Below are 115,343 nucleotides of genomic sequence, written 5' to 3' on the forward strand. Positions count from 1 at the left end.
CCAGTCGGGACGCAGACGCGCGAGGGAGGCACGGGCGGGTGAAGAGGACAAAGGAGGGGGAACCTGTCACGCGGGGGCACGCCTCGGCGGCGGACGGGACCGGGGCATGTGCGGATCTGCGCCGGGGGCGACGTCGGCCCCGGCATGACGACGGCGGGACCGCGGTCTGCCGCCCTCGCCGTCGGCCATGCTACCGGGGCAGGTCAGGGGCCCGGCTGCTCACCAGGGGCACCGCAGGCCAGGGCGGGTCGCCCGCTCGGTTCCCGCGTGCGGGGCCGGCTCGGACGCCAGGCCGGGTGGCCCGCACAGGGCCCGCATCCACGGCCGGCTCGGACGCCAAGGCCGGGTCGCCCGCGCGGGGCCCGCATGCACGGCCGGCTCGGACGCCAGGCCGGGCCGCCCGCCCGGGGCCCGCATCCACGGCCGGCTCGGACGCCAAGGCCGGGTCGCCCGCACGGGGCCGTGCGTGCCCGGGCCGGGCTCGCGCCACACGGGCCTCGCACCCGCCCGCGTGTACGGGACAGGGCCGGGGCGAGCTCGTCCCGGCCCCGTTCGACGGGACCTTACGGCGCCATCTCGTACGTGCCGGACAGCGCCTCGACACGCTGCCAGACCCGGCCCGAGCGGGCCTCGTCGACGACCGGGCGCCGGACGGCCCCCAGGGCCCACGCCTGCTGCTGCTCGGTGGCGGAGTCCTTGCCGTGCAGCTCGATCGCGTGGGCGGAGAAGTCCCGTACGAGCACGGCGAACAGCTCGTCGAGGACGTCCTCGTCGAGGTCCGTCAGACGGGCCTGCTCCAGGACCAGCTGGCCGTGGACGACGAGCGCGAAGAGCTGGCCGACGGCGAGGAGGAGGTCGAGGTCGCGGCTCTGCTCCTCGTCCGGCGCGGCGGTGCGCACGAACTCACAGAGGGCATCGGCCTGCTCGCGGAACCGGGCGACGTTCGGTACTCCGGCGTACGTGTCGTACGCCGGGCGCCAGTCGTGGAAGCGGACGGATCCCAGGCCGCGGGCCGGTCCCTGCCGGAAGAGGAAGGTGTCGTCGGCCGCGTCCAGCCGGGTCGGTACGGGCTCGTAGTCGGCCGGCGCGAGGAGGTGGTTGCGCATGAACTTCAGGATCAGCGCCAGGTTGACGTGGACCGTGCCCTCCAGCTTCGGCAGGCCGCGGATCTCGACGGCCGCCTGGGCGAAGTAGTTGTCCTTCTCGAAGCCCTTGGCGGCGATGACGTCCCACATCAGGTCGATGACCTTCTCGCCCTCCGTGGTCACCTTCATCTTCGTCATCGGGTTGAAGAGAAGGTAGCGGCGGTCGTCGGGACCGGCGGAGCGGAAGTAGTCGACGGCGCGGTCGCTGAACAGCTTCATGCCGACGAGACGGACGTACGCGTCGGCCAGCTCGCGCCGCACGTGCGGGAAGGCGGTGACGGGGCGGCCGTAGAGGATGCGGTTCTGGGCGTGGGTGACGGCCTCGTACATCGCGTGCTCGCAGATGCCGATCGAGGCGGTGCACAGGTTGAACTTGCCGACGTTGACGGTGTTGAGGGCGGCGTCGAAGGCGGCGCGGCCGGTGTGCAGGACGTCCTCGGCGGCGACCGGGTAGTCCTCCAGCCGGAACTCGCTGACGAACTTCGAGGAGTCGACGACGTTCTTGACGAGGTGGTACGCCGGGTGGCGGCTGTCGGCGGCGAAGAAGACATAGCCGTCGGGGCCCTCGACATCGGTGCGTCGGCCGAAGACGGAGACGAGTCCGGCGGCGTTGCCGTTGCCGATGTAGTACTTGGAACCGGTGGCGCGGAAGCCGCCGTCGGCCCCGGGCTCCAGGAGCATGTCGGTGGAGTAGATGTCGGCGCCGTGCGTCTTCTCGGAGAGACCGAACGCGAACACCTCCCCCTGGGCCAGGAGTTCGGCGGCGCGGGCGCGGGCGGCGGCGTTGTCGCTCTGCCAGACCGGGCCGAGACCGAGGATGGTGACCTGCCAGGCGTACCAGTAGTCGAGTCCGTAGAAGCCGAGGATCTCGTTGAGGGCGGCGATACGGGCGGTGTCCCAGCGCTTGTCCTGCTCGCCCTCGGAGGCGTCGGTCCCGGCCTCGGCGGACGGCGTCAGGAAGGTCTCGAACAGGCCCTCCTTGGCGGAGAAGGCCAGGAAGTCGCCCAGCCAGGCCCGCGTGCGGTAGTCCTCGATCAGCCGGCGCTTGCCGCGCGCCTCGAACCAGTCGACGGTGGCGCGGAGCAGCCGCCGGGTCTCGGGGTCGAAGTGCGCCGGGTCGTAGGTGTGCGGGTTGAACAGCAGCGAGTCGGCCATGGGCTCCGTCTTTCGGTCCGGTGGGGTGCGGTGGAGTGCGGTGGTCGGGGCGGTTCGGGTCGCGTCTCAGCGCGCGGCGGCGAGCCGGTGGAGGGTGGCGAGGACGTCGTCGAGCCATGCGAGCGTCATCCGCTCGTACGCGATGCCACCGCGCAGTACGACGTGCTGGAGCTCCCGGCCGGCGTCGAGCGGGCCGGAGGGGGCGGGCGACTCCTCGCCCGGTCCTGATCCCGCAGCCGGCCCCTGCGCCTGTCCCGGTCCCTGACCGGGTCCCGGGAAGTCGCGTTCCTCGCCGGCGAGGTAGTGGGCGAGGCGCTCGTTGTGCGCGCGCCGGTGCCGCTCGACCTCGTGGATCAGTGCGGCCGGGTCGTCGAAGGCCGCGCCCCGGATCTTCACGGCGAGGTCGTGCCGGATGCTCTCGGGCTCGATGGGTTCGTGGATCCAGCTGGACAGCACGGCCTGGCCCAGATCCGCGACGGTGTACTCCTTCTTGTCCGGACGGCCTTGCTGCGGCACGTCCCGGACGTCGACCCAGCCGTCGCTCTCCATCCGCTTGAGCACGCGGTAGATCTGCTGATGGCTGGCGGTCCAGAAGTACCCGATGGACCGCTCGAAGCGCCGGGCCAGCTCATAGCCGGATCCGGGCTTCTCGAGGAGGGAGACAAGAATCGCGTGTTCGATCGCCACACCCGGAATCCTTCTATGCAACTCGTTGCATAGGCAAGCGCGACCGCCCGGGTGAGACGCGGCTCACCCGGGCGGCGCGGAGACCCGGGCGAGGCCTACCGGGCCCCGTCCTCACGGCGGAGCATCGCCAGTCGGCTCGCCGTACGGTCCAGGTCGCGCAGGAGGCCCGAGTCCTGCGGCAGCCCGGCCAGCGGGTCGGCGCCGATCAGGAACAGGCGTGTGCCGCGGTCGCAGCAGACGTCCGCGAGGTCGGCGAAGCGCTGGCGTCCGTCCGGCGTGCACGAGGCCGGCGGGGGCACACCCTCCAGGACCAGGGTGCCGAAACGCTCGGCGAGCGCCAGGTAGTCGGGCAGCGCGGTGGCGCCCTCGCACAGCACGTCGAAGCCGAACCACACGAGGTCGGCGCGGGCGGCCCTGGCGGGCAGCTCGCGGTGGTGCACGGGCACGAGGACGGCCTCACCCGGCTGCGGCGCCTCCAGCCCCGGCTCGCCCCGCAGGGCATCGCCCCCTCCGCGAGGCAGGCCCCCTTCGCGAACCTCCGCGAGCCGTGAGCCGGCGCCGGGACACGCCGGAAGTCGGCCGGGCCGGACACGTCGAGGACGTCCATCCGTTCCCGGATCCGCTGGATCGTGGGCTCGAAGAGGTGGTGGTGGAGCGGGTCGGGCATCAGGCCGGCGGGCGGGTAGTTGGAGGGCTCCTGCGCCGGGGAGAGGGTGAAACCCCGCTGATCGGCGGCCTGTCGGAGATGGCGTCGCATCGCCTCGCGCTGCTCGCGCAGGGTGTGGTTCACGTGCGGCGACGCCAGCAGCGGGCCCGCAGGCGCCGCCGTCGGGCTCACGTGCGGTCGGCGGCCCTGTCGAGTTCCTCGTCGAGGGCCATCGCGGCGGTGATGAGGGCGAGGTGGGTGAACGCCTGTGGGAAGTTGCCGAGTTGTTCGCCGGTGCGGCCGATCTCCTCGGCGAAGAGGCCGACATGGTTGGCGTACGTGAGCATCTTGTCCATCGCGAAGCGGGCCTGGTCGAGTCGCCCGGCCCGGGCGAGGGCCTCCACGTAGAGGAAGCTGCAGAGCGAGAAGGTGCCTTCGGAGCCGCGCAGTCCGTCGGGGGACGCCTCGGGGTTGTAGCGGTAGACGAGGCTGTCGGTGACGAGTTCGCGGTCCATGGCGTCGAGCGTGGAGAGCCACGAGGGCGCCTTCGGCGAGATGAAGCCGACGAGCGGCATGAGCAGCAGGGACGCGTCGAGCACCTCGCTGTCGTAGTGCTGGACGAAGGCCTTGAGCTCCGGATTCCAGCCGCGTTCCATGACCTGGACCAGGATCGCGTCGCGCTGCGCGGTCCACCGCGGGAGGTCGGCGGGGCGCGCGTACTCGTTGGCGAGCCGGATGCCGCGGTCCAGGGCCACCCAGCACATCATCCGGCTGTACGTGAAGTCCTTGCGTCCGCCCCGTGTCTCCCAGATGCCCTCGTCGGGGCGGTCCCAGTTGTCGCAGAGCCAGTCGAGGAGCGCGGCGAACCCCTTCCACCCCTCGTAGCCGGCGAGTTCGGCCAGATCCTGTGAGTGGGTCATCGCGTAGGCGAACTCTCCGTAGATGTCGAGCTGGAGCTGGCCGGCGGCTCCGTTCCCGGCCCGTACGGGGTAGGAGTCGCGGTAGCCGGACAGGTGCGGCAGGACCTCCTCGGACAGGTGGGGGTCGCCGTCGACCCGGTACATGATCTGCATCGGCTCGCCGCCGGACGGGCGCGCGGCGTGGCCGCGGCCGCCGAGCCAGCGGCGGAAGGCGTCCGCCTCCTCGATGTACCCGAGGTCGAGCAGGACCCGCACCGAGAACGACGCGTCACGGATCCAGGTGTAGCGGTAGTCCCAGTTCCGCTCGCCGCCGATCTGCTCGGGGAGCCCCATGGTGGCCGCGGCGATCGGGGCGCCGGACGGGGCGTAGATGAGCAGCTTGAGCGTGATGGCCGAGCGGTTGACCATGCTCTGCCAGCGGCCCCGGTAGCGGCACCGGCGCATCCATCCGTGCCAGAAGACACGGGTCTCCTCCAGGGCCGTCTGCACGGCCTCCTCGGTGAGGGATTCGGGGGCGGTGGCTCCCGGGGCGGAGGTCTCCAGCACGATCCCGGCCGTCTGGCCGTGCCGGAGGGTGACGGTGGCGCGCACGTCCTGCCCGTCGGCCTCCAGGGGGACGCTGCTCCGCAGGTGGACGTCGAGGCCGGGGCCGTGGAAGGTGGCGGCGGCGTCGTCGAGCGCGAGGTTGTGCGGCGCGCGCCCGTAGTCGAAACGCGGCCGGCACGTGACGTCGAAGGTGAGGGTGCCGCGCACGACCCGCAGGGCCCGGACGAGGCGGTGCCGGTCGGTGGGTACGTCCGGGCGGTCGCTCACCGGCATGAAGTCGACCACCTCGCCCACCCCCTCCGGGGTGAGGAACCGGGTGATCAGGACGGCCGTGTCGGGCAGGTAGAGCTGGCGGACGGTGACGTCGTCGTGCGCGGGGGCGATGGTGAAGTGGCCCCCGCGCTCCTGGTCGAGCAGTGAGGCGAAGATGCTCGGGGAGTCGAACCGGGGCGCGCAGAACCAGTCGACGGCGCCGTCGGCGGAGATCAGGGCGGCGCTCTGCAGGTCGCCGATCAGACCGTGGTTGGCGATCGGGGGGTACTCGGGCACGAGCGACCTCGATTTCTCCCGCGGCTCCGGGCCTTCGGCGCCACTCCTCAGCGCCGCCTCGGTGCCCCTCCTCGGTCCACGGAACCGGCCGCCGGTCGCCTCGGCAACGCGGAGGGACCGACCGGGCGAACTCCGCCATGTCTCCGCAGGCCTCTGTGCGCACTCCCTTCCCCGCTGTCCGACCGGTCGGTATGTTGCCGGTGATGTCGCTCGCGCTGCCGACCGTGCTGTCGCCCGCGGTTCCCCCCTGTCGCGCTGCTCGCGACCGCCGAGTTCTCCTGGAGGACGCCATGCAAGAGACCCCGCCGACCGACGGGTACTGCGACCCCCGCTTCGCCGCCGTACGGGAGGCCTTCGAGGACAACTTCCGCACGAGGGAGGAGCTCGGGGCCGCCGTGACGGTCCAGCTCCACGGCGAGACCGTGGTCGACCTGTGGGCCGGCTGGGCGGACGCCGCCCGCACGCGCCCGTGGGAACGCGACACCGTGGTGAACGTATGGTCCACGACCAAGGGCGTGACGGCGCTCTGCGCCCATCTGCTCGCGGACCGGGGGCTGCTCGACCTGGACGCGCCCGTCGCGGTCTACTGGCCCGAGTTCGCCGCCGCCGGCAAGGAGGGGCTTCCCGTACGCCACCTCCTCTCGCACCGTGCAGGGCTGTCCGGCCTGCGCGAGCCGCTCACGCTCGCCGAGTTCTACGACTGGGAGGTGACGACGGCACGGCTCGCGGCCACGGAGCCCTGGTGGGAGCCCGGCACACGGTCCGGCTACCACGCCATGACGTACGGCTTCCTGGTCGGCGAGGTGATCCGGCGCATCACGGGACGCCTGCCCGGAGCGTTCCTCCACGACGAGATCACGGGGCCCCTCGGTATCGACTTCACGATCGGCCTGCCGGAGAAGGACGCGGCCCGGGCCGCCGAGCTCGTCCACCCCCGCGCTTCGCGCGCGAGCGAACAGGCGGCGGCATTCGCCCGGTTGGAACCCGCCGCGCAGGCCGCCCTGGCCAACCCGCTCGTCGGCGCCACCGAGGCCAACTCCCCCGCGTGGCGCGCCGCCGAGCTGCCCGCGGCCAACGGCCACGGGACGGCGCGCGCGGTCGCCCGGCTGTACGGCTTCCTCGCCGGCCACGGCGAAGCCGACGACCACCGGCTCCTGTCCCCGGCGGCCGCCGAGAGGGCCCGTGAAGGACAGGGGGCCTGCCGGGACCTGGTTCTGGGCGCGGGCTTCGCCCACGACACGGAGTGCGCCCTCGGCCTCTGGCTGAGCGGCCCCCATGCCTCGTACGGCCCGAACCCGCGCGCCTTCGGCCACGACGGCTTCGGCGGTTCCTGCGGCCTGGCGGACCCGGAGTCGGGGGTCTCCATGGGGTACGTGATGAACCGGATGGGCCCGCACATCGCGGACGACCCCCGGAAGACGGCCCTGGTCGAGGCGGTGTACACGGCGCTCTGACGCCGGGCTTCGACGGGAACCGGCCATCCCGCCGACCCGGACGGAGGGCACGATTCCGGCATTGAGGGGCGCCCGCGGCCGGACCACGAGCGCGCGGCCGCCCATCCCGTCGCCGCCGGAGCGCCCGCCCAGGCCCGCGCCGCCCGGCCGGAAGCACGGCCGCATCTGTGCGGGTGCTACTCCCCCGGCGAGCATCCGGCGTTCCGCTCGCCGGGGCACGGTGGCGATGGCGCGGGAGGCGCGGGATCGGGATGCGCCGAAGGGGCTGAACTGGGGAATCGGTACGACCTCTTCCGCTTTCCGTGCCGATCGGATCACCTTCGACTCGGAGCCGGACCAGGCCTCCTGAAAGGACATCAGTAAATTTCCGTAAGCATGTGCACACCCTCGCCCGGTCGCTCCCGCCACGACGCCCGTCAGGACCCGATGGGCACCCCCCGACGCTTGAACCACATGAACGCGCGTAGATAGGCCGAAAGGCGTTCTTGCCGCCGGGCCGCCCGGATTCGAGGATTCCCCTGTCGAGATTGACAGGTTCATGGCGAGCCGGACTGCCTCGCCGGAGATCCGTCCGCTCGGCGCCGAAGGGATCGCCCACCCAGCGGTTCCCCCCACTCCCCCACCGGAGGATCCAGTGAACCTCAAGCGTCTGTCCCCCCTCGGCGGCGCGGCCAAGGGCGCACGGCTGATCGCCGTGGCCTCCGCCCTGCTCGCCGCCTCGGCGCTTGCCGTCCCCGCCTCGTCCGCCGCCACGACCGTGGAAGCCCGGGCCACCGCCGCCCAGCTCGCCGTCGCCGACCAGGCCGTACGCGGAGCCGACGTCCCCGGCACCGCGTGGTACACCGATCAGGCGACCGGAAAGATCGTCCTCACCGCGGACTCCACCGTCTCCGCCGCCGAGATCGCCAAGATCAAGAAGGCGGCGGGCGACCGCGCCGCCAGCCTGGAGATCAAGCGGACGCCCGGCACCTTCAACAAGCTCATCGCGGGCGGCCAGGCCATCTACGCGGGCGGCGGGCGCTGCTCGCTCGGCTTCAACGTCCGCAGCGGCTCCACCTACTACGCCCTGACGGCCGGTCACTGCACCAACATCGGCAGCACCTGGTACACCAACTCGTCCAACACCACGGTGCTCGGCACCCGGGCCGGCACCAGCTTCCCGACCAACGACTACGGCATCATCCGGCACTCCAACGCCTCCGCGGCGGACGGCCGCGTCTACCTCTACAACGGCACCTACCGCGACATCACCGGTGCGGGCAACGCGTCCGTCGGCCAGTCGGTGCAGCGCAGCGGCAGCACCACCGGCCTGCGCGGCGGAACGGTCACCGGCCTCAACGCGACCGTCAACTACGGCGGTGGCGACATCGTCTACGGCCTGATCCAGACCAACGTCTGCGCCGAGCCCGGCGACAGCGGCGGCGCGCTCTTCTCCGGCACGACGGCGCTCGGCCTGACCTCCGGCGGCAGCGGCAACTGCTCCAGCGGCGGCACGACGTTCTTCCAGCCGGTGACGGAGGCGCTGAGCGCGTACGGCGTGAGCGTCTTCTAGCACCGGACGCACAGGCGGCTCCGCGATCCGCGCGGTCGGCGGCCTCCGGGGATCCACGAACCGCACGTCGTACGCACAGGCCGGCGGCCCTCAGGGCCGCCGGCCTCGTGACACTCGCGGAACCGCCGCGGCGGGCGGTGAAGACCGCGGGACCTCGCACTCATGGACTCCTGGTCGGTTGACACCCGCCCGGCAGTCGCCGCCCGGCGTCGGCAGGTGGCCGGCTCAGCGATCCAGTTCCTTGTGGACGGTCTCCGGCAGCCGGAGGTACACCGCCGAGGAGACGAGGCACAGGACGGCCACGTACCAGGGGAAGAGACCGGGGACGTCCCACTCCTTGAAGAGCGTGCCCACGTACGGTGCCGTGCCGCCGAAGAGCGCCACCGTCAGCGAGTAGGGGAAACCGATCCCCGCCGCCCGCACGCGCGCGGGGAACATCTCCGCGTTCACCGCGGCGGAGATCGAGGTGAAGCCGGTCAGCAGCACCATGCCCGCGCACTGCACCAGGAGGAGGGAGAGGAACGATCCGTCGAGCGCGCGCAGCAACGGCACACCGAGGACCGCGAATCCTATGCCGAAGAAGAGCAGGGACGGCTTGCGGCCGAAGCGGTCGGACAGCAGTCCGCCGACCGGTTGCAGCAGCGCGAAGAACGCCAGGGACAGGGTCCCGGCAAGCAGCGCGTCCGCCTTGTCGATGCCGGTGTTGAGCTCCGCGTACGTCGGCAGGTAGGAGGTCCACGTGTAGTACGCGAGGGTGCCGCCGGCCGTGATGCCGCCGATCAGCAGCGAGGCGCGGGGGTGGTGGCGCAGGGCCTCGAAGAGCCCCGGGCGGGGAGCCTCGCGCTGGGCGACGCTCCGGGTCTCCTCGGCGCCCCGGCGGATCCAGAGGCCGGCGAGGCTGAACACCGCTCCGAGCAGGAAGGGGATCCGCCAGCCCCAGTCGTTCATCCGGTCCTCACCGAGCCGACTGACCAGCAGGGCGACGATGCCGGAGGCGGCGAGCTGCCCGGCGGAGGTGGAGACGTACTGGAAGGAGGAGAACAGACCGCGCCTGCCGGGCCCCGCCGACTCGACGAGGAAGGTGGTCGAGGCCGCGAACTCCCCACCCACCGAAAGCCCTTGAAGAAGCCGGGCGATCACGAGCACGACGGGGGCGAGGACGCCTGCCGCGGCATACGTCGGGGTGAGACCGACCAGCAGGCTGCTGCCGCCCATGAGGAGGATCGTCGCGGTGAGGGCGGTCCGCCGTCCGCGCCGGTCGGCCAGCGTTCCCATGAGGAGTCCGCCGACGGGGCGCATGAAGAAGCCGACGGCGAAGACGGCGAAGGTCGACAGGAGGGGGACGAGGGAGTTCCCCGAGCTCTTGGGGAAGACCTGGTTCGCGAGGTAGGCGGCCAGGAAGGTGTACGCGTACCAGTCGTACCACTCCACCGCGTTGCCGACGGAGGCCGCGAGGAGCTGACGTAACGGGCGCCGGGAGGAGGGAGGTTGTGGCGGGGCCGCGGGATCGAAGGAGGTCGTCGCGGTGGCATGGGGAGGGGTGGCGCGCGGAGTGGCGGCATCGGGAGGCGTGGCATGGGGAGGGGCGTCGTGGTGCCCGGGAGGCGTGTCGGTCATGATCACGCCCTGCCCCGGCTCACCCCGCCCTACGCTTCAGTCCACCGGCCAGGTGTGCGCCGGCGCGTTCAGATGCATGTACTCGATGTACTGCTGTGTCATCCGCCGCAGAGCCTGATGCCGGTCCGCGTGGTCGATGTCGTGGATGTGGTGGAACATCTCGGACTGCCACTGCGCGCCGTTGCGACCGCTGACGCAACGCTGCTCGATGACTCCGAGGAGGGGCTCCCGCCGGGACGCCTCCAGGCCCATCCGTTCGAGGCCGCGGTCCGCGAGCGGCAGCAGCCTTCGCAGGACCAGCTCGGTCACCGGGACCTCGCCCATCCCGGGCCAGTACACCTGCGCGTCGATGCCGTGGCGGGCGGCGGTGTGCAGATTGTCCTCCGCGGCCGCGAAGGACATCCGTGACCAGACCGGCCGGTCCTCGTCGACCAGCGCCCGGATCAGCCCGTAGTAGAGCGCGCCGTTCGCCAGTGTGTCGGCGACGGTGGGCCCGGCAGGGAGCACCCTGTTCTCGACACGGAGGTGCGGGACGCCGTCGACCACGTCGTAGACGGGACGGTTCCAGCGGTAGACGGTGCCGTTGTGGAGGGTGAGCTCGGACAGTCCCGGGGCTCCGCCCCCGTCGAGCGTCTCCTCCGGGTCCTCGTCGTCGCAGAGCGGCAGCAGGGCCGGGAAGTAGCGCGCGTTCTCCTCGAAGAGGTCGAAGACGGAGGTGATCCACCGCTCGCCGAACCACACCCGCGGCCGCACACCCTGCACCTTCAGCTCGTCGGGGCGGGTGTCGGTGGCCTGCTCGAAGAGGGGGATGCGCGTCTCGCGCCACAGCTCCTTGGAGAACAGGAACGGCGAGTTCGCCGCCAGTGCCACCTGCACGCCCGCCACGGCCTGGGCGGCGTTCCAGTAGTCCGCGAACTCGTCGGGCGACACCTGGAGGTGGAACTGGGTGCTGGTGCACGCCGCCTCCGGCGTGATCGTCTCCGCGTGGGTACGCAGCCGCTCCACGCCGTCCACGGAGATCAGCAGGTCCTCGCCGCGGGCGGCGAAGATCTGCTCGTTCAGCAGGTGGTAGCGGGGGTTCTCGGAGAGCGACGTGGGACCCGCGTCCTCCAGCTCCAGGGTCGGCAGGATGCCGATCATGACCAGATGCGCGCCGATCCCCGCCGCCTGCTGCTCGGCGTGGTTGAGCGCGTCACGGATCTCCTGCTCCCAGGAGTCGGGACCGCCGCCCGCGCTGAGCCGACGCGGTTCGAGATTGATCTCCAGATTGAACCGGCCCAGCTCGGTCGACCAGGCGGGATCCGCGATCGCCTCCAGGACGTCGGTGCTGCGCATGGCGGGTTCGCCGGCCGCGTCCACGACGTTCAGCTCGATCTCCAGACCGACCTGCGGCCGCTCGAAGTCGAACCGCGACTCGCGCAGCATCCGCGCGAACACGTCGAGGCACGTGTGCATCTTGTTCCGGAACCGGCGACGGTCTTCACGGGTGAACTCCTGCGCCGGAACATCACGTCCCATCGGGCCCTCCCGAGTCTGGTCGGCACGGACCTCCACCATCCAGCGTCCCACTCCCGGGGCCGGCCAACCACCGATGCGGATCGCAGGCGCGTGCCGGGCGCACCGGGCATGCGGGCTCCGGAAAGCCCTCGGTGCGTGTCGGTGCCCGGGCGTAGGCTTCATCACGCCGATGACGAAGCACGACAGCGTGACAGGACGAGGGCGGGGGCGCATGACGGCTGACGCAGCTGGAACGAAGACCGGGGGGACCGGACCGAGCGGGCCGGTCTCGACGTGGGGATCGGCCCTCGACTCGGTCGTCGTGTACGCGCAGGGGGCGCTCTGCCGCCGCCTGGCCCGGGGGCCCCTGCCCCCGGACGGCCGGGTGCGCGTCACGGGGCTGCCGCGCTCGCTGGACCCCGGCTCGCTGCGGGCCCGGGTCCTCGGCGTCTCCGGGACGAGGGTCACCGAGGCCAGGATCGAGATCGCGGCCGAGCCGCTGGGCACCGCCTCCGGCGAGCCGGAGGGGTTGCGACGCGAGGTCGAGCGGCTGCGCGACGCGTACGCGGCGGCGGAGGGGCGCCGGGACCGGCAGCAGGGACTGATCGCGGAGGTCGGTGGGCTGCGCCCGGTGCCGCCGGCCCGCAAGCGCGACGACCCGCATCGCCGCACCCCTGTCGACGCGTGGCTGGAGCTCGCCGACTTCGTCGACGAGCGGCTCACCGGACTGCACACCCGGCTCTCCGAGCTGGAGGAGGAACTGCTCCGGGCCGCGCACGAGCTGTCCGTCGCCACGGACCGGCTCGCCCGTGCCTCCAGCGCCACCCCGTCGACGCACGTGGAGACCACGGTGTCCGCCGTCCTGACCCTCGTGGGAGCGGACGATGACGCCGAGGCGGGCGGCGGGCCGCAGGCCGACTCGGAACCGCGTCTCGAACTGGAGCTGGAGTACGGGGTGCCCGGCGCCGTCTGGGTGCCGGCCTACCGTCTCACCCACCGTCAGGGCGACGGCACCGGCCGCCTGGTGCTGCGCGCCTCGGTCGCCCAGCGCACCGGCGAGGACTGGACCGGAGTACGGATCGCCCTGGCCACCGCCGATCTGCGGCGGCGCACCGACCTGCCGAAGCTCCGCTCGATCCGGATCGGACGCCGTCAGGCGGCCCCGGCTCCTTCCGGCTGGCGCGAGCCTCCGGCGGGGCTCGCCGACCTCTTCACCGGATACGTGGGCGCGGGCCCGCGTCCTCTCGCGCCCCGCGCCCCCGGGGCCGGGGCACCGAGGGCGGCGGCCGGGGGCGGCGCGCCGCCGCCCGTTGCCGCAAGGGGAGGCTTCGTGCCCGATCCCGTACCGCTGTCACCGCCGCTGACCGCCGGTGGGCCGCCGATTCCGCCGCCGGCGCCACAGGCCTACGGCGCACCGCCGCCGGGAGGCGGGTACGGCTCCGCCCCCGATGCCTTCGGACGCGAGGCTTCGCCCGACGTCGCCCGGCGGTCGCCGACCCAGCCCGGTGGGATGCCGCGCGGCGCCGGTCAGTCCTTCGCGGGCGCCCCGGCACCCGCTGCCATGGCCCCCGCGCCGCCCGGTGCCGCCCCGGCACCGCCGCCGCCCCCACCGCCCGGGCCGCCGCGGCCGGGCGGCGACGAGCTCGACTACGCCGCTCTGGTGCTCTCCGGCCCGGACGAGCCGGGTGCGCGCCGAGGCCGCCTGTTTCCCGCCTCGTCCTTCGACGCGGTGGCGGCCGAGTACCGCCGTCGCGCCGATGCCGTGGCCTCGCTGCCGCTGCCCGGACATGCCGTTCGGCCGCGCGAGTCCGCCGGTTCCTTCGACCACCGCTTCGACGCCGCCGCCCGCGCCGACGTGCCGTCGGACGGCACCTGGCACACCGTCACCGTCGGGGAGATTCCGGTCGGTCTGCGCACCGAGTACCTCTGCGTGCCGTCCGTGGAGCAGACCGTGTACGCGACGCTGGTCCTCTCCAACGCCACGGACCAGGCGCTGCTCGCCGGCCCGGTGGAGGTCACCGTCGACGACGACTTCCTGCTGACCACAGCGCTGCCCACGCTCGCACCCGGCGGCGTACGCCGGGTGGGACTCGGACCGGCCGAGGGGATCCGGGTCACCCGCCGCACGCAGCTCAACGAGTCGACCGCCGGCCTGCGCAACAACATCACCGTGCTCGACCACCGCGTCCACGTCGAACTGGCCAACGGGCTCGCGAGGCCCGTGACGGTCGAGGTCCGCGAGCGGGTGCCGGTCACCTCCGACGCGGACGTACGCATCGAGGAGCGGGCCGGCTGGGCGGCGCCCGAGGACGGCGGGACGTCCGAGCGGCATGCTCCGGGCACCCGCGTCTGGCGCGTGGACCTGCCCGCCGGTGGCACCACCGCCCTCGACGGCGGTTACGAGATTCGCATCCCGGCCGGCAAAGCCCTGGTCGGCGGCAACCGCAGGAGCTGAGACACACCATGTCCACCGCCTCGAAGACGAGCGCCGGCGACGGCACGGCCGTGCCGTCGGCCCGCGTGCCCGCGGCCCCCGTCCCCGTCACCCCCGCCCCCGTCACCGCCGTCACCTGTCTGGAGGACCGCGCCCACATCGAGCGCGCCGTCGAGCTGGACCTGGCGGGCGGGGTCCAGCGGCTGCGGCTCGGGCCGGTCAGTGCGCTGGCCGTCGACCGTACCCTCCATGCCGAGCTGACCTCCGGTCACCCGGCCACCGTGATCGACGTACGCGTCGTCCGCAGCTGGGAGCCGCGCGCGCCGCGGCCGGCCGCCGACGACTCCGCGCTGCGCCACCGCGCCCACGCCCTCGACGAGGAGCGGCGTGCCCTGGAGCAGCGGCGCGACCGGCTCCGGACCCGCCTCGACGTACTCGGCCGCCTCGCCACCGATGTCCTGCGGGACATCGGTGAGGGAGCCGGATCCGGGGAGGCCGAAGGCCCCCGCTGGGCCCGCGAACTCGATCGGGTGGACGCCGAGCGGGCCACGTTCGGCGAGCGACTCCGTACCACTGACGCCCGGTTGTCCGCGCTGGCCGCCGAACTCGGCGAGGTCCGGCGGGCCCTGGAGTCCACGGAGGAGGAACCCGCCGAGCTGGTGGCCCATGTCGAGCTGACCGTGGAGGCCACGGCCGCCGGCCCTGTCGGACTTCGCCTGAGCCACCTCGTCCCGTGCGCGTTGTGGCGGCCCGCCTACCGGGCCGTGCTCGACGGCACCTCCGTGACCCTGGAGACCGACGCGATGGTCTGGCAGCGCACGGGCGAGGACTGGACCGGCGTCGCGCTGACGCTGTCGACCGCCAGGTCGGCGCTGGCCACCGAACCGCCGTCGCTGGGCGAGGACCGGCTGACCCTCAAGGACCGTACGGCGGCGGAGCGCCGCACGGTCGACGTCGAGCTGCGCGAGGAGGACATCAGCGACCTGGGTCCCGTCCCGGTCCTCGGGCTGCCCGGTGTGGACGACGGCGGCGAGACGCGGGTGCTGCACTCCCCCACGCCGGTCTCCGTGCCCTCGGACGGCCGCGCGCACCGGGTGCCGCTCTCCGTCTTCAGTACGGCGGCCGGCAGCGAGTACGCCTCCTCGCCCGAGGTGTCTCCCCTGGTCACCCAGGTGGTGCGGTTCGACAACCTGTCCGGGCACGTGCTGCTCGCCGGACCCGTCGACCTGATCCGTGGCAGTGGCTTCGGCGGCCGGGGCACTCTCGAATTCACCACCCCAGGCGCCCCGGTCGAACTCGCCTTCGGCAGCCGCGACGACCACAGGGTGGTCCGGGAGACGGAGGAGACCCGGGACACCACCGGGCTCACACAGCGGACGGTGGTCACCCGCACGGTCCGGCTGCATGTGTCCCGGTTCTCGGCTCCCGCGGAGTCGGACGACCGCGTGGTGGTGCTCCGGGAACGGATCCCGGTCTCGGAGGTCTCGGCGGTGGAGGTACGGCTCCGCAAGGAGGCCTGCTCCCCGGCGCCCGACACGGTCGACGCCGAGGGCATCGCCCGCTGGGACGTCACTCTGCCGCCCGGCGGCCGGCGCACGGTCACGCTGGTGTACGAACTGTCGGCGAGCTCCAAGGTCGCCGGGCTCTGACGGAGGGCCGGGGGCCGGAAGGCGGAGTCCGGAGGAGTCCCGCCGCGCAGGCTGCCACGGCTGCGCCGGGGCCTCCCGCAGGACGGGGTGGAGGTCACCGTGGGGGGTTCGGCGCGCCCGGCGCCGGACCCCCCGGAGCGCACTCCGGGCACAGCCCCCAGTAGGTGACCTCCGCCTCGGCCACCGTGAAGCCGAACCGGTCCTCGGCCGGGAGGTCGGCCAGCGCGGCCACCGGGTCGCCGGTCGGGTGGACGTCCCGGACGGTGCCGCAGCCGGAGCACACCAGGTGCTGGTGCGGGTGGTGCGCGTTCGGGTCGTACCGCTTCGCACGGCCGTGGACGGAGACCTCCACGACCTCGCCGAGCCTGCCCAGTTCGCCCAGGATGTTGTAGACGGTCGCCCGGGAGATCTCCGGCAGCCGCTCCGCGGCGCGGGCGTGCACCTCGTCGGCCGTGAGGTGGACGTGCTCGCCGTCGAGGACCTCGGCGACGACGCGCCGCTGGGAGGTCATCCGCCAGCCGCGCCCGCGCAGCCGTTCCAACAGGTCGCTCATAGGATTTCACCTTTCTCACATGAATTCCGAGGACGGGAATATCGCCGGCCGTCGAACCGGGCCGCCGACGCCTTTTCGGATTCCGCCCGCCTGTTACGCGGCGGCGCTCTGCGTGTTCTCTTAGCAGTGCGGTCCTCAGTGCGCGACCATACGGACGCCGAGTCGCCGTGCTCGACACCTGAGAAGCAGACGACGTCACGAGCACGCGGCCGGCAGACGGAAACATCGCGACAGGAAGAAGGACGTACGTGTCCGGCAGCGACAGCGAGAACCCGGCAATCCCCTCCCCGGCCCCGAAGGAGACGCCCCCCAGGACGAACCGGGACTGGTGGCCGAACCAGCTGGACCTCACGGTCCTCCACCAGCACTCGCCCCAGGCCGATCCGATGGACGAGGACTTCGACTACGCATCGGAGTTCGCGACCCTGGACGTGGACGCGCTGAAGCAGGACGTCTTCGAGGTGATGACCGCCTCGCAGGACTGGTGGCCGGCCGACTACGGCCACTACGGGCCGCTCTTCATCCGGATGAGCTGGCACGCGGCGGGGACGTACCGCATCGAGGACGGCCGGGGCGGTGGCGGCTCCGGCGCGCAGCGTTTCGCGCCGCTCAACAGCTGGCCCGACAACGCGAGCCTCGACAAGGCGCGCCGGCTCCTCTGGCCGGTCAAGCAGAAGTACGGCCGGAAGATCTCCTGGGCCGACCTTCTGGTTTTCGCCGGTAACTGCGCCATGGAATCCATGGGATTCAAGACGTTCGGATTCGGCTTCGGCCGAGAGGACATCTGGGAGCCCGACGAGGTCTTCTGGGGCCCCGAGGACACCTGGCTCGGTGATGAGCGCTACCGCGGCGACCGGGAGCTCTCCGGTCCTTTCGGCGCCGTGCAGATGGGCCTGATCTACGTCAATCCGGAAGGCCCCAACGGCAATCCGGATCCGATCGCCGCGGCCCGGGACATTCGCGAGACGTTCGGTCGCATGGCGATGAACGACGAGGAGACGGCCGCGCTGATCATCGGCGGCCACACCTTCGGCAAGTGTCACGGCGCGGTCGACCCCTCGTGCATCGGTCCGGAGCCGGAGGCCGCCCCCATCGAGCAGCAGGCCATCGGCTGGCGCAACACGTGCGGTAGCGGCAAGGGCGCCGACGCGCTCACCAGCGGCCTGGAGGGCGCGTGGACCACCGCGCCGACGAAGTGGGACAACGGCTTCCTGGACAACCTCTTCCGGTACGACTGGGAGCTGACGACGAGCCCGGCCGGCGCCCAGCAGTGGACCCCCACGGACCCCGCCGCCCAGGGCACGGTGCCCGACGCCCACGATCCGTCGAAGCGGCACGCTCCGATCATGCTGACGACGGACCTCTCCCTGAAGCTCGACCCGGTCTACGGGCCGATCTCGAAGCGCTTCCACGAGAACCCGGACCAGCTCGCGGACGCCTTCGCCCGCGCCTGGTACAAGCTTCTGCACCGCGACATGGGGCCCGTCTCGCGGTACCTCGGCCCGTGGATCCCCGAGCAGCAGCTCTGGCAGGACCCCGTCCCCGCGGTCGAACACGCGCTGGTCACCGACGCGGACGTCGCCGACCTCAAGCGCCGGATCCTCGACTCGGGTCTCTCCGTCTCCCAGCTGGCCACCACCGCGTGGGCGTCGGCGGCGAGCTTCCGCGGCACGGACAAGCGGGGCGGCGCCAACGGCGCACGGATCCGGCTCGCACCGCAGAAGGACTGGGAGTCCAACGCCCTCCCCGAGGTGACCGAGACGGTGACGGCCCTCGACCGGATCGGGCAGGAGTTCAACGCCGCCCAGACCGGCGGGGTGCGGATCTCGCTCGCCGACATGATCGTCCTGGGCGGCTGCGCGGCCGTCGAACAGGCCGCGAAGAACGCGGGCCACGACATCACCGTCCCGTTCTCGCCGGGGCGCACGGACGCCTCGCAGGAGCAGACCGACGTGGAGTCGTTCGCGGTGCTCGAACCGCGGGCGGACGGGTTCCGCAACTACCTCCGCACGGGCGAGAAGCTGTCGCCGGAGACCCTCCTCCTCGACCGCGCCGCCCTGTTGACGCTGACGGCGCCCGAGATGACGGTCCTCGTCGGCGGCATGCGGGCGCTGAACACCGGTTTCCGCCGGTCCGGGCACGGGGTGTTCACCGACCGGCCGGAGTCCCTGACCAACGACTTCTTCGTGAACCTGCTCGACATGGGCACGGAGTGGAAGCCGTCGACGGCCACCGAGAACGTCTACGAGGGACGGGACCACGGCACGGGCGAGGTCAAGTGGACCGCCACCGCCGCCGACCTCGTCTTCGGCTCGAACTCCCAGCTCCGCGCACTGTCGGAGGTCTACGGATCCCGGGACGCGGGCGAGAAGTTCGTCCGTGACTTCGTGGCGGCGTGGACCAAGGTGATGAACCTGGACCGGTTCGACCTCTCCTGACCCGGCACCCGGAGCTGTCCGGCCGCCCGGCATCCGGCCGGGCGGACCGGGGCGCCTCCGGTGCTCACTCCTCCAGGAGACGGCGGGCCTCCGCCAGGAGGCGCAGGAGTTCGGCCCGCGCGGGGTCCTCGGGAGCGGCGGGCTCCGTCCCGCGAGGTGCGTGGGTGGTGAGGACGTGCAGGGCGACGGCGGCCTGCCGGGCGAAGAGGCTCAGCAGGTCGAGCTCGGACAGACTGGACCGGGCCTGCGGAGACGGGTCGAGGACCTCCAGTACGCCGAGGACCCGGTCTCCGTGCACGAGCGGCGCGGCCATCAGGGCGTTCGGAACGAAGCCGGTGGACTTTGCGACGTCCCGGTCGAAGGACGTGCTGTCGTGCAGGTCGTCGACGACCATCGGCTCGCCCGAGGCGGCGACCCAGCCGGCGATCCCCCGGCCGGCCGGGAAGCGACGGCCCACCAGGAACTCCTGGCCCTGCCCGGAGACGGCCTCGAAGACGAGCTCGTCCGCTGCCGCCTCCAGGAGCAGGATGGAGCTCGCCTCGGCGCCGAAGATGGCGCGCGCGGTGTCCACGACCGACTGCAGGAGCTCCGCCATGGCCGGATCGGGCGGGGGCGCGGAGGGGACGGCGGGGGCGATCGTCTGAGCCATGGGGGTTCCCTTCCGGCGCCGGTCGTTACCGGCTGCCGTGGACACGGACGTTGGCGGCGGACAGGTACAGGGCGTTCTTCAGCTGGAACGGCGTCAGCCGGGGTCGGCTCGACAGGATCCGCGCGCAGAGCCCGGCGACGAACGGGGTGGCGAAGCTGTTGCCGGAGGTACGGATCGAGGTACCGCCGAGCCAGGCCACCTGCACCCGCTGACCGGGGGCGAAGAACTCCACGGGTGGCTCGGGGTTGTAGAGGTGGAGGTCCGGGTCGTCCTCCTGGTGGCTGCCGACCGAGATCACCGAGGAGAAACGCCAGGGAAAGCTCTCCACGTGGGTGTTGTGCGCGGAGGCGACGATCACGGTCTGCTGGAAGTACGCCTCGTCGGCCAGCCGCCGCAGTTCCTCGACGAAGCGGTCGCGGCTGGTGGAGAGGCTGAGGTTCACGACGTCGAAGCGCTGGCGGACGGCCCACCGGATCCCTTCGAGGAGGATGTCGCCGCTGCCGGAGAACCGCTCGCCGAGCACCCGGACGCTGGACAGCTCGCAGTCCGGGGCGGTGCGGCGGATGATCCCGGCGCAGGCGGTGCCGTGGCCGCAGGCGTCGCCCTCGTCGGTCTCCTCGACGTGGACACCGTCGTCGTCCTTGAAGACGCGCCAGGACTGCGCGACGGGACCGACCATGGGGTGGTCGCGCTCGACCCCGGAGTCGACCACACAGACGCGTACGCCGCGGCCGGTCCCGCCGAGCAGACCGCCCTCGGGCGGCTCCGGTGGATGGTCTGCCTCGACGGGTACGTCGGCGGGGCCGCGGCCCCGGAGGCCCCAGGTGAGTCCGGGGGCGGGGGCCGGTCGCTGGCCGGTGGTCATCGCTGGGCGTCCTTTCCGGTTCCGTCGGCCGCCGGGCCGACGGAACCGGGCCCGTCGTCCCGGAGGCCCTGGCAGCGCACGGCGACGGCCTCGGCCTCGCGTGCGGCGGGGAGATGGCCCTTGGCGGCGAAGCTCCACCGGGCGCGCAACGCCGCCTCGGCCGCGTCCCTCGTGTGCCCCAGGGCGAGAGCGGTACGGGCCGCGTCGAGTGCGGCGAGACCCTGGACGATGGGCGAGTCGGTACGGACGGCGGTGGCGAGCGCCCGGTCGGCCAGGCGGGTGGCGGTCGCGGCGTCCCCTCGCTCCGCGGCGATCCGGGCGCGCAGGCCGTCGAGGTCGGCCGATTCGGTGCGCGGCCGGGCCGCCTCGGACGGCCCTCCCGTGGGCTCGAGTTCGGCGAGGGTGTCGTGTGCGGCGCGCCGGTCGCCGAGATCGAGCCGGATGCGGGTGGCGTCGAGGAGGGCGCTGCGCAGGAGCCCGGTGGCGCCGAGCGCCCGCGCGGCGGCCGCGGCCCGCTCCAGGCCGAGGAGGGCCTCCTCGCGGCGGCCGGCCAGATCGTCGACGGTGGCGGTGAAGAGGGGCAGGAAGGCGTCGGTCTCGGCGTAGCCGAGCCGCTGGGCGAGCTGTCCGGCCTCCGCGAGGCAGGCGAGCGCGCCGTCACGGTCGTCGTGCAGGGCGAGGACCACGGCCAGCGGGCAGTTGAGCGTCAGCCGTACGGCCCGGCGGCCGGCCCCCTGCTCGGCCAGCAGGGCGCGACAGCGGGTCACGGCGTCCGCGACGGGCAGGGGCCCGCGCCAGAGCGACACCCCGATCGCCCCGAGGGCGGCGGCCCGCTCCGGCTCGGCATCGGCCCGTACGGCATGACCGAGGGCCCGGTCGAGCAACCGCTCGGCCTCCCGATGGCGACCCTGCTCCTGAGCGTGCTGGGCGAGCCGCAGACAGGCCCGGGCCTGACCGAACTCGTCACCGGCGGCGGCGAAGACGGGCAGGGTGACGGCGGCGGCCTCGGCGGGCGACTCCCCTGTCGTCCCTCCGCCCTCCGGACGCTCCCCGGGGACGCCCTTCCGGGACGTGGCCTCCCCGGCGCGCGCTTCCTCCGCATGGCTCCCCGTCCCGGCCCGGCGGCTGTCCGGGGCCACGGTACGGTGCCCCGCGCCGCGGCTGCCCGCCGACCGGCCGGCGGACGCCAGACTCAGCCGAGCGTGCGCGGCCTCCACCCCGTCGGTGCCGCGGCCGTCCGCCGGAGCCTCGGCGAGGACTTCTTCGAGCAGTGCCCGGCCGTCCGTGACACGGCCGAGGTCGAGCAGCGTCTGGCCGAGTCGGCGTCGCGTGGCCGCACCTCCCGGCTCGCCCGCCGCGTACCGGGCCGTGGCCCTGCGCAGCAGGTCGGCGGCCCATACGGGGTCGGCGTGGGCCAGCGCGAGACGACCGCCCTCCGCGAGGGCTTCGGCGGCGCGCCGCCGAAGCCCGTCGGTGTGCGCGTCCTGGGCGCCGAGCTCGACGCGGTAGCGGTACGCCTGCTCCAGATGGGCCCCGACCGCGGCGCTGCCGCGCTGCCGGACCGTGTCGAGCCGTGCGGCGCGCTCGTGTCGGTCGGCGCGGTCCTGCTTGGACTGGCTGGTGTGGACGACCTCCTGGATCAGTCCTCCGGCGAAGCGGAACGCCCCGCCGTCCGGCCTGATGAGACGGTGCCGGACCAGCCGGTGGAGGGTGGTTCGGAGGTCGGCCGCGGTCCACGTCTCGGCGGGATGACCGGCGAGCGCCATGAGTTCCTCTGCCGTGAAGTCGCCCCCGAGGACGGACGCCAGGCCGAGGGCCCGCTGTTCGGGCGGTTCGAGCGCGTCGATCCGGGCGCCGATCAGGGCCTGGAGGGGCAGCGGGACGCTGTCCGCGTCGACGGGGGTCCCCGCGACGAGCAGCTGCTCCAGATGCAGCGGGTTCCCGCCGACCCGTGCCAGGACCTGGGGCGCGAGCGGCGCGCTGTCGCCCGTGTGCCCCGTCAGCTCGGCCGCGAGGACGTGCGCTTCGTCGTCGGAGAGGCCGCCGAGCAGGACGGCGCCCTGGGCGAGTTCGGGCCTCGCGTCGAACAGCTGGGGCCGGGTGAGCAGGACGATCAGTACGGCCGCGTCGGTGAGGGCGCGCAGGAGCCGGTCGAGGACGTCGAAGAGGGGCTGCGCGGCCCAGTGGCAGTCGTCGATCACCAGCACGACGGGCTGTCTCTCGGACAGTTCGGCCAGGACCTTGGCGAGCGCGGCGCACGTGTCCGCGGGGGACGGATTGGGGGTCCCGTCGAGGAGCAGGCCCTGATGGAGCAGGTCCAGTTCGGGTGACGGAACGACCGTGCCGACGCTCTTGAGCAGCCCGGCCACGGCATCGGCGAGCGCCCCGAGACTGGGCTGCTCACCCCGGGCCCGGCAGCGTCCGACGCCGTGACGGGGGACCTGGGCGGGAGCGGGAAGCGCTGTCGGTCCGGTGGTTGTCGTGCGGTGGAGCCATTCCCGTACCAAGCGGGTCTTCCCCTGGCCCGCCTCTCCGCCCACCACCAGGCGGCCGCCCCTCGCCCCTCGCATCACCCGCTTCAACGCCTCGTCCATCAGTGCCAGTTCGTGGACACGACCGACGAAGCCGACGTCGAAGCGGCGCAGGGCTTCCGGACCGTCGTCCTCGTCCAGGGCCGTCAGGCGGTGCGCGGCCACCCGTTCGCTCTTGCCCTTGAGGAGCAGGGGTCCGGTCTCCGTCGTCCGGATGCCCGGTCCGGCGGCCGCCAGGGTGTCGGGACCCAGCAGGATCTCTCCCGCCGCCGCGTTCTGTTCCAGGCGCGCGGCCACGTTCACCACCTCGCCCGAGACCATCGCCTGCCGCTGCGTCGCCGAACCCGTCACCGCCTGACCGGTGTTGATTCCGATCCTCATCTCGAGCCGTACCCCCACGGCCTCCTCCAGGCGCGCGTTGAACCCGGCGAGCGCCTCCCTCATCGCCAGGGCCGCGGAGGCCGCCCTCCGAGCGTCGTCCTCCCGTACCGTCGGCACACCGAACACCGCCATCACGGCGTCCCCGATGAACTTCTCCACCGTGCCGCCCTGCTCCTCGATCCGCAGCCGCATCAGGTCGAACCAGCGGAGCGTGACCGACCTCAGCGTCTCGGCGTCCAGGGCCCCCGAGAGCGCGGTGGAGCCCACCAGGTCGCAGAAGAGAACCGTCACCACCTTGCGGCCCGTCGGCCTGGCCGTGGCCGGCCCGGGAGCGCAGGGGCTGCCGCAGGACGGGCAGAACCGGGCTCCGGGCGGCAGTGCGCTCCGGCACGAGGCGCAGGGCATGGTTCCTCCGGTGGGGGGACGGTGGGTTCGACGGGGCCACTCGCAGGGGGCGGCTGTGCGCCCCAGCGTCAGAACAGCGCGCCGCCCGCCACGTCCGCGTGGGCCTGGACCTCGGGGGCCGCCGCGTCGAGCCGTCCCCTGATGTCGACCAGCAGAGCCAGCTCCTCCGGCGTCAACGCCCGTACGACCTGCTGCTGTTCATCGCTCAGCGCGTCCACGTCGAACCCCGCGGCGGCGAGTGCCTCCAGGGTGGGCTCGGTGCCGTGCGGGATGGCGTTGTCGGTCATGGGTGTCCTCCGTTGTCCTCGGCGAGGGAAAGGAACAGGCGGGTGAGCAGGTTCGCCGTGTGCAGCGCGCTGACGGACACGGCCGTCTGCCGGGCCGGGGACGGCGCGAGGGCGTCGAACACCTGGTACAGGTCGTCCAGGTGTCCGCCGTCGAGCTCCGCGTGCTCCCTGAGCGTGCGGAACGCGCCGTCCGGCAGCCCGGTGGCCTCGGCGAGGCGGTCCGCGAGCCGGGGCCCGGGGGCGTTGCCCTCCAGGACCGCGATGTAGCCGAGCAGGGCCACGGGGTGCTCGTGCTCGATCCGGTAGTACTGCGCCCCGGCCAGTTCGACGACGATCGGGTGCGGCACGGCCGCCGGACCCGCGCCTGCGGCGGCCAGGTCGTCGAGCAGCCAGGCGTCGTGGTCCCGCTCCTCCTCGGCATGGCGGAGGCAGTACGCGGCCAGGCGCCGCGCGGCCGGGTCGTCGGACGCGGCGGCGCACCGCTCGGCCGCCCGCACGAGAAGTGGCACCGAGGCCCGTACGAGCGGATGCATGGCGGCCAGATAGCGCACGTACCGCTCCCTCAGGCCGTCCGGGCGCCAGAGCGCGGCGGTCACGGCCCTCAGGACGGGGGCGATGGGCGTGAGTTTGGTGCGGAGCGCCAGGGATGCGGCGACCGGGGCTGTGACGGTGGGAGCCACGACCGTGGCGGTGGGGGCTGTGGCGGTGGGTGCTGTGACGGTGGCGTTCATCGGCTGCTCCGCTCCTCTGCGGTGGGCGACGCCTGGGTGAGTCGGGGCTCGTTCGTGGGCACGGATTCCTCTCCGGACCGGAGCTCGACCAGATGCGCGTAGCGCGCGCAGCCCATGCGCCGTACCAGGGCGGCGGGTCCTGCCGCGCGCTGCTGCGCCGTGGTGAGCCGGTCGAGGACTTCGCCGACGCGACCGCCGGCGTCCCGGGCCGCGCCCTCCAGGACGCTCGGGCGGTCGGCGAGCGCGTGACAGCTGCGGCAGTAGCCGGCCGGCGCCGGCTCGGACTCGTAACGGGTGTGCAGCCGCCGTGGGCCGACCGCGCGCAGCATCCGCAGCACCGGGGAACCGAGGGAACGCTCGCGGACGGTCGGCCAGTCGTCCTCGGCGATGTGACCGAGCCGCAGGTGCGGGGGGACGGGGCGCCGGTCGACGGTCCACTGGTTGCAGCAGGCGGCCACCGTCCCGTCGAAGGCGACCACCGGCCAGGCCGCGAGGGCGCAGGGCGCCGCCAGGCTGTCGTCCGGTCCCGGCGGTGTCGGCCGGACGAGTCCGGCGGCGCGGCCGAGCGGACGCACCTCGTTGACCAGCAGGGGCATCCGGGCGCCGAAGGCTCGGCGCACGTCCGCGACGACGTCGACCAGGTACGGATCGTCGGCGTCCGCGCCGATACCGGCACCGGCGCCCCTGGCGGTACCCGTGAGGTGGATGCTGGCGGGGACCCCGGCGTCGAGTACGGCGCGGAGGGCGCGCAGCACGTCCGCGCGCGGGACCTCGCGTTCGTGGTGGACGTCCAGGCTCGCCGAGAAGTGGTCCAGGGCGGTGATCGTCCGCATGATCCGGTCGGGGACTCTCCCTCCACGGGCGAAGAACATCCCGCTGAGCAGTGCCACCCGGGACCCCTTGGCCTGTGCGAGACCGGCCACGCGGGCGGCCAGCTCGGGCAGCAGGAGCGGCTCGCCTCCGGTCAGCATGACCACGTCGGGGCGGTCCTCGACACCGAACGAGCCGATGAAATCGAGGAGTTGTCGCCGATCGGGCTCTTCGGATGTCGCCATGGACGAGGTCGTGGAGCAGTGCGCGCAGCTCATGGGGCAGCGGCGGGTGAGCGCCACGAGGAGACCACCGCAGGGCACCGGCCGCAGGCCGATCAGCTCCGCCAGGTCCATGTCCGTCTCTCCCTCCGTGAATTCGCGCCGCGTCCGGTCCCCCGGTCTCCCGGGAGCCGATCCGGCTCGCCGTCAGCACGCTGCCGGCCGCACTCGTGGCGCGCGCGGAGCCTTTCTGGATCGTGGCCCCGGGCGGCACACTTCCGGTTCACGAACGCCTGGTGAACGGTTAAGTCCCAGGCCCGGAGGGGTGCGGAAGGCTCCTGAAGGGTTCGGAGGAGAGTGCGGACGCGCCGCGGACGGCAGGGCGCCACTGCCCGGCAGGGGCATCGGCCCACGTCCCGGGGTCGTACCGGGTCCGCGTCGTCGAGGCATACCGGCGTCGAACCGACGACCAGGCGTTCCCATACCCGTCGTTCGTACGTTCTTCTCAGCCGGCGCAGCGACGCCGTCAAACGAGGAGGACGAACATGCCCGAGAACACGAACCCGAAGCCGGTCGAGGACGAGGACATCGAGGTCGTGGCGCACGGGGAGGCCGAGGAGGACGAGGCCGGCTGCATCATCAACAACTCCAGCGACATCTCCTGACGCGACTCGTCTCGTCCTGAGTACCTCGCGGGCCACCCGGTTCTCGGCGGATCACGCCAGGAACCGGGGGGCCCGCGGCCACTCACCGGCCTACCACCGTCACCCTTCCCTCTCAGCCCCGTCCGCCACCCGCCCGACCCGAGGGAGCGCGCACGTCGTGAAGATCCTGCTCTGCCCGCTCAGCGACGGCGGCTACCTCTACCCGGCGCTCGCGGCCGGCCGCGAGCTGCGCCGCCGCGGCCATCACGTCAGTGTCCTCGCCCGGTCCTCCGCCGGGCCCGTCGTGGCCGAGGCCGGGCTGCCGTGCGCGGTGGCCGAGGACTTCGGCGGTCACCGCGCGTTCTCCGCCACGTGGTGGGGGAAGACCGGTGCCGCACAGTACCGGGCGATCCTGCGCGCGGCCCGGGCGGCGCAGGCGGATCTTCTCGTCACCTCGGTGCTGTGCAACGGCGCCCTGCTCGCCGCCGAGGTCCTGGACGTTCCGGTGGTCGTGATCGGGCTCTCGGTGCATCTGTGGGACTACCGGAGCGGCGGCGACGGGGAGCCGCACCTGGGCAGGACCAGGGAGAGCCGGACCCGCGACAGCCTGGACCTCCACGCCGCCACCCGGGAGGAGGCCGGCCTGGCCGGGCGTGCCCCCCGCTGGGAGGACGATCCGCTCCTCGGGGACGCGCTGCTGCTCCGCGGGGATCCGGAACTCGAACACCCGGGCGCGGAACTCCCCCGACGAGTGGGGTACGTGGGACCGCTGGCCTGGGAACCGGTCCCCGAGCGGGGCGAGTGGGAGGCCATCGAGGACCACCTGGAGCGGGCGGGCACGGCGAAGCCCGTCGTCTACGTCCACCTCGGCCGCTTCTTCGGCGGCCGGACCCTCTGGCCGCGGCTCAACGAGGCGTTCACCCGCGGACCGTTCCGGGCGGTCGTCGAACAGGGACGGTCCACCGACCCCGCGCCCGCTCCGGAGGCCGACATCCTGCTCGTGCGGAAGCCCTGGATGGGACCGCTCGTCGACGCGGCCGACCTGGTGCTGGCCAACGGCACCTCGGCCCCGGTCCTGTCGGCCCTGCTGCGCGGCCGCCCCCTGGCGCTCTCGCCCAACGGGTCCGAACAGCCGCTGCTCACCGGCGCCTGCGTACGGGCCGGAGTGGCCGTACGCGACCCGAAGACCCCGTCCGTGGACCTGTCGGCGCTGCTGGAGTCGGTGTCGCGCGACGAAGGACTGCGGACCCGAGCCCGTGCGCTCGGAGACAGGCTGGCCGCGGTGGACGGCGCGGCCCGCGCGGCCGACATCGTCGAGCGGGTGGCTCAGGCATCGGCAACCCCGAAGGAGAACCATGAGTACGCGATCAGTCGGCCTCGATGAGGCCGTGGCGAGTCTGTCCATGGGTACGCGACACTGGATCGCGCGGCACGCGGGGTACCTCGACTCCCCCGCCGGACACGCCGAACTGCCGGTCACACCCCGCGTCAAGGCCCTGCTCCAGCTCGCGCTGCTCTGCCGCTACTGGGGAGAGTCCGCGCCGACGGAGACCGTCCTGCGCGGGGCGACCACGATCGTCGAACAGGCCTGGCAGCGACCGGACTTCCCGCGTCTCCTCACCCTCGACGGCAGGTACGCCCGGCAGTTCGAGCTGATGTACGCGGCCCTGGCACCCGCCGGGGCCGTCACCGACGCCCCCCGCGCCGTCCTGGCCCGGCTGAAGGGCGACGGCTACCTCGCTCCGCGGCGCAAGGCCCCGTACCTCCACCTGGAGGCGCGGTTCTACGCCGATCTCGCGGGCGCGGAGCACGAGTTCGCCTCCTACGACGAGCTGTACGCGGCCAGCCTGCCCGCCCGGGCCGCCACCCTGCCCGTGGCCGACCTGGACGCCTGTGTGGTCACCCACACCGTGTTCTACCTCAGCGACTTCGGCCTCCGCGATCCCGGCCTGACGGACCAGGCCCGCGAGCAGGCCCTCCAGGTCGTGGAGCGGCTCACCCACCACTGCCTGGCCCTCGGCGAATGGGACCTGGTCGGCAAGCTGGTACTCGCGCAGTACTGCCTCGGCGCGGATCCCCTCGGTACGCCCTCCGGGGCGGCCGGCATCCGGATGCTCGCCGAGGTCCAGGCGCCGGACGGGGCGATCCCCGGGAAGTCCGTCGTCAGGCGCGCCCCGGCGGACGCGACGCCCGTGCAGTACTTCCGCAAGTCCTACCAGGCGACCCTCGTCACCGCGCTCACGACGCTGATCGTCGGAAAGGGCCGGCCGGAGGCGCCCGGCGCGCCCGGCGGCCGCTCCTCCGCGGGTGCCGACGGGGCCGCACGCACCGCCGGGGTCGCAGGATCCACCGGCGCGACGGCCGGACGGGAGGCGACACGGTGAGCATCGACCAGGCGACGGGTGCCGACCGGCAGGCGGCTCCCACCACCCCAACGGCCGGCACCGAACTCGCCGCCTCCGGCGCCCGCCTGCTCCGCGGCGAGCGCACCTGGTGGTTCCTCGGTCCCGGCGGCGTCGCCCGGCTCGCCGACCGCCACGTCACTCCCGACGGAGGCCTGCGCCCCGAGGCCGAGCAACGGCTGCGCGCGAGCGGGATGTTCACCGCCGCCACGGTCCGCTCCTACGCCCTGACCGTCCTCACCAGCACCCACTGCAACCTGGGCTGCGGCTACTGCTTCCAGAACACCGCGCAGGATCTGGCGGGCGGGAGCAGGCCGCCGAGGATCGCCCGAACCCGGCTCACCTCGGAGACGATCACCTCGATTCTCGGGTTCACCGAGCGCCGGATGGCCGCCGTGGGCCTGGAGAGGCTCAGGATCCTCCTCTTCGGCGGTGAGCCCCTCCTCAACCCGCGCGGGTGTCTCGAACTCCTGGAGCGGGCCGCGGACATCGCTCCCACCTCGGCCTGGATGATCTCCAACGCCACTCTGCTCACCCCGTCCCTCGCACGCCGGCTCCACGACCGCGGCCTGACGTCCGTCCAGGTCACCTTCGACGGCGACCGCGACGACCACGACCGGATCCGGGTCGGCAGGGCGGACGGCAGCGGCACCTTCGACAAGATCGTCCGCAATATCGTCAAGGCCTCCGAGGTCACGCCGCTCCGGTGGACCCTGCGGGTCAACGTCTCCCAGGAGACCTTCCACGGCGTCGACGCGCTGGTCGACCGGCTGGGGGCCGCGCTCGACCCCACGCGCTGCACGCTGTACTTCGCCCGGATCGGCGACGTCGGTGTCGGATACGCCAACAGCCTCCTGCACACCGGTGAGCTCTCCTCCGCCTTCACCCGGTGGCAGCGCAGGGCCCTCGAACTCGGCTTCACCGTGAACCGCCCGGGCGGCCGGAAGACCTGCGTCACCTGTGGTCACACCGACGGCCGGTACGGCGCGGTCGTGAGCGCGGACGGGACCCTGGCCAGTTGCTGGGAGACCGCGGGCAAACCCGACTGGGAGGTCGGCACGGTCGCCGACGGCTACCTGCCCGGTGCGGGGACCGGTGACCGGTGGATCGCCTGCCAGGACCTCTACAGCTACGACGAGGACGCCCGGACGCTCGCCAGGTTCCGCGACACCGTCGACACGGCCCTGCTCGACCACCTGCACGAGACGGGGCGCCTGTAGCCATGCCGCCCTCACTCCTGGAGCAGCTCTCCGCCGGCGCACTGGACTGGCTGGGCGGGAACCTCGACCACTTCGACCCGTTCGCCGCGGACACCGAGGCGACGACCCCGTCGACGGCCCGGTCGGCACCACACGGAAAAGCCAAGGCCGCACTGGAGTTGGGGCTGCTCTGCCACCGTGCCGCGCGGCCGGACGGCACCGGCCCGGACCCCTTGGGCGGGGCGACCGCCCTCGTGCGGAAGCTCTGGCAGGACCCGGACTTCCCACGGCTCTTCGACCACAGTCCCGCGTACGCCTCCACGTACCGCCTGGTCTACGCCGCGCTCGCCCCCGCCGGCATCGACGACACGCAGTGCCGGGAGGCGCTCGCGCGGCTGGACCCCGCCTTCCTGTCGCCGGGCGGGAAGTCACCGTACCGGCGGATCGAGATCCGCTACTACGCGGACAGGGCGGGGGTCCGCCATGGCATCGAGTCGTACGCCGAGCTCCTCCCGCGGAGCCCGCTCGTCGCCCTCCGCGCAGCCGGCCCCACGGTCGCGGCGGCCGCGAAGAGCACGGTGGAGCCGCTCACCCTCCCGCAGGCGTACGCGCTGACGCACACCGCCTTCTACCTCGGGGATTTCGGCCGCACCGACCCCCGTATCGCCGGAGCGGACCTGGACCACGCGCGAGGCCTCACCCACCGGATGCTGTCCCACTGCGTCGCGCACGACCTCTGGGACCTGGCCGCGGAGCTCGTCCTCACGCAGTTCGTCCTCGGGGAGGATCCGCTCCGTACGCCCTCGGGAGCGGCGGCCGTGGAGTGCCTGGCACGCGCCCAGCGGCCCGACGGGGCGATCCCGGGAAGGTCGGCGGAGCTCATGGCCGCGCCTCGGGTCACGGCCGGTGAGTTCTTCCGGAAGGCGTACCACACGACCCTGGTGACGGCCCTCATGGCGTCGATCGTCTCGTCGGCGAGGTGCGCGTCATGACCTCGCGCCTCACGCTGATCAACCGCGACTACACCCGTCTCTGGTTCGGCCAGGCCGTCTCGTCCGTCGGGGACGCCGTCTTCAGCACCACGCTGGTGCTGTGGGTGGCGACCGTACTGGCCAAGGACGAGTCGTGGGCGCCGATGGCGGTCAGCGGTGTACTGATGGCGTCCAGCGTCGCCGTCCTGGTCATCGGCCCCCTCGCGGGCGTGTTCGTCGACCGCTGGGACAAGCTCGCGACGCTTCTCCGCACCGAGGTGGTACGCGGTGCGCTCGTGGTGGTGCTGACCGCCGTCTCCTTCCTGCCCACCGACGCGCTCCCGGCAGGCGTCTGGCTCGCCCTCGTCTATGGGACCGTGCTCCTGCTGCACGCGGCCGGCCAGTTCTTCTCACCGGCGCGCTTCGCGATCCTGGCGGACCTCGTGAAGGGAGACGCCGACCGCGCCCGGGCCGCCGGCATCGGTCAGGCGACAGGCGAGACGGCCTGGATCATCGGCCCTCCGCTCGCGGCGCCGCTGCTCTTCGCCGCCGGCATCCAATGGGCCCTGCTCTTCAACGCCTTGTCCTACGCCGTCTCGTACGTGGCGATCCGGTCCATCGAGGTACCCGCCCCGGCCGCGACGGCGGAAAGCGGGAAGGCCGCTCCCGACGACTCGAAGGCGGCGAGTCGGAAGCCCAGCCTCGGCCGCGAGTTCGCGGACGGCGTCCGCTTCTTCGCCCGCAGCAGGTTCCTGGTCGTGCTGCTTCTGCTCGCCGTCATCGGACAGTTCGGGCTCGGCGCGCTCAGCACCCTCAACGTCTTCTTCACCACCGACAACCTCCATGCCGACGCCCGTCTCTACGGATACATCGGCATGGCGATGGGGGTGGGCGGCATCACGGGCGCGTTGAGCGGGGGCCGGGTCGTGCAGTGGCTCGGGGCACGCCGGAGCACCTGGATCAGCCTGCTGGTGAGCGGTGTTCTGCTGATCGCCTACTCCCGGCAGACCACCTTCCTCGGCGGTATCGCGCTGCTCTTCGTGTTCACGGTTCCGCTGACCGTCCTCAACACCGCGATGGCACCGCTGCTGCTTGCGGCGGCGCCCCCGGACTTCCGTGGCCGGGTGATGGCCGTGTTCTATCCGGTGACGAAGCTGGCGTCGATGCTCGCCGCGGTCCTCTCCGGCTGGCTCGCCGGCTCGGTGCTCACGGATGTCGCGGGCTCGGTCGGCGGTGTGCGGTTCGGACCCATCGACACGATCTTCGCGGTGTCCGGGGTGATCGTCGTCCTGTCGGGCGTCTTCGCGTGGCTGGCCCTGCCGGGCACGGAGAAGACGGTGAAGGCCGCCGAGAAGGCCCCCGAGGAGGCCGCCGCGCTCACGGTCGACGTCTCGTCTCCGGCCGGATCCCGCGGTCACCGTCCGCCCGACCACGACCGAGGGAGACCGGAGTGACCACCGACGCCCGACGGGCACGGCGCCCGTACCCGCACGCCGAGCGGCAGGACGTGGTCCAGGAACTCCACGGGGTGCGCGTCCCCGACCCGTACCGCTGGCTCGAGAACGCCGATTCCGCCGAGACGCGCCGCTGGAGCGCCGAGCAGGAGGCCCTGTACGCGGCGGAGCGGGCGGCCTTGCCCGGTCTGGAGCGGTGGGAGGCGGAGGTGTCGGCGCTCGGCGCCGGGGATCGTGTCCGGTCGCCCAAGGTCCGCGGGGGCAGGGTGTTCTGGCTGCGGCAGGAGACCGGCCAGGAACATCCGGTCCTGGTGGTGGCCGAGGCCGGGGCGGGGGCCGGGGCGAGCCGGGGCTCCGTCTCGGCTCGCGTACTGCTCGATCCCCACGCCCTCGATCCGTCCGGCCGTACCGTCCTGGACGCCTGGGAGCCCTCCGTGGAGGGCGATCTGCTGGCCTGCCAGGTGTCCCGGGACGGCACGGAGGACTCGACGCTCCGGGTGATCGACGTGGCCACCGGCGACATCGTGGACGGGCCGTTGGACCGGGTGCGGAAGTCGTCGGTCGGCTGGCTTCCCGGCGGCGGGGCGTTCTACTACGTCCGGCGGCTGGACCCCCGGCTGAACCCCGGCGAGGAGCGCTACCACCGAAGGGTCTGCCTCCACCGCGTCGGCACACCGGCGGACGCGGACACCGTGGTCTTCGGCGAGGGGCGGGACAAGACCCAGTTCTACAGCGTCTCCGTGACCGAGGACGGCCGCTGGCTCGGCATCACGGCCACGCTCGGCACCGGCCGTGGGACCGACGTCTACCTCGCCGATCTGTCGGCGGCGCCGCTCGACCGTCCGCTGCTCCGGCCGGTCCAGGAGGGCATGGGGGCCGCCACCCGGCTGCACGCCGTACCCGGTACGGGCCCGGCGGACCGGGTGTGGCTCCGCACCGACCGCGACGCGGCGCGCGGTCGTGTCGTCGCGTGCCGGCCGGACGAACTCCACCGGGGCCCCGACGCCTGGCACGAGGTGGTCCCCGAACGGCCGGACGCGGTCCTGACCCACCTGGTCGTGCTCTCCGGCCCCGAGCTGAAGAACCCGCTCGGCCTGGCCGCCTGGACCCGCGACACCGTGGCCGAGGTGACCCTGCACGACCTGGTCGAGGGCCGGCAGGTGGCCACGGTGCCGCTCCCCGGCACCGGCGCGGTCGGTGACTTCTCGGCCGTGGGATCGGGCGGTCACGAGGCGTGGTTCGCGTACACGGACTTCGTCACGCCGGTACGCGTCCTCCACTTCGACGCGCGTACGCGCCGCCTGACGCGTTGGGAGCGGGACGCCCGGACGGCGGGCGATCCGGGCGATCCGGGCGGTCCCGTCGGTCCGGCGACGGGCGGTCCGGCGAACGGCCGTCCGGCGACGGGCGGCGCGATGACCCGCCAGGTCGCGTTCCCGTCGCGGGACGGGACGACGGTACGGATGTTCGTGATCTCCCCCGACGGCCGTCCGGACCGGCCGCGCCCGGCCCTTCTCACGGGGTACGGCGGCTTCGGCCGCACGATGTCGCCCCGCTACCGTGCGCAGGTCCTGGCCTGGGTCAGGGCCGGTGGGGTGTTCGCCTGGGCAGGTCTTCGCGGCGGCGGCGAGGAGGGCGAGGCGTGGCACCGGGCCGGGAGCGGAGCGCACAAGCAGAACACCTTCGACGACTTCGCCGCGGCGGCCGACCGGCTCGTCGAGGCGGGCTGGACCGAGCCCGGCCGGATCGCGATCATGGGCGGCTCCAACGGCGGGCTGCTCGTCGGGGCGGCCCTCACCCAGGAGCCGGGGAAGTACGCCGCCGTGGTGTGCTCGTCCCCGCTCCTGGACATGGTCCGCTACGAACGGTCCGGCCTCGGCCCCAGCTGGACGCCGGAGTACGGCAGCGCGCAGGACCCGGCGCGCTTCCCGGTGCTGTTCGGCTACTCGCCGTACCACCGGGTCACGCCCGGGGCCGCGTACCCGGCGGTGCTGCTGACCGCCGCGGACGGCGACACGCGCACCGATCCGCTGCACGCCCGCAAGATGTGCGCCGCACTCCAGCACGCCACGTCGGGCACCGGCCCGATCCTGCTGCGGCTCGAACACGGCGTCGGCCACGGGGACCGGTCCGCGTCCCGCGCGGCGGCCCTCCAGGCGGAGTGTCTGGCGTTCCTGGCCTCCCATGTGGGCCTCCCGGCCCCGGGCTCCGCCGCGGGTCCGCCGCCGCGGTGACGCGCCGGCGCCGGCGCGTCACGGCCTCGACGCGTCGGCGCCGTCGGTCCCCGCGGCCCTACGTCAACACCGGCGTCCCGTACCCCGCGCCCCGTGCGTACAGCCGTATCAGGTGCGGCATGTCGTACTGCGCCGCGTGTGCGGTGACCTCGCCGCCCGGCGACGTGACCATTCCGGCATCGATGAGTGCCTCCACCACCCTCACCGCATGCCGCTCGTCACAGCCGAGCGCCTCCGCCGCCTCCGTCAGGCCGAACGGGCCGTCCCCCGTGCCCGCGGCCAGCCGCCCCGCGTCCCTGCCGCGCTCCTCCGGGAGCGTCTCCCAGCCGTGGGCCAGCCGCTGCCTCACGGACACGTCCCCGGCGGTCAGCTCGTCCAGGGCGCCCCTGGGGTCCGTCAGCCGGTCGGCGAACTCCCGCAGCGGGACGTGGCGGAGCACCGCCAGCCGCATCCCGCTCACCCGGACGGCGAGCGGCGACCCGCCGCACGCCCGCACGATCCGCAGCGCGGCCTCCCGGTCCGCCCGCACCCGCCGCGGGCCGACGAGCCCGGCCAGGAGTTGCACGGCCTCCGCCGTGTCCAGCGGCGGGACGGCGATCCGGTGCACCGGTGCCAGCCCGCCCAGTTGGCCGCGCGCGGTGAGCAGCACCCTGCCCTGTCCGCCGCACGGGAGCAGCGCGCGTACGGCGCGCTCCTCGGGTACGTCGTCCAGGATCACCAGCACCCGGTGCCGCGCCAGCCACTCCCGCCACGCCTCGGGGGTCGACGGTCCGGTCCGGCCCGTTCGTTCGCCGAGTTCCGCGAGTACGGCGGACACGGGTCGGGCGCGGCCCTCCGCGTCCCTCAGGGAGACGAAGATCCGCCCCTCGGGGAACCTGCCGCCGAGGAGGTGCGCGGCCCTCACCGCCAGTGTGGTCTTCCCTGATCCCGCAGGTCCGGACAGCAGCACGACGTGGCCCGCTTCCCCCGTCTCGCCCGCGCCGAATCCGCCGCTCGCCTCGCCGCTCCCCTCGCGGCCCTCCAACAGGTCGAGGACGTCGTGGAGTTCCTCGACGTGTCCCGTGAAGTCGGCCAGGTCGGGCGGCAGCAGCACGGTCGCCCTCGGCGGGGCGGCGCCGGGTCTCCCACCCTGCGGTCCGCCGGTCGCGCCCGTCCCGGCGGCCCTGGTGTCCCCCGCAAGGATCGCCCGGTAGCGGGCGGCCATGGCGCCGCTCGGTTCCAGGCCCAACTCCCGCGCCAGCAGCTGCCGGTAGTCGTCGTACACCGCGAGCGCCTCCGGCTGTCGGCCGGAGCCGCTCAGCGCGCACATCCAGGCGGAGCGTAGCCGTTCCCGCAGCGGGTGCCGCTCGACCAGGTCGCGCAGCCCCTCGACCACGGCCGGCGCGCCGCCCAGCGCCAGCTCCGCCTCCGCCCAGCTCTCGTACGCCGTCACATGGCGCAGCCGCAGCCGTTCGGCCTCCTCGGCCAGCGTGGGCGACTGCCGGAGGTCGTCGCCGAGCGGCGGCCCCTGCCACAGGTCGAGGGCCTGTCTCAGCAGTGGGGCGGCCGCCTGGGGCGGCCGGCCCTCGGCGGCCCGCAGCAGGGAGCGGAACCCGAGGAGGTCGAGTTCCTCCTCCGCCGCGCGCAGTACGTATCCGCCGCCGGTGTGCGTGAGCCGTGGCCGCTCCCGGGCCTCCGGGTCGTCCTGCCCGAACAGCGCACGCAGGGCGCTGACGTACACCTGGATGTTCTTGCGGGCGGTGCGAGGGGGCTCCTCCGGCCAGACCGCCTCGGTCAAGGCGTGCACGGAGACCGGAGAGTTGACGGACGTCAGCAGCGTCGCCAGGACCATGCGCTGCTTCAACGGGCCCAACGACAGGGCCTGTTCGCCCCGGTGGACCGTGAGCGGGCCGAGGACGGAGAACCGGAGTGTGCCGGGTGAGGCAACGGACCGCGCGGACGGACTCGGCATCGAGCGAACCTCCGTATGGTGACGGGAGTTGGTCGGTCCGCTCGATGATCCACCGCGCCGTACCTTCACACATCGGTACCGGACCCTCACACTCGCACCACCGCGGCCGGTGTCCTGGGGGACCCGCCCCCATGGGGGCGGGAACGCCCCCCCATCCCGGGTCCGCCGAGCCCCCACGTCGCCGGACCGGTGACGCGGGCGGCCGGGTGGCCGCCGTCCGGTTCCCGATCAGGCCGACGGCTGCCGGGACGCGATACCGGCCGGTCGCTCGTCCTCAGCCCGCTCCGCGGACAGCGCGCACAGCGCCGAGCGGTCCGCACACCCGGTCTTGGCCATCAGGCTCGCCATGTGCTTCTCCACCGTCCGGGGCGAGATGCACAACCGCTGGGCGATCTGCAGATTGCCCGGACGCTCCATGAGCAGCACGAACACCTCGTACTCGCGCGGTGTGACGCCGGCGGTGCGCAGTTCCGCGGGGATCCGTTCCCGGCCGCCCCGACGCTGCGGGACGCTGACGCCCGACTGCCGCAGCAGCGCCCGGCAGGCGCCGGCCACCGGCTGTACACCCGCCTCGTGGAAGTACTCCTCTGCGGTCCGCAGCCAGGCGACCGGTTCGCCCCAGGCGTCGGCGAGCGCCGCCTCCGCGACCAGCCGCAGGGCGAGATGCCAGGCCTGCGGGAACACCGCCGCCGCCCGGCCGGCCTCCTCCACCGCCCGCCGCGCGCCGAGCGGGTCGCCGTCCCGGCCGCGCAGGACCGCGTCCGCCATCCCGAGGAACAGCCGGTTCCAGGCCAGCTGTCCGCCCGGCGAGTCGAGCGCCTCCCGGTACACGTCCCGGCCTTCGCGGGGCTCCCCGTTCCCACCGGCGCCATCGCCGTCGAGGATCCGCAACAGCGGGCGGAGCCCGTACCGCCCGCTGAGATAGAAGAAGCTCGGGTGCTCCCGCTCCCAGGCGAGTGCGGCGTCGAGCTCGGCCGTGGCCCGGTGCCGGTCCTCCGCCATGAGTGCGCCGACGGCCTGACAGAGTCCTCGTTGCAGGGGTACGAGCATCGACTCCTCGCCGCCCGCCCGGCGGAACCGGACGAGGGCTCGTTCCTGTTCGCGGGCCCGCCCCTGGTGTGCGGCGAGCGTGGCGTCGACGAGGAGCAGATAGCGGTGGGCCGACAGGTTCTGGAGGCGGGCACTCGCCTCCACGGAACGATCGACGATCTCCCGCGCCCGGTCCCATCGTCCGGCGAGGACGCCCTGCATGGCGAGCAGCCCGTCGACGGTCTGGAGCACGGTCAGCGATCCGAGTTCGTGCGCCGCCGCGCGGGCTGTCTCCAGCTGCGTCGCCTCTCCGGTCCGCATGAACGCGTTGGTGCCGAGCCGCACCAGGGCCTCGGCCCGCGAGACCGCGAGCCGGTGTCTCTCGGCGACCTCCAGCATCCGCACCAGACAGGCGTCGGCCTCGTCGAACCCGCGCTGCCGCGACAGCAGGGCGAGGAGCTGCCAGGCCTGGCAGGCCACTACGGGCCGCCCGCGCTGCTCCGCGGTGAGCGCGGCGCTTCTGGCGGAACGTTCCGCCTCCTTCAGCCGCTCGCGACCGCCCCGGCCCCCCGGGCTCCCCGGCTCGCCCTCGCCGTCTCGGCCGTCCCGCTCCGGCAGGAGCGCCAGATGGCCCTCGACGACCACGAGCGCGGCCTCCTGCTCCGGGCGCGGCTCGCTCCCGAGCAGGGCGCGGGCCGCCCGGATCCGGCGACGTGCCTCCTGCTGCTGCTCGGCCATCGTCGCGACCCAGGCGACCTGGGTGTGCGCCTGGGCCCGCTCCTCCGCCGCAGGGGACCCGACATGCACCGGTGCCAGGTCGTCGAGCAGCGCGGATGCCACGTCGACGCGCCCGGACTCGGCTTGCGCGATGGCCAGTTGCACCGTGACGTCGTCCCGCTCCGCGTCGGCCGCGAGGCCCCGCGCGCGGTCGAGGAGCACGGCGGCCGAGCCCGAGGCGCCGGCGTCCAGCATCTGCCGGCCGACCTGGGCGAACTGCCGGGAGGCCGCCACCCTGTCACCGGCCGCGAGCCGGAGCGTGGCCACCAACTGGCGCTGTTCCCCCGAGAGTTCGCCCGGCTGGTCACAGGAGAGCGATGCGCCGGCGGAGTCCTCGATCGCCTGGGCCGCGCGGCGGGCGAGCGCGGCCTGCTCGGCGGGCGGCAGGGACGCCCTGAGCGCGTCCGCGGTCAGGACGTGGCGGAAGGTGTAGTGGTCGTGGGCCGCACCGTCCGGGGCGATGATCCCGGCCTCGGAGGCGGACCGGAGGTGGGCGAAGAGGGCCCGGTCGTCGAGCCCGGTCACCACCCTCAGCGCCCCGACCGAGAAGCGGCCGCCGAGCGTCGCCGCGATGAGGAGCAGTTCACGCACCGGCTCGTCGAGCCGGGCAAGCCGGCGGGCCCAGCTGCGTACCGCTCCCGTGGGAACCGTCGCCTCGCCGTGATCGGCCAGGAGCCAGCCGCCGCCCGCCCTGCTCAGCCGCCCCATGTCCAGCAGGTCCGCCAGCAGCACCTCCACGAGGTACGGGTTCCCGCCCGCGCGCTGCGAGAGGTGCCGGTGCGCGGCCTGGGGCACCTCGCCCGGGGCCGCGTCCAGACACGCGTCCACCATGTGCCGTACGGCGGTCTCGTCCAGAGGCCCCAGCTCCGTCACCGATGCCGTGTTGCGCAGCTCGGCGGCGAGCGCGAGGTCCGACGCCGGTCCCGGGTCGGGCCGGAGCGTGCCGACCAGCAGGACCGGGAGGTCCGCCACGTTGTCGGCGACGTACTCGACGACCGCGATCGTCTCGGTGTCGGAGTCGTGCAGGTCCTCCAGGAGGATCACGCAGCCGCGCTCGCGTCCCAGCACGGCGAGCAGTCTGAGGAGCGCCTCGGCCAGTTCGACGAGCGAGATCGCGTAGCCGGGCGCCGTCGCGGCGGCCCGCCATTCCGGCACCAGGCCGGCCAACGCGGGCCGGTAGGGGTCGAGTTCCGGATCGTCCGGTGCGCCGGCCGCCCGGAAGCGCGAGGACAGCGCCTCGACCAGGGGACGGAACGGGACGACGAGCCCGGTGGACGTGGCGCGGCCGCGCAGCACGGGCATGTCCCGGTCGTAGGCGCGGAGAGCGCACTCGCCGGCCAGCCTGGACTTTCCGATCCCCGCCTCGCCGACGAGGAACACGGCCCGTCCGGCGCCCCTCCGGGCGCTCTCCAGGGCCTCGTCGAGTAACTCGATCTCGGCGTCCCGCCCCACGATGACCGACGACGTCGCACGCATGTCCGCAGGCTACTTGATCCTTTTCGCGCACGGCAGTGGGCCGGGGAGCCCCCGGCCCATGCCCGCCCTCGCGTCAGGACACCGTGATGGTGCCCGTGGTGTAGGGCATGTCCCACGTGGCGACCGTGTCCAGATCGGCCGTCCTGAGCAGCCGGCCGCGCCTCCCCAGCATGCCGCCGGTGCCGAGCGTCACCTCGCCCACCGGGTCGTCCTGGGCCGCGGCCTCCGCGCCGGCACCGCCGTTGACGTACGTCACCGAGTCACTGATCTGCATGGTCCTCACTCGTCCTTCGTGTCCGCGGGGTGGTGTGTGTGCCGTGGATGGTGCCGGTCGTGTGTGCTCTGCGGTGGTCCGTGGTGCCGGTCGAGGTCCTCCGCCGCCGAGGGCCAGGACGGTTCTCTGGGCGAGTCCTGGTAGCCCCCTATGTGGTGCGCATGAGGAGGAGTGACGGGACGCGCTCCGGGAAACCCGCCCGGAGGAGTCCGTGGCCGATGCCCGCGAGACCGGTCAGCAGGCCGGGGTGCGGAACGCCGTCCGGGGCGCCGCTCCTGGCATCGTTCTCCTCGACGGAGGCCAGGAGCGCCCCCGCCCGGCGGAGCCAGTGCGGTCGCGCTTCGGGGAGCGCGGTATGGCCGAGGAGTTCGCACAGGCCGGCCTCTCCGTGGCACAGGCTGTCGTCGGGTGCAGCCCCGTTCTGCCCCAGTCGCTCGGCGGTTTCACGCGCCCAGGCCGCGAGGTGCGGGTCGGCCAGGGCGCCGGGGGCGTCCAGCACGGCGAGGGCGATGCCGGCGTCCCCCCGGCACCAGGCCGACGCCCTGGCGGTGCCGGCGCGTCCGGCGCCCGGGGTGGGGGCGGAGACTCCCCTGCGGCCTCCGCCCGGTCCCGGGCCGCCGTCCGGCGGATCCGCGGGGACGGCCGCGCGGATCGCGGACAGGCCCGCGAGCCGGTACCGCTCGGCATCCTGGTGCGCCGCCCCGGCGGCGGCCCCGGCGGCGGCCTCGGCCTCGGCCTCGGCGAACCGCAGCAGCGCCCATCCGATGCCGGCAGCCCCTTCCGTGAAACCCCTCCCGAGGGAGGCGAGTTCACCCTCCGCGGGATCGGTGGCGGCGACGGAGCGGGCGGCGGCGACCAGCCGGTCCGCGCAGGCCCGCGCAGCCCGCTCGATCTCCGGATCGGCGACCGGGCCGCCACCCGTACGCGTATCCGCGCCCCGCCCCGTACGCGTAGCCGGACCCGTACGACCGCCACGCGCGGACGACAGCGCCACCAGACCGCCCGCGAACCCCGCGCCCACCCCGTACTCCGGCTCAGCCCCGGTCGCCGCGGCGGCCAGCCGCAGCGCGCCCGATGCCCAGGCACCGACCTCCGGATCGTCCAGCAGCCGTGCCGTCTCGCCGAGGGCGTACGCGATGCCGCCGAGGCCGGAGAAGGCCCCCGAGCCCACCGCGCCGAGTTCCTCGGGCCTGGCGTGCAGCGCTTCGAGCAGTCCGGGCATCGGCGTCAGGGCCGTACGGGCGGCCTCGGCATAGTGTCCGGCGCCGGTGAGGGCCGCCAACTGCGCCAGGAACAACGCCGGTCCGGTGTACCCGTCGGCCAGGTCGGCCGCCATCGGGCCGATCCGCCAGTAGCGGTCGTCGAGAAGCTCCAGACCGATCCAGTTGCTGCGCGGCCCTTCGCGGTACGCGAGGGAGACCAGCTGGTCGCCGACGGACCGGGCCGCCGAGAGCAGCCTCTCCGGCTCGGGGGCGCGGCCCGCGGTCCGGGTGCGCCGCCCCGCGACCGGCCGGTGCGCGGGAACGCGGGAGGTCGTCGCCATCGCGGCCCGGACGATCCATTCCTGGTCCTGACGGTCGACGGTGTCCAGGGCGTCGAGCTTCGCGTGGACGCGGGCGACGCCCGGCAGGTCCGTACGGTCCACCGGGGGCCGCCCGGGCGCGCCCCGGAGGTCGTCCCGACCAGGCTTTGCGGTGAACAACGGCACGTCCCCCGACCAGAGTTGGGCGATCTCCTCCTCGATCACGCCGGGCGCGAGGACCGGTCCGAACTGCTCGGTCCGAAGGGTCTCCAGGACCCGCTGCCGTGCATTCGCGTCCTTCAGCAGGTCGGGGTGCGTCGACTCGTCGAGCAGCAGCGAGTACACCCAGGTGGGGCGCACCACCACCCGTACCTCGTCCTCCTCGAAGGACTTCAACAGGCCGCTATGCCCCCGCAGTTCGCCCGCCGCAGCGCCCATGGCCGTGTACCCGGCCCGGAACCCGGCACAGAGCGCGTCGACGTGGGCACCCGGGTCCACGGGTCCGCCGCCCGTGACCCTCGGCCGGTTGGCGGACTCGCCGAACGTCCCGGCCCTGCGCACCAGTCGCATCCGGTCGGTACCGGCGTCGGCGAAGTCCGCGCGTTCGACGGGCGACACCCCCTCATGGCCGCCCCCGACCGCGGACACGTCCAGAGCGCTGTGGTCGCCGACCAGGAGCTGCGGCAGCAGCCCGACCCGGTACACCGAGTCGTGGAGCGCGCGGGCGGCGGGGTCGGCCGTGCCGGAGCCCGGCAGCGGCGGGTGGAACAGGGTCTCCACATCGACGAGGACCGGGTGGGCGCCCACGGCGATCAGGTTCTCGTGGTGCAGGTCGGTCCCGTCGAGCAGGTGCAGCAGCGCGAGCAGCGCGCCCTGGCGACGGTAGAACGTCTCGACCTCCGCCGCGGAGGCGCAGGGGCGGGCGGCGACGAACTCCACCCATCCGTACGCGCCCCGGTCGAGCAGCCGCAGGGTGCGCAGGTCCACGGCGTCGGGGAGCCCGTTGAACCAGGCGACGAGGTCGTTGAAGTGGCGGTGTACGGCGAGGGGGCGCGGCTTGTACACCAGCCGCGTGCCGTCGGCGAAGCGCAGCAGCATCACGCTGCGCCCGCCCCGGTGCCCGTCGCCGGCGCCGGGCTCGATGCCCACGAGCGGCCCCGGGTCACCACTGGACGCGGCGAGAAGGCCGGAGGTCATCAGGAGGGCGTGGTCGTCCGCGAGCCGTTCCAGGGCTTCCGCCACCGCGTCCGCCGCGTCGAGCGCCGCCCGCCCGAGGATCCGCGCGAGGACGGGGCGCCCGGCCAGCAGGTCGGAGAGTCCTCGCCGGGAAGCGGTACGCGCCAGGAAGTCGCGGAACCGGGCCCGCGAGTCCTCCCCTTCGAGCCGCCCGGCGCCTCGCGCCTCGTGCAGTTCGAGGACCAGCGTCCGCGCGGCGGCCCGGGCCAGCCTGCCGCTGAGCTGCCGCTCCAGGTCGCCCCGTACGGCGGCCATGTCCACGAGCGCGCAGGCCCGGCCCGACAGGCGCCGCTGCAGCCGCGCCCCGGCGCGGCCGGTGAACGGCCGCAGGACCCACTCGAATCCGCTGAGCCCGGGCAACTCCCCCGTGAGCTCCGCGGATGCGGCCGCATCGGGGGCGGCGGCCACGGCATCCTCGGCCAGTACGGCCCAGTCCGGCCGTTCCGCGCCCCCGTCGTCGCGCACCAGCCCGCTGTCCCACCATCGCTCGATCGCCGACAGCGACGCCGCCGCCCGCTCATGCCCGGCTCTCACCGCCATCGCCCCCTCCTCGGACCGGCCCGGCCCACCGCTCCGGGCCGTGTCCGATCCTGGTACGGGGTGGGCCCGCGGGGCATGGGGAACATCCCCCCATGTTTTCCAGCGGGGCCCTCTCCCGGCCGTGCGGAGCAGCTCAGGCACCGAGTGGCAGTTCCAGCAGTTCGTCCGAAGGCTGGAAACCGGAGCGCCGGTAGAGGGGGCTGCTGCGCTCCGACGGCCAGACGATCAGCGTGTCGAGGCCCGCTCCGTGTGCGTGCCCCTTCAGCGCCTCGAGAAGGCGCGCGCCCGCCCCTCGGTTCCGTTGTGACGGCAGGACGAAGAAGTTCGTCACGTAGCCGATCGGGCTGTTGTCGCCGTACGGATCCGGGACCCTCTCGACCGGGCAGAGGAAGACGTGACCGCAGATCTCGCCCTCGGTCTCGACGACCCAGGCCAGCCACCGGCCGTCACCGAGCCGGTCGTGGATCCACCGCTCGGCCTCTTCCCGGGGCCGAGCGGGGGCGGGTGTCCCGTCGTGGTCCTCCTGCTTGAACGTCCAGCGCAGCTCGGCCAGGGCCCCGGCATCGGCGGGCCGGGCCGGACGCACCACAAGGTCTGTGCTCATGGGAGCGAGCTTCGCTCCCGCAGCGCGGCAGGACCAACCGATTTTCCAGTGGCCTGCCACGCAGCCCGGCCGGACGACCGAGGGTGTCGGCGGCCGCGGCTATCGTTCCCGGTCATGGGGTTCTCGGGGTCTTTCATCGTCGCGCGAGCCGGCCGGCCGCTGACGGAACTGGCGGCGGTGCGGACCGCGGACTGTACGCCGTTGTGGTCGGCGCGCGATGTCGCAGGATGGCAGGTCCTGCAAGCGTGCCCCATCACGGATCCGGACCCTTCGCTCATCGATGAGACTCACGCTTCTGCGCTGGTTGCCCATGTGGTCGACAGCGACTTCGCGACCGTTCAGGCGGAGAGTCCCGACGGCCTGTCATGGCAATGCGCTTTGTCCCCGGAGATGGCACGGGACTACGGATTGCCCGGGGAGTGGATCGGTGATGCGGCCGAGGTGGGTGAGCGAGCTGAGTCCTGGGCCCGAGGAGCCGGCCTTCGGCCGGACATCGTGGCGCTCAGGGCTGCCCTGGCGGCTGAGTGTGATCCGCTGGCGGAGGACCTGGTCTTCGCGCTCCTTCACGCCCTGGGGTTCCGGTTCCATGACGGGACCGACCTGCAACCACCCGCCGTGTGACGGGGCCGGCCGCCGGCTGTGCCCTGTCGACCGGCCGACCGAAGCGCTCAGCCGGTTCCCGACCTGCTGCTCGCCCGGTCGGCGGACAGCGCGCACGCGTCCGCGCCTGCCGGCCGGCGAGCCCGGCCTGATCGACATGACGCCCCCTAGGCGTGCACCGCGGGCTCCTCGCCCCGGGCGATGCCGAGGGTGGCGAGCAGGTCCTCGTGGAGTTCCATCCACACCGTGTGGCACGAGTCCTCCTTCACCCGGTCGACCCACGACAGCTCGCCGCGCCGGACCCGCGCGAGCGCCCCCGTGAAGCGGGGGCCGTACCCGCCGAGGCGGCCGATCCTCGTCCCCAGTTCCTCCGACAGCAGGTCGATGACCCCGCCCAGTTCGGTGAGTTCGTCGAGCACCCGCCCGTCCCACGCCGCGTCCCCGTGGTCGTTGACGGCGAGCCGGCCCGCACCGTCCGGCCGCAGCTGCCAGTCGGTGCACGCCCGGAGACAACGGGCGTTGTGGGCGAGGAACGTCTCGTACCGCTCCCGTACGAAGGGTCCCAGCCCCGCCTCCGTGAGCTCCCCGGCGAGCTGCCGCTCCCCCTCGGCCCGGCCCGAGTCGGTCAGGGTCCACCCCCGCGTCCCGGCGAACGCCCGCCGGGTCACCCAGCCCCTCGCCTCGTGGTCGAGAAGCGCTTCCCGTACGACCTCGGAGTCGAGTCCGTAGCGTGCCGCCGCCTCGTCGTCGCCGGCCACGCCCTTGAGCCGTACGGCGTGCAGGGCGAGCAGCTCGGGGGCGGAGACGACGGGGCCGGCCGAGGAGTCCTGGAGATCGCTGGGGTTCACCACACGTCAGAGCATAGGTCTCCGGGGCGGGGCGGGCCCTGTCCCGTACGGTACGAAGCGGAGGGACCCGCGGCCGGGAGCTACCGCGGGGACGGCGGCGGTCTTTGGACCAGGAGGAGGGCCACGTCGTCGGTCCTGTGCGCGGCGTCCCTGACGTGCAGGGTCAGTTCGTCCGCGAGGCGTTCCAGGTCGGGGGCGCCCGACACCCCGAGCCTCTCGGCCAGGTCCGCCATGGCCGTGCCGATGTCGAGGCCCGGAGCCTCGACGAGACCGTCGGTGTACAGGGCGAGGACGGAGCCTGGCTCCCAGGGCAGCTCCATGGTGTCGTACGTGACGTCCGTCGCGATCCCGAGGAGGAGCCCCGGCGGCACCTCCAGCACCTCCGCGCTGCCGTCCGCCCGGCGCAGGAGGGGCGGCGGATGGCCCGCGCTCGCCAGCCGCAGCCGGTGCTGGGCGAGGTCGAACTCGGCGATCAGGCAACTCGTGAAGCGGTCGGCATCGAGGTCGTCGAGCAGCCGGTTCGTGCGCGCCAGGATGTCGCCGGGCGACGCGCCCGCCGTCGCGTGCGCGTGGACGGCGGTCCTCACCTGACCCATGAGCGCGGCGGCGGTCGTGTTGTGCCCCTGGACGTCACCGATGACGGCGACGACGGAGGTGGGAGTGGCGCGGACGAGGTCGTAGAAGTCCCCGCCGATGTCCATGCCGTGACCCGCCGGCAGATAGCGGGCGGCGACGTCGAGGCCCGGGAGCGGGGTCAGGCTGTGGGGCAGCAGAACGTTCTGGAGGCTCCGCGCGAGGGAGCGGTTGGCGTCGTACAGCCGGGCCCGGTCCAGGGCCTGGGCGATGAGCCCGGCCAGCGAGGTGAGCAGCGCGCGCTCCGCCGACGGGAAGGGGCGCGGCCGTGCGTACGAGAGGACCAGCGAGCCCACAGGACGGCCGGAGGCGATCAGGGGCAGAAACGCCCAGGCGTTGCGGCCCTCGTAGCGCGGGGCGTGGGGATGGGCACGGCGGAGGTCCTCGTAGGTGGGGAAGAAGACGGGGACGCCGGTGGAGAGCACCTGGGCGTCGGCGACCGGCGCCGTGAGCGGTTTGCCGTCGAAGCGGTCGACGAACTCGTCGCTGTAGCCGCGGTGGCCGATGACGCGGAGTCTGCCCTCGTCGACGCTCATGAGGATGAGGCCTTCCGGGCCGAAGGCGGGCACGATCTGGTCGGCGACCAGATCGACGACGTCACGCACGCCGGCCGCCTCGGCCAGGGACGCCGCCAGATGCATCAGCTGGTACACCGCCGCCGTACCGACCGGCTCGCCGAGGCGGCTCGGCAGCGTCGGGGCGGAGGCGGCCGGGGCGGAGCCCCGGTAGGGGACGGGCCCGTCGTGGGGCAGCGTCCCGTCGTGGGGCAGCGTCCCGTCGTGGGGCAGCGTGCCGTCCGCCTTCGGGATGATGAGCACGCTGATGCCGGTCGCGTCCGGGTAGAGCTCGAACAGCAACGACGGCGCCGGCCGTCGCACCACGGTGAACGACGTCGGCCGCCGGGTCACGGCCGCGGCGCGGTAGCGGTCCTCGAAGGCGGGGTCGTTCAGCCACAGCAGCGTCTCCCACGGGCGCTTCCCGAGGAGCGCGGCCGCACCGGCGTTCACCAGCTGGGCGGCGGCGGTGTTGATGAAGGTGATGCGCCCGTCGAGGTCCAGGGCGCAGCACCCCACCGGCAGCCGCTCCGCGAGGTCGAGGGCGGCCGCCGCGAGGGCGGGATCGGCATCGGAGGGCCGCTCCGGGTGGACGACGAACGGTTCGGTGGGGTGAGGGGGCGGGGGATCCTGATCGGCTGCACGCCGCAGGAGCCGTGCCGCCAGGCGGCAGTGGGCGTCGAGCGTCTCGTGTTCGCGCGCGTCGAGTTCCGGCGCGTGCGAGACCGGCCAGAGCAGGACGACACCGCCCCATACGGTGGTGTCGTCGGTGATGGGGACGGCCGCCAGCATGAAGTCGTACGGCAGCACGATCCCGATCCGCGGGTAGTGGTGGGCGATCTCCTGCAGGCCGCTCAGCCAGACGAGTCTCCGCTCGCGGATGGCGTCGGCGACCGGGATCGGGGCGTCGGCCGGGATCCGTACCCAGGGCGCGGCGATCTCCCGGGACATGCCCGAGAGGAGCACCAGGCGCAGCATCCGGTCCCCCGGGATCAGCAGGTAGACCAGCCCCACCGAGGCTTCGGTGTCCCGCATGAGACCGGTGAGCACGGCGGCCATCCGGCCGTCGGCGAAGACGTCCTCCGTTCCGCTGCCCGCGCTCCCGCTCACGGGCCTCACCAGCCCGCGGCGCCCGGCACGGCACCCCTCGGGTCCGGGCGCGCAGCGCGGCGCCCACCGGTCCACGCGTCCGGGCCCGGCGGCCCGGAGCGCGGTCGACGGCGGGATACGCGCTCGTCACGCATATTCGGACGATACGTCGCCCGCCCGGCGCCCGCGCGACGGGGACGGAGACGGAGGCAGCGGCGGAGGCGGGGGCGGGCGGAGGCGGGGCCCACGGGTTGCGCCCGCCCGTGGGCTATCGTGCACCGTCGCCGGCCGCCGCACCCGGGAGGGTGGCCAGAACCAGGAGAACGTGCATGTCAGAGGCCATACACGGCAGCGCAGCAGCATCTGGCGTCGCCCATCCGCCCGCCTCCGTGCGGCGGTCCGCCCGGCCGCGTACGGCGGTGGGTCGCACCGTCGCCCTGGTGCTGTACGTCTGGGGGTCGGCCGCTGTGGTCTCGGGCGTCTCGTTCCTCGTCCCGAGCGCGGAATGGGTGGCCATCGGCACCGGAGTGGTGCTGTGCCTGGCCTTCGGAGTGCTGCTGCACCTGCTGCACCGGGGCGTCTGGCTGGTGCTGCTCGCGGTCGCGCCGGCGCTGTTCGTGCTGGTCGGCGCGGTCCAGTACGCGCCCGAACTGGCCCTTGAGCGGTACGGGGTCCGCGAGAACGTCGTCGTGGTGGCCGACAGCGCCGCCGGCACCGGCGGCAAGAACCACGAGCTGACCCTGCGCGGCTCCGACGGGCAGGAGCTGGCGGAGAAGTTCGTCTATCGCGGCAGCGGCGCCCCGGCCGTCGGCGAACGGCTCGTCGTCGTGCGTGACGCACGCGGCAAGGTTCCGATGGAACAGGCCGACCAGGTCGACGCGGCCGGCCGACTGAACGGGCTCGTCGGCGGCCTCGTCGCCTGGAGCGTGCTGGTGCTGCTCGCCGGGTGGCGCGGTCATGTCGCGCGTCGCCGTGACCTGCAGCGGTACGTCGGCGGCGCGGGCCGCTGACCCCGCGGAGCGGCGGTCCGCGGGGGTGAGCCGGCACGCGGCGGGCGCCGACGGGGCAGGGGCCACGCAGCGGGCGCCGGTCATGAGCGCCCTCGTCGCCGCTGCCGCTCTTCGGGCCATCCCGTGGTCGCCCGCCGCGCGGCTTCGGCGCGTGGCGCGGGGGCCGGGATATCAGTGGGCGGAGGTGGCGGTCGACGGCGACCGCCCTGTCGGGAAAGGCGGAGTCCGTGACCGTGCAACCCATCCCCGAGGGGTATCCGCGGGTCACGCCGTACCTCTGTGTCGACGGAGCCGCGGCCGCGATCGACTTCTACGTGGACGTGCTCGGCGCCGAGGAGCGCATGAGGATGCCGGCCCCGGACGGCAAGATCGGCCACGCCGAGCTGGCCATCGGGAACTCGGTCATCATGCTCGCGGACGAGTTCCCGGACATCGGGTTCCGCTCCCCCAGGTCGATCGGCGGGACGCCGATCACCCTGCACGTGTACGTGTCGGATGTCGACGCGGTCTTCGCCCGGGCGCTCGCGCGGGGCGCGAAGGAACTGTCGGCGGTCAAGAACGAGTTCTACGGCGACCGCACCGGCCAGTTCGAGGACCCCTTCGGGCACCGCTGGAACGTCGCCTCGCACATCGAGGACGTCCCGGCCGAGGAGATGGGCAAGCGGGCCGAGGAAGCGCTGGAGTCCTTGAACGCCGGGTCGAACGGCGCCTGATCCGCCGGTCGAGCCTGATCCCCCGGTCCGCGCCTGATCTCCTGGCGGTGCGTGCCCGCCGTCAGCGGCCGTACATGCCGCGGCACAGGTCGGCCGCGCCCATGGGAGCGTCGACGTCCTCGGCCTGACGGCACAGTCGGCGCATCTCCGGAGTCCCCGCGCCCGTCGGCCGCGGCCCACCGCGCGTGGCGGACGGCACCTTGGGGCGTGGCGTCCCCCGCCCTGACGGCACCGCCGCCCGGGGTTCCGTCCGTGTACGGGTCTTCCCCGCGGTCTGCTTCGCCCGCTTCGGCGATTGCGCCGAACTCCCCGTGGCCGTCGCCCCTCCGTGCGTCGGCGGCGGTGCCGTACGCCGCTCCGGTGACCGCCCGGCGGCGGGAACCTCGGCGGTGCCCACCACTGCGCGGGTGCCCGGCCGTCCGCTCGGCCTCCCGGCCGGCGGGCCGGGGAGCGGCTCCGTGTGGGCGATCTCCTCGTGGGGCTCGGGCTGCGCGGGTACGGGCCATGCGGGAACCGGGATCGGGGGCCGGTCGGCGGCGGGCGCCGGCCCTCCGGGACCGGGCTGAGGCCGGGGCGACGGCGGGGTGGGAACGGCCACACAGCCGGCCGTGAGGAGTACGGAGAGCAGGAGGAACGTCGTACGGCGGGGGTACATGGGGATCACCGTGCCCGAACCGGCCCGCGGCGCGTGGGCGGCTCGGACCGGGTCCACCGTCACGGGTGAACCCGGTCGTACGGAGGGACCGTCACTCCTCCTCGCGCAGAGTCCTCACCAGGTCCCGAGGCAGACCGTGCGTGTCATGGAGGTAGTGGAGGTCCTCCTCCACCAGCGGGCGCCGGAACCGCGGGCGGGCGAGCACCTGCCGGCCGCGTTCGAGGAGCCGTCCGAACCGGCGTTCCTCGTCGAGCAGCATCCGGCGCACCTCGCCCGGGTCCGTGTCCTGCCGGAAGTGGTCCAGGGTGTGCTCGATCACCTCGGACGGCAGGTCGCCCAGACTGCGCGTCGGGTCGTCCCGCCACAGCACGGTGAGCACGCGGCGGACCAGACGGCGCACCACGTAGCCCCGTCCGGTGCTGCCGGGGCGCACCCCGTCGCCGCTCACCACGACGGCGGAGCGCAGATGGTCGTGGACGAGCCGCCGGGTGGGTTCGTCCAGCGTCCAGATCCGGGGGACGAGGCGGCGCCAGGGGTCGAAGACGTCGCATTCGAACACGGACGACTTCCCCTGGAGCAGCGAGGCGAGTCGCTCCATGCCGAGCCCGGTGTCGACGTTGCGCTGGGGAAGCGGGACGAGGGAGCCGTCGTCGAGGCGGCGGTGACGCATCATCACGTGGTTCCACACCTCCACCCAGCGGTCGTCCTCGGTGGGTGTCGAGCGGGGCGGGGTGTCCCCGCTCCACAGGAAGATCTCCGAGTCGGGGCCGCAGGGGCCGGTCGGTCCGTTGGACCACCAGTTGTCGGTGACGGTGAGCTCCACGGGGACGCCCCGGTTCTGCCAGAGTTCCAGCGAGGCGCTGTCCTGTCCCGTCCGCTCGTCCCCGGCGTACACCGTGGCGTGGAGGAGGCCCGGGTCGATGCCGAGGCCCTCGGTGAGGAGGTCGTATCCCCATGCGAGGCTCTGGGGGCCCTCGTAGTCGCCCAGCGACCAGGTCCCGAGCATCTCGAAGACGGTCAGGTGGGTGGCGTCACCGACCTCCTCCAGGTCCGTCGTGCGCAGACAGCGCTGCACGTTGACGAGTCGCCGGCCCATCGGGTGGGGGCGCCCCTCCAGGTAGGGGGTGAGCGGGTGCATGCCGGAGGTGGTGAACAGGACCGGGTCGCCCGGCGGTGGCAGCAGCGTCGATCCGGTGATGCGGCGGTGGCCGCGCTCCTCGAAGTACTCGACGAACGTGCGGGCGATGTGCTCGGTCTTCATGGGACGACTCCTTCGCGTACGGCAAGGGAGGCACCGGAGAACGGACCGGCGGGTCGTCGAAGCGGGCGAAGGAGCCACGGAACCACCGGCGGGCCGTTTCCGGTCGCCGGTGGGAGGGGAAGGTCAGGCGGCGGCAACCGGCGAGCTGGTCGCTCGCGCGGTCGCGGTGAGGCTTCGGCCGGTGACGTTCATACGAGCGACGATAGCCCGCCGCCGCCGTTCGGGCACGCGATTTCTCACCGGCCGGCCGGGGGCGCTCTCACGTGCGCGCCGGTCCGTCGTCTCCGTGCCGCCGCACGGGCCGCCGTGCGGACCGCTACGACGTGCCGCCCGGCTCCTTCTCCGTCCGGTGCCCCCGGCGGGCGTCGCGGTCGAAGATGCCGAGGATCTCGCACGGTCCGCCCTCGGCGCCGATGGCGCGGGGCGGCATCGCGGGGAACTCCGCGGCCTGGTTGGTCTCCACGCGGATACGGCGGTTCCCGAGCAGCAGGACGGCGGTGCCGGAAATGCCGATGGCCGTGGCCATGATGGCGCCCTCGGGTCTCGCCCCGAAGCCGGCGGTGCGGGCCGGTGCCCGTTCGACGATGACGACGGGCATCCTGCTGGCCGGTGCGGGGCTGGCGCTGATGGCCGCGTTCGTCTCCGTCGACGGCGGCTGTCCCTCCGTGCTCCCCGGCATGCTCGCCGTGGGGATCGGCGCGGGTCTGGCCATGACGCCCTCGACCGAGGCCATCACGGGCTCCCTGCCGCGTGAGCGTCAGGGCGTCGCCTCCGCGCTCAACGACGTCACGCGTGAGTTCGGCACCGCGCTCGGCGTCGCCCCTGCTCGGTGCACTGGTCTCCGCCGGTTACCGCGGCGCCATCGACACCCGGCTCGACGGCGTCCCCCACGGGGTGGCCGAAAGCCCGCGAAGGCGTCGCGAACGCCGTCGAGGCGGCGGGCGGTGCCGGCTCCCACGGGCGGGAGCCGGTCCGTGCGGCCCAGGAGTCCTTCGTCGACGGCTGGCAGCAGGCCATGTGGGCGGGCGTCGTCGTGATGGGCGTCCTCTTCCTCTGCGTACTCGTCCGGGGCCCGAAGGGCGCTCGGACGGAGACACCTGGGAAAGGTGATGACAATCTGCGCGGAATTACGGAACGTTCTCCAGAAGGATCGTTTCCTTCCGCATGAAGCTGTTCTGAATACTGGTCAGGAACAGTTGAGGGGTTGACGATCGCTGGTGGCGGGCAGGTTTGGAGGGCCGCGGGCCGGGCATCGTCCGGCGTCACGGCAGTGCGGCCGTCACCACGTGCGGGAGTGCGCACAGCCCAACCGCGTCCCTCCGCGGCCGAACGAAGAAGGAGGTTGGTCCCCATGACAGTGCGTGCTCTCGAGCAGCCCCGGCTGTGGATGCCCTATCCACTGCGGGTGAATCCGTATCTGTCGGCCCTGCACGAGGAGAGCGAGACGTGGGCGCGCGCGATGGGCATGCTGGACGGTGCGGAAGGACCGTCGGGTCATCCCCCCATATGGACCCGGTCCCAGTTCCATGCCATGACGGTCGACCAGCTGACCGCCTGGGCCCTGCCCGACGCCTCGTTCGCCGACCTGCGACTCAACCACCGTTTCAACATCTGGGCGTTGGCCTGGGACGACTACTTCGCCGCCGCGTTCAAGCAGACCGGTGACCTGACCGGCGCCGTGGCCTTCACCGCCCGGCTCCACGAGTTCCTGCGGCCGGACGTCGGCAACGGCGCCCGGTTGCCCGAGCCGTCGAACCCGGTCGAGCGGGGCATCGCCGATCTGCAGCGGCACTTCTTCCCGCCCCGACTGGCGCACTGGCGCCACGAGTTCAACCGGGCCCTGGTGCGCTACGTCGACGCGGGAGTCGAGGAGCTGGTCAACAGCCGCGCCGGCCGGGTCCCCCACCTGATCGAGTACGCCCCGTTCCGGCGCGAGAGCTTCGCCGCCCACACCGCCCCGTACTCCGTCGAGCTGGCCACCGGCGCGCGCGTCCCCGAGCAGATACGGCACAGCCGGACCGTACAGGCCCTGCTCGACGCCTTCATGGACTACATGGGGCTGGCCAACGACCTCGCGTCGTACGAGCGGGAGGTCCACGAGGAACACGACGTCAACAACCTCGTCGTGGTCCTCGGCACGTCCCTGGGCATCGCCCTCCACGACGCCGTGCCCGCCGCCCTGAATCTGGTGAACACCCGACTGCGGGACTTCGAGCACCTCCGGCAGAGCGAACTGCCGCAGCTGGTACGGCGATCGGGACTCGACCACGACGAGCGGGCCGAACTGGAGACCTGGCTCCAGGGGGCCTGCGGCTTCCTGTCCGGCCTCCACGCCTGGTACACGGGAGCGCCCCGTTACGCCGCCGCGGACCTCGCCGTACCGGAACAGCGGCACCGGTCCTGATCCGGCGAGGGGGACACCGACGGACGGGCGTCGGCAGCCCCCTCGGCGTGCGGCCTACCTCAGCCGCAGCAGGCGCCTGAGCCGCGTCCGCCACGAAGGGCGGGGTTCGGGCCGGCGCTCCGGCTCGGGCGCGGGCTCCGGCTCGGCCGACTGCCACGGCGGTGCCGCCGGCGTCCCGACGCTCGGGGCCGGCGGGGCCGGCAGCGGGCTCGGGACGTCGAAGTCCTGGGGGGCGCGGGCGGCGAAGCTCACCGGCAGCGCCGTCAGGTGCCGGGCCCAGGTGGAGGAGCGCCAGGTGAGGTCCTCCTCGGGGATGGACAGGGCGATGTCGGGGAGCCGGGTGAGCAGGATGTCGATGCCGGTGTCGGCGATGATGCGGCCGATGTCCTGGCCGGGGCACTCGTGGGTGCCGGCGCTGAAGGACAGGTGCGCGCGGTTGTGGTGCACCGGCGTCGAGGGATCCGGGCGGATCGCCTCGTCGACGTTCCCGGCGGCGAGGCCGAGCAGGAGCATGTCTCCCGCCTTGATCTGCTGTCCCCCCAGGGTGGTGTCGCCGTTGGCCCAGCGGCCGGGGCACACCATCAGCGGGGGCTCGTCCCAGAGGACCTGCTCCACCGCTTCCGGCAGGGTCATCTGGCCTCCGGCCAGCGACCCGCGGAACCGGGGGTCGGTGACCACCATGCGCAGAACGTTGGACATGAGGTTGGCGGTCGTCTCGTACCCGGCGAGGAGGATCAGGCGCAGGTGGTGCTGCACCTCCTCGTCCGACAGGTTCGCGGGGTGGGCCATCAGCGCGGACGCGATGTCCTGCCCCGGGCGGACCCGCTTGGCGTCGACGAGCTGCGCGAGGCTCTCCAGGACGTACGCGTTGCTGGCGAGCGAGGTCTCGGTGGCCTTGAAGAGGTCACGGGCGGCGTGGACGAGCCGGGGGCCCGCCTCGTCCGACATGCCGAGCAGGTGGGTCAGCGTGAGCATCGGGACGTGCTCGGTGAACTGGCCGACCAGTTCCGCCTCGCCGTCCTCGCAGAACGTGTCGATCACCTGGTGCGCGAAGCGGGTGATGTGGCGGCGGATGCCCCGGTGGTCGAACTGGCTGAGGCCGGCCGTGACCGCGCCCCGCAGGCGCTGGTGCTCCTCGCCGTCGGCGCAGACGCAGTCGGGGCGCCAGCCGATCATCGGCACCAGCGGCGAGGTGGCGGGGTCGATCTCGCCGCTGCGCCAGCCGTGCCAGACGCGGGGGTCGCGGGAGAACTGGGTCGGACGGCTGGCCACGTCCCGGTTCTCGAGGTAGCCGAGGACGAGCCAGGCGCGTACGTCGCCGTCGAGCAGCACGGGCGCCACCGGACCGTGCTTGGCGCGCAGTTCCTCGTACAGACCCATGGGGTCCGTCTCGGCGGCGCCGCCGTAGAGACGGGTCGCTCCACCGGGTCCGGTGGCGACGTGGGCCGGGCAGCCCGGCGGGGGGATCGCCCCGGGCAGCTCTGCGGTGTGTTCGGCGGGCGGGAGGGTCATACGGTCTCCTGGGCGGCGGCGAGGGTGCGCAGGTAGACCATCAGCGACAGCAGGGCGTCACGGCAGGACGCCCGGTCACGTGCGTCACAGGTGACTATGGGCACGGATTCGCTGAGGGCCAGGGCAGCGCGCAGGTCTTCTACGGGGTGGTGCGGAGCCTCGGGGAACGTGTTGACGGCCACGACGAACGGGACACGGCGGTCCTCGAGGCGGGTGATGACTTCGAAACAGACTTCGATCCGGCGGGTGTCGACGAGGACGACGGCACCGAGCGCGCCTTCGAAGATGCCGTTCCACAGGAACCAGAAGCGTTCCTGTCCCGGCGTCCCGAACAGGTAGAGGATCAGCTCCTGGTTGATGCTGATCCGTCCGAAGTCCATGGCGACGGTCGTGGTGTTCTTGCCGTGGGCGCCGGGGTTGTGGTCGATGCCCACGCCCGCCTGCGTCATGGTCTCTTCGGTGGTCAGGGGCGGGATCTCGCTGACCGCGCCGACCATGGTCGTCTTGCCGACCCCGAAGCCTCCGACGATCACGACCTTGACGCCCCTGGCGCTGTGGGGCAGCGGCATGTCCGTGCCGCGTGGGCCGGCATCGCGTACGTCAGAGCTTGCGTAGTCCATGGATCACCGCCTCCAGCAGGCCGCGTTCGGGAAATGCCGCGACGGGCACGGGTGCGATGGCCTCGACCCGTTCGTCCTCGACGAGTTGGGAGAGCAGCGTGGTGACGACGCTGAACGGAAGGCTGAGGTACGCCGACACCTCGGCCACCGAGAGCGGGTAGGCGCACATCGTGAGGATGGCCGCCTGCTCGGGCTGCATCGCGGCGTCGGGCTCGGAGCGCGTCGCGATGAGGGTGACCAGGTTGAAGGTGTTCGCCGCGGACCCCGTGCCCCCGGTAATGACGTAGAGCGGAACAGGATCGTTTTCATTCCAGGGGTCCTGGTTCTCCGATGTCACATCGCCTGCCCGACGTCCTCACGAGGAGGGCTGGTCATGTGCTGCCCGATCCGAACCACCAGCGTCCGCATGCGGTCGCCCAGCAGACCGGCGTCCACCTGGTCGTCGGCGAGCACCGCGAGGTAGGCGCCGGGGCCGGCCGCCATCAGGGAGAAGTAACCGCCGTCGGCCTCGATACCGACCATCCGCGTCGAGCCGTCCCCCTCGGGGAACCGCTGGGCGATGGCCCTCGCGAGGCTCTGGATGCCGGAGCAGGCCGCGGCGATCGCGTCGGCCGTGTCGGGCTCCGTGTTCGACTGCCCGATGCACAGGCCGTCCGCCGACAGCACGACGACGTGTCGTACGTACGGGACGCCGCCCACGAGCTCCTTGAGCATCCAGTCCATGTTCGGCAGTGGCAGCATGTTACTCGACCTCATCTGAAGGATCGCTGTGTGAAGGGGAAGGTTCGGCGGCCGCGCGCTTGTCGCCGTTGAAGGCCTCCCACATCAGACCCGGCTGACGGGTCGTGCCGGAGGATCCCCGGGGGGCGGCCGGAGCGGGGGGCGTGGGGCCCACCTGGACGATCGGCGTCTGGACGGGTGTCTCGCGTCGCCGCTGCGGGAGTCCGTTGACGGTCTTCCCGACCTCCACGGATTCCTGCGGGGCGTCGCCCGGGGGCGTCGGCCTGGGCAGGATCGGGCCTCCCGTGCGCCGTCGGGCGGGCGGCTGCGGATACCGCACGGCGGACTGCGGCACCGTGGTGATCAGATTCCTGGGAACCAGCACCACGGCCCGTACGCCTCCGTAGGCGGAGGTCCGCAGGTCGACCTCGCAGCCGTGCTCACGTGCCAGCCGGCTGACGACCGGCAGACCGAGCTGCGTCACCTCGCCGAGCCCGGCCAGGTGGATGCCCGAGGCCGACTGCGCCATGATGCGCTCGACGCGCCGGCGGACCTCTTCGGTGAGTCCGACTCCGCGGTCCTCGATCTCGATGGCGATGCCGGAGGGCACCTCGCTCGCGGACACCTCCACCGGGGTGTGCGGCGGCGAGAACGTGGTGGCGTTGTCGAGCAGTTCGGCGAGGAGGTGCATGAGCGGCTCGGCTCCCGGGCCGACGACGGCCACGGCGGTCACCGACTGCAGCTTCACCCGGGGGAAGTCGACGATGCGCGACATGGCTCCCCGCAGCACGTCGTAGAGCGGGATCGCCTTCGACCACTGCCGTCCGGGCCGCGCGTCACCGAGGACGGCGATGCTGGCCGCGAGGCGGCCGATCAGGGCGGTGCGGTGGTCGACGCCCTGGAGGCCGCGGGAGACCACGAGATCCGTGCCGTGGAGGATCTGCATCGCGTGCAGGTCCTTGGCGAGCTGGTGCACGATCGCCTGGACGCGGCGTGCGACGGCGACGAGTGCCCGCTGGGAGGCGTCCCTGGTGTACTCCTCGGCCTCCACCGCTTCCAGGAGCGTCTGCAGAGCCCCGCGGACCGCTTCGGTGAACTCCTCGTCGAGGTGCTCGCCGAAGTTGACGGACCGCAGGATCTCCGAGGCGGGATCGCCCTTCTTCATCCGGGCGACCGCGGCCGGGAGCAGCTCCTCGGCGAGCCAGACGGTGGTGGCGCGCTGATCGGCCAGCCGTCCGAGCAGCGCGGACTCGCGTTGCGCGTAGTACTCCTGCGCGTCGGCGATCGCCTGCTCGTCGCGCATCACCGCCCGCGCCCGCAGTCGGCGCGCGGTCACGGCGGACGTGGCGGCCGTCAGCGCGACCGCGGCGAGACCGCACCAGGCGACCGGTGTCCGTATCTGTGCAGAGGAGAAGAGAAGCGCTATGGCAAAGGCTCCGGCCAGAACTCCGGGGGGGAGGAGCCAAACGCGATCGACCGCGGGTGGCCGGGCTCTGGAAATTGAACCTGCACGAACCATCAAGGGGTCCCTAATCAGTCTGGAATGAACGGACTGAGGTGATGCGGTGCACCGACTGGAACGAATCGGGCCTCTTTCGGGCGAGTGCCGCGTTCCGTCCGTGCGGCACCACAGCGTTCATGACTCGCTGTGACCGCAGCGCAACACACGGGGGAGCATAGTCAGTTCGGGTTCGCCATGTGACCGTGCTGGAAGGGCTGCCTCCAGTGGTCACTCTCGACCCATAAAGCGACTAATCACTGCACGGAAAATGCAATGAACCGATCACACCGTGGCGTCCATTCATCAGATTTCGCGGCCCCCGAACAGACGACCGCCCCGCGAGGGGCCACCCCACCGGAACCACGGAACCCTTCCGGGCGCCACCGCCACCTCCTCGCGTGTGAGGTGCGTCACGCCTTAAAAGTCCTTTAAGGAACAAGGTCGAGAACCTCCCGATTTCTTACGCATTGACGCCAGTTGACGCCTCCTTTGAACGACGGTCAAGATCTCCACGACCTCGCCACACATCACTCGGCTTCACCACATCTGGAGCAACTCGATGCGCAACAGGGCTGCCCTGACCACAGCAGTCACTCCCGTCGCCCGGGAGTCAGCGCGCCCGGAGCACCCGTTCGATCGCGTCTTCGGGAAGGTCGCCCAGCCCGGCCGCAGCGGTGCGGGAGTTCGTGGACAGGACGTCGAACTCTTCGACGCCACAATGCGGCTGCCGAAGGTCCCGGCCCATGCCGCGACGCCCTCCCCCAGGTCGCGCCGGTCCCGGACCGCTCCCACGGCGACCCACGAGTGGCGGTCCATGTCGCTCCCCCTGATGGTCGCGGGCGCGCTCTCCGCGGGGCTCGCCGGTGCGCTGACGGTCTGGCTCTCCACCGACCCCGAGCCCGCGCCCCGCTCGCTCCCGTCCCTGTCGCTCCCGCTCCCCGGACTCGCGACGGCCGCGACCCCGTCCGCGACCCCCTCGGCCGACACACTCGCCCCGGCCCGCACGCGCCCGTCAGCCGAGCAGAGCGCTCGTGTCCGCGCCGCGCGGGCGACCCCTCCCCCGGCCCCCATCTCACCCACGCCCTCGACGCCCCCCTCACGCATCCCCGCGGCGACGCCCTCCGCCGTCCCCTCCACGACGCCTCCGCCGCCGCCTTCCTCGCACCGCCCCCATCAGCCCTCACGGCCCACGTCGCGCGACCTCGCCCTGGGCAGCACCGGTCCCGAGGTCGCCGATCTCCAGCGGCGGCTCCAGCAGCTCTACCTCTATCTCGGTTCGGCCGACGGGGTGTTCACCGAGTCCGTGGGTGAGGCCCTGAGCCGCTTCCAGGTCGCCCGGAACATCCCGGAGGAGCCGGGCGTCTACGGCCCCCTCACCCGCGCCGCCCTCCGGGCCGAGACCGACTGAGTCCAGGCGATCCACCTCCCCCCACCCTTCGCAGAACCCAGAAAAGGACCAGCACATGAGCACCACCGGAAGAACGGGCCTTCGGCTGAGCAGCGCCGTGGCACTCGGCGTCGTCCTCGGCATCACCGCCGCGGGCCCCGCCCTCGCCACACCCCTCGCCCCTGCCGCCACCCCCGCCCCGGGGAGCGCCCGCACCTGCCCGGCTCCCGGCGAGGAACCCGGTATCGGTCACGAACCGCGGTTCACCGACACCAACGTGGCCCTGTTCGCCGGCGGCGACTACACCGCCGACGGCACGTCCGCCGAGGCCGAGGGCCTGCTGGTCGTCGGCGGGAACGCCACCTTCGCCAAGACGTCCGGCGGCGTGTTCAACGTCGGCCGCGCCGGTGCGGGTTCCGGCATCGTGCCGCCGCCCGGGTCGGTCATGCTCGCCGTGGGCGGGGACCTGGCGATAGCCGGTGGGACGACGGTCGACGTCGGCCACGGCCTCACCTCCGCCTCCGGTCACGGCGGCGCCGTCCGTGTCGGCGGTGCCATCGACGAGAAGGGCCGGCTGGAGACGAACGGCGGGAGCCGCGCGGCGGGTCTGGGTGCGCGCGGCGCCCTCACGCCGTACGACACGTTCGCCGGCACCGTACGGGACGAGTCGGTGTCCCTCGGGTCGCTGAAGCCCACGGGCACGAGCGTGCGCCGGGGCGACACCGTCACCTTCGAGGGCGGCGCGGCGGGCACCGCCGGCCCGCAGGTGTTCGAGATCTCCGCCAAGGAGCTGGACGGCGCCTCGTCCTTCGACTTCCGGTCGATCCCCGGTCGGTCCGCCGTCGTGGTGAACGTGACGGGACGTCAGGCGGTGGGCATCTCCCCGCTGTCCGTCGGCTTCAACGGCGACCGCGTCGACGCGTACGGCTCCGCGCACTTCGGCGAGGCAGCCTCGCGGATCCTCTACAACTTCGAGGCGTCCCCTTCGCTCACGCTCGGCGGCGGAGGGAACTTCATGGGGTCGATCCTCGCTCCCGAGGCATCCGCGGACCTGACGGCCAGCACGAACGGCCGCGTCTACGTCGGCGGCGACCTGCGCACCCACGGCACGGGGAACGAGACCCACAACTACCCGTGGACCGGTTCCTCGACGTTCACCTGCAAGCCCACGCCCGAGGGCCCGAGCGCCACCCCCACACCGACCAGCTCCGACACGACGTCCACCCCCTCGTCGCCGGCCCCCACCACCTCACAGCCCGCGACGGAGACCCCGGCGGCCCCGGAGACGACGGCACCCGAGGGCTCGGCGCCTCCCACCGAGAGCAGCTCCGCACCGGCCGCGCCCGGTACGACGCCGCCCTCGCCGTCCGTCACCGAGCCCGGCGAAAGCTCCCTCGCGACCACGGGCGCGCAGCTCACGCCGTACGCCGTCGCCGCAGCGGCCCTCGGCGCGGCCGGTGCCGCGATCCTCGTGTTCGCCCGTCGCCGCCGCGCGGGCGCCCGGCACTGACCCGGTGATCCGACGCCACGCCCGACCACGGGCGTGGCCACGAACGCACACTCCACAGAGCCGCCCTCCGGCCGGGACCTCGTCCCGGCCGGAGGGCGGCTCTGTGCCGTTTCGCCCCCCTCGGCTCCTCCATCCCACCCCGACGCATACCTAGGGGGGTATTTGACTTGCCACGACGAGCCCCTTTACGGTCGAGAGCACATACCCAGGGGGGTATCGAGAACCAAGGGGTACCCCGGTGTGTGCCTACCGCATGAAAGGACTGCCGTGTTCTTCGCCCAGTACTACCTCGACTGCCTCTCCCAGGCGTCCTACATGATCGCCGACGAGCGGAACGGCCAGGCGGTGGTCGTCGACCCGCGCCGCGACGTCTCCGAGTACCTGGCCGACGCCCGCGCCCGCGGCCTGACCGTGGTCGGCGTCATCAACACCCACTTCCACGCCGACTTCGTGGCCGGCCATCTGGAGCTGGCCGACAGCACCGGCGCCTGGATCGGCTACGGCAGCCGCGCCGAGACCGAGTACCCGATCCGCAAGCTGGCCGAGGGCGAGCGGATCACCCTCGGCGACGTCGCCCTGGAGATCATGGAGACACCCGGGCACACTCCGGAGTCGATCAGCGTCCTGGTGTACGAGCACGGTGAGGACACCGTCCCGTACGGCGTCCTCACCGGCGACGCGCTGTTCATCGGCGACGTCGGCCGCCCCGATCTGCTCGCCTCCGTCGGCGTCACCGCCGGGGAACTCGGCGCGATGCTCCACGACAGCGTCCAGAACAAACTGATGGCCCTCCCCGACGAGGTGCGGGTCTTCCCGGCCCACGGGGCAGGCTCCGCCTGCGGCAAGAGCCTCTCCACAGAGAAGCAGTCCACGATCGGGGCACAGCGCGCCACCAACTACGCCTGCGCGCCCATGAGCCGCGACGCCTTCGTCGCGCTGGTCACCGCCGGGCAGCCCGCCGCCCCGGGCTACTTCGCCTACGACGCCGAGCTCAACCGCAGGAACCGGGACCGGTACGACGCCGCGGCGGCGGCGCGCTCGCTCTCCCGGGCCGAGTTCGCCGAGCTCCGCCGGTCGGGCGCGGTCGTCGTCGACGCGCGCTCACCCCAGGATTTCGCGGCCGGCCACCTGCGGGGCGCGGTGAACGTCCCGGCCGACGGCCGGTTCGCCGAGCAGGCCGGCACCGTCCTCGACCCCGTCGACGAGCTGGTCGTCATCGCGCCGGAGAACCGCGAGGAGGAGGTCGTCACCCGCCTCGCCAGGATCGGCTTCGACCGGGTGGCGGGCCATCTGCGCGACCCCGAGGACGCTCTGGAGGAGCTGGCCGACGAGGTCACCCCGGCGAGCCGGCTGACCGCCGCCCAGCTCCGGGCCGCGCTCGCGGGCGAGCACCCTCCGGTGGTCGTGGACGTCCGCACCTGCGGTGAGCGCGAGGCGAACGGCTTCATCGACGACGCCCTGCACATCCCCCTGAGCGAGCTTCCCCGGCGCGCGGACGAGCTGCCCACCGACCGACCCCTGGTCGTGCACTGCGCCGGCGGTCACCGCTCCTCCATCGCGGCGAGCCTGCTGCGCCACCGCGGCTTCGGGGACGTCTCCGACGTCCTGGGCGGCCACGCGGCCCTGACCCAGCCCGCGCCCCCTGCCGCCGCCTGACCCTTCAGGCGCTCCCGGGGTTCCAGGGGTCTCGCCGCTCCGCCGCGGCGGCCCTTCAGACGCTCCCATATACCCCCACGGGTATCCCTCGCCCGTCCGCCCTCCCGCCTCTCCACCCGTCCGTCCATCCATCCGGAGTCACGCATGAGCGCCACGTCCTCACCCGCCCCGTCGTCCCTCACCCCCGTCCTCCTGCACCAGCTCGTCCAGGAAGGGCGCGCCCCGCGCCTCCTCGACGTCCGCACGCCCGGCGAGTTCCACACCGTCCATATCCCGGGCTCGTACAACGTCCCCCTGGACACCCTGCGGGAGCACCGCGCCGAGCTCCTCTCCCACCTCGACGAGGACGTCGTCCTCGTCTGCCGGTCGGGGGCCCGGGCCGCGCAGGCCGAGCAGGCGCTCGCCGGGGCGGGGCTGCCGAACCTCCGCGTCCTCGACGGCGGGATGAACGCCTGGGAGGCGGCCGGGGCGCCCGTGAACCGCGGCCCCGAGCGCTGGGACTTGGAGCGCCAGGTGCGCCTCGTCGCGGGCTCCGTCGTCCTGGCCACCGGTCTCGTCGGCGTCCTGGTGCCGGGCGTCCATCTGATCGGTACGGCGATCGGCGCGGGACTGACCTACGCGGCCCTCAGCAACTCCTGCATGATGGGCGTCCTGCTCTCCAAGCTGCCGTACAACCGCGGCCCCCGCCCCGACATCCGCTCGGTGATCGCGGAGCTGCGGAGCACGCCGTGACCGTGCTCCTCGTCGCCGCCTCCCTGCTCATCGGCGTGAGCCTGGGCGTGCTCGGGGGCGGCGGCTCGATCCTGACGGTGCCGATCCTGGTGTATCTGGCGGGTCAGGGCACCAAGGAGGCGATCGCCTCCTCGCTGTTCGTGGTCGGTGTCACCAGCCTGGCCGCCCTGGTCCCCCACGCGTGGGCGCGGCGGGTCCGATGGCGGACCGGCCTGCTCTTCGGCGCATTCAGCATGGCCGGGGCGTACGGGGGCGGGCGGCTCGCGGAGTACGTGCCGGGCCCGGTCCTCCTCGTCGGCTTCGCGCTGATGATGCTGGCCACGGCGGTGGCGATGCTCCGCCGACCGCGCCACGGGCACGGGCAGGACCGGCCCGAGCCCGATCGAGCCGAGGGTGATCGGCCCGAGAAGGGCGGCCCGGCCCTCGCGGGCATCTCCGCCAGGGGCCTGGCGGTGGGTGCCGTGACGGGTCTTGTCGGGTCCGGCGGCGGCTTTCTCGTCGTCCCGGCCCTGGCGGTCCTCGGCGGACTGCCGATGGGCCTCGCGGTCGGGACCTCGCTCCTCGTCATCGCGATGAACTCGTTCGCCGGACTCGCCGGTCACCTCACGGGCGTGACGATCGACTGGGGTCTCGCCCTGACGGTCACCGCGGCCGCCGTGATCGGCAGCACGGCCGGCGCGCGGCTGGCGGGGCGCATCCCGCAGCACACCCTGCGGGCGGCCTTCGGCTGGTTCGTCGTCGTCATGGGGGTCCTCGTTCTGGCGCAGCAGCTCCCCGCTGCCGTCTGGACGCACCCCGCCACCTGGGCGGTGCTCGGCGCCGGGGTCGGAAGCGGCACGACGGCCGTGATCGCCTCCCGTGCACGGCGCGCCCCGCAGCACCCCTGACGGGGCGCGCGGGGCCACTGCGGCGCCACCGGTCGAGCGTGCCGCCGACGCCGTACGCACTACCGCGGCTTGGTCGCGATCTGGATCAGGTTCCCGCAGGTGTCGTCGAGGACGGCGGTGGTGACGGGGCCCATGTCCAGCGGCTCCTGGGTGAACCGAACCCCGAGGGCGGTCAGCCGCTCGAACTCCGCCCGTACGTCGTCCACGGCGAACTGGGCGAGCGGGATGCCGTCCTGGACGAGCGCATCGCGGTATGGCTTGACGGCCGGGTGACCGGCGGGCTCCAGGAGGAGTTCGGTGCCTTCGAGCTCGTCGGGCGAGACGACGGTCAGCCAGCGGTCCGTCTCGCCCAGCGGGACGTCGTGCTTCTTCACGAAGCCGAGGATCTCGGTGTAGAAGCGCTCGGCCTTGGCCTGGTCGTCGACGAAGACGCTGGTCAGATGGATCTTCATGGGGTGTTCTCCTCCGGTCCGGACGGGTGGGGTGCGAGCCACCGGTCGGCGATCTGCCGCAACGGGCCCGTGTTCAGGTCGTGGAACTTGTAGCGCCCCTCCCGTCTCGTCTCGACGAGCCCGGCGGCCTCCAGCACGGCAAGATGCTGGGAGACACCCTGGCGCGAGATGCCGAGCTGATGCTTCATGCTCAGCCGCGCGCAGATCTCGAACAGTGTCTGTCCGGACTTCTGCGCCAGCTCGTCGAGGATGGTGCGGCGGGTGGGGTCGGCCAATGCTTTGAAGAGGTCGTCGGCCACCTCTCCAGAATAGGCAAGCAATCACTTGCCTATCAAGTCGAGGCGGAGCCCCCGGGTCCGGGACCGCCGAAGCGACCGGGCCCCCGAGGGCTCCCTCCGCACCCCGCGTCAGCACGGACGGACGCCGTCCACCGCCCGGTCCGATCGCCCTCCTGCCGGTGCCGGGCGCCGCCGACCAGGCGCGGCGGGCGGGGACGGCCGCACGGGCCGGGCGGCCTCCGTCACGACCGCGTTGTCAGTGCCTCGCGATAGCTTCGATCTTGTTCGAGCGGTTGCGCGAGAGGGGCGAATTCGTGGGTGTCGGACGTGCGTTGAGGGTCGTTCTGGTCGATGTCAACGACGAGGTGGTGGCGGCCTGGCGGTCCGCGTTCGCGGACACGCCCGAGGTGGAGATCCGGCGCGGATCCCTGCTCGACGTGGATGTCGACGCATGGGTGTCCCCCACCAACGCGCGGGGGCGGATGGACGGTGGCGTCGACGCGGTCGTCAAACGACACCTCGGCGCGGGTATCCAGGTGAGGGTGCAGCGGGCGATCCGCGACCGGTTCGGCGGGAGCCTGCCGGTGGGCAGCGCGGTGTGCGTCCCGTCCGGGGCGACCGTACCGCGGTATCTGATCTCGACGCCGACCATGCGGCAGTCCTCGCAGAACGTCAGCGAGACGATGAACGTGGCGCTGGCGTGCGCGGCGGCGTTCCAGGCGGTGCACCTGCAGAACCGGGTGAAGCCCGGCAGCATCGGGTCGGTGGCGCTCGTGGGGATGGGCGCGCAGACCGGCCGGGTGCCGGCCGTGGTGTGCGCCAATCTGATGTGGACGGGTTACGCGCTCTTCCACGACCACGGGTTCGCGGACTACGACGAGCTGCGGGCCGCGGTGCTCGGGCAGCTCGACGACATCGAGGGAGCGGGGTCCGCGCGGCGGGTCCGGATCAACGTCCCGCAGCGACCTTCCTTTCGCCACTGACGCGAAGGCTCCGCAGGCCGGCACCGCACAGGGCGGGGCCTCCGGCGATGACCTCACCCCATCCGTACAGCACGCCGGCGGGCCCGAGGGGGCGGCCGGTCCGAGTTCTGGGAGTTCCGTCCTCGTGAACGATGTCGACATGACGGCCGCCGGAGACGCGGGTTCCTCCGCCGGGGACCCCCTGGGCCTCGCCGCTCTGTTCACCGGCGGCGGTGAGCCATGGCTTCCGCTGCTGGCTCCGGTGATCGAGGCGCAGCCCGGCGCCGCCGACTTCATCGGTCCGAAGCGCAGCCCGGAGGTGGTTCCGGTGCGCGAGTTGACGTTTCAGGCGCTGAAGCCCCACCCGCCGCACAAGTGGAAGGTGGTCGCCTTCGGGCAGAACCCGTATCCGCGGGCGGAGAGCGCGACCGGCATCGCGATGTTCGACAACACCTTCAACGACTGGAAGGACAGCCAGTTCGGCCGTGTGGTCAGCATCCGCTGCCTCATCAAGGCGGCCGCGATGTGGAAGTACGGCATCGTCAAGAAGACGCCGATCGCCGACGTCCGCGCGCTGTTGAAGAAGGAGGACACCGTCGCGCCGCCTGAGTGGTTCCAGGCGATGCTCACCCAGGGTGTACTGCTGCTCAACGCCTCCCTCACGGCGAGTGCGGACGGAGCGGTGCCGACCGATCGTCACACGTCCTTCTGGCGACCGGTGGCCGAGCAGATCGTCGAGGAGATCCTCCGGGCCAAGCAGGACGCCCCGGAGGAGGACCGGGGTGTGGTGTTCGCCTGGTGGGGCGCGCACGCCCGGAGCCTGAAGAGGGTCGTCCAGCGGCTGGAGAAGAAATATCCGGGGGTCGAGGTCCGGCACCTCGACCACGCCAACCCGGCCGCCCAGGGCGACATCTTCTGCGAAGGGGACCACTTCGCCCGGGTGAACGACGCCCTGGCCGCGGTGGGCGCCGAGCCGGTCGACTGGCTGCCGAGCAAGGGATGGGACCGGAAGTCGGCGGGCGCGGGTGGTGCGGACCGAGGTGATGTCGCCGAGCGGATGGGGGCGTTCATCGCCTCGACGATGGAACTCCACCAGCTGTATCTGGAACGCCTCACGAGCGTCAAGGACGAGGGACTCGTCCTCCCGGCCGTCACCGGGGTGTTCGACACTCCGCTGATGGACTTCCGCAAGGCCGTCGAGCCGGTGTCGCGGGTCCTCGCCCGGCTGGACCGGCACATCGAGAGGTCGAGCGCGTTCGGGCAGGCGAAGATCGCCGAGGCGGCGCTCGGGGAGTCCTCGTTCGGGGAGGGACTCTCCGCCGACGCGATCTCGGCGCTGCACCTCTACACCTGCGAGTCGGCGTTCTACCGCGAGATCAACGCCGTCCTGCGGTCCCCCGACCGGGAGCGGCTGGTGCCCTACCTGCCGTATCTGCGGCTGCTGTTCTCCGCGGTGGAGTCGCTGCCGGCGCAGACCCGGCCGTTGTGGCGCGGTGTGGCCCTTGACCTGCGGTCGCAGTATCCGCTGGGGCAGACGGTGACGTGGTGGGGCGTGTCGTCCTGCACGTCCGAGCTGGGCGTGGCGAAGGCGTTCCTCGGGAGCCGCGGACGGCGGACCCTGTTCGAGGTCACGCCGGCACGGGCGGTGGCGATCCGGCGGTTCTCCGCCTTCACGGGCGAGGAGGAGTACATCCTCGCGCCGGGCACCCAGCTGAAGGTGACGGAGGTGAAGGCCGAGCGCGGCGGCCTCTGCACCGTGCGGCTGACAGAGCTGGAGGGGCGGGGACTGGTGTCCTAGGGGGTACTCGTCGATCGGGCCGGGCGCCGCGCGCCCGGCCCGATCGACACCCCCTACTACCAGGGGCGGGCGTCGGGCGTGGGCAGCGGACGCAATGTCGACCAGCGTTCGAGCAGGCGGTCGGCCAGGGCGGAGCCGAGGCGGCCGAGGGCGTGCAGATGATCGTGGTCGCGAGTCATGTCGGCGACCACGCCCAGGCGGTGGACGAGCCGCTCGCGGGCGGAGACGTAGCCCCACTCGAAGTCCTCGGCGGGCACCCGGGCGAGCTGGTCGACCGTTCCGCGGTGGGCCCGCTCGACGAGCGCGTCGCCCTGGATCAGCCAGCCCGCGCACGCGTCGGCGAGGTCACCCGGCACGTCCTTCCCGGTGAGACCGCGCCAGGTGGTCCGGTAGATGTCCTCGACCTCCGCGAGCGGGGCCGCGGTGACCGACATGGCGCACCAGCAGGTGGGGAAGCCGATGCGGAAGTAGGCGAGTTCGATCAGGCCGTTGCCGAGCGAGGCCCGTTCGAAGTCGACGAAGCGGACGCCGTCGGCGGTGCGCAGATCATTGCCGGGGCAGGGGTCGCCGTGCAGCAGCGCGTGGTGCGGAGTGGGGTCCAACCGCTCCAGGAGTCCGGCGAGTTCATCGGGAACCCTGGACGGGATGGGCACGTCGAGCGCCCTGGCCAGGGCGAGGAAGGACTCCGCGTCGGCGGCCGTGGGTCCCGACGCGACCGGTAGTGCGCCCGCGTCGGCGGGCCCGGTCAGGGCGTGAAGCCGGGCGAGCGACTCGGCGTACCCCGGCATCCAGTCGTCGGTCCTGCCGAGGTCGTGCAGGTGCTCGAGGACCATCACGCGCGAGGGCAGGTCCGTGGCGAGCACCGCGGGGGCCACGGCCGGCCCGGAGGCCCGCCCCGCCAGGCGCAGCCCGGCGAGTTCCCGGGCGAAGCGCGTGTTCGCATCGGCGCCGGTGTCGCCGTCGTCGGTGATCTGCTTGACGATCACCAGGCGTCGGTCGGTCAGCCGGACCCGCCACACCCGCGACCGCGGGCTGCTGTCCAGGAGTCGGGCCTGCTCGGGGGTGCCCACGGTGGAGAGCAGCGCGTCATCGAACGGAACACGGTTCAGCATGCGGACGAGCGTAGCCGCACGTTCGCACGTGCGAGCGAGCACCTCGGCCCCGCCGCAGCCCTCGTTCGGAACCCCTTCGGAACATCGTGCCGGCCGCGCCCGACGACGCTCTCCGTCGCCTCCGCCGTCAACACTTCACGCCAGCTCTCGACAAAACCCAACTCGGTTCGCAGCTAGGGGCGTTGTGCGTTCAAGGCCTGAATGCGCGAACCCTTGACGCCTCTGGTTCAGACCTTTACTTTTGCCGCTCAGAAAGTGGAATGGCGTTCACGTCCTTGAACCGCCTGGTCGACCCGGTAGCTCCGCGGTGGGCGCCGCCGCCCGGCCCCGTCCACCGACGAACCCTCCCCCCACCCGAGAGGACCCCCACATGCACCGGACCCGTCTGCCACTCACCGTGGCCGCACTCGCCCTCGCCGCCGGCGGTCTCACCGTCGCCACCGACGCCCCCGCCCAGGCCGCCGCCGGCCGGATCACCGGCATCGGCGGCAAGTGCGTCGACGTCGCGGGGGCCAACCCCGCGAACGGCACCCCCGTCCAGCTGTACGACTGCAACGACACCGCCGCCCAGACCTGGGACGTCGGCGCCGACGGCACCCTCAAGGCCCTCGGCAAGTGCCTCGACGTGACCTCGGGCGGCACCGCCAGCGGAACGACGATCCAGCTCTGGGACTGCAACGGCTCCGCCGCGCAGCGCTGGACCGTCACCGCCGCCCGCGACATCGTCAACCCGCAGGCCGACAAGTGTCTCGACGCCACGGGCAACAGCTCGGCCAACGGCACCCGGCTGCAGATCTGGACGTGCACCGGCGCCGCCAACCAGAAGTGGACGGCGCCCCCGGCCGGTGGCACCGGACCGGCCCCCGGCGGGAACATGGCGGTCGCGCCGTACCTCTACAACGGCTGGGGCAGCCCGCCGAGCCCGACCACCGTCATGAACGCCACCGGCGTCAAGTGGTTCACACTCGCCTTCGTCCTCAGCAACGGCTACTGCAATCCCCAGTGGGACGGTGGCCGCCCCCTCGTCGGCGGCGTCGACCAGCAGACGGTCAACACGATCCGGGCGGCCGGCGGCGACGTCATCCCCTCCTTCGGCGGCTGGAGCGGCAACAAGCTGGAGAGCTCCTGCTCCAGCGCGGGCGAACTCGCCGCCGCGTACCAGAAGGTGATCAACGCGTACGGTCTCAAGGCCATCGACATCGACATCGAGGCCGCCGCCTACGACAGCCCCACCGTCCAGCAGCGCACGGTCGACGCCCTCAAGAGGGTCAAGGCCGACAACCCCGGCCTGAAGGTGTACGTCACCTTCGGGACCGGCCAGAACGGCCCCGACACCGGCCTCGTCGACCGGGCCGCCGCGGCCGGCCTCACGGTCGACAGCTGGACCATCATGCCGTTCAACTTCGGCGGCAACGGACAGAACATGGGCACCCTCACCGTCCGCGCGGCCGAGGGTCTCAAGACCGCGGTGAAGAACGCGTACGGCTACAGCGACGACCAGGCCTACCGCCACACCGGCATCTCCTCGATGAACGGCGTCACGGACGTGGGCGAGACCATCACCCAGGCCGACTTCCGCACGATCCTCGCCTACGCGCAGCAGCGGCACCTGGCCCGGCTGACCTTCTGGTCCGTCAACCGCGACCGGCCCTGCACCGGCGGCGGCGCCGACACCTGCTCCGGGATCGGGCAGCAGGCCTGGGAGTTCACCCGGATCCTCGCGGCGTACAACGGCTGACCCACAGCCCACGGGCCCACGGGCCCCTCCTGCCTCTCTTCCCGCCCCCCACCAAGGAGCCCCCATGCCCACCCCCACCTCCCGGGGCAGCGCCGCGCCCCGGCGCCCCGCCCGCGCCCGCCCACGCCCCCGGCGCCTGGCGGCGGTCCTGGCCACCGGCGCTGTGGCCTGCTCGGCCCTCGTCGCCCTCTCCCCCGGATCCGCCGCCACGGCCGTCTCCCCCTCCGGATCCGGAGCCGGAGCCAGGGCCGCGGCCGCGGCCGAGATCCCCACCGGTACCGTCACCGTCGTGAACGCGGGCAGCGGCAAGTGCCTCGACGCACGCGCCGCCGCGACCGCCAACGGCACCGCGGTCCAGCAGTACGCGTGCAACGGCACCACCGCCCAGCAGTGGACCGTGACACCGACCTCGGACGGCCACGTCCGGATCGGCGCCCGCGACGACTCCGCCCAGGTCGTCGACGTCAGCGACGTCTCGACCGCCGACAACGCCGCCGTCCACCTGTGGACCTACGGCGGAGGACTCAACCAGCAGTGGCGGGCCGTCGACGAGGGAGGCGGCGCCTTCCACCTCGTCAACCGCAACAGCGGAAAGTGCCTCGACGTCCCCGCCGCGTCCACCGGCGACAGCGTGCAGCTCGTCCAGTACACCTGCAACGGCACGGCCGCCCAGCGCTTCCGGGTCACGCCGGTCGGCACCGCGCCCGGCGACGTCGACCTCGGGCCGAACGTCGTCGTGCTCGACCCGTCGATGCCCTCGGCGACCGTCCAGGGCCGGCTGAACACGATCTTCCAGCGCCAGGAGACCAACCAGTTCGGGCCGGAGCGGTACGCCGTCCTGTTCAAGCCGGGCACGTACAACAACGATGTCAACGTCGGCTTCTACACCCAGGTTCTCGGGCTCGGCCAGTCCCCCGACTCCGTGACGATCAACGGCGCCGTGCACGTGGAGGCCGACTGGTTCCCGCCGCAGAACGCGACCCAGAACTTCTGGCGCGGCGCCGAGAACCTCTCCGTCACCCCCACCGGCGGCACCGACCGCTGGGCCGTGTCCCAGGCCTCGGCGTACCGCCGGATGCACGTCCGCGGCAACCTGGAACTGAGCGACGGCGGCTGGTCGAGCGGCGGTTTCATGGCCGATACCAAGATCGACGGCCAGGTCCGCTCCGGCACCCAGCAGCAGTGGCTGACCCGCAACTCCCAGCTCGGCTCCTGGACGGGGTCGAACTGGAACATGGTCTTCGTCGGCAGCCAGGGCGTCCCCGGCACGAGCTTCCCCAACCCGCCGTACACGACCGTCGACCGCTCCCCCGTCGTCCGTGAGAAGCCCTTTCTCACCGTGGACGCCGGAGGCGCCTACCAGGTCGTCGTGCCCGCCCCGCGCACCGACTCCACGGGCACCACGTGGGCGGCCGGCGGCGCCCCCGCCGCGACCCGACTCCCCATCGACCGCTTCCACATCGTGAAGCCGGGCGCGACCGCGGCCCAGATCAACGCCGCCCTCGCCGCCGGCAAGGACCTCCTGGTCACCCCCGGCGTGTACCACCTCGACGAGACCCTCCGGGTCACCCGACCCGGCACCGTGGTCCTCGGCCTCGGCCTCGCCACCTTCGTCCCCGACAACGGCATCACCGCGATGACCGTCGCCGACGTCGACGGGGTCACGATCGCCGGAGTCCTCTTCGACGCCGGTACGGTCAACTCGCCTACCCTGCTGGAGCTCGGCCCCGCCGGATCGTCCGCCTCCCACGCGGCCGACCCGACCTCGCTCCACGACGTGTACTTCCGCGTCGGCGGCGCGGCCGTCGGCAAGGCGACCACCAGTCTGGTCGTCAACAGCGACCACGTCATCGGCGACCACCTGTGGGTCTGGCGCGCGGACCACGGCACGGGCGTCGGCTGGAACACCAACACCGCCGACACCGGCCTCGTCGTCAACGGCGACGACGTCACCATGTACGGCCTGTTCGTGGAGCACTACCAGAAGCACCAGACCGTCTGGAACGGCAACCGCGGCCGGACGTACTTCTACCAGAACGAAATGCCGTACGACCCGCCCCACCAGGCCGCCTGGATGAACGGTTCGACCCAGGGCTACGCCGCCTACAAGGTCGCCGACTCGGTCACCAGCCACCAGGCCTACGGGCTCGGCAGCTACTGCTACTTCAACGTCAATCCGGGCGTCACCGCCGAGCACGCCATCGAGGCACCCAACCGTCCCGACGTGCGCTTCCGGAACATGGTGACCGTCTCCCTCGGCGGGACCGGCACGATCCGGCACGTCGTCAACGACCGCGGCGGACCGTCCGACTCCTCCACCAACGTCGCGAACCTGGTGAGTTACCCATGAGACGACACCTGACACGACTGCTCGGCCTGATGGCGCTCGTCCTCGGCCTCGGCGCGGTCGCACCCGCCCAGGCGGCCCCGGCCGCACCCGACTTCCGGGTGATCGCGTTCTACAACGGAACCTGGGACGCGGCCCACATCGACTTCGTGAAGGAGGCCAACGACTGGTTCCCCCGGACGGCCGCCGCCCAGAACTTCTCCTACACGGCGTCCACCGACTGGAACCTGCTCGCCAACGGCGGCGTGAACGCGTACGACGTCGTCCTCTTCCTCGACGACGCCCCCCAGAGCGCGGCCCAACGCGCCGGCTTCGAGCGGTACATGCGCGACGGCGGCGGCTGGCTCGGCTTCCACGTCTCGGCGTTCACGACGAACGCCTCCGGCTGGAACTGGTACTACAACCAGTTCCTGGGCAGCGGGAACTTCCGCTCCAACACCTGGGGTCCGACCACCGCCGTCGTCCGCACGGAGAACGGCTCCCACCCGGCCGCGGCCGGTCTGCCCACGACATGGACCTCCGCCGTCAGCGAGTGGTACAGCTGGTCGAACAACCTGCGGTCCAACCCGTCGATCAAGGTGCTCGCCTCGGTCGACCCGGTCGGCTTCCCGCTGGGCACCGACCCGAACCAGTCCTGGTACAGCGGTGACTACCCGCTCGTGTGGACCAACACGCAGTACCGCATGCTGTACGCGAACTTCGGCCACAACGCCATGAACTACGAGACCGGCACCCGGCTCTCCTCCACGTTCGCCGACCCCACCCAGAACCGGCTCCTCCTCGACGGCCTCCGGTGGCTGGCGGGCGCCGGGACCACCCCGCCCGGCCCGTTCCCCGGGGACTCCTGGTACACCCTCGCCGCCGAGGCGAACGGACTGTGCGTCGACGTCAGGGCGGCGGGCACGGCCGACGGCACCCCCGTCCAGCAGTACCCCTGCAACGGCACCCAGGCCCAGCAGTTCCGCTTCACCCCGACGACCGACGGCCACACCCGGATCGGCGTCCGTACCGCTCCCCAGCAGTCCGTCGACGTCACGGACCGGTCGACGGCCGACGGGGCGCCACTGCAACTGTGGTCCTACGGGGGCGGCACGAACCAGCAGTGGCTGCCGGTGGCCGAGCCCTCCGGCCGGTACCACTTCGTCGCCCGCCACAGCGGCAAGTGCCTCACCACGACCGGCACGACCGCGGTCGGTGTCGCCCTCGTCCAACGCCGCTGCGACGGCTCCCCGTCGCAGAGCTTCCGCCCCACCGCGATGCCCTGACGGTCCCCCAGGACGTCACACCCCGCGGCCCCCGGGAACCCCGTGCCCGGGGGCCGCGACAAGGGACCCTCCGATACCGCCGCCCCCCGGGCGGCGGTATCGGCATGCGCGCCCGGCGCCCCGGACCGATCATCCGTACATGGCAGGTACTCCCCCACTTCCCGGGCCGACCGGCGCCGCCGGTACACCGGCGCCCCGTCAGAAGGGCGCGCCCGCGGCCCCGCCGGGTGCGGTGTCGCTAGTCTTCGTCGACCGGACCTCCCGAAGCACGCCTCGCCTTTCCGCTCGACCCGCAGCAGGGAGCCAGATGGGCCGTCGCCCGATCCTTCGATGCCGTGCCGTCCTCGTCACCACGGCCCTCGCCGCCGTGATGACGACCGCGCTCGGAGTGCCACCGCTGTCGGGGGCCATCGCCTCGGCGGTCACGCCCGCCCCCGGCCCGCGGCCCGCGTCCGCCGGATCGGTCGCGCCGGCCGTCGGCACCCGGTCGGCCGCGGACGCCCCGTCCGGCCTCTTCGACGCCGCACCCGCCCGGGCGAGCCTGGAGCGCCTGCTGCCCTCCCGGGCGGCGCAGTTCACCCTGGTCCCGGTCGAGGAGCCCGCCTCGGGCGACTACTTCGCGGTCTCGGGCGAGGCCGGGGCGATCGTCGTCCGGGGCACCTCGCCGGCCACGCTCCTCACCGGTGTCGGCTGGTACCTGGAGCGGGTCGCCGGGGTCGACATCGGATGGCCCGGCGACAGCGTCGGCCGGCTGCCCGCCACGCTGCCCGCGGTCGCCGGGACCCTCACCCGGTCGGCCTCCGTGCCGCACCGCTACGCCCTGAACGACACCGACGAGGGGTACTCCGGCGCCTACCGCGACTTCGCGTCCTACCAGCACGACATCGACCTGATGGCGCTGCACGGCGTGAACGAGGTCTTCGTCCCCACCGGGGCCGAGTACCCGTACTACCGGGCGCTGCAGGAGTTCGGCTACAGCGCGGCGGAGCTGCGCGCCTGGATCCCCGCGCCGGCCCATCAGGGCTGGTGGCTGCTGCAGAACCTGTCGGGGTTCGGCGGGCCGGTCTCCGAGCAGCTCGTCGAGGCCCGGGCGGCGCTGGGCGGACGGATCGCGAGCCACCTCCGGTCGCTCGGGATGACGCCCGTGCTGCCGGGCTTCTTCGGCACCGTGCCCTCGGACTTCGCGGCGCGCAACGACGGCGCGGTCACCGTCCCGCAGGGCAAGTGGGTGGGCTTCGAGCGGCCCTCCTGGCTGGATCCGACCGGGCCCGTCTTCGCCCCGCTCGCCGCCGCCTACTACCGCTTCCAGCAGGCGCGGTTCGGTGTCACCGACATGTTCAAGATGGACCTGCTGCACGAGGGCGGGGTCGCGGGCACGGTGGACGTCGCGGCGGCGGCCGGGTCCGTCCAGCGGGCCCTGGACACCGCGCGTCCCGGCGCCACCTGGGTCATGCTCGGCTGGCAGAACAACCCGACCCCGGCCCTCCTGAGCGGCGTGGACCACCGCCGGGTCCTGATCGTCGACGGCCTCTCCGACCGGTACGACGGGCTCGACCGCGAGGCCCGGTGGGGCGGGACGCCGTACGCGTTCGGCACGATCCCCAACTTCGGCGGCCACACCAGCATCGGCGCCAACACCGGCGCGTGGGTGGACCGCTTCCACGCCTGGCTCGGCAAGCAGGACAGCGCGCTGCGCGGCATCGCGTACCTCCCCGAGGGCACCGGCGCGAACCCCGCCGCGTTCGACCTCTTCACCGAGCTCGCCTGGCAGCAGGATCCGGTCGACCAGAAGGGCTGGTTCGCCGCGTACGCCGCCCGACGCTACGGCGGTACGGACCCCCATGCGGCGGCCGCGTGGGAGCAGCTGCGCCTCGGCCCGTACAGCATGCGGTCCGGGACCTGGAGCGAGCCGCAGGACAGCCTCTTCGCCGCACGGCCGGGTCTGACCGCGACCACCGCCGCGAAATGGAGCCCGAAGGCCATGCGGTACGACTCCGCCACGGTCGAGCGGGCGCTCGCGGAACTGCTCCGGGTGGCGCCCCGGCTGCGGACCACGGACGCGTACCGGTTCGACCTCGTGGACGTGGCGCGTCAGGCGCTCACCAACCGCGGCCGGGTGCTGCTGCCGCGCGTCAAGGCCGCGTACGACGCCGGGGACCTGACGGGCTTCCGGGCGCTGGTTCGGGAGTGGCAGGCGCACGAGGAGCTGCTGGGGCGGCTCGTCGGCTCCGACCGGCGGTTCCTGATCGGTCCCTGGCTGGCCGACGCACGCGCCTGGGGCGCCGACGCGGAGGAACGGGACCGGTTGGAGTACGACGCCCGCTCGATCCTCACGACCTGGGCCGACAGGGGGCCGAGCGAGGCGGGTGGTCTGCGCGACTACGCCAACCGTGAATGGTCCGGCCTCGTCCAGGACGTCTACGCGCCGCGCTGGGCCGCCTACTTCGCGAGTCTCGACCGTGCGCTGGTGAACGGGACCGCGCCGGTCCCCGTCGACTGGTTCGCGCGGGACGACGCCTGGGCGCGGGGCCACCGGCGCTACCCGACGACGCCCACGGGCGACCCCTTCGCCCTGGCGGGCGAGGTGCGCGCCGCCCTGGGGACGGCCACGGGGTCGACGGCAGCCGCTCGGGGCGGGACGTCCGCGGCCGCCGGCCGATGAGTTCTCGCCGTTCCCGGGGTCTACCCGATGTTCGCTGTGCTCGACGAACGACAGCCGATGAGGGAGAAGCCGTGACGGACGATGTCTGGCCGATGGTGCACGCCGAGCGGGCGGCGCTGATCGGCGACCTGGCGCACCTGGAGGACGAGCGGTGGCGGGAGCCGTCGCTCTGCGAGGGCTGGACCGTGCACGACGTGCTCGCCCATCTGGTCGACAACGCCCGCGCGACGCGCCTCGGCTTCCTCAGGGACATGGTGCTCGCGCGGTTCGACTTCGACCGCCAGAACACGCGCGGAGTGGAACGCGAGCGCGGGGCCACTCCGCAGGAGACCCTGGAGCGGTTCCGCCGGGTGGCGTCGAGGACGTCGGCGCCTCCCGCGCCGCTGGACAGCCGGCTCGTCGAGGAGATCGTCCACGGGGAGGACATCCGGCGGCCCCTGGGCCTCGCCCGCTCCTACCCGCCGCGGGCCGTCGTCCGGGCCCTCCGCCTCCAGGCGCGCACCCCGGTGTCGTTCGGCGGAGCGAGGGAACTCCTGTCCCGCGTCCGGATCACGGCGACGGACACCGACCTGACGGCCGGAACCGGGCCCGAGGCACAGGGCCCCGCGCTGTCCCTGCTCCTCGCGGTGACGGGGCGCACGGCGGTGCTGGACGATCTCCACGGTCCGGGGGTGGCCGTGCTGTCGGCGGGCGGCTGAGCCCGCGGGCGCCCGAACGGCACCGGGTCACCGTACGGTCACCTGGAATCCGCCTCCAATACCGTCCTCTACCAGCCACGCGCAAGGTGTCGACCGGAGAATCCTGGCCGACGCACTAGACTGGCGGGCTGTTTGGCGTCGGAACGGAACAACCCGGGCAGACCCGGGCTCCTCCCGACGACCCGGACGTTGCCGGGAACGAGACGCGAGGTCCGATGGCAGCCACACCCGAGCACGGTGAGACCGCTCTGCTCCACGACGGGGACGCGTGGGAGGAGGAGTCCGGGAAGTCCGCCCGGTTCTCCGCCGGGCCCGCCGCCCCGGTGCGCACCCTCGTCGACATCTTCGAGGCCTCGGTACGGGCCTACCCCGACGAGCTCGCCCTGGACGACGGCGGCACCAGGCTGACCTACCGGGCGCTGGCGGTGGAGGTCGAGCACCGGCGGCGCGCGCTCGCGGCCGCCGGTGTGGGGCTCGGCGACCGGGTGGGCGTCCGGGTGCCGTCCGGGACGAACGAGCTGTACGTGGCCATCCTCGCCGTGCTCGCCGCGGGAGCCGCCTATGTGCCGGTCGATGCCGAGGACCCGGACGAGCGGGCCGAGCTGGTCTTCGGCGAGGCCGGTGTGCGGGCCGTGGTCGGCGCGGAGCAGCGGATCGTCGTCACCGGGCGGGAGGGCGACGGTGCCACCGCCGGGCGCCCCGGGCCCGAACACGACGCGTGGATCATCTTCACCTCGGGCTCCACGGGCAAGCCCAAGGGTGTCGCCGTCAGCCACCGCAGCGCCGCCGCGTTCGTGGACGCCGAGGCCGCGCTGTTCCTCGTCGACGAGCCGATCGGGCCCGGCGACCGGGTCATGGCGGGCCTCTCCGTCGCCTTCGACGCCTCCTGCGAGGAGATGTGGCTGGCCTGGCGCTACGGCGCCTGCCTGGTGCCCGTCCCCCGGTCGCAGGTGCGCAGCGGCGCCGACCTCGGCCCCTGGCTGGTGGAGCAGGAGATCACGGTGGTCTCCACCGTGCCGACGCTCGCCGCGCTCTGGGATCCGGAGACCCTCGACGAGGTCCGGCTGCTGATCTTCGGCGGCGAGGCCTGCCCGCCCGAGCTGACCCAGCGCCTGGTCACCGAGGGCCGCGAGGTGTGGAACACGTACGGCCCCACCGAGGCCACCGTCGTCGCCTGTGCCTCCCTGCTGACCGGTGAGGAGCCGATCAGGATCGGTCTCCCGCTGAACGGCTGGGAGCTGGCCGTGGTCGACGAGTCCGGTGAGCCGGTGCCGATGGGCGGCAGCGGCCAGCTGGTGATCGGCGGCGTCGGGCTCGCCCGCTACCTCGACCCCGAGAAGGACGCGGAGAAGTACGCCCCGCTGGAACCCCTCGGCTGGGAGCGCGCGTACCGCAGCGGGGACCTCGTCCGCGCCGAGCCGGAAGGTCTGGTCTTCCTCGGCCGCGGAGACGAGCAGATCAAGCTCGGCGGCCGCCGCATCGAGCTGGGCGAGGTGGACTCCGCGCTCCAGGGCCTGCCCGGCGTCGCCGGTGCGGCCGCCGCCGTCCGTACCGCGCGCAGTGGTAACCAGCTGCTCGTCGGCTATCTCGTGACGCAGGAGGGCTGGGACCACGCGGCGGCGGTCGAGCGGCTGCGCGCCGAGCTTCCCGCGGCTCTCGTGCCGCTCCTCGCGCCCGTCGCCGACCTGCCCACCCGCACATCGGGCAAGGTGGACCGGGACGCGCTGCCGTGGCCGCTGCCCGACCTGGAGACCACCGGCCCGTCCGAGCAGCTGTACGGCACGGAGGCCTGGCTCGCCGAGCAGTGGAGCGAGACCCTCGGCGTGGCCGTCACCGGCCCCGCCGACGACTTCTTCGCGATCGGCGGCAACAGCCTCGCCGCCGCCCAGCTCACCACCCGGCTGCGCACCCGCTATCCGGGCGCGGCCGTCGTCGACATCTACCAGCAGCCCACCCTGCGCAAGCTGGCCCGGCGCCTGGAGAAGTCCGCCCAGGACGACGGGGCCGTACGGACGATTCCGCCGGTGCCGTTCCGGGCCGGGCTTCTCCAGACCGTCCTGCTGCTTCCGCTGTTCACGGTGATCGGGCTCCGCTGGACGGTGGCGCTGCTCGCGCTCGGCAACGTCCTGCGCTGGTTCGGGGCCCATCCCTGGGCGCCGACCGCCTCGTGGTGGGTGGTGGCCGCCGGTGCGGCGCTGCTCTTCAGTCCGCCCGGCCGGCTGGCGATCGCCGCGGGCGGGGCACGGCTGCTGCTGCGCGGGGTGAAGGCCGGACGTCATCCGCGGGGCGGCAGCGTCCATCTGCGGCTGTGGACCGCCGAGCGGCTCGCCGAGTTCGTCGGCGCGACCTCGCTCACCGGATCCTGGCTGGAGCGGTACGCGCGGGCGCTCGGCGCCAAGGTGGGCCCGGACGTGGACCTGCACGCGCTGCCGCCGGTCACGGGCATGCTCAAGCTCGGCCGCGGCTGCGCCGTGGAGTCCGAGGTGGACCTCTCCGGCTACTGGCTGGACGGCGACCGGCTGGAGATCGGCCCGGTGAAGGTCGGCGCGGGCGCCGTGGTCGGCACCCGCAGCCTGCTGTTCCCCGGGGCGCGGGTCGGCAAGCGGGCCGAGGTGGCACCCGGCTCGGCCGTGGCGGGGCAGATCCCGACCGGGCAGCGCTGGGCCGGTGCGCCCGCGGGCAAGCTCGGAAAGGCCAAGCGGAACTGGCCCAAGGAGCGGCCGGCGCGGCCGCTCCGCTGGCGGGCGGTCTACGGGGCGACCGGATTCCTCCTCACGGTTCTGCCGTTGCTCGCCGCCCTGCCCGCGCTGCTCGTCGTGAGCCGCTTCGTGCCCGCCGACGCCGGGCTAGCCGAGGCGCTGCGGGGAGCGCTGCTCGCCGTGGTGCCCGGGGCGCTCGCCTACGGGTTCGCGTACGCGACGCTCGTGCTCGTCTCGGTGCGGCTGCTCAGCCTCGGGCTTCGCACCGGCAGCCATCCGACGCACAGCCGGGTCGCCTGGCAGGCGTGGACCGTCACACAGCTGATGGACCTGGCGCGGGAGACGCTGTTCCCGCTGTACGCCGGGCTGATCACCCCGGTCTGGCTGCGGCTGCTCGGGATGAAGATCGGCCGGGGCGCCGAGGTGTCCACGGTGCTCGCCCTGCCGAGCCTCACCACGGTCGGCGAGGGCGCGTTCCTCGCCGACGACACCTTGACCGCCCCGTACGAGCTGGGCGGCGGCTGGGTGCGGATCGGGCACTCCGAGATCGGCCGCCGGGCTTTCCTCGGCAACTCCGGCATGACCGCGCCGGGCCGCACGGTGCCGGACGACGGACTGGTCGGCGTCCTGTCGGCGACGCCGAAGAAGGCCAAGAAGGGCAGCTCGTACCTGGGCCTGCCCCCGGTCAGGCTGCCGCGGTCCGCGGCGGACTCCGACCGGAGCCGGACGTACGACCCGCCCGCGCGGCTGCTGTGGGCGCGCGGTCTGGTGGAGCTCTTCCGGCTCCTCCCGGTGTTCTCCTCGGCCGCCCTCGCGGTCCTGACCGTGGCGGCCCTCTGCGCCCTGGCCACCGCGACCGGTCTGGGGGTCTGGGGCACTGCGCTGCTGTCCGGAGCGGTCCTGCTCGCCGCGGGTGCGGCCGCCTGCCTCGTCTCGGTGGCCGCGAAGTGGCTGCTCGTGGGCCGGCACCGGACGGGTGAGCACCCGCTGTGGTCCGGCTTCGTGTGGCGCAACGAGCTGGCCGACACGTTCGTCGAGGTCCTCGCCGTGCCGTGGCTGGTCGGATCGGTGCCGGGGACGCCGCTGCTCAACCTGTGGCTGCGCGGGCTCGGGGCCCGGGTCGGCCGGGGCGTGTGGTGCGAGAGCTACTGGCTGCCCGAGACGGACCTGGTCGTGCTCGGTGACGCGGTCAGCGTGAACCGTGGCTGTGTCTTGCAGACTCACCTCTTCCACGACCGGATCTTGAGGACGGATACTGTGGTCCTCCGCGAGGGCGCCACCCTGGGCCCGGGCGGAATCGTCCTGCCCGGCAGTTCGGTCGGGGCCCGCAGCACGCTGGGTCCCGCCTCTCTCGTGATGGCCGGGGAATCCGTCCCCGCCGACACCCGCTGGCTGGGCAATCCGATCGAGGCGTGGCGGGCCTGAACGGGCAGCACGAGCACAGCACAGGGCAGGGAGCGGGAGCAGCAGTGAGCGGCGAGCGGACAACGGCATCGGACCCGTACTTCCCTGACCACGGCGACTCCCGTTACCGCGTGCATCGGTACGAACTCGCTCTGGACTACCGCCCCGGCCCCAACCGGCTGGCCGGGACGGCGCGGCTCAGCGCCATCGCCGGCCGGGCGCCGCTCACCGAGTTCCATCTGAACCTCTCCGAGTTCAAGGTCGGCCGGATCCTGGTGAACGGCCGTGCGCCGCACTACACCCACCGCGGCGGCAGGCTCCGTGTCCGGCCGGCCAAGCCGCTGTCCGCGGGCGCCGCGTTCACCGTGGAGGTGCACTACGCGGGCAACCCCAGGCCGGTACGCAGCCCGTGGGGCGGGCTCGGCTGGGAGGAGCTGACCGACGGCGCCCTGGTCGCGAGCCAGCCCGTCGGCGCCCCCTCCTGGTACCCGTGCAACGACCGGCCCGCCGACAAGGCCTCGTACCAGATCTCGGTCAACACCCCTTCCGCGTACACCGTGGTGGCGGGCGGCCGGCTGCTCACGCGTACGACCAAGGCCAGCACGACCACCTGGGTGTACGAGCAGTCCGCGCCGACGTCCAGCTATCTGGTCGGTCTCTCCATCGGCATGTACCAGACGGTGCTGCTCGGGGACCCGGGGCTCGGCGGGGTGCCGCAGAGCGCCCATGTGCCGGCGCATCTGCTGCCCCGCTTCTCGCGTGACTTCGCCCGGCAGCCCGCGATGATGCAGCTGTTCGAGGAGCTCTTCGGGCCGTATCCGTTCGGCGAGTACGCGGTGGTCGTCGCCGACGAGGAGCTCGACGTGCCGGTGGAGGCCCAGGGGCTCTCCCTCTTCGGCGCCAACCACGTCGACGGTGCGCGCGGTTCGGAGCGTCTCGTCGCGCACGAGCTCGCGCACCAGTGGTTCGGCAACAGCGTGACCATCGCCGACTGGCGGCACATCTGGCTGAACGAGGGCCTGGCCAAGTACGCCGAGTGGCTCTGGTCGGAGCGCTCCGGCGGCCGCACCGCGCAGGAGCTCGCGTCGACCGCGCACCGGCTGCTCGCCACGCAGCCGCAGGACCTGAAGCTCGCCGACCCGGGGCGCAAGCTGATGTTCGACGACCGCCTGTACGAGCGTGGGGGTCTCACCGTGCACGCGATCCGCTGTGCCCTGGGCGACGGTGCCTTCTTCCGCATGCTGCGCGACTGGGCGACCGTGCACCGCCACGGCGTGGTGACCACGGCGACCTTCACGGCCCATGTGTCCCGCTACGCGACGGAGCCGGTGGACGGCCTGCTGAGGGCCTGGCTGCAGCAGCCGTCCCTGCCGCCCCTCCCGTCCCCGCACGGTGCGCCGGCCATACCGGAACGGCCCGCGTACCCGCCCACGAACGGCGGATCCGGGGGCCTGGGCAGGGCCTCCGCGTAGGCGGGCGCCGCACCGGGTGCCGAGGTCGAGCACCCGGTGCGCTCGGGGCGGGCCCGCGGGGCGCCCTCAGGGCGTCACGCTTCGCGGGCGCCCTCGTACATGGCCTCCACGACCTCGGCGTACTCCCGCTCCACGACGGGCCGTTTGACCTTGAGGCTCGGGGTGAGTTCGCCGTGCTCGATGTCGAGGTCGCGCGGCAGGACCGCGAACTTCTTGATCGTCTGCCACCGCTGCAGGTCGCCGTTCACGCGCTGGACGAAGCCGTCGATCAGCGCGTGCGCCTCCGGCGAGGAGGCGATCTCCGCGTAGCTGCGCCCGCCCAGGCCCTGTGACTCCGCCCAGGGCATGATCACGCTCTCTTCGACGGTGATCAGGGCGGTGCAGTAGTTGCGGTTGTTGCCGATGACCAGGATGTTGCTGGCGTACGGGCAGACGGCCTTGAACCGGCTCTCGATCTCGGTGGGCGCGATGTACTTGCCGCCGGAGGTCTTGAACAGGTCCTTCTTGCGGTCGGTGATCCGGACGAAGCCGTCCTTGTCGATCTCACCGATGTCGCCGGTGTGGAACCAGCCGTCGCTGTCCAGCACTTCGGCGGTCTTCTCCGGGAGGTTGTGGTAACCGCGCATGACGCCGGGGCCCTTCAGGAGGATCTCCCCGTCCTCCGCGATCCGCACCTCGGTGCCGGGCAGGGGCCTGCCGACCGTGCCCACCCGGAAGTTCTCGACGGGGTTGACCGTGACGGCCGCACTGGTCTCCGTCAGGCCGTAGCCCTCGAGCACGGGCACGCCCGCGCCGGCGAAGAAGTAGCCGATGTCGGGGGCGAGTGCGGCGCTGCCCGAGGCACTGCCGCGGAGTTCGCCGCCGAAGGCCGCACGGATCTTGCCGTAGACGAGCCTGTCGGCGACGGCATGCCGCACGGAGAGCCACAGGGGCAGCGAGCGCCGTCCCGTCGCCACGACGGTCTCCTGCCCGGTCCTGGCGTAGTCGCGCGCGACCTGCGCCGCCCACAGGAAGATCTTGTGCTTGGCTCCGCCCTCCGCCTTCGACCGGGCGGCGATCCCGTTGTAGACCTTCTCGAAGATCCTCGGTGCGGACGCCATCACGGTGGGCCGGACGACGGGCAGATTGGTGATGATCCGGTCGATGCGGCCGTCCACCGCGATCACGCTGCCGGTCTTCACCTGACCCGCGATCAGGGCGTTGCCGAAGACGTGGGACAGCGGCAGCCACAGGAACTGCACGTCGTCGGGGAGCAGCAGCCCGCTGACCTCCTGTGCGACGGCCTGGTACGACCAGCAGTCGTGAACCAGGCGCACGCCCTTCGGCCGGCCGGTCGTGCCGGAGGTGTAGATCAGGGTGGCGAGACCGTCCGGCCGGATGGCCCCGACGGCCGCGTCGATCGCGTCCGGATGCTTCTGCAGGTGCGCCGTGCCCCGCTTCTCCAGCTCGGCGAGGGTCAGCACGTCCAGTCCCTCGGCCCGGGGCATGTCCGCATCCGGGTCGAACACGATGACGGTGTCGAGCCCGGGCAGGCCGTCCGTGTGGATGGCCACCTTGGCCAGCTGTTCGGCGTTCTCGACGAAGATGGCCCGGCTGCCGGAGTCGGCCAGGATGTACGCCGTCTCCTCGGCGTTGGTGCTCGGGTAGACGGCGGTGGCGGCGACGCCGGCGCACATCATGCCCAGGTCGGCGAGGATCCACTCGACCCTGGTCGACGAGGAGATGGCCACGCGCTCCTCGGGCCGCAGCCCGAGGGTGAGCAGGCCGGCCGCGATCGCCTTCACGCGCTCCGCGGTCTGGGCCCATGTCAGCGAGCGCCATTCCTCGGTTCCGGCGGCGCCGTGCCCGGCCGTCGCCACCGGGTAGCGGTAGGCCTCCCGGTCGGGCGTGGCCTCGACCCTGGAGAGGAAGATGTGCGCCACTGACTGCGGGCGGCTTTCAAGAAGGTGCTGCGCGGAACTCATCTCAACCCCCCGGGACCGGACTGCCCGTCAACGATTCATTGACCGGTCGGTAACTTGCGAGCTGTGGTGAGGCTAGGCGGAAACGCGCCGGTGCGTAAGGGAGCAGGCGAAGAAAGGTCCGGTGTCCGCAGGAGTCCGGGAAAGGCGGAGGACTCGGACGGGGCGTCCGCCGGAGGGTACTCATGCGCGCAGGGAACCCGGCGCGGCTGAGCGCGCTCCCGGACTTCTGCGGGCGCGGGGCGCCGACCTCTGCGGCATCGCCGCGCTGGGGGTGCGACCGCCCTCCGATCGGGGTCCCGTACCGGAGGCCGCCCGCTCCGCGCCGGCGCCCTGGCCGAGGCGGGCACCGTGCCGGTCCTGCGGTGCGGTGTCGCCCCCGCCGTCGTCCTCCTGGCCGAGGAGCCGGGCAAGGACGAGAGGAGCACACGGCTGGAGGCCGTCGAGGCATCGCTGTCGCCGGTCTCCGTCTGGACGGTCCGGCACATGCCGTGACGACGCCCGGGTCCGGCCGGCCCACGCCGTGTCGGCCCCCGCGACGGCCGGCACACGCCGTGACACGGGTGCTCCGTCTCACCCCCGGGAGATCCGTAGCGCACAGGCGCCGGCGGCGCACAGGCCGTCGCGATCCGGAGCGGTCCCATGGGATCGAACTTACGATGGGCGGGAGCCGGCGTCGGCAGCCCGCCGTGCCGGCCGTCCGAGGTGAGCAGGGCGGAGACGCATGGCACAGGTCACCGACGCGGCACGGACCGTCATCCTGACGGTGGACGACGACCCGGGAGTGTCCCGCGCCATCGCCCGCGACCTGCGGCGCCGCTACGGCGGCGGCTACCGGATCGTGCGCGCCGAATCCGGCGAGTCCGCCCTCGACGCGCTCCGCGAGCTGAAGCTGCGGGGCGCCCTCGTGGCCGTGATCCTCGCCGACTACCGCATGCCGCAGATGAACGGCATCGAGTTCCTCGAACAGGCCCTGGGCGTGTACCCGGGCGCCCGGCGCGTCCTGCTGACCGCGTACGCCGACACCAACGCGGCCATCGACGCGATCAACGTCGTCGACCTCGACCACTACCTGCTCAAGCCGTGGGACCCACCGGAGGAGAAGCTCTATCCCGTCGTGGACGACCTCCTGACGGCCTGGCGCGCCAGTGACTACCGGCCGGTGCCCGCGACCAAGGTGGTCGGTCACCGCTGGTCGGCGCGCTCCTCGTACGTACGCGAGTTCCTGGCCCGCAACCAGGTGCCGTACCGCTGGTACTCCTCCGACGAGCCCGAGGGCCGGCGTCTCCTCGACGCGGCCGGGGCCGACGGCCGCCGGCTTCCCCTGGTCATCACTCCTGACGGCACCGCGCTGCTCGAACCGGACGCACCCGAGCTGGCCGCCCGGGTGGGGCTCGCGACGACGCCGGCCGCCGACTTCTACGACCTCGTCGTCATCGGCGGCGGCCCGGCCGGGCTCGGCGCCGCGGTGTACGGAGCCTCCGAGGGTCTGCGGACCGTCCTGGTCGAGCGCTCGGCGACCGGCGGGCAGGCCGGCCAGAGCTCCCGGATCGAGAACTACCTCGGCTTCCCGGACGGCGTCTCCGGTGGGCAGCTGACCGAACGCGCCCGCCGGCAGGCCACCCGGTTCGGGGCCGAGATCCTCACCGCGCGCGAGGTCACGGGTCTGGAGGTGAACGGCGCGGCTCGCGTCGTCCGCTTCTCGGACGGCACGGAGGTCGCCGCCCACAGCGTCATCCTCGCCACCGGGGTGTCCTACCGGCAGCTCCTGGCACCGGGCTGCGAGGACCTGACCGGGCGCGGTGTCTACTACGGCTCCTCCCTCACCGAGGCCTCGTCCTGCGAGGACCAGGACGTCTACATCGTCGGCGGCGCCAACTCCGCGGGGCAGGCCGCGGTGTTCCTGGCGCGGGGCGCGAAGTCCGTGACGCTGCTCGTGCGCGGGGAGTCGCTGGCGGCCTCGATGTCGTACTACCTGATCCAGCAGATCGAGGAGGCGCCGAACATCACCGTGCGGCCCAGGACCGTCGTCGGGGCCGCGCACGGCGAGGAGCACCTGGAACGGCTGACCCTGCGGGACGCCGTGACCGGCGCGACCGAAGGCGTCGACGCCCAGTGGATGTTCGTCTTCATCGGGGCGGCCCCGCTGACCGACTGGCTCGACGGGACGGTGCTGCGCGACGAGAACGGCTTCATCCTGGCGGGACCGGATCTCACGCCGGACGGGCGGCCACCGGCCGAGTGGGCCCTCGACCGGCCGCCGTACCACCTGGAGACGAACGTTCCCGGGGTATTCGTGGCGGGGGACGCGCGCGCCCGGTCCGCGAAGCGCGTCGCCTCCGCCGTGGGAGAGGGAGCCATGGCCGTGATGCTCGTCCACCGGTATCTGGAGCAGTCATGAGCGGACAGGACATGAGCGGACAGGACGCGGGCGGCGCGGACGCGGGCGGCCGGGACATGGGCGGCCCGGACATCGGCGGCGAGGTCCTGCCCTGCGACCAGCACGAGATCGGCTCGCTGTTCCTGTTCGAGAAGCTCTCGCCCGAGCAGCTCTCCCGGCTGTGCGCCGAGGGACGGGTGGAACGGTTCGGGCCGGGACCCGTCTACATCGAGGGCGACCCGGCCACCTGCTTCTACGTGATGATCGAGGGAACCGTCGTGATGTACCGCCGAGTCGGCGGCGACGAGGTGGAGGTGACCCGCACCTCGCAGCGGGGTGTGTACGCGGGTGCCATGCAGGCGTATCTGGGCGACCGGGTGCCCCAGACGTACAACAACTCCATGCACGTGACCGAGCCCACCCGGTTCTTCGTCATGCCCGCGCAGTCGTTCGCGGACATCATGGCCGAGTGGTTCCCGATGGCGGTGCACCTCCTCGAAGGGCTGTTCTTCGGCTCGAAGAACACCCAGCGCGCCATCGGCCAGCGCGAACGGCTGCTCGCGCTCGGCTCGTTGTCCGCCGGACTCACCCACGAGCTCAACAACCCGGCCGCGGCGGCCGTCCGGGCCACCGCGGCGCTCCGGGAGCGGGTCGGCAAGATGCGGCACAAGCTGTCCGTCATCGCCAAGGGCCCCTACTCCCGGGAGGCGCTCGCCGAACTCATCGAGATCCAGGAACGCACCGCGGAACGAGTCGCCAAGGCACCGGTGCTGAGCCCGCTGGAGGCGTCCGACCGGGAGGACGAGCTCGCCGACTGGCTGGAGGACCACGGCATCCCGGAGGGCTGGCGCGTCGCGCCCACCTTCGTCCAGGCCGGTCTGGACACGGACTGGCTGGAGCAGGTGGCGGCGACCGTGGCCGACGACGTGCTGCCGGGAGCCGTCGGCTGGCTCAACTACACGGTCGAGACAGAGCTGTTGATGGACGAGATCGACGACTCCACCAACCGGATCTCCCATCTGGTGGACGCGGCCAAGCAGTACGCGCAGCTCGACCGCGCCCCGCACCGTGAGGTCGACGTCCACGAACTCCTCGACAGCACGCTCCTGATGCTGTCCGGCAAGATCGGCTCCCGGGTGCGCGTCGTCAAGGACTACGACCGTTCCCTCCCCGATGTGCCCGCCTATCCGGCGGAGCTGAACCAGGTGTGGACCAACCTCATCGACAACGCGGTGTCCGCCATCGGAAGCGACGGCGGCGACGGCACCCTGACGGTCCGTACGGCCCGGGAGGGCGACCGGCTGCTCGTGGAGTTCCGCGACACGGGCCCCGGCGTCCCCGAGGAGATCCGCGGCCGTATCTTCGACCCCTTCTTCACGACCAAGCCGGTCGGCGAGGGCACCGGTCTCGGCCTCGACATCTCCTGGCGGATCGTCGTGAGCAAGCACCACGGAAGCCTCCAGGTCGAGTCCGTCCCGGGCGACACCCGGTTCCAGGTGCTGCTGCCGCTGACCGCCCCGGAGACGGATTCCGGGCCGGAAGACGGGTCCGGCTCCCCCACCCCCGCCCCTACCGACACCGACTCCGACACCGCCGAGGAGCACGCATGACCGAGATCGAGGGCATCGACACGAGCGTCCCGCCCAGCGGCCCGGGCTGCGGGGACTGCGACACGGTGGGCGGCTGGTGGTTCCACCTGCGGCGCTGCGCCCAGTGCGGCCACATCGGCTGCTGCGACTCCTCTCCGGCCCAGCACGCCACCGCGCACTGGAAGTCCACCGGACATCCCCTCGTCCAGAGCTTCGAGCCGGGCGAGAGCTGGTTCTGGAACTACGCCACCGACGACCTGTACGACGCCGGCCCCGCGCTCGCCCCGCCGGACGGCCACCCGGCCGGCCAGCCGGCCCCGGGCCCGGCCGACCGCGTCCCGCAGGACTGGCAGCGGCACCTCCACCGCTGAGTGCCCCGCCGCCCCTGGACCGACCGGCGGCCGGCCTCCCCGAGTGCCGCCGTCCCTGGGGGAGACCGACCGGCGACCGGCCTCCCCCAGGGACGGCCGACGTACGGCCGCCGCGTTCCGATATGCGGTGAGGGGTGTGCGGTCGGCGTTCGTCCGCCTAAGGTGGCCGTGCAGCTGGTTCGCCCCGTCCGCCAGGCGGGATGCGTCGTAAGAGGGAACCCGGTGGGAATCCGGGACTGCCCCGCAGCGGTGAGCGGGAACGACCGCCGTCATACGCACTGGGCCCGGACGGGTCTGGGAAGCGACGGCCAGTAGGTGCCCTCCGGTCGCGTCCGGAGAGCGTGCCCGCAAGTCCGAAGACCTGCCCGTTGCCCGCGCGCGGACGATTCCGCGTGCGGAGATCCCGGTGACCTCGTGGGCGGGTCGGCGCGCATATCGAGCGGCACGTGCGGCACATCCGCGCCGTGGTCCGCCGGTCTGTCCGTTCCTTCGCGTCCGCGTCCCGTCTCCGGGGCGCTCAGGACACATCTCGCGAAGGAGAGTTCCGTGACACCCAAGCCCGCGGCCGTACGAGCCACCGTGTACGGGTACCCCCGCCAGGGGGAGAACCGTGAACTGAAGAAGGCCGTCGAGGGGTACTGGAAGGGCCGTGTCGACGCCGACGCGCTCCGGGAGACCGCGGCCGGGCTGCGCCGGTCGAACTGGCGGCAGCTGACCGAGGCCGGTCTCCACGAGGTGCCGACCGGTGACTTCTCGTACTACGACCACGTCCTGGACACCACGGTGATGGTCGGCGCCGTCCCCGCCCGGCACGGTGCGGCCGTCGAGGCGGACGCGCTCGACGGGTACTTCGCGATGGCCCGCGGCACGCAGGACACCGCGCCGCTGGAGATGACCAAATGGTTCGACACCAACTACCACTACCTGGTGCCCGAGCTCGGCCCCGACACCGTCTTCGCCGCCGACTCCCGCAAGCAGGTCGCCGAGCTGAAGGAGGCTCTCGCGCTCGGCCACTGTGCCCGCCCGGTGCTCGTGGGCCCCGTCACCTACCTGCTGCTCGCCAAGCCCGCACCGGGCGTGGCCCAGGACTTCGAGCCGCTGACCCTCCTGGACCGGCTTCTTCCGGTGTACGCGGAGGTGCTCGCCGATCTCCGCGCGGCCGGGGCCGAGTGGGTGCAGCTGGACGAACCGGCACTGGTCCAGGACCGGACCCCGATCGAGCTCGACGCCGCCGCCCGTACCTACCGTGAGCTCGGCGGCGCCGCCGACCGTCCGAAGCTGCTCGTCGCCTCCTATTTCGGGCGGCTCGGGGACGCCCTGGGGGTGCTGGCCAAGACCCCGGTCGACGGGCTCGCCCTCGACTTCACCGCATCGGGCGCGGCCCACCTGGAGGACCTCGCCGCCGTCGGCGGGCTCCCCGGCAAGCGCCTGGTGGCGGGCGTCGTCAATGGTCGCAACATCTGGATCAACGACTACCAGAAGTCCCTGGCAACCCTCGGTACCCTCCTCGGGCTCGCCGATCAGGTGGACGTCGCCGCCTCCTGCTCCCTCCTGCACGTGCCGTTGGACGCCGCCGCCGAGCGGGGCATCGATCCGGAGATCGCCCGCTGGCTCGCCTTCGCCCGGCAGAAGACCGCGGAGATCGGTGTGCTGGCGCGCGGTCTCGCGCAGGGCACGGGCGCCATCGCGGCGGAACTCGCCGCGAACCGCGCCGACCTGGCCTCCCGGAGCGGGTCCACCCTCACCCGGGACCCCGCCGTACGGGCACGTGCCGCCGCCGTCACCGACGCCGACGGGCGGCGCTCGCAGCCCTACGCGGTACGGGCCGTGGCCCAGCGGGCCCAGCTCGGCCTTCCGCTGCTGCCGACGACGACCATCGGTTCGTTCCCGCAGACGAGCGAGCTGCGTGTCGCGCGGGCCGATCTGCGGGCCGGCCGGATCGACGCCGCCGGTTACGAGGAGCGCATCAAGGACGAGATCCGCGAGGTCCTCGCCTTCCAGGAGAAGACGGGGCTCGACGTCCTGGTGCACGGCGAGCCCGAACGCAACGACATGGTGCAGTACTTCGCCGAGCAGCTCACCGGCTGCCTGGCCACCCAGCACGGCTGGGTCCAGTCGTACGGCACCCGCTACGTCCGGCCCCCGATCCTGGCCGGGGACATCTCCCGCCCCCAGCCGATGACCGTGCGCTGGACGACGTACGCCCAGGCGCAGACCCCGAAGCCGGTCAAGGGCATGCTGACCGGTCCGGTGACCATGCTCGCCTGGTCCTTCGTACGCGACGACCAGCCGCTCGGTGACACCGCCCGGCAGATGGCCCTCGCCCTGCGGGACGAGGTGAACGACCTGGAGGCAGCGGGGACTTCGGTGATCCAGGTCGACGAACCGGCCCTGCGCGAGACGCTGCCGCTGCGCGCTGCCGAGCATGCCGCCTACCTGGCCTGGGCGACCGAGTCCTTCCGACTCACCACCGGCGGCGTGCGGCCGGACACCCAGGTCCACACCCACATGTGCTACGCCGAGTTCGGGGACATCGTCCGGGCGATCGACGACCTCGACGCGGACGTCATCAGCCTGGAGGCGGCACGCTCCCACATGCAGGTCGCCGACGAACTCGCCGAGCACGGCTATCCGCGCGAGGCCGGGCCCGGCGTCTGGGACATCCACTCCCCGCGCGTGCCCGGGACCGGCGAGGCGGCCGCCCTCCTCCGCAAGGGTCTTGAGGCCATCCCCGCCGAGCGCCTGTGGGTCAACCCCGACTGCGGTCTGAAGACCCGCGGCTGGCCGGAGACCCGGGCCTCACTGGAGAACCTCGTCGCCGCCGCCCGTGAGGTGCGCGCGGAACTGGCCTCCGAGAGGTCCTGATCCCGTGACCGGGCCGGGCGCCGACGGCGCCCGGCCCAGGCACCAGGCCGACCGTCGGCGGTGGTGGGCGAAGTCCGGGCGCCGCTTGTCCACGAAGGCGGACATGCCCTCCTTCTGGTCGGCGATCGCCTGACGGATCGGAATGCGTGCGGCCATGGTCGTGCCCTCTCAGGGACGGGGTGGGTTGGGGACGGCAGGGGGGAACGGAGCGTGTCTCAGTCGACGACGCACAGCCGGGTGACGCCCAGGTCGAGCGCCCCGCCCCGACCTGGCCGTACGCCCGCCGGCCGGACCGGTCCCGGCGCGGGAGATCAGCGTCGCCGTCCTGCGCTCGGCGTCGAGCCGGGCCGCCCGGGAACTGGTCTCGGCGTTGCGGGAGCAGGCCGGGCTGATCGCGGGGCGCCGGGGTCAATGACGAAGCGCCGCCCGGGAGATGACGAAGCCCCACCCTTGAAGGGTGGGGCTTCGCGGATTCGCTCCTAGGGAAGGAACTCGTAGAACGGACCGTCAGGCGCGCGGTCGCGCACGCACAGCGTCACGTCCCTCCCCTTGAGATAGGCCAGCAACCACTCGCCGAACGTCATCTCGTAGAGAGTCCACGACGGACTGTCCATCTCCTGGACGACGACGCGCCAGGGCGACGAGGTCTCCTCGGGAATGCGAAGGAAAATCATCTCCCCCGTCGTGGCCGTGGCCACCGGCACCAATTCACCGGGTTTCGTCCCTGCCGGATTCGGCAGGAACTCGGCCATGTCCTCCTCGCCCCAGAATTCGAGCTCCCTCTTGATCATGGTTCCCAGATCATGCAGAAGGTGTCCGGCGGGGTGCTTCAGATACAACTGTCCATTGATCGAGACCGAACCGTAGGCATCCACGATCTCGTGGAAGTCCGCGGGGAATTCGATTCCCAGTTCCCGCTCAAGGCCGATCCACGGCGCGGGATCCGACCAATTGAACCGAGGTTCGCCCAAAAGGGCCTGTATCTCTGAAAGCGTTGCCACCACTGGGCCCCTTCTAGCAGGTCGAGCCGACGCCTGACTGGGAGTTGATCGCGGTGCACGAGAACGTTTCCACGATGTCCCCCTGTGGTCCGTATGCGGTCATTCCCACCTGGACGAGCGTGGGAACCGCCGAATGCGGATCTCCGTAGACGGGAACGACCGACATGATCAGCTTGTTGTCACCGGTCAGATGCTTCCATCCGAAGCGTTCCACCTTGCTTGCCATCCTCCGGTTTGCACTTCCGTGCAATGCAACCAGGTTCTTGACATCCTGACCGGTGCCCTTCCCCCAATAACCTATCAGGTGACCCGCCTGCGGCTCTCCGCCTCCTGCCGCGATTTCTCCCATTCCGTCCGGCTGGACGGAAGGCTCGCATTCGGGGCACCTCGGCAGACCGCCCGCACCGGTGCGCGACCTGCGGTCGGCCTTGGTGAGGAACGCGAAGGCGCCGGTCGCCCTGCAGCCCTTGTTGCCCTGGTGGTCCGTGTACTCCTCCAGGCCGCCGTAGATCCGTCCGCCGTCGATCAGCGGAGTCGGGTCGCACGAGGGGTTGTTGGTGTCGGTGGTCCGCGGTGCGGGCCTGGGCGCGGGGCCCGGCGACGGGCTGGGAGTGGGGCCGGGCCGCGGCTCGTTGGACGAGTCGCTCGACGTGGTGTCGTCGGCGGACGGCATCAGCATGCTGCCGAGCGCCGCTCCCGCGTCGGCCAGGTTCTGCTGGCCGTCCGGAGTCGCCGCGTACAGCGCCGTGACGAGTGCCGCCCCCGCCCAGTAGATGGCCGGGATCGCGAAGACGAAGTGGCCGTCCAGCTCGACGAGGCTGGTGGGGTTGCCGCCGGTGAAGGCGTAGCGGTTGCTGGTGTACGGGTCCGCGCCCAGCTTCATGTCGGCGAGGGCGCCGTTGTACATGTCGCGGCTGGTGAAGCGGTTCAGGCCCGGGTTGTAGTCCCGGAAGCCCATGTCGTACGTGCCGGACTGGGCGTCCCAGCGCTTGGCGTTGAAGCGGTAGGGGTTGTACTCCTCCTTGTCCGGCTGGCCTGCCTCGGGCTTGTCGATGCCGGTGAACTCGGTGGCGTCGTTGTTGCCGTAGGCGGTGTAGCCGTAGGTGGCCTTGGCGTCGCCGTTCTTGTCGGTCAGCGTCTCGACGTCGGTGTGGCTGTTGTAGCCGTAGTAGCCGTCCTCGGTCGTGCCGTCCGTGTTGTGCTTGGTCTGCGACAGACGCTCGCCCCACGGGCTGTACTGGAACGACTTGGTCAGCGCGCCGGCGACCTTCTCGTCGAGGACCTCACCGGACAGGCCGAGGTACTCGAATTCGGTGGTCTTGCCGTCCGATGTCTTCGACGCGGTGCGGTCCAGCGGGTCGAAGGTGTACGTCGTCGACTTCATCGTGCCGCCGGTGCCCATCTTCTGGGACTCCACGACGTGGTCGAAGCCGTCGTAGACGGTCCGCTCGACGACCTTGCCGCCGGAACTCACCGACTGCTGGCGCCCGAAGGGGTCGTAGGCGTACTGGGCGCCGACACTCGCCGTCGTCGAGGTCAGCAGCCGGTTCCGGTCGTACTGGAACGTGGTGCCGACACCCTTGACGGTCTGGCTGATGACGTTGGCGTTGTCGTCGTGGGTGTACGTCTCCGTGCCCGCGCCGTTGCCCGTCTTGACCGACTTGGTCAGCCGGTCGGCCGGATCGTAGGTGAAGTCCGTCGTGGAGTCGAGGTACGCCGAGCGGTTGTCGGCGTTCATCTTCTTCGCGGCGTCCTGCGCCTTGTTGCCGTTGGCGTCGTAGGCGTAGGCGTGGGAGGCGACCAGCGTGGTGCCGTCCGCCTTCTTCTCCGTCGTCGACTTCAGTGCGCCGTCGAGGTAGTAGGTGTAGTCGACGACGTTGCCGTTGGCCTTGGTCTCCCTCAGCTTCTGGGCACGGTCCGTGTAGGTGTACGACGTGACCTTGGGGTCGGTGTCCGTGGCGGACTTGCCGACGGACACCGTCTTGACCTTCTCGCGGAGGTCGTAGGTGTACCGGGAGAACTGGCTGGGGTGGGTGACGGTCTCGGACTGGCCGTTGGCGTCGTACGTGTAGGACGTCGCCTTCTTCTCGGCGCCGGCCAGCGACTCCGTCACCTTCCGGACCTGGTTGAGGCCGGTGTAGGTGATGGCGTAGCCGTCGATCCTCGCCCCGGAGGACGTGTCGCCGATCGCGGTCAGGTTGCCGTTGACGTCGTACGTGTAGTCGAAGGTCCGCTTCTCGGTGTCGGTCTCCGCGGAGTTGTCACGGACCAGCTTGATCCCGTCCGCGACGACGACGCCGGCACTGTTCTGCTCCAGCTTCAGCTTGGTGTCCTCGCCCTGCTTGAGGGCGTAGCTGCCGAGGCCGACCCAGGTGCCGCTGCCGGCGTTCTGGTCCTTGGTGACCGCCGGTTCGGTGGTCGTGCCATGGCTGAGCGTGTACTTCGCGGTCGTCGCGGCGCCCGTGACCCTCGGGTACCTCACGTACGCGGTGTACGTGCCGTCCTTGGGGACGTCGAGCGTCCACGTGAAGGCGTCGGTGCCTGCGCCGGCCGCGTGGGTACGGTGGTCGTAGCCCTGCTGCCCCGTGATGTTCCCGGTGGCCCAGGTGCCCGTGGCGGAGGTGTGCTGGGTGTCGGAGTTGTCCGCCAGGACGACCGCCTTGCCCACCGGAACACCGTCGTCGGAGCGGGACCTGACCTTGCCGTCGGGGTAGAACGACCAGGTCATCGTGCGGTTGGAGGAGCCGCCCGCCGAGGTCAGCGTCCGGGTCGTCTGCTGGCCCACGTCGTTGTAGTCGTAGGTGGTGGCGATGTCCCACGGGTCCGTGGAGCTCTTCGTCCAGCCGTTGTCGAAGTACTCGAAGACGGCGTCGTTCCGGACGGTCTGCCCCTCCGAGGGCGGCATCGAGGTCTTCGCGACCCGGCCCACGGCGTCGTACACGGTCTCGGTGTAGACGTCGGGGTCGTTGTGGCGGGCGTCCGCGGGGTCGTACGGCTGGTACCGGCGCTTGGGCCGGTTCAGCGCGTCGTACTCGGTGCGGGCGGTGAACGCCGTGGTCGTGCCCGCCTCGACGGCACGCGGGGTGATCACCTTGGTGGTGTTGCCGACCTGGTCGTACTCGTACCGGGTCGTGCGGTAGGTGATCGGCGAGGTACCGCTGCGCGGGATCCTCACCTCGGTCTGCTTGCCTCGCTCGTCGTAGCTGACGAGCGTGGTGTTGTTCTCGGCATCCGTCGTGGAGACGACCAGGGAGTCCTTGTCGTAGGCCTTCCTGGTGGTCTTGCCGGCGGCGTCCGTGACCGCGGTGACCCGGTGGTTCAGGTCGTAGGCGGACAGGCTGCTGTAGTCGGCCGTGTCGGCCGTGGCGTTCTTCTTCGGGTCGACGACCTTGGTGGTGTTGCCCGCGTTGTCGTACTCGTAGCTGACCTTGTCGCCGTTCGCGTTGGTGACGGAGGTGAGCTGGTAGATCTCGTTGTAGGAGTTGGTCGTGACGAAGTCCGTCGCGTCCGCGGTGGTCAGCGTGCCCTTCGGCTCGGTGGTCGTCCTGAGGTTGCCGACCTTGTCGTAGGTGTACGTCGTCCGCCGCTCGTCCGACGTGGCGGTGTACTTCGGCTCGGTCGCCGAGGTCATCTGGTCGGTGGCGTCGTACACGGCGGTGGACACCGCGCCGTTGGGCGCCGTCGACGTGGTGACGTTGTCGTTGGCGTCGTACACGGGCGCGGGAGCGGTGATCAGGTCACCGGTGGCCTGGTCCTTGGGCTCGGTCTTGACCAGCGGACGCCCGAAGGCGTCGTAGGTCTGGGTGATCTTCTTGCCCAGCGCGTCGGTGACCTCGGTGACCTGGCCGCGCTCGTCGTAGACGAAGGTCGACGACTTGTTCAGCGCGTCCGTCATCGTCCTCGGGAAGCCCGTGGGCCCGAAGTCGCTGTTCGTGTCCGCGTTGCCGTTGGCGTCGGTCGCCCGGGTCAGCTGGCCGTAGGCGTCGTACTCGTACGTCGTGGTGTAGTCACCGGCGACGCTCGTGGTGGCGACGCCCTTGGGGTCGGTGACCGTCTTCAGGTTGCCGAAGGTGTCGTAGCCGAACTGCCACTTCCGGCCCTCGGGTGAGGTCTTGGTGAAGAGATCGGCGGAGTAGCCGTCGGCACGGGTCTGGTACACGTACCGGGTGGAGTTCGCCGGGTAGACGCCCGGAGCGCAGTCGGAGGAGGGCGGTACGCCCGCCTTGTTGTTCTCCGCGTCGCGCTTCCAGAGCGGGTACCCCGTCTTCTGGTCGTAGCAGTACGCGGTCTTGGCGCCGTTGTTCTCCTCCGTGTACGTGACGTTGTTGTCGGCGTCCCAGGCGAGCTTCATCGTCTGGGACGAGGCGTTCGTCGACTGGACGGCGCGGCCGAAGTCGTCGGTCACGTAGTCGGTGGCACGCGACTCGGCGTCGGTGACCTTCGTGTCGGTGAACTTGGCGTTGCCGCCGTTCACCGCGTACACGAAGCCCGTGGAGCCCTGGAGACGGTCGGTGATCGTCTTGGTCCACCAGTGGTACTTCGGGTCGTCCCCGGTCTGCGGGAAGTTGTACACCAGCGACGTGGCGTTGCCGCGCGGGTCGGTGGCCTTGACCAGCTTGACGTTCTTGTTGCCCTGGGTGGCGTCGTACTCGAAGCCGAAGACCTTCGGCTGGGTGGAGCCGGCGCCGTCGGTGATCCTGGTGAGCAGGCCCTTGTCGGAGTAGTCGAAGGTGACCTTGCGACCCGAGATGTCGGTCAGCGACTTGACGTGGTCGATGATCTTCGGGTTGGCGCTGTCGGCCTTCGAGTGGTACTCGAGCGTCAGCGACTGCCGGCCCGCCGGGTCGGTGATGTACTTGAGGAACTTGGTCGGCTTGTTGTTGGACTTGCGTTCCTCGTACGTGTACGTCTGCGTGTTGCCGTTCTTCTCGACCAGCGACGTCATGTAGCCGTCGCAGCCGAACACGAACCGTGTGCCGTCCGGACGGGTCATCGTCCAGGCGTCGGGGACCGGGTCCTTGAGGGGCGTGCAGTCCAGACCGGGCTTGGCCGTCAGCTTGTAGTGGACGCCCGCGGGGGCCTTCCAGGAGCCGTCGGGCTGCTCGCGGAAGACATGGGTCGTGCCGTCGCCGTCGGGGAGCCTGATCTCGGTGGGGTGCGGCTTGGGGTGGAACTCCAGCGGCGCGCCGAGCCGGACGGGGCCGGCGGCCTGGAAGGACCAGCCGGGGCCGGAGACCGTGTCCGAGGTGTCGAGACTGTTGTAGGCGAACCGGGCGAACGTGGTGACACCGCGACCGGGGTTGGTGAAGGCGTTGTACTGCCAGACGGTGTTGCCGGAGGCCGTGTTGTTCATGACGGTCGAGCCGGCGCCGGTGTTCTTGCCCGTGTAGGAGTAGAACTTCTCCATGCCGAGCTGGTTGGAGGTCGGGTCCTCCACCGCCACGTTCTGCTTCAGACCCGGGATGCCTGCGGTGCCCGAGGCCCACGTGCCGGTCGTCTTGTTGTAGACGTCCCAGGTCAGGACGTAGTCGGTGCGCTTGTTGCCGTTGTCCGAGTTGATCGGCGTCTTGACCGTCGCCTGCAGGCCGACCGAGCCGCCGGGCGCGACGTTGGACGGCAGTGCGGTCTGGACCTGGTTGCCGCCGTTGGTGACGTCGGTGCCGTCCGGGAGGGCCCACTTGTAGGTGAGGACCTGGTCGGCGGCGTTCCACGTCGACGCCGTGGTGTTGGTGAGGGTGAAGTCGACGGTGTAGTCGGTGTTCGGGGTCATCCGCGCCGGGGTCTGCGGCGCGTAGTAGGTCGACTCGGTGGTGGAGTCGATGTACGTGACCACGATCCTCGGGCGGAGGCGCTGTTCGGTGCCCTCGGAGGACAGGAACAGGGTCCGTTCCTGCGCGGCGGCCTCGTCGGCCATCCTGATGGCCACGCCCTGCTGGGAGGCGGGGGTGGTCACCCAGGACTGGGCCAGCGAGGTGACGTTCCAGTCGTGCCGGGCCGGGTCGTTGGTCTTCGCGCCCGTGTCGGCCGCCACCGCGCCGAGGTCACCACCCCCGGTGGTCCAGGCGGTGGTCGCGTTCGCCTTGGCCCAGGTCGCCGCCTCGTCGAAGTCGCGCGTCAGCGGCCGCAGTTCGTAGATCGCCCCGGCGGTGTCCTGTGCGGTCTGGGTGCTCCACAGCCGCACGTTCGCGTCGAGGACGCGCGCCGTGGCGGGGATGCCGAGGGCCGGGAACTTCAGCAGCGCGCGGGTGTCGCCGTAGGTCGCCGAGTTGTTGCCGACGCTGAGCCAGTTCTTCGGACCGCCGTCGTCGATCGTGTCGTGCGTGAGGGTCGGACGGGCCGAGGACAGGGTGGTGTCCTGCGTCGCGTCCAGGACCTTCGTGGTCCGGCCGGCCTTCGGCAGCCGTACGAGCTGCGTCGGGGCGGCGACGACCTGCCCGTCCTTCGTCCTGACCGCGACCATGTAGTAGTACGCGCGCCCGAACGGATCGGTGTCGTCGGCCTTCGTCGGCACGCCCGTGGTGTCCGTGAAGGACGTCACCGTCGCCGCGACGGGAGCGACGAGCGTGGCCGAGGACGGCGAGAACGTCTGGTTGACGGAGCGGTGGACCTGGTACTCGACGATGTCGTCGCCGGTGCCGATCGGGTCCTTGTCCTGGTACGCCGACCAGGACAGCTCCGCACCCGTGTCGTGGATCGTCGTCGGGGTCGCGAGGTCCACGCCCTGACGGCCGAACGTCATGACCAGGCGCGGGTAGTGGGCGGTCTCACCGCCGTACCCGAACTCGCTTCCCTCGTAACGCGGGCCGCCCTTGGGGCCGTTGGCGCTCTCGTCGCCGGCCTTGATGACGAAGCCGTTGTTGGCGTTCGCGCCGTCGATCCAGGACTGGACGGTCTTCGTCACGGGGAAGGTGTGCCAGGTGTTCAGCTCGCCCGGCCGCTTGGTGACGACTCCGCCCTTGGTGAAGCGGACGGCGTCCGCGATCACCGACGTGGCCGTCGACGCGGGACCGTCGCCCAGGACGATCTTGCCGAGCGTGCCCGCCTTGAACGGGTGGGACCCCAGCGTCTTCCACACACCGGCCGTACCGGCCTGCTGGTCGACGGTGTAGGCCTTGCTTCCGCCGTCGTACGTGATGGTGTACGGGGCGTTCGTGGCACGGTCCGAGGCGGGGACGTTGTGCGCCTCGACCTGGTACGTGCCGTCCTCGGGAAGGTTCGGCTGCCAGGTGTACGTGTCACCCGCGACCGAGTCCTTGTTGTACAGGTAGTCCTGGTTGACGGCGTACTGCGTGTACGCCGTGTTCCCCGAAGCCGGCCAGGCGCCGACGGCCGCCGTCCGCCCGGCGTCGCCGTCGTCCACCACGACCGCCGTGCCCGAGAGCTCGCCGGTGAGGGCGTTGGCGCTGTTCCAGGTGGCCTGCTCCTCGGTCCAGGCCTGGGTGGCCCGGTGCGCCTCCAGCTGGACCTCGGTCTCGCCCGTGGTGTGCGTCTGGTCGTAGTACAGCTTCAGATCGGCGGAGTCCAGCTTCGTCCCGGCCGGGACGCCGGTGAGCGGGAACCGCAGCAGCGCGCGAGAGGCTCCGGTCGTGGTGTTGCCGACCGACAGGCGCCAGTTGTCGTTGTAGTTGGTCGTCGGACCGTCCGAGGAGATCATGACGTCCTGCGCCGTCGTCGGCGTCGGGGCGATCGAGATCGTCGGGTCGACGGTGACGGGGTACCGGCGCTCGGGCGCGGCCAGCCAGGCCGCGTCCGGGGTGACGGTCAGCTTCCAGCCCTTGCCGGCCCTGCTCAGCTTCTGGGTGACCTTGTCGCTGTACGCGAAGCCGTACGGCGAGCGGGCGTCCTTCTCGGCGTCCGTCATGAACGCGGCCGGGATCACCAGGACGGGGTCGGCGCCCTCGCCGTAGAGGAGGACCGAGCCGTCCTTGCCGGCCTTCGGCGTCAGCCCGCCCGTGTCCAGGGTGAACGTGAAGGAGACCGGGCCCGTGGGCTTCCGGTCGAGGAGGATGTTCTCCTTCACCCGGCCCGGACCGACCTCGTACGACAGGTCGGCGCCGTGGACCGCGTCCTTGTACGTGACGGTGTCGCCCTCGGCGACGGGAGCGAGCCTGCCCGCCCCCTCCAGGCCCAGGGTGACCGCGCGACCGCCGGCCTCGAAACGCAGCAGGCCGCGCGGGTCGGTACCGAACCAACTGCGGGCCGCGTTGGTCTCATTGGTGAAGGCGAAGCCCTCGGCATCGGTCGGGGTGACCGTCGGGTCGATGTCCTTCCAGGACTTCCCCGCCCGATAGCCGGTCGGTACGGCCGACAGTTCGGCCTGCACCCGGCCGTCGGAGAGCTGCCAGTACCGGGCATGGGAGGTACGCCTGCCCGTCAGCTCCGCGACGCGCTTCGGCTTCGCGGCCGCCTTGCCCTTCGGCAGGCTCTCTCGGCTCGGCAGCACCGGGGTGCCACCGGTCGACGGCTCTTCGGGCCCCTCGGGTTCGTCGTCCGAGAACCACCCGGCGAAAGCATCGACAATTCCCTCGCCGGCATCGGGTGAAACCGGTGCGGCATAAGCGACTTGTGGCAGCATGGTCCCGGCGACAGCCGCGACCACGAGGCAGGCTATCGCCCGCCCGTATCTGAATCTCACACGAATCCCTTCCTCGACTCCCCTCACGCGCGTACGCGGAAGGGAGCGTGCCAACGCGCCGACGAGGGGGATCCCTCAACGGTCGCGGTGGCCCTGACCTCGTCCGGAGCACCTCAGGGCATGCCAAGTCGGGCCACCTCCCCGCGGGGGAGGCGACCTCGCGAGAGGTGTGCCGATCAAGACGGAGGTGATTCTTATTCACGGGTATGACGCTGCGTCAAGCGTTAACTCATATAGGGCATTTCAGGTTCCACGCAACGCCACTCAAACAACTTGCCTGATTTGTCGGCGGCCTGGCACCTGTCGATTCCGATGGTGTATAACCCAGGCGAATTCACGCCTACAGAAAGCGCGGCCATGCCGACGACCGAAGAAGCGGCAGCACCGGAAGGTCACGGAATCCCGGACGCCACAGGGGTTTCGCGGAGCCCGGACGAGCGCGGCACCGATCGCGGCGGCATCGTCGTGGCCGCCGTCCTGCTGCTCGCCTGCGCGCTGTTCGTCGCCTTCGGGGTCCTCGCCCCGGAGAAGGCCCCGCCGGAGGCCCGGGCGACGGAGCCCACGGCAGAGGTGACGTACGAGGTGGTCGGCGAGGGTACGGCCGACATCACCTACCGGGCGGCGGGTGACGACGCGGCGGCAGTCGTCACGCGCGTCGGCCTGCCGTGGCGGAAGACGGTGAACCTGCCGGCCGGCACGTCTCCTTCCGTCAATGTCACCCTCGACGAGGAGGGCGGCACGGCGAGCTGCACCCTGGCGGTCCGGGGCGAACACGTCCAACGCGCCACGGCCACGGGCGCCTTCGGACGGACGACATGCAGCGGCGAACTCCCCGCGGAGGAGGGGGCTGCGCGCCTTGAAGGGTCCTCCTGACGGCTGCCGCGGGCGACGATCCGACGGTATCGGGCGGCGCTGAGGGCGACGATCCGGCGGTAGCGGGCGGCGCTGAGGGCGACGGGCCGACGGGCGGTCTGCTGTCCGCCGGTGACGACCGGCGTCAGCGGTGCGGCGCGGGCGTCGCCATCGGTGAAGGGCCGGACGAACGCCACATCGAGGTACGCGCGGGCCGCGCGCGCCGGAGGCTGCCTGCCGACGCGCCGACTCCACTCACGGCGGCCCTTGCGTAGAGTACGGCCGGGCGCGGTGAGATCAGATGGAGTTCACATGACCGCGATCAGCCTTGAGCACGCCACCGTCCCCGCCGACACGGGCGAGGTGACCCTCCTCATAGCCCGCCGGGTGGAGCCCGGCCACGAAGCGGCCTTCGAGCTGTGGGCCAGGGGCATCCTCGACAGCGCCGCCGCCTTCCCGGGGCATCTCGGATACGGGCTCTTCCGCTCCTCCGGCGGCGACGCCCCGTGGTTCCTCGTCCACCGCTTCCGGGACGAGGCGGCGTGCCGGGCCTGGCAGGAGTCTCCGGAGCGGGCGGCCTGGTTCGCCGGCTGCGAGGGGCACCACCACACGGAGATCGCCCGGCGCACGCTGACCGGCATGGAGACCTGGTTCGCCAAGCCGGGCTCGACGCGGCCGGCACCGCCCCGGTGGAAGATGGCGATCAGCGCGACCCTGGCGATCTATCCGATCTCCGTCCTCGGAAGCCTCGTCCTGATCCCCCGGCTGACCGGTCTCCCCCTCCTGCTCAGCAGCGCGATCGTCGCCTGTGTGTTCAACGTGCTCATGACATACGTGGCCATGCCCGCCGTGAGCAGGCTGCTGCGCCGCTGGCTCACGCCGTAGCGCACCGGGGCGGCTCCCCGCTGCGGAGGCGGCGAGGCGAACGTCTGCGCTCCGGCCCTCCGGGGGCGCGATCGTCATCTAAAATTCAGGGCGGCCTCAGGGCCGCGGCTCGTCGCTGCGCGCGGCGGCCGCGGAACGGTCAGGCCGGTCCAGGACAGCGGCCCGCCCCGGGCCCCGGTCCGGACGGGACCACATGACGCTGATCACAAAGATCCCAGGGAATCGGGTGACCGCCGGCGTGCGTCTCATTGGTGCGGGATTCCCAGCTCCCCCGGCTCACCCGCCCACGCTACAGAAGACCCCCAGGGAGAAGTGAGGTATGTCCGTGATCTGCGTCGGCGGCATGATCGGAATCGGCAAGACGAGTGTGGCCGAGCTGATCGCCAAGGAGCTGGGCAGCGACGTCTTCTACGAGAGCGTGGAGGACAACCCGATCCTGCCGCTCTTCTACACGGCGAGCCCCGAGGAGATCCAGGCGAAGCGGTACCCCTTCCTCCTCCAGCTGTACTTCCTCCAGACGCGCTTCGCCGCGATCAAGGAGGCGTACAAGCGGGGGGACAACGTCCTCGACCGGTCCATCTACGAGGACTGGTACTTCGCCAAGGTCAACCACGACCTGGGACGGATCAGCTCCCTCGAGATGCAGGTGTACGAGGGGCTGCTCGACGAGATGATGCGCGAGATCGACGGCCTGCCCTACCGCAAGGCGCCCGATCTCATGGTCTACCTCAAGGCGGACTTCGAGACCGTGCTGCACCGCATCGGTCTGCGCGGCCGCGATTTCGAACAGGACGAGAGCCTCGTCGAGTACTACCGGACCCTGTGGTCCGGCTACGACGACTGGGTGCACAAGCACTACTCGGCCAGCGACGTCCTCGTCATCGACATGAACCGCACGGACATCGTCAACAACGCCGAGGACGCGGCCCGCGTGGCCCAGGAGGTCAGGACCGCGCTGGAGGCCGCCACCCGGCGCGCCTGATCCGGCGCCCGGGGGCCCGGCGGCCGGGAGACCCGGCCGCCGGGCACGGTCAGCAGGCGATGGTGCCCCGGCGCAACGCGTGGCCGCCCGTGTTGCTGTCGTCGGACCAGTACACGGGCTTGGTGCCGGCGACGCACTCGTCGGCACCGGCCAGGGCGAAGCCCTCGTTGTTGAGGTCGGGCATCCCGCTCGGGCGCTGGTAGGAGGCGGCGGGGGCGAAGGTGCCCGCGCTGCCGATCTTCATGGTCGTGTGCAGACCGCCGCAGGTGTCGTCGCAGACCATCCACAGCCGGGCGGCCTGCGGCTCCCACTGGAGCTCCATCACGCCGGCCATGCCGCTGGCGACGGTGGCGACGCGGGTGGCGGTGCCGCTGTCCTGGAGGACGTACGCGTGGACCGCTCCGGTGCCCTCCACGCCGAGGAGGAAGACGCCGCCGGTGTGCGCGCCGTACCGGCTCGGGTCATAGGCGGCGCCGGTCGACTCGTCCTTGAACCCGGCCGCGACGAGAGTGGTGTCGGGGATCCAGGTGATCGCCTCGAAGCCGAGGTTGGACCCCACGGCCGGCAGACCGGCGGTCAGGTTCCACTCCTTCGTGGCGGTCAGGGAGCTGCCGGTACCGGCGGCGACGTCGTAGCGGAGGACGGACAGGCGGCTGGTGCCGGAGGCGTCGCCGTTGCGCTCGGTCGCGACGTAGGCACCGCCCGCCGCGCCGGCGGCGGTCAGGGTGACGGCCTCGCCGTCGGGGCTGCCGCTCCCACCGGGGTAGCGCAGCGCCTTGCCGGAGGTCCAGCCGTTGGCGGTGTCCGGCCGCCAGCCGCCGGAACCGTCACGGACCAGGCGCCACAGCTTGCCGGAGTTCTGGGCGGCCCAGAGGACGGAGCCCTCCTGGTACAGGCCGCTGAGGTCCTCGCCGAAGACGTCGGATCCGTCGGCCGTCGACACGGAGGTGCCGCCGGGCCAGGACGCCGGGTTCGTGCCGCCACCGGAACCGCAGTCGTTCGGCGCGCCGAGCGTCAGGGGCGCCTTCTTGAAGGCGCCCGTGCCGTCGGGGCAGCGCGACCAGGACGGGGCGGAGTGGGCGCTCCAGCCGTAACTGTCGACGAGGGTGCTGCCGCCCGGCAGGTAGAGGCGGGCCTTGTCGCTGGAGCCGAGACCGAACGCCGCGGCCACGGCGAACGCGCGCGCCGTCCCCGGAGCGAGCGTCGTCCCCGCCGGAACCGTGTACGTGTGGCTCGCGTCGTCGTCCTTGAGGATCCAGCCGGAGATGTCGACCGCGGCCGTGCCCTTGTTGAACAGCTCGATCGAGTCGTCGACGCTGCCGGTCGTCACCACCTCGTTGATACGGATGTCGTCCGCCGGAGCGGCGTGCGCGGTCGGAGCGGCAAGCGTCGCGGCGGCGAGCAGCGTGGCACCGGCGACGGCGAGGCGGATCGGGGCGGGGCGGCGACGCCCCCGGGGAGCGCGAACTTCGAGCACGGAGTCGTCCGTCCTGAGAGGGTGGCGAAGGGCGTCATGAGACTCACGCCCGCCGCCGAACGCCGGTGGGCGTCGGCACCGTCGTCACATGAACGCCCGTCGAACGGCAGGCCGCACGCCACGTCCCGCCCCGGCATCGGTCCGGGCCGTGGCGGGCTCCATCGGCCACGCCGGGTCGATCCGGGTGATGCCGGTATCAGACCTGCGGGCGGGTGGCCGTGACGATGTAGTAGTCGAGGGTGCGCTGCTCGTAGGCCTTCAGGAAGTTGCGCGGCCAGGTTCCCGGCTCCCACTGGTCCGACAGCCAGCGGTCCCAGCCCTGCCACACGTCCGGTCCGATGGACACGGCCCGCGCGTCCGTCAGGCCCACGCGGGTGAACGCGTCGGCCACGAGCGTGACGGGACGCGCGACGTCCAGACCGTCGGCGAACGTCTCCAGGTACGACGCGAGCCGCGCTCCGTGGCCCGGGTCGTCGTCCGGGGTGAAGAAGCTCGCGACGACCACCCGACCGCCGGGCCGCAGCACCCGGGCCGCCTCCCGGGTGAAGGCGATCACGTCGTCGAAGTGCTGGGCGGCCTCGACGCTGTAGACGCAGTCGAACTCGCCGTCGCCGAAGGGCATCTCCTCCGCCGCACCACGGACGAACCGGAGCGCCGACGGCGAGGTCTCCAGCAGATCCGCGTTCGCCCGGCGGGCACGGTCCAGCTGCTGCGGATGGATGTCCATGCCGGTCACCCGCTCCGGCCGGTACTCGCGCAGGGCGAGCGCGCAGCCGACACCGAGCCCACAGCCGATCTCGACGATCCGCCGGCCGGCGAGCGGACCTGCGGCGTCGAGCACCTGCCGGTACATGTCCTCCTGGCTGCGGACCCGGTCGTCGACCGTGAGCGGTCCGGCGAGGTCGATCGAGCGCCAGTAACCGAAGTTGATGAACCCTCCGGCGAACACCGGCACCGAACTGAGGTCGGCCGGACCGTACGTCTCCCGAACAGCGGCCCGCATCTCCACCGGTTCCACCACCCGCGTCACCTCCGCGAACAGTCTGACGTCCGGATCCACCCCTGTCGACGGTGCCCCGCCGCTACCGGCGTGATCTCATGACGTCCCGCCGGGACCGCTGCCGAGGTACGCCTCCCGCACCGCCGGGTCCGCGTGGACCTCGGCCGCCGCCCCTTCGGCGAGAACCCGGCCGAGGTCGAGCACCACGACTCGTGAGCACAGCTCCATCACGAAGGCCACGTCGTGCTCGACGAGCAGCACCGCGCAGTTCTCCTCGTCCGCCATATGACGGATGACGGCGGCGAGTCTGCGCCGCTCCTCGGCGGTCGTCCCGGAGGCGGGCTCGTCCAGGAGCAGGACCCGGGGCGGATCGGCGAGCGCGCGGGCCAGCTCGACCATGCGGGCCTGTCCGACGGGCAGGCCGCCCGCGTACGAGTCGGCCAGTGCATCGAGCCCGCACTCGTGGAGCACGGCGGCGGCCCGCTCCCGGTGGCGGCGTGCCGCGGGCCGCACCCCGCCCCGCCAGTCCTGTGCCACGACGAGATTGTCCGCGACGGTCAACTGCCCGAAGAGCTGCTGGCGTTGGAAGGTTCGGCGGATGCCGTGCCGGGCTCGCCAGACGGGGGAACGGCGGGTGATGTCCGTACCTCCGTACGTGATCGTCCCCGCGTCCGGCCTCCGTATCCCCGACACGACGTCGAAGAGCGTCGTCTTGCCCGCGCCGTTCGGCCCGATGAGGCCGCAGATCTCACCGGGGCCGACGGTGACGGTCACGTCGCGCAGGGCGTGCACGCCGCCGAAGCGGACGCCGATCCCGCTCGCGCGGAGCAGCGGGTGGCTCATCGGCGGGCCTCCGTCCCCAGGTAGGCCTCGGCGAGCCGGTCCCGGTCCACCTCGGACCGCGGCCCGGACCAGACGATCCCGCCCTGTGCGAGGTACGCGACGGTGTCGGCGATGCCGAGCACCTCGGCCGCCTTCTCCTCGACGAGGACCAACGCGGTTCCGTGGTCGCGGAGTTCGGCCAGGAGACGGAAGACCTCGTCCACGACGAGCGGCGCGAGACCGAGGGAGGGTTCGTCGGCGACGAGGACCGCGGGCGGCCGCTGGAGGAGCGGGGCGAGGGCGAGGAGCTGCTGCTCGCCGCCCGACAGGGATCCGGCGGCGACGGAGCGGCGGGCGGCGAGCGCGGGGAACCGCGCGTACACGGCGTCCCGGTCCTCCGCCCCCGGCAGCTGCAGGGTCAGGTTCTCCTCGATCGACAGCCCGGCGAAGATCCCCCGGCCCTCGGGGGCCAGCCGCACCCCCCGGCGGGCCCGGGTGACCGCCACGTCGCCGGTGGCGTCCTCACCCCGCACCCGCACGAGACCGCCGGCCGGCCGCAGCAGTCCCGCCGCGACCCGGCAGAGGGTGGACTTCCCCGCCCCGTTGGGCCCGAGCAGTACCAGCACCTCACCGCCGCGCACCACGAGATCCACACCGTGCAGCACGGGCGCGCCGCCGTACCCGGCGTGGACGCCGTTCAGTTCGAGCGCGCTCGGGCTCGGCTTCTCCGCGGGGCCGTCGCCCGATCCCGGGGCGATGTCCCCGGCGCCGACGGTGTACGGCTCGGCCGTGCGCGCGAGGCGCGTCTCGGACGGGCCGTCGCCGGGCTCTGCGGTGGGACCGGTCGCGCCCGGCTCGGCGGCCCCCTGCCTCGCGGCGCGCCGGGCCGCTCGCCTCGACGGCAGCGCCGCGCAGTATCCGTCCGGGTCGTTCGCCAGCGCGAGCCCCGCCAGACCGAAGAGGATCACCGGCAGATGCGCGGACTCCGTCACGTACGTCGCCATCAGATGCGGGACCACCGCGAAGACCAGTCCCGCCACCACCGCGAACTGCGGCCTGCGCACCCCCGCGGCGACGACGACCGCCAGCCACACGAGGCCCGTCATCGCCGTGAAGTCCGTGGCCGTGATCCTGGTGTTGTACGAGGCGTACAGCACCCCTCCCAAGCCCGCGAGGCCCGCGGACACCGTGAACAGCAGGAGCTTCGTCCGTACCACCGACACCCCCGAGGCCGCGGCGGCCTCGGGGGCCGAGCGGACCGCCAGCATGGCCCGGCCCCGACGGGAGCCGCGCAGCCGGGTGAGGAGCGCGACGAGCACCCCGCTGAGCAGCACGAGCGCGAGCCCCATGGCCCGGTCGTCGCCGAGGTCCACGGGTCCGGCCACCGGCCGCGGGATCTCCCACCCGGTGTCGCCGTTGCGCAGCCACCCGAGCTGGAAGAGCACCTGATCCGCCAGGAAGGCGAGGGCCAGGGTGGCCAGGGCCAGTGATCTGCCGCCGAGCCGCAGCGCGGGCAGCGCGACCACCGCGCCGAGCAGGGCCGCCGCCGCCGTGCCGACGGCCGCCGCGGCGGCGAAGGGCCAGCCGTGGCTCATCAGCAGCCCCGCGACCAGGGCGGCGCCGGTGACGAACGTCGCCTGGGCGAGGGACACCATCGCGCCGAGACCGGTGACCACCGTGAACGACATGAACACGAGCCCGATCGCGAGCCCTTGGGTCAGGATCCCGCTCCAGAAGGGGGTGGTGACGGTGTAGAACGCCGTGCCGAGGAGCGCACCGGCACCCATCCACGCGCCCCAGCGGCGGCCCCACCCCTTCCCGGCGAGGTAGTCCACCGGCGGTGGGTCCGCGGCCGCGGTGCCCGCCGCACGCCGGCGCTGTGCGAGGACGACGAGGCCGGCGAAGAGGATGAGGAACGGTACGGCTGTGCGGAAGCCGGTGATGCCCTCGGCGAACGACGCGTACCCCGCCACGAGGTTCTGCAGCACCCCGAGCCCGAGGCCGCCCGCGAAGGCGAGCGGCACCGAAGCGAAGCGCCCGAGGACCGCCGCGGTGGCCGAGACGAACAGGAACAGCGTGTAGTCGTGCGCGGAGAGCCCGAGGAGCGGGGTCGCGAGGACACCGGCGAGGCCCGCGAGAGCGGACGACAGCATCCACGCGGTCGAGGACAGCCGGTCCGCGCTGATGCCCCGCAGCTCGGTCAGCGCGCGGTTGTCGACCGCGGCCCGCAGCCGCAGGCCGAGCCGGGTGTGCCGCATCAGGACCCACAGGCCGGCCGCCGCGAGAGCGGTGGCGATCCAGGTGATCAGCTGGTCGGAGTCGATGCCCACGCCGTCGAGCGGCTGCCAGGACACCGCGGGGCTCGGCCCGACGCCCGGCAGCCCGAACTGGTTCTCGGCGGGCAGGACCGGGGCGCCCGCCCGCTCCAGGAGTTCGACCGCCCACAGTCCGGCCGCGGGCAGCGCGACCAGCAGACCGATGGTGGCCACGATCTGCGCCGTCTCGCCGACCTTGGCCAGCTTTCTGAACATCAGCCGGTCCAGGCCCCAGCCGAGGCCGGGCGCCACCACGAGGACCAGGAGCAGAGCGGTGGGGACGGCCGGCCAGCCGAAGCCGGAGTGGAGCTCGTAGAACGCCAGCGCGCACAGATAGGCGGTGGCGCCGTGCGCGAAGTTGAAGAGGCCGGAGGCGGAGTAGGACAGCACGAGGCCGGTCGCGAGCAGCGCGTACAGCGCGCCGGAGACCAGCCCGCTCAGGACGAATCCCAGCAGGTCACCCACGTGACGCGCCCCTCAGCCGAAGGGGATCGGCGGATAGCACCTGAACGGCACGGCCACCTCGTACCGCCCGTTCTTCAGCCGGACGAGCGCCCCGCAGCCGAAGCTCTCCTTCTGGCCTTTGGGCTCGGCCCGGTCGCCCACGAGGGTCCCGGTGTCGGAGAAGCCGCCGGCGGCCTTCTGGAAGGACTCGACGGTGAGCTCCTGGCCGGCCTTCCCGGCGATCGCGAGGAAGAGGTCGGCGCTCATGTACCCCGTCATCATGTGCATGTTGAGGGGTACGTCGCGAGCGTCCTTCTGAGCTGTACCTTGGCGAGGGGAAGTGCCGCTGACCAGTGCATATCTGTTTCGGTCATGGACACAGCTAGACGCAACTCCCCACGCCTAGACAAGATCATCTCCCACTCGTTTCCCACTCCCCCATCTGCCGACAGAACGAGACCAGGGTCGAGCCGCTCATGCCCTCGGAGGCACGGACAACGACTCGACCCTGGCTCTTTGTCCAACGAGTGCCTCGTACAGCAATGACGATCTGAGGTTCACTCGTTGGAGTGGATACCCGTCGCCCCTCGACGGGTATCCGCTGGGGTCGCCCCGCGGATGCCAGCGGGGTACAGGCAGCTACGAGGCGGCCCCGTCGGCAATCCGGGACCTGAACCCGGACGCCGAACTCTCCCTCTTCAGTTGCCTGAGGCATAGGCTTCCGGCCAACCGGAACCTAGATATATCTAGCCATCACGGTACCTCCTACTGTGCGACGTCACACCATGATCGTCGCCAGGGGTCCCATGTCAGCCGACGCGCGCTACCGCCGCATCGCTGCCGACATCCGCGCCCGAATCGAGGCCGGCGAATGGCAAGTGGGTGACTGGCTTCCCTCTCGCGCCGCGATGGCCACCGAGTACGACGTCAACCCGCAGACCATGCGCCTCGCCCACGCCCTCCTTCGTCGCACTGGAATCCTGGAAGGCGAGAAGCGTAAAGGCGTGTACGTGGCGCACCCTCCTGCTATGCGCACCCTCACGGACGCGGACGCCGACTGGCCGCACTCCTCCGAGACGATCGACACGCGCCCTTGCCGGGCTGACGCCGAGCTGGCCGAGCGACTGGGCGTACAGGTTGGGGCCGTACTGCAGCACGAGACGATGGAGTGCCTGGATCCAGGCGGCCGGTCAGCCATGCTCGTGACGTCGTGGTGGCGCGGTCGGCGCCAGCCTCACGCCAACTTCGTCGTGGAGCTGGGCGTCGCGCCTCTCGATGAGGTGCAGGCGAACGCTCTGGGCTTGCTCGTGGATACTCTGGCGTACCGGCTGGTCCGCACGCGTCTGGGTCGGGATGGGCGCCCCGTGGAGACTGCTGATCTGATCCTCCCAATGGACAGGTGGCTGATCCGCCTGAGCGGCACGACGTAGCACATCAGCGGGGGCGCCCAGTAGTGCAGGGCCTGACGCACATTACGCAGCATGCCCTACCGGTCATATGCCTGGGAACGGGTGTGCGAGCTGGAATTCGACGTTCCGTTCGCGCCCTGTGTGTTTCAGTTACCACCCGCGAAGGGGTGGCCAAAGGATGCCCGTGGCGGAACGCACGCCCGAACAATGCCCGCTTTGTCAGACCCGGGCCCTAGCCTTGACTGCATGCCCGACCACGACAGAGAGACCCCGAGCCCTGACGCGCTGAACGACGCCATCCGCACCCTCTACGCTCGCGCCGGCGAGGAGCGCCGCCCGCTGACGGCGGACGAGCAGCGGATTTATCGGGTGCTCGTGGCCGCGTGGACCGAGGCGATGCAGGGTGACCAGGAGCTCGCCGCTTAGGATCCGCCTGTGGCGATCGAACTCTCTGACGAACTGATCAAGCTGGAATCCGCTGCGTGGGCGGAGATGCAGGCGAAGGCGCTGACCGTGGACACAGCGGCGGCTGTACAGGCCGCGATCACGGCGCATGCCGAGGCGACCGGGCAGTCCCGGTACGACGTGGAGATGGCGCTCAAGAAGCAGGTGCGGGGCCCCGACGGGGCCGCCGACTGAAAGCGTCCCGCCCCGGTGCATCACGCCGGGGCGGGTCCGAGTGCGTCGCCAGAAGACGCGGATAGATGACCTCACTGTACGAGCAGCCGCTGACAGTCGAGGGCACGTCGGGCCATACTGCGCCCAACATCTGTGAGCTTGGGGGTGCCGTGACTTATCGACGGAACGATTCCCTGGACGATGCGGCCAGGTCCGTGGTGGGTGCGCGGCTGTCGCATGCCAAGGCAGTGGCCGCTCAAGCCCTTGACGACTTCCACGTCGATGTCCATCTCGCGAACACGCTGGGGATGACCATCGTAGAGATAGCTGAAGTGCTGGGTGAGCGACCCTCCACCGTCGGGGACTGGTCAAAGAAGGGTAGGGCTGTACTGGCGGAGCGAGGCGCCTAGAATCGAACACGTGAACGATGATCCGACGTCGCCCGAGCTGGAGAAGCTCCGCTTCCTCTACCGTGTCCAGCTCTCCCAGGTCGCCCAGACCGAGCGCTGGATCGAAGCCGAGCTCGGGAAGCTACGGGAACGCGCCTCCCGGCGGCCGCTACCCGACGGTCCCGCCTACGTCCTCTCCTACCTGCGCGCCGGCGGCAAGGCCACCGCAGACTCCGTGCACCTCGGCGACTGCCGCATGGCCAGCCACCACACGAAGCCCCTCGACGAGGCCCAGGCGCGCCAGGCCATCACATCCGGCGGCCTGCGGGCGTGCGAGATCTGCCGGCCCGACTCCGAGCTCGGCGTGCTCGAGTAGGGGTGAACGCCTAGGACGCCCGCTTCCGCGTGGTCTTCTTCGCCGCAGCCTTCTTCGTGGCCGCCTTCTTCGCAGGAGCCTTCTTGGCTGCGGCCTGCTTCTTCGGCGCCGGCATCTCGTGGACGCTGCCAGCTGTACCCGTCTCGCCGCGGGACTCCTTGGCCTTCGCCACGGACTCCTCCAGTGCAGCCATGAGGTCGATGACCTGCCCCGAGGGTGCAGCCGCTTCGTCGGCCGGCCTCGGCTGCCGGTGCTCGGCCTTCGCCTCGATCACCTCAACCAGCGCGTCGCGGTAGTGGTCCACAAGCTCCAGATCGGCAAGGTGCTCCACGGTCATGCTCTCCAGGAGATCCAGCGCGCGGTCGATCTCGTCCTCGGTCAGCTCCGACTCGTTCACCTTCAGCTCTTCGGGCGAGCGGATCTCGTCGTCCCACTTCATGGCGTGCAGCAGGATCGTGTCGCCCTTCACCCGTAGCAGGCCGAGGCGCTCGCGTCCGTGCCAGGCGAATTTGGCGACGGCTACCTTCTCTGTCCGCTCGAGGGCCTTCCGTAGCAGCGTGTACGGCTTCGCTGATACGGGGCCGTCGGCGGCCAGGTAGTAGCCGTCGGCGACCCTGATCGGGTCGATCGAGGCTGCCGGTACGAACGCGACGATCTCGATGGCCTTGGCTGTGGGGAGCGGCATCTGGGCGAGGTCGGTATCGGTGACCTGGATGATCGTGTCTTTCGACACTTCGTAGCCCTTGCCGATCTCGTCCTGGGTGAGGATTTGCCCGTCCAGTTCGCACACCTTCTGGTAGTGGACGCGGCCGCCGTCCTCGAGGTGGATCTGGTTGAACGAGATGTTGTGGGACTCCGTCGCGGGCAGCACCTTGATCGGAATGGTGACAAGCCCGAAGCTGACGGCGCCGGACCAGATGGGGCGGGGCATCGATCCTCCAGGCCCCCCTGGGTGGTCGGACCCCAAGGCTAGGCACACGGCTCCCGTGATCGCATGCCCGGCTTCGGGTGGCGAGAGGGCAGCGCGCGACCCCGCCTGCATCGCAGCAGCAGGCGGGGCCTTGGCGGATCCCCCGACGGGGGTGGCGGGGAGGCCGTGCCGACAGCATGCACCCGTTATCGGCCACGGGGTAGGGGTGTGGCGGAAAGTCGCACACATGACGAAGCCCGCCCCGGTGTATGTCCGGGGCGGGCTTCGTGGGGTCTCCCTAGTAGCCGAGGGAGACGGCAGGTGCCCGTCTCAGGGGAACGGCATTGGCTACCGCCTCACCCGCCTCAGCCCCCGTCGGGGCCGTGTCCTCAGTGTTGCACAGAGCACCAGTCAGCAGGCTGCTTCCTGGGTCTGGAGTTGCCCTGATTCCACCGCGGCAGGCACCCTTCGCCCCATGACTGAAGAGACGTCTTGGGCTGCCTGGAGTCCGTCACCACATCAGCGCGTGCTCATGTTCCTGGACCTCGCTGCAACACAGGTGCGGGACCTGCTGCCCTTCGTGGTCGGCGAGCAACGGATCGAACCCTGGGCAGTGGAAGTGGCGTGCACCGAGTCATTCGTACTGAACGTTCGACTGATCGCCGACTTCCTAACCCGCGGGAGCAAGCAGCACGACATCCTGGCCGCGGACTTGGCTCCTGGCTGGACGCCCGACGAGGACCTGAAGAAGCGGCTCGACATCTGGTGGCACCTGGCCAGCAAGTGGGCCATGCACATGTCTAAGAAGCGAGTCCCCGACGAAGATCACGAAGTCACCGAAGTAAGGG

82 protein-coding genes, 3 pseudogenes and 1 riboswitch (2 of these 86 only partly in view) are annotated in these 115,343 nt (G+C 72.3%); of the genes and pseudogenes, 44 read left to right on the forward strand and 41 right to left on the reverse strand.

Annotation, left to right across the window (positions count from 1 at the left end; genetic code table 11):
• The 6 genes and pseudogenes from IF00_RS0118555 to IF00_RS0118575 all read right to left on the reverse strand — a co-directional run.
• A protein-coding gene (locus IF00_RS0118555) for a SulP family inorganic anion transporter (RefSeq protein ID WP_030319423.1) crosses the window boundary here: on the reverse strand, window positions 1-51 show its beginning. It extends 1,446 nt beyond the left edge of the window; 51 of the gene's 1,497 nt are visible here — the first part of the coding sequence; it begins with the start codon at window positions 49-51; its stop codon lies off the left edge, out of view.
• Between the two features lie 512 nt (window positions 52-563).
• A complete protein-coding gene (locus IF00_RS0118560) occupies window positions 564-2,300 on the reverse strand; it encodes an acyl-CoA dehydrogenase family protein (protein ID WP_030319425.1) in 1,737 nt (578 codons plus the stop codon).
• A gap of 66 nt (window positions 2,301-2,366) precedes the next feature.
• Window positions 2,367-2,987, reverse strand: coding sequence for a PadR family transcriptional regulator (locus tag IF00_RS0118565; RefSeq protein ID WP_030319426.1), 621 nt, complete (start codon window positions 2,985-2,987; stop codon window positions 2,367-2,369).
• 95 nt (window positions 2,988-3,082) lie between these two features.
• Window positions 3,083-3,427: an AFG1/ZapE family ATPase gene (gene zapE / locus IF00_RS47035; RefSeq protein WP_051820408.1), complete on the reverse strand. Its 345-nt coding sequence runs from the start codon at window positions 3,425-3,427 to the stop codon at window positions 3,083-3,085.
• 182 nt (window positions 3,428-3,609) lie between these two features.
• Window positions 3,610-3,744, reverse strand: a pseudogene (locus tag IF00_RS47830) (hypothetical protein); the annotation flags it as partial.
• Window positions 3,745-3,821: 77 nt separating this feature from the next.
• Complete coding sequence (locus tag IF00_RS0118575) at window positions 3,822-5,648, reverse strand: glycoside hydrolase family 15 protein (RefSeq protein WP_030319428.1); 1,827 nt, start codon at window positions 5,646-5,648, stop codon at window positions 3,822-3,824.
• Window positions 5,649-5,938: 290 nt separating this feature from the next.
• Here IF00_RS0118575 and IF00_RS0118580 point away from each other — a divergent pair, with 290 nt between their 5' ends.
• Window positions 5,939-7,102, forward strand: a complete 1,164-nt coding sequence (locus IF00_RS0118580; RefSeq protein ID WP_030319430.1) for an EstA family serine hydrolase — start codon at window positions 5,939-5,941, stop codon at window positions 7,100-7,102.
• Between the two features lie 634 nt (window positions 7,103-7,736).
• Window positions 7,737-8,654: a S1 family peptidase gene (locus IF00_RS0118585; protein ID WP_030319432.1), complete on the forward strand. Its 918-nt coding sequence runs from the start codon at window positions 7,737-7,739 to the stop codon at window positions 8,652-8,654.
• A 225-nt stretch (window positions 8,655-8,879) separates the two neighbouring features.
• On the opposite strand, the gene IF00_RS0118590 is transcribed toward IF00_RS0118585, so the two are convergent.
• Both IF00_RS0118590 and IF00_RS0118595 read right to left on the reverse strand, forming a co-directional pair.
• On the reverse strand, window positions 8,880-10,271 hold the full coding sequence (locus IF00_RS0118590) for an MFS transporter (protein ID WP_245234563.1): 1,392 nt from the start codon (window positions 10,269-10,271) through the stop codon (window positions 8,880-8,882).
• 36 nt (window positions 10,272-10,307) lie between these two features.
• Window positions 10,308-11,789, reverse strand: a complete 1,482-nt coding sequence (locus IF00_RS0118595; protein ID WP_030319435.1) for a glutamate-cysteine ligase family protein — start codon at window positions 11,787-11,789, stop codon at window positions 10,308-10,310.
• A 211-nt stretch (window positions 11,790-12,000) separates the two neighbouring features.
• Between IF00_RS0118595 and IF00_RS0118600 the strand changes: the two genes are divergently transcribed.
• The gene (locus IF00_RS0118600; RefSeq protein ID WP_078944752.1) at window positions 12,001-14,223 is read left to right on the forward strand and encodes a DUF4139 domain-containing protein; all 2,223 of its coding nucleotides are present in this window, start codon (window positions 12,001-12,003) and stop codon (window positions 14,221-14,223) included.
• Window positions 14,224-14,231: 8 nt separating this feature from the next.
• Window positions 14,232-15,851 carry a mucoidy inhibitor MuiA family protein gene (locus IF00_RS0118605; protein WP_078944753.1) on the forward strand — a complete coding sequence of 540 codons (1,620 nt, stop codon included), beginning with the start codon at window positions 14,232-14,234 and terminating at the stop codon, window positions 15,849-15,851.
• A 94-nt stretch (window positions 15,852-15,945) separates the two neighbouring features.
• Here the strand turns inward: IF00_RS0118605 and IF00_RS0118610 are convergent, their stop codons facing one another.
• On the reverse strand, window positions 15,946-16,404 hold the full coding sequence (locus tag IF00_RS0118610) for a Fur family transcriptional regulator (protein WP_051820410.1): 459 nt from the start codon (window positions 16,402-16,404) through the stop codon (window positions 15,946-15,948).
• A gap of 248 nt (window positions 16,405-16,652) precedes the next feature.
• Between IF00_RS0118610 and katG the strand changes: the two genes are divergently transcribed.
• A complete protein-coding gene (gene katG / locus IF00_RS0118615) occupies window positions 16,653-18,842 on the forward strand; it encodes a catalase/peroxidase HPI (protein ID WP_030319441.1) in 2,190 nt (729 codons plus the stop codon).
• A gap of 64 nt (window positions 18,843-18,906) precedes the next feature.
• Here the strand turns inward: katG and IF00_RS0118620 are convergent, their stop codons facing one another.
• The 6 genes from IF00_RS0118620 to IF00_RS0118645 all read right to left on the reverse strand — a co-directional run bounded on the left by IF00_RS0118620 (window position 18,907) and on the right by IF00_RS0118645 (window position 25,857).
• Window positions 18,907-19,491 (reverse strand): GAF domain-containing protein, encoded by a 585-nt coding sequence (locus IF00_RS0118620; protein ID WP_037638533.1) that lies wholly within the window; start codon window positions 19,489-19,491, stop codon window positions 18,907-18,909.
• 25 nt (window positions 19,492-19,516) lie between these two features.
• Window positions 19,517-20,356, reverse strand: a complete 840-nt coding sequence (locus IF00_RS0118625; RefSeq protein WP_030319444.1) for a S8 family peptidase — start codon at window positions 20,354-20,356, stop codon at window positions 19,517-19,519.
• Entirely contained in the window at window positions 20,353-23,559 is a 3,207-nt protein-coding gene (locus IF00_RS0118630) for an adenylate/guanylate cyclase domain-containing protein (protein ID WP_051820413.1), read from the reverse strand. The genes IF00_RS0118625 and IF00_RS0118630 overlap by 4 nt, the downstream gene beginning before the upstream one ends.
• Window positions 23,560-23,741: 182 nt before the next feature.
• Entirely contained in the window at window positions 23,742-23,960 is a 219-nt protein-coding gene (locus IF00_RS0118635; RefSeq protein WP_030319447.1) for an aroma-sacti cluster domain-containing protein, read from the reverse strand.
• Window positions 23,957-24,691, reverse strand: coding sequence for an iron-containing redox enzyme family protein (locus IF00_RS0118640; RefSeq protein ID WP_078944756.1), 735 nt, complete (start codon window positions 24,689-24,691; stop codon window positions 23,957-23,959). The genes IF00_RS0118635 and IF00_RS0118640 overlap by 4 nt, the downstream gene beginning before the upstream one ends.
• Window positions 24,688-25,857 (reverse strand): radical SAM protein, encoded by a 1,170-nt coding sequence (locus IF00_RS0118645; RefSeq protein WP_051820414.1) that lies wholly within the window; start codon window positions 25,855-25,857, stop codon window positions 24,688-24,690. Before IF00_RS0118645 ends, IF00_RS0118640 begins: the two co-directional genes overlap by 4 nt.
• A gap of 687 nt (window positions 25,858-26,544) precedes the next feature.
• Here IF00_RS0118645 and IF00_RS47665 point away from each other — a divergent pair.
• The 6 genes from IF00_RS47665 (at window position 26,545) to IF00_RS0118680 (ending at window position 34,626) form a co-directional block, all read left to right on the forward strand.
• Window positions 26,545-27,750: a glycosyltransferase gene (locus tag IF00_RS47665; protein WP_030319453.1), complete on the forward strand. Its 1,206-nt coding sequence runs from the start codon at window positions 26,545-26,547 to the stop codon at window positions 27,748-27,750.
• Window positions 27,722-28,750, forward strand: a complete 1,029-nt coding sequence (locus IF00_RS0118660) for a DUF6895 family protein (protein WP_245234564.1) — start codon at window positions 27,722-27,724, stop codon at window positions 28,748-28,750. Before IF00_RS47665 ends, IF00_RS0118660 begins: the two co-directional genes overlap by 29 nt.
• Before the next feature lie 86 nt (window positions 28,751-28,836).
• On the forward strand, window positions 28,837-29,988 hold the full coding sequence (locus IF00_RS0118665) for a radical SAM protein (RefSeq protein WP_051820477.1): 1,152 nt from the start codon (window positions 28,837-28,839) through the stop codon (window positions 29,986-29,988).
• Between the two features lie 2 nt (window positions 29,989-29,990).
• Window positions 29,991-30,959 carry a DUF6895 family protein gene (locus tag IF00_RS0118670; RefSeq protein WP_030319458.1) on the forward strand — a complete coding sequence of 323 codons (969 nt, stop codon included), beginning with the start codon at window positions 29,991-29,993 and terminating at the stop codon, window positions 30,957-30,959.
• A complete protein-coding gene (locus IF00_RS0118675; RefSeq protein WP_078944757.1) occupies window positions 30,956-32,392 on the forward strand; it encodes an MFS transporter in 1,437 nt (478 codons plus the stop codon). Before IF00_RS0118670 ends, IF00_RS0118675 begins: the two co-directional genes overlap by 4 nt.
• Window positions 32,389-34,626, forward strand: coding sequence for a prolyl oligopeptidase family serine peptidase (locus tag IF00_RS0118680; protein ID WP_030319464.1), 2,238 nt, complete (start codon window positions 32,389-32,391; stop codon window positions 34,624-34,626). The genes IF00_RS0118675 and IF00_RS0118680 overlap by 4 nt, the downstream gene beginning before the upstream one ends.
• A gap of 58 nt (window positions 34,627-34,684) precedes the next feature.
• On the opposite strand, the gene IF00_RS0118685 is transcribed toward IF00_RS0118680, so the two are convergent.
• The 5 genes from IF00_RS0118685 to IF00_RS0118705 all read right to left on the reverse strand — a co-directional run bounded on the left by IF00_RS0118685 (window position 34,685) and on the right by IF00_RS0118705 (window position 44,035).
• Window positions 34,685-36,577 (reverse strand): AfsR/SARP family transcriptional regulator, encoded by a 1,893-nt coding sequence (locus tag IF00_RS0118685; protein WP_030319465.1) that lies wholly within the window; start codon window positions 36,575-36,577, stop codon window positions 34,685-34,687.
• 228 nt (window positions 36,578-36,805) lie between these two features.
• Window positions 36,806-39,859: a helix-turn-helix transcriptional regulator gene (locus IF00_RS0118690; RefSeq protein WP_030319467.1), complete on the reverse strand. Its 3,054-nt coding sequence runs from the start codon at window positions 39,857-39,859 to the stop codon at window positions 36,806-36,808.
• Window positions 39,860-39,932: 73 nt separating this feature from the next.
• On the reverse strand, window positions 39,933-40,133 hold the full coding sequence (locus IF00_RS0118695) for a hypothetical protein (protein ID WP_030319469.1): 201 nt from the start codon (window positions 40,131-40,133) through the stop codon (window positions 39,933-39,935).
• A gap of 148 nt (window positions 40,134-40,281) precedes the next feature.
• Window positions 40,282-43,431 carry a type 2 lanthipeptide synthetase LanM family protein gene (locus IF00_RS0118700; RefSeq protein ID WP_030319470.1) on the reverse strand — a complete coding sequence of 1,050 codons (3,150 nt, stop codon included), beginning with the start codon at window positions 43,429-43,431 and terminating at the stop codon, window positions 40,282-40,284.
• A gap of 133 nt (window positions 43,432-43,564) precedes the next feature.
• Window positions 43,565-44,035, reverse strand: coding sequence for a GNAT family N-acetyltransferase (locus IF00_RS0118705; protein ID WP_030319471.1), 471 nt, complete (start codon window positions 44,033-44,035; stop codon window positions 43,565-43,567).
• A gap of 114 nt (window positions 44,036-44,149) precedes the next feature.
• Between IF00_RS0118705 and IF00_RS0118710 the strand changes: the two genes are divergently transcribed.
• A complete protein-coding gene (locus IF00_RS0118710; RefSeq protein WP_030319473.1) occupies window positions 44,150-44,656 on the forward strand; it encodes a hypothetical protein in 507 nt (168 codons plus the stop codon).
• A gap of 146 nt (window positions 44,657-44,802) precedes the next feature.
• Here IF00_RS0118710 and IF00_RS0118715 read toward each other — a convergent pair whose 3' ends face one another.
• Both IF00_RS0118715 and IF00_RS0118720 read right to left on the reverse strand, forming a co-directional pair.
• Window positions 44,803-45,486, reverse strand: a complete 684-nt coding sequence (locus tag IF00_RS0118715) for a transcriptional regulator (RefSeq protein WP_245234566.1) — start codon at window positions 45,484-45,486, stop codon at window positions 44,803-44,805.
• A 77-nt stretch (window positions 45,487-45,563) separates the two neighbouring features.
• The gene (locus IF00_RS0118720; RefSeq protein WP_051820479.1) at window positions 45,564-47,729 is read right to left on the reverse strand and encodes a SpoIIE family protein phosphatase; all 2,166 of its coding nucleotides are present in this window, start codon (window positions 47,727-47,729) and stop codon (window positions 45,564-45,566) included.
• A gap of 359 nt (window positions 47,730-48,088) precedes the next feature.
• Between IF00_RS0118720 and IF00_RS0118725 the strand changes: the two genes are divergently transcribed.
• Both IF00_RS0118725 and IF00_RS0118730 read left to right on the forward strand, forming a co-directional pair.
• Window positions 48,089-48,769 (forward strand): hypothetical protein, encoded by a 681-nt coding sequence (locus IF00_RS0118725; protein WP_245234567.1) that lies wholly within the window; start codon window positions 48,089-48,091, stop codon window positions 48,767-48,769.
• A 227-nt stretch (window positions 48,770-48,996) separates the two neighbouring features.
• The gene (locus IF00_RS0118730; RefSeq protein ID WP_030319480.1) at window positions 48,997-49,482 is read left to right on the forward strand and encodes a VOC family protein; all 486 of its coding nucleotides are present in this window, start codon (window positions 48,997-48,999) and stop codon (window positions 49,480-49,482) included.
• A 746-nt stretch (window positions 49,483-50,228) separates the two neighbouring features.
• Here IF00_RS0118730 and IF00_RS0118740 read toward each other — a convergent pair.
• On the reverse strand, window positions 50,229-51,398 hold the full coding sequence (locus IF00_RS0118740) for an alanine--tRNA ligase-related protein (RefSeq protein WP_030319484.1): 1,170 nt from the start codon (window positions 51,396-51,398) through the stop codon (window positions 50,229-50,231).
• 316 nt (window positions 51,399-51,714) lie between these two features.
• A pseudogene (locus tag IF00_RS41380) lies at window positions 51,715-51,906 on the reverse strand (XRE family transcriptional regulator); the annotation flags it as partial.
• On the opposite strand from IF00_RS41380, the pseudogene IF00_RS47045 reads away from it, so the two are divergent.
• Window positions 51,905-52,566: pseudogene (locus IF00_RS47045) on the forward strand (MFS transporter); the annotation flags it as partial. The pseudogenes IF00_RS41380 and IF00_RS47045 sit on opposite strands and share 2 nt — an antisense overlap.
• A 183-nt stretch (window positions 52,567-52,749) precedes the next feature.
• Window positions 52,750-53,802, forward strand: coding sequence for a terpene synthase family protein (locus IF00_RS0118750; protein ID WP_030319486.1), 1,053 nt, complete (start codon window positions 52,750-52,752; stop codon window positions 53,800-53,802).
• 54 nt (window positions 53,803-53,856) lie between these two features.
• Here the strand turns inward: IF00_RS0118750 and IF00_RS0118755 are convergent, their stop codons facing one another.
• The 5 genes from IF00_RS0118755 to IF00_RS0118775 are packed head-to-tail and all read right to left on the reverse strand — an operon-like array spanning window position 53,857 to window position 57,990.
• Window positions 53,857-55,314, reverse strand: a complete 1,458-nt coding sequence (locus IF00_RS0118755; protein ID WP_030319487.1) for a cytochrome P450 — start codon at window positions 55,312-55,314, stop codon at window positions 53,857-53,859.
• On the reverse strand, window positions 55,311-55,934 hold the full coding sequence (locus IF00_RS0118760) for a GTP-binding protein (RefSeq protein WP_030319488.1): 624 nt from the start codon (window positions 55,932-55,934) through the stop codon (window positions 55,311-55,313). Before IF00_RS0118760 ends, IF00_RS0118755 begins: the two co-directional genes overlap by 4 nt.
• Window positions 55,915-56,271 carry a DUF742 domain-containing protein gene (locus IF00_RS0118765; protein WP_030319496.1) on the reverse strand — a complete coding sequence of 119 codons (357 nt, stop codon included), beginning with the start codon at window positions 56,269-56,271 and terminating at the stop codon, window positions 55,915-55,917. The genes IF00_RS0118760 and IF00_RS0118765 overlap by 20 nt, the downstream gene beginning before the upstream one ends.
• Complete coding sequence (locus IF00_RS0118770; RefSeq protein ID WP_229312772.1) at window positions 56,268-56,675, reverse strand: roadblock/LC7 domain-containing protein; 408 nt, start codon at window positions 56,673-56,675, stop codon at window positions 56,268-56,270. Before IF00_RS0118770 ends, IF00_RS0118765 begins: the two co-directional genes overlap by 4 nt.
• A 1-nt stretch (window position 56,676) precedes the next feature.
• The gene (locus IF00_RS0118775; RefSeq protein WP_158710482.1) at window positions 56,677-57,990 is read right to left on the reverse strand and encodes an ATP-binding protein; all 1,314 of its coding nucleotides are present in this window, start codon (window positions 57,988-57,990) and stop codon (window positions 56,677-56,679) included.
• A 979-nt stretch (window positions 57,991-58,969) separates the two neighbouring features.
• Between IF00_RS0118775 and IF00_RS0118785 the strand changes: the two genes are divergently transcribed.
• From IF00_RS0118785 to IF00_RS0118805, 5 genes are all read left to right on the forward strand, one after another.
• Entirely contained in the window at window positions 58,970-59,563 is a 594-nt protein-coding gene (locus IF00_RS0118785; protein WP_051820420.1) for a peptidoglycan-binding domain-containing protein, read from the forward strand.
• A 55-nt stretch (window positions 59,564-59,618) separates the two neighbouring features.
• Complete coding sequence (locus tag IF00_RS0118790) at window positions 59,619-61,052, forward strand: choice-of-anchor A family protein (protein WP_051820422.1); 1,434 nt, start codon at window positions 59,619-59,621, stop codon at window positions 61,050-61,052.
• A gap of 267 nt (window positions 61,053-61,319) precedes the next feature.
• Window positions 61,320-62,708 (forward strand): MBL fold metallo-hydrolase, encoded by a 1,389-nt coding sequence (locus tag IF00_RS0118795; RefSeq protein ID WP_030319506.1) that lies wholly within the window; start codon window positions 61,320-61,322, stop codon window positions 62,706-62,708.
• 144 nt (window positions 62,709-62,852) lie between these two features.
• Window positions 62,853-63,440: a rhodanese-like domain-containing protein gene (locus IF00_RS0118800; RefSeq protein ID WP_030319507.1), complete on the forward strand. Its 588-nt coding sequence runs from the start codon at window positions 62,853-62,855 to the stop codon at window positions 63,438-63,440.
• A complete protein-coding gene (locus IF00_RS0118805) occupies window positions 63,437-64,327 on the forward strand; it encodes a sulfite exporter TauE/SafE family protein (RefSeq protein ID WP_030319508.1) in 891 nt (296 codons plus the stop codon). Before IF00_RS0118800 ends, IF00_RS0118805 begins: the two co-directional genes overlap by 4 nt.
• A 59-nt stretch (window positions 64,328-64,386) precedes the next feature.
• Here the strand turns inward: IF00_RS0118805 and IF00_RS0118810 are convergent, their stop codons facing one another.
• Both IF00_RS0118810 and IF00_RS0118815 read right to left on the reverse strand, forming a co-directional pair.
• A complete protein-coding gene (locus tag IF00_RS0118810) occupies window positions 64,387-64,779 on the reverse strand; it encodes a VOC family protein (protein ID WP_030319510.1) in 393 nt (130 codons plus the stop codon).
• Complete coding sequence (locus IF00_RS0118815) at window positions 64,776-65,078, reverse strand: ArsR/SmtB family transcription factor (RefSeq protein ID WP_030319513.1); 303 nt, start codon at window positions 65,076-65,078, stop codon at window positions 64,776-64,778. The genes IF00_RS0118810 and IF00_RS0118815 overlap by 4 nt, the downstream gene beginning before the upstream one ends.
• A 293-nt stretch (window positions 65,079-65,371) precedes the next feature.
• Here IF00_RS0118815 and IF00_RS0118820 point away from each other — a divergent pair, with 293 nt between their 5' ends.
• Together IF00_RS0118820 and IF00_RS0118825 are read left to right on the forward strand one after the other, a co-directional pair.
• On the forward strand, window positions 65,372-66,040 hold the full coding sequence (locus IF00_RS0118820) for a macro domain-containing protein (RefSeq protein ID WP_030319515.1): 669 nt from the start codon (window positions 65,372-65,374) through the stop codon (window positions 66,038-66,040).
• A 124-nt stretch (window positions 66,041-66,164) separates the two neighbouring features.
• Window positions 66,165-67,817, forward strand: a complete 1,653-nt coding sequence (locus IF00_RS0118825; RefSeq protein WP_030319517.1) for an ADP-ribosyltransferase domain-containing protein — start codon at window positions 66,165-66,167, stop codon at window positions 67,815-67,817.
• A 56-nt stretch (window positions 67,818-67,873) separates the two neighbouring features.
• Here the strand turns inward: IF00_RS0118825 and IF00_RS0118830 are convergent, their stop codons facing one another.
• Entirely contained in the window at window positions 67,874-68,929 is a 1,056-nt protein-coding gene (locus tag IF00_RS0118830) for a phosphotransferase (protein ID WP_030319519.1), read from the reverse strand.
• 370 nt (window positions 68,930-69,299) lie between these two features.
• Here IF00_RS0118830 and IF00_RS0118835 point away from each other — a divergent pair, with 370 nt between their 5' ends.
• The 7 genes from IF00_RS0118835 to IF00_RS0118865 all read left to right on the forward strand — a co-directional run bounded on the left by IF00_RS0118835 (window position 69,300) and on the right by IF00_RS0118865 (window position 83,214).
• Window positions 69,300-70,667 (forward strand): chitinase, encoded by a 1,368-nt coding sequence (locus tag IF00_RS0118835; RefSeq protein WP_030319521.1) that lies wholly within the window; start codon window positions 69,300-69,302, stop codon window positions 70,665-70,667.
• 64 nt (window positions 70,668-70,731) lie between these two features.
• Window positions 70,732-73,017, forward strand: a complete 2,286-nt coding sequence (locus tag IF00_RS0118840) for an RICIN domain-containing protein (protein ID WP_078944759.1) — start codon at window positions 70,732-70,734, stop codon at window positions 73,015-73,017.
• Entirely contained in the window at window positions 73,014-74,279 is a 1,266-nt protein-coding gene (locus IF00_RS0118845; RefSeq protein WP_030319528.1) for a ThuA domain-containing protein, read from the forward strand. The genes IF00_RS0118840 and IF00_RS0118845 overlap by 4 nt, the downstream gene beginning before the upstream one ends.
• Before the next feature lie 307 nt (window positions 74,280-74,586).
• Entirely contained in the window at window positions 74,587-76,941 is a 2,355-nt protein-coding gene (locus IF00_RS0118850; RefSeq protein ID WP_245234568.1) for an alpha-N-acetylglucosaminidase, read from the forward strand.
• 71 nt (window positions 76,942-77,012) lie between these two features.
• Window positions 77,013-77,639 carry a maleylpyruvate isomerase family mycothiol-dependent enzyme gene (locus IF00_RS0118855; protein ID WP_388307617.1) on the forward strand — a complete coding sequence of 209 codons (627 nt, stop codon included), beginning with the start codon at window positions 77,013-77,015 and terminating at the stop codon, window positions 77,637-77,639.
• 215 nt (window positions 77,640-77,854) lie between these two features.
• Window positions 77,855-81,763 carry a Pls/PosA family non-ribosomal peptide synthetase gene (locus IF00_RS0118860; RefSeq protein WP_030319532.1) on the forward strand — a complete coding sequence of 1,303 codons (3,909 nt, stop codon included), beginning with the start codon at window positions 77,855-77,857 and terminating at the stop codon, window positions 81,761-81,763.
• A gap of 44 nt (window positions 81,764-81,807) precedes the next feature.
• On the forward strand, window positions 81,808-83,214 hold the full coding sequence (locus IF00_RS0118865; RefSeq protein ID WP_030319534.1) for a M1 family metallopeptidase: 1,407 nt from the start codon (window positions 81,808-81,810) through the stop codon (window positions 83,212-83,214).
• 74 nt (window positions 83,215-83,288) lie between these two features.
• On the opposite strand, the gene IF00_RS0118870 is transcribed toward IF00_RS0118865, so the two are convergent.
• On the reverse strand, window positions 83,289-85,178 hold the full coding sequence (locus IF00_RS0118870; RefSeq protein WP_030319535.1) for an AMP-dependent synthetase/ligase: 1,890 nt from the start codon (window positions 85,176-85,178) through the stop codon (window positions 83,289-83,291).
• 348 nt (window positions 85,179-85,526) lie between these two features.
• On the opposite strand from IF00_RS0118870, the gene IF00_RS45665 reads away from it, so the two are divergent.
• The 5 genes from IF00_RS45665 (at window position 85,527) to metE (ending at window position 92,380) form a co-directional block, all read left to right on the forward strand.
• Window positions 85,527-85,670 carry a hypothetical protein gene (locus IF00_RS45665; protein ID WP_158710483.1) on the forward strand — a complete coding sequence of 48 codons (144 nt, stop codon included), beginning with the start codon at window positions 85,527-85,529 and terminating at the stop codon, window positions 85,668-85,670.
• A gap of 229 nt (window positions 85,671-85,899) precedes the next feature.
• Window positions 85,900-87,576, forward strand: a complete 1,677-nt coding sequence (locus IF00_RS0118880; protein ID WP_030319536.1) for an NAD(P)/FAD-dependent oxidoreductase — start codon at window positions 85,900-85,902, stop codon at window positions 87,574-87,576.
• Window positions 87,577-87,632: 56 nt separating this feature from the next.
• Window positions 87,633-89,165: an ATP-binding protein gene (locus IF00_RS0118885; RefSeq protein WP_425338336.1), complete on the forward strand. Its 1,533-nt coding sequence runs from the start codon at window positions 87,633-87,635 to the stop codon at window positions 89,163-89,165.
• Window positions 89,162-89,515: a UBP-type zinc finger domain-containing protein gene (locus IF00_RS0118890; protein WP_030319538.1), complete on the forward strand. Its 354-nt coding sequence runs from the start codon at window positions 89,162-89,164 to the stop codon at window positions 89,513-89,515. The genes IF00_RS0118885 and IF00_RS0118890 overlap by 4 nt, the downstream gene beginning before the upstream one ends.
• A gap of 158 nt (window positions 89,516-89,673) precedes the next feature.
• Window positions 89,674-89,898: riboswitch (cobalamin riboswitch) on the forward strand.
• Window positions 89,899-90,061: 163 nt separating this feature from the next.
• On the forward strand, window positions 90,062-92,380 hold the full coding sequence (gene metE / locus IF00_RS0118895) for a 5-methyltetrahydropteroyltriglutamate--homocysteine S-methyltransferase (protein WP_030319539.1): 2,319 nt from the start codon (window positions 90,062-90,064) through the stop codon (window positions 92,378-92,380).
• Between the two features lie 479 nt (window positions 92,381-92,859).
• On the opposite strand, the gene IF00_RS0118905 is transcribed toward metE, so the two are convergent.
• On the reverse strand, window positions 92,860-93,381 hold the full coding sequence (locus tag IF00_RS0118905) for an SMI1/KNR4 family protein (RefSeq protein ID WP_245234569.1): 522 nt from the start codon (window positions 93,379-93,381) through the stop codon (window positions 92,860-92,862).
• 13 nt (window positions 93,382-93,394) lie between these two features.
• The gene (locus tag IF00_RS0118910) at window positions 93,395-101,956 is read right to left on the reverse strand and encodes a golvesin C-terminal-like domain-containing protein (RefSeq protein WP_078944775.1); all 8,562 of its coding nucleotides are present in this window, start codon (window positions 101,954-101,956) and stop codon (window positions 93,395-93,397) included.
• A gap of 417 nt (window positions 101,957-102,373) precedes the next feature.
• On the opposite strand from IF00_RS0118910, the gene IF00_RS41385 reads away from it, so the two are divergent.
• The 3 genes from IF00_RS41385 (at window position 102,374) to IF00_RS0118925 (ending at window position 104,735) form a co-directional block, all read left to right on the forward strand.
• On the forward strand, window positions 102,374-102,889 hold the full coding sequence (locus IF00_RS41385; RefSeq protein ID WP_245234570.1) for a hypothetical protein: 516 nt from the start codon (window positions 102,374-102,376) through the stop codon (window positions 102,887-102,889).
• Between the two features lie 291 nt (window positions 102,890-103,180).
• Window positions 103,181-103,753, forward strand: coding sequence for an antibiotic biosynthesis monooxygenase (locus IF00_RS0118920; RefSeq protein WP_030319547.1), 573 nt, complete (start codon window positions 103,181-103,183; stop codon window positions 103,751-103,753).
• A 319-nt stretch (window positions 103,754-104,072) separates the two neighbouring features.
• Window positions 104,073-104,735 (forward strand): deoxynucleoside kinase, encoded by a 663-nt coding sequence (locus tag IF00_RS0118925; RefSeq protein ID WP_030319551.1) that lies wholly within the window; start codon window positions 104,073-104,075, stop codon window positions 104,733-104,735.
• A 49-nt stretch (window positions 104,736-104,784) separates the two neighbouring features.
• Here the strand turns inward: IF00_RS0118925 and IF00_RS0118930 are convergent, their stop codons facing one another.
• The 5 genes from IF00_RS0118930 to IF00_RS0118950 form a co-directional block, all read right to left on the reverse strand.
• On the reverse strand, window positions 104,785-106,212 hold the full coding sequence (locus IF00_RS0118930) for a lamin tail domain-containing protein (RefSeq protein ID WP_030319553.1): 1,428 nt from the start codon (window positions 106,210-106,212) through the stop codon (window positions 104,785-104,787).
• 196 nt (window positions 106,213-106,408) lie between these two features.
• Complete coding sequence (locus tag IF00_RS0118935; RefSeq protein ID WP_342451044.1) at window positions 106,409-107,272, reverse strand: class I SAM-dependent methyltransferase; 864 nt, start codon at window positions 107,270-107,272, stop codon at window positions 106,409-106,411.
• Between the two features lie 36 nt (window positions 107,273-107,308).
• On the reverse strand, window positions 107,309-108,055 hold the full coding sequence (locus IF00_RS0118940; protein WP_030319555.1) for an ABC transporter ATP-binding protein: 747 nt from the start codon (window positions 108,053-108,055) through the stop codon (window positions 107,309-107,311).
• The gene (locus IF00_RS0118945) at window positions 108,052-110,814 is read right to left on the reverse strand and encodes an ABC transporter permease subunit (protein ID WP_030319559.1); all 2,763 of its coding nucleotides are present in this window, start codon (window positions 110,812-110,814) and stop codon (window positions 108,052-108,054) included. The genes IF00_RS0118940 and IF00_RS0118945 overlap by 4 nt, the downstream gene beginning before the upstream one ends.
• 12 nt (window positions 110,815-110,826) lie before the next feature.
• Window positions 110,827-111,060 (reverse strand): hypothetical protein, encoded by a 234-nt coding sequence (locus tag IF00_RS0118950; protein ID WP_245234571.1) that lies wholly within the window; start codon window positions 111,058-111,060, stop codon window positions 110,827-110,829.
• A 518-nt stretch (window positions 111,061-111,578) separates the two neighbouring features.
• Here IF00_RS0118950 and IF00_RS0118955 point away from each other — a divergent pair.
• The 5 genes from IF00_RS0118955 to IF00_RS0118970 all read left to right on the forward strand — a co-directional run bounded on the left by IF00_RS0118955 (window position 111,579) and on the right by IF00_RS0118970 (window position 113,585).
• Entirely contained in the window at window positions 111,579-112,223 is a 645-nt protein-coding gene (locus IF00_RS0118955) for a GntR family transcriptional regulator (protein WP_030319562.1), read from the forward strand.
• Between the two features lie 225 nt (window positions 112,224-112,448).
• The gene (locus IF00_RS0118960) at window positions 112,449-112,628 is read left to right on the forward strand and encodes a hypothetical protein (RefSeq protein WP_158710484.1); all 180 of its coding nucleotides are present in this window, start codon (window positions 112,449-112,451) and stop codon (window positions 112,626-112,628) included.
• Between the two features lie 9 nt (window positions 112,629-112,637).
• On the forward strand, window positions 112,638-112,841 hold the full coding sequence (locus tag IF00_RS41390; RefSeq protein WP_037638539.1) for a hypothetical protein: 204 nt from the start codon (window positions 112,638-112,640) through the stop codon (window positions 112,839-112,841).
• Window positions 112,842-112,906: 65 nt separating this feature from the next.
• Window positions 112,907-113,230, forward strand: a complete 324-nt coding sequence (locus IF00_RS45670) for a hypothetical protein (protein WP_158710485.1) — start codon at window positions 112,907-112,909, stop codon at window positions 113,228-113,230.
• A gap of 10 nt (window positions 113,231-113,240) precedes the next feature.
• On the forward strand, window positions 113,241-113,585 hold the full coding sequence (locus IF00_RS0118970; RefSeq protein ID WP_051820428.1) for a DUF6233 domain-containing protein: 345 nt from the start codon (window positions 113,241-113,243) through the stop codon (window positions 113,583-113,585).
• Window positions 113,586-113,595: 10 nt separating this feature from the next.
• On the opposite strand, the gene ku is transcribed toward IF00_RS0118970, so the two are convergent.
• Window positions 113,596-114,516 carry a non-homologous end joining protein Ku gene (gene ku / locus IF00_RS0118975; RefSeq protein WP_030319567.1) on the reverse strand — a complete coding sequence of 307 codons (921 nt, stop codon included), beginning with the start codon at window positions 114,514-114,516 and terminating at the stop codon, window positions 113,596-113,598.
• A 454-nt stretch (window positions 114,517-114,970) separates the two neighbouring features.
• Between ku and IF00_RS0118980 the strand changes: the two genes are divergently transcribed.
• Window positions 114,971-115,343, forward strand: the 5' portion of a protein-coding gene (locus IF00_RS0118980; protein ID WP_158710486.1) for a hypothetical protein. Its footprint extends 89 nt past the window's final position; only the first 373 of its 462 coding nucleotides appear in the window; its start codon is at window positions 114,971-114,973; its stop codon lies off the right edge, out of view.

This window comes from Streptomyces flavochromogenes, assembly GCF_000717595.1.
In the GTDB taxonomy this organism is placed as follows: Bacteria; Actinomycetota; Actinomycetes; order Streptomycetales; family Streptomycetaceae; genus Streptomyces; species Streptomyces flavochromogenes.

What these genes read in the sequence shown, in the direction of transcription:
- IF00_RS0118560 (WP_030319425.1), bottom strand. Translation starts at nt 2,300, where the DNA reads ATGGCCGACTCGCTGCTGTTCAACCCGCACACCTACGACCCGGCGCAC.
- IF00_RS0118580 (WP_030319430.1), top strand. Translation starts at nt 5,939, where the DNA reads ATGCAAGAGACCCCGCCGACCGACGGGTACTGCGACCCCCGCTTCGCC.
- IF00_RS0118590 (WP_245234563.1), bottom strand. Translation starts at nt 10,271, where the DNA reads ATGACCGACACGCCTCCCGGGCACCACGACGCCCCTCCCCATGCCACG.
- IF00_RS0118595 (WP_030319435.1), bottom strand. Translation starts at nt 11,789, where the DNA reads ATGGGACGTGATGTTCCGGCGCAGGAGTTCACCCGTGAAGACCGTCGC.
- IF00_RS0118600 (WP_078944752.1), top strand. Translation starts at nt 12,001, where the DNA reads ATGACGGCTGACGCAGCTGGAACGAAGACCGGGGGGACCGGACCGAGC.
- IF00_RS0118605 (WP_078944753.1), top strand. Translation starts at nt 14,232, where the DNA reads ATGTCCACCGCCTCGAAGACGAGCGCCGGCGACGGCACGGCCGTGCCG.
- IF00_RS0118610 (WP_051820410.1), bottom strand. Translation starts at nt 16,404, where the DNA reads ATGAGCGACCTGTTGGAACGGCTGCGCGGGCGCGGCTGGCGGATGACC.
- IF00_RS0118620 (WP_037638533.1), bottom strand. Translation starts at nt 19,491, where the DNA reads ATGGCTCAGACGATCGCCCCCGCCGTCCCCTCCGCGCCCCCGCCCGAT.
- IF00_RS0118625 (WP_030319444.1), bottom strand. Translation starts at nt 20,356, where the DNA reads ATGACCACCGGCCAGCGACCGGCCCCCGCCCCCGGACTCACCTGGGGC.
- IF00_RS0118635 (WP_030319447.1), bottom strand. Translation starts at nt 23,960, where the DNA reads ATGACCGACAACGCCATCCCGCACGGCACCGAGCCCACCCTGGAGGCA.
- IF00_RS0118640 (WP_078944756.1), bottom strand. Translation starts at nt 24,691, where the DNA reads ATGAACGCCACCGTCACAGCACCCACCGCCACAGCCCCCACCGCCACG.
- IF00_RS0118645 (WP_051820414.1), bottom strand. Translation starts at nt 25,857, where the DNA reads ATGGACCTGGCGGAGCTGATCGGCCTGCGGCCGGTGCCCTGCGGTGGT.
- IF00_RS0118660 (WP_245234564.1), top strand. Translation starts at nt 27,722, where the DNA reads ATGAGTACGCGATCAGTCGGCCTCGATGAGGCCGTGGCGAGTCTGTCC.
- IF00_RS0118670 (WP_030319458.1), top strand. Translation starts at nt 29,991, where the DNA reads ATGCCGCCCTCACTCCTGGAGCAGCTCTCCGCCGGCGCACTGGACTGG.
- IF00_RS0118675 (WP_078944757.1), top strand. Translation starts at nt 30,956, where the DNA reads ATGACCTCGCGCCTCACGCTGATCAACCGCGACTACACCCGTCTCTGG.
- IF00_RS0118685 (WP_030319465.1), bottom strand. Translation starts at nt 36,577, where the DNA reads ATGCCGAGTCCGTCCGCGCGGTCCGTTGCCTCACCCGGCACACTCCGG.
- IF00_RS0118690 (WP_030319467.1), bottom strand. Translation starts at nt 39,859, where the DNA reads ATGCGTGCGACGTCGTCGGTCATCGTGGGGCGGGACGCCGAGATCGAG.
- IF00_RS0118695 (WP_030319469.1), bottom strand. Translation starts at nt 40,133, where the DNA reads ATGCAGATCAGTGACTCGGTGACGTACGTCAACGGCGGTGCCGGCGCG.
- IF00_RS0118700 (WP_030319470.1), bottom strand. Translation starts at nt 43,431, where the DNA reads ATGGCGGTGAGAGCCGGGCATGAGCGGGCGGCGGCGTCGCTGTCGGCG.
- IF00_RS0118705 (WP_030319471.1), bottom strand. Translation starts at nt 44,035, where the DNA reads ATGAGCACAGACCTTGTGGTGCGTCCGGCCCGGCCCGCCGATGCCGGG.
- IF00_RS0118710 (WP_030319473.1), top strand. Translation starts at nt 44,150, where the DNA reads ATGGGGTTCTCGGGGTCTTTCATCGTCGCGCGAGCCGGCCGGCCGCTG.
- IF00_RS0118720 (WP_051820479.1), bottom strand. Translation starts at nt 47,729, where the DNA reads ATGGCCGCCGTGCTCACCGGTCTCATGCGGGACACCGAAGCCTCGGTG.
- IF00_RS0118725 (WP_245234567.1), top strand. Translation starts at nt 48,089, where the DNA reads ATGTCAGAGGCCATACACGGCAGCGCAGCAGCATCTGGCGTCGCCCAT.
- IF00_RS0118740 (WP_030319484.1), bottom strand. Translation starts at nt 51,398, where the DNA reads ATGAAGACCGAGCACATCGCCCGCACGTTCGTCGAGTACTTCGAGGAG.
- IF00_RS0118750 (WP_030319486.1), top strand. Translation starts at nt 52,750, where the DNA reads ATGACAGTGCGTGCTCTCGAGCAGCCCCGGCTGTGGATGCCCTATCCA.
- IF00_RS0118755 (WP_030319487.1), bottom strand. Translation starts at nt 55,314, where the DNA reads ATGACCCTCCCGCCCGCCGAACACACCGCAGAGCTGCCCGGGGCGATC.
- IF00_RS0118760 (WP_030319488.1), bottom strand. Translation starts at nt 55,934, where the DNA reads ATGGACTACGCAAGCTCTGACGTACGCGATGCCGGCCCACGCGGCACG.
- IF00_RS0118770 (WP_229312772.1), bottom strand. Translation starts at nt 56,675, where the DNA reads ATGCTGCCACTGCCGAACATGGACTGGATGCTCAAGGAGCTCGTGGGC.
- IF00_RS0118785 (WP_051820420.1), top strand. Translation starts at nt 58,970, where the DNA reads ATGTCGCTCCCCCTGATGGTCGCGGGCGCGCTCTCCGCGGGGCTCGCC.
- IF00_RS0118790 (WP_051820422.1), top strand. Translation starts at nt 59,619, where the DNA reads ATGAGCACCACCGGAAGAACGGGCCTTCGGCTGAGCAGCGCCGTGGCA.
- IF00_RS0118800 (WP_030319507.1), top strand. Translation starts at nt 62,853, where the DNA reads ATGAGCGCCACGTCCTCACCCGCCCCGTCGTCCCTCACCCCCGTCCTC.
- IF00_RS0118810 (WP_030319510.1), bottom strand. Translation starts at nt 64,779, where the DNA reads ATGAAGATCCATCTGACCAGCGTCTTCGTCGACGACCAGGCCAAGGCC.
- IF00_RS0118830 (WP_030319519.1), bottom strand. Translation starts at nt 68,929, where the DNA reads ATGCTGAACCGTGTTCCGTTCGATGACGCGCTGCTCTCCACCGTGGGC.
- IF00_RS0118835 (WP_030319521.1), top strand. Translation starts at nt 69,300, where the DNA reads ATGCACCGGACCCGTCTGCCACTCACCGTGGCCGCACTCGCCCTCGCC.
- IF00_RS0118840 (WP_078944759.1), top strand. Translation starts at nt 70,732, where the DNA reads ATGCCCACCCCCACCTCCCGGGGCAGCGCCGCGCCCCGGCGCCCCGCC.
- IF00_RS0118845 (WP_030319528.1), top strand. Translation starts at nt 73,014, where the DNA reads ATGAGACGACACCTGACACGACTGCTCGGCCTGATGGCGCTCGTCCTC.
- IF00_RS0118850 (WP_245234568.1), top strand. Translation starts at nt 74,587, where the DNA reads ATGGGCCGTCGCCCGATCCTTCGATGCCGTGCCGTCCTCGTCACCACG.
- IF00_RS0118860 (WP_030319532.1), top strand. Translation starts at nt 77,855, where the DNA reads ATGGCAGCCACACCCGAGCACGGTGAGACCGCTCTGCTCCACGACGGG.
- IF00_RS0118870 (WP_030319535.1), bottom strand. Translation starts at nt 85,178, where the DNA reads ATGAGTTCCGCGCAGCACCTTCTTGAAAGCCGCCCGCAGTCAGTGGCG.
- IF00_RS0118880 (WP_030319536.1), top strand. Translation starts at nt 85,900, where the DNA reads ATGGCACAGGTCACCGACGCGGCACGGACCGTCATCCTGACGGTGGAC.
- IF00_RS0118885 (WP_425338336.1), top strand. Translation starts at nt 87,633, where the DNA reads ATGGGCGGCCCGGACATCGGCGGCGAGGTCCTGCCCTGCGACCAGCAC.
- IF00_RS0118890 (WP_030319538.1), top strand. Translation starts at nt 89,162, where the DNA reads ATGACCGAGATCGAGGGCATCGACACGAGCGTCCCGCCCAGCGGCCCG.
- IF00_RS0118910 (WP_078944775.1), bottom strand. Translation starts at nt 101,956, where the DNA reads ATGCTGCCACAAGTCGCTTATGCCGCACCGGTTTCACCCGATGCCGGC.
- IF00_RS41385 (WP_245234570.1), top strand. Translation starts at nt 102,374, where the DNA reads ATGCCGACGACCGAAGAAGCGGCAGCACCGGAAGGTCACGGAATCCCG.
- IF00_RS0118920 (WP_030319547.1), top strand. Translation starts at nt 103,181, where the DNA reads ATGACCGCGATCAGCCTTGAGCACGCCACCGTCCCCGCCGACACGGGC.
- IF00_RS0118925 (WP_030319551.1), top strand. Translation starts at nt 104,073, where the DNA reads ATGTCCGTGATCTGCGTCGGCGGCATGATCGGAATCGGCAAGACGAGT.
- IF00_RS0118940 (WP_030319555.1), bottom strand. Translation starts at nt 108,055, where the DNA reads ATGAGCCACCCGCTGCTCCGCGCGAGCGGGATCGGCGTCCGCTTCGGC.
- IF00_RS0118950 (WP_245234571.1), bottom strand. Translation starts at nt 111,060, where the DNA reads ATGAGCGCCGACCTCTTCCTCGCGATCGCCGGGAAGGCCGGCCAGGAG.
- IF00_RS0118955 (WP_030319562.1), top strand. Translation starts at nt 111,579, where the DNA reads ATGATCGTCGCCAGGGGTCCCATGTCAGCCGACGCGCGCTACCGCCGC.
- IF00_RS0118960 (WP_158710484.1), top strand. Translation starts at nt 112,449, where the DNA reads ATGCCCGACCACGACAGAGAGACCCCGAGCCCTGACGCGCTGAACGAC.
- IF00_RS45670 (WP_158710485.1), top strand. Translation starts at nt 112,907, where the DNA reads ATGACCTCACTGTACGAGCAGCCGCTGACAGTCGAGGGCACGTCGGGC.
- ku (WP_030319567.1), bottom strand. Translation starts at nt 114,516, where the DNA reads ATGCCCCGCCCCATCTGGTCCGGCGCCGTCAGCTTCGGGCTTGTCACC.